Below are 115,343 nucleotides of genomic sequence, written 5' to 3' on the forward strand. Positions count from 1 at the left end.
GTACTAGGTACTAGGTACTAGAAATTATTTTAAAAAAGGAAGCCATTATGAAAAAGACAATTATCGCAATTACAGCAGCACTCATCTTATCTCCAACTATCGCTCTTGCTGATGGTGGACATAATAAAGATCATAACTCTCGCACTTTTAATTATACAGGCCCAGTTGAAACGACAACGGTTGCCGAACTATTAACTGATACAAGTATGTTTGCAGAGCAAGACGCTATTATCGATGGAAGAATTATCCGTCACATTCGTAAAGACAAATATGTATTTACTGATGGGACAAAAGAAATTCAAATTGAATTAGATGATGATATTTCACAACCTACTGCAATCAATGAAACAACCAAAGTTCGTATCTTCGGTGAATATGAAGGTGGTAACACACCAGAGATCGAAGTAGAACGCATTCAATTACTATAAAACACCCCTTCCCTTATAAACTGGCCTGCTTTTTGCAGGCTTTTTTATAGATAAAATTCATGAATATCAGGTTATAAGGTTATGGCATCAACAACATTCATCAAAAAAGCGTTTTTATTAGCAACAGCGCTATCTTCTTCGACAGCAATGGCAAATAACTTTCCTTACAGCTTTTTTGAAGCACGAATTGGAACCAGTCCTGGTACTTATGGAGTTCAAGTTAATCAACAATTCACTGAAAACTCTCATTTGATAGCAAAAGCTGATACTAAATTTTCAGGCGATTGGGATATTAGCGGTGGTATTGGTTTTAACGGCCCAGTGAACGAATTTTCTGATATTTATGGTCAATTATTACTACACAACGTAAAAGATAAAGGAAGCGACAAGTTTGGCGACGAAATGCTTACCGAAATTAATATTGGCTTCCGTGTATGGTTAATGCAACAAATTGAAGTTGGTGCACAATACGGCCAATTATTTGATAGTAACGACAGCAAAAATATTGGTAGTGTGCATTTCCGATTCCACTCAACAGAGCAATTATCTGTGGGCGCAGAAGCCAAGTTCAATGGCGTATATGGCGGACAAATGATGATGACTGCTCGTTTCACGTTCTAACCTCCTTTTAACGAACATAACCATCCATATAAGTCAGCAAGAAACCTGCTGACTTATATTCACAAGACAAATGATTACTCTTCTCTCTATAATTCTTGTTTTCATAAAAAACCTCAAATAATCATAAATTAAACACTTAATTGTAGTTTCACTCATTGTTGTCGTCTCAAAAGTAAAACGACATAAAAACAACAAAATAACGCCTTGTTTTTAACAGGATAGAAACATAACTTGTAATCATGTTGTATCATGGATTACAAACTATGAATCTATTCCATAAGTTATTTTTTACTCTACTAATATTACCTATAAACGCTGAAGCACTTGAGCTCGCCCCTCTAAGTAATGAATCCTATAAAGGTGATTACAATGAGATATCAAAAAAAGGCGTAATTCGTGTTCTGGTTTCAATGGAAGTAGGCTTTTACCAAGTAAGTAATGGTAAACCAATCGGAATAATTTCAGAATTTCTCTCACACTTTGAACGTCATTTAGCGAAAAAAAATGATCACACTCATATCCGAATTATTCCCGTTTCTGATGACGATTTAATATGGTCATTAAAAGCAGGTTTTGGCGATATTGCTGTTGGTCACTTGGCAATAACCAAAGCTAGATTACGTCATATTGATTTTAGTACTCCAACAATAAAAGACAGTGAAGAGTGGTTAATTACGGCTAAAGGGCACGCCCCTATCACAGAGCTGACCGATCTTTCAGGCAAAGAGATATGGGTAAAAGGCAGCTCTAGTTACTTTGAGACACTTCAAAACATTAATGAAAAACTGACATCAAATAATATGGCTCCTATGGATGTTCATTTTTTAGAAGAGTCATTAGGTGACAATGAAGTTCTTGAAATGGTTGAAAATAAGTTATTGCCAGCAACCGTAATAGAAAACTATCGAGCAATACTATGGAAAAAGATCATTCCTAACATTCAATATCATGAAGAATTTCCATTAAAAAAAGATATTAATATCGCTTGGGCGGTAAGGAAAAATAGTCCTCAACTAACTGATGTCGTAAATCAGTACATTACTAAAATAAAAAAAGGCTCATTTCTAGGCAATTTAATTTATAAGAAATACCTTAATGACGAAAAGTGGTTAGCTAAAATTCTACAAACCGATAATATCGATAAACTTTACGAACTGTCTGATTTATTTAAACACTACTCTGGTATGTATAACTTAGATTGGCAACTAACCTCAGCCTTAGCTTATCAAGAATCGAGGTTGGATAATAAAGCCGTATCTCACAAAGGCGCAGTTGGAATAATGCAAGTCCTACCTAGCACTGCAAAAGACAAGCATGTTCAAATAGAGAATATTTACACCTTAGAAAACAACATACATGCAGGTATTAAATACTTGAGCTTTGTGCATAAACGATATTTTGATAAGCCGGAAATATCGGCAGACAATCAACTCTACTTCTCATTAGCGGCCTATAATGCAGGGCCTGCTAAAATAAGGCGCATCAGAAAAAAAGCGCAAGAACAAGGTTATGACCCTAATGTCTGGTTCAATAATGTGGAGTTAATGGCGCTGAAGTATATCAGCAAAGAACCCGTTCATTATGTGTCAAACATAAGTCGTTACTATGTGATTTATAAACAAATAGTTCAATTAAAAGAACAAAAAGAGCAGCGTAATGCGTTAAATAAAGCCACATTCGACTTTGATAATATCTAATATAAATCGAGAACATAAAATACAGAGGACTTGAATTTCATCTAATTTTAACATAAATTGTTAATACACTGTTAAACAAGGACTCATGACATGGATCGTTTACGTCGCGTTTTCTGGGTATTATTACTGCTTCCTCAGCTCGCTTTTGCAATAGAGCTTTCACCGTTAACTCAAACGCCTTATGTTGGCGATTTGAAAGCACTAGAGAAAAAAGGAACGATACGAGTATTAGTATCTGCTGATCTTGGCTTTTACTACATAGAAAAAGGGCAACCGAAGGGGATCATCGCCGAATTTCTTCATCATTTCGAATTACATTTACGAAAAAATAAAATTCACGTTAATGTTCAAGTCATCCCCATCCCACGGGATGATTTATTTACCGCTTTAGAACGAGGCTTTGGTGATCTTGCCGTTGCTAACCTAACGATTACCCCACAACGACTGCAATTTGTCGATTTTAGTGATCCTGTGATCAGTAACAGCCAAGAGTGGCTCGTTAGTTCACCATCCACACCTCCTTTAGAATCTCTAGAAGATTTATCAGGTAAAGAAGTATGGGTTAGACCAAGCTCAAGCTATTTTGAGAGCTTACAGCGAATTAATAAGCAGTTATCTTCCCAAGGGATCTCCCCTATCAATGTTCAATTCTTAGAAGAAAACTTACAAGACTATGAATTAATGGAAATGCTCAACCAAGATATTTTACCCATTACGGTTATCGATAGTCACAAATCTCGTCTTTGGTCTCAAGTTATGAAGAATATCACCATATACGAAACTCTCCCTATAAGAGAAAGCGCTAATATTGGCTGGGCAATGAGGAAAAACAGCCCTCAATTAAAAACAGCAGTAAACAAATACATTAGAACCATCCGACAAGGCTCTTTTTTAGGTAATGTTATTTATAAAAAGTATCTAACCAATACCAAATGGCTAAAAAAGGCAGTTGACCCTAAAACTGTTAAGCAATTTAAAAGCTTAGCTGCACTTTTTGAACAATATGCAGATCAATATGAATTCGATTGGTTAATGATTTCAGCTCAAGCTTATCAAGAATCTAAATTCAATAACCGTCTTGTCTCACACATGGGAGCTGTTGGGATCATGCAGGTGTTGCCAAAAACAGCTAAAGAACCTTACATAAATATTAAAAATTTTAGAGAACTAGAAAACAACATCCATGCCGGTGTTAAATATATGAACTTTGTACATAAGCGTTACTTTTTAAAACCAGAGATAACAGAAGAGAACCAAATGTACTTTTCTTTAGCTGCTTATAATGCAGGCCCTGCAAATGTTCGTAAAATGCGTCGAATGGCAGTAAAACATGGATATGACCCTAATATTTGGTTCAATAATGTGGAGATCATGGCTCGAAAATACGTAAGTAAAGAACCTGTTCACTATGTTGCAAATATCAGTCGCTATTACGTTATTTATAAGCAAATTGCTCAACTTCAAGTCCACAGAGAGCAACGAAACGCTTCAACTTATAAACTCTTTTAGATACGTTAAAATAAAAACGCCCACATAATTGCGGGCGTTTATATTCATAATGTATCAGTAGAAAAATACGTTATTTCTCTATTTTCACTTTAGGTTGAATAAACTTTTTACTGACATCAACAACAGCAACGTCGCGGAAGAACGTACGGCCAAGTAACACAGGGAATGTCATATGTGTGCGATCATTCAGTGTGAATTCTGTTTTGGTTTTTAAATCACCAATTTGAACCCAAGCTTCAATCACAGGACGATCAGTTCGTTTTTCTGTACTTGATTGTCGAATTGTCACGATACGAGATACAGGAGACTCAAACTCTTTAGTTTCTTTTTCATTATGCGCTAATTTAAATTTAACCCAATTCTTACCATCACGCTCAAACATTTCAATATCTACCGCCGAAATAGAAGAGGTTGTTGCCCCTGTATCTATACGAGCTTTAGCATTGTGATTAATGGCTTTTATATAAATCCACTCTTCTTCACCTAACAGTAATTTTCCATCCGCTGTTTTTAACTCATTTGCTTCTGGTTTAACTGGAGGTTTAGGATCTACTTGTGGTTTTTGCTCCGGTTTTACTTCAGGTTTAGTTTCTGGAGTAACGGGTTGTTCTACCGAAGGATTCGTTGATCCATCAGTTTCCGGCGTTGTTGTAGCCGTCGACATACAACCTGCAAGTAGTATAGGTAAAAGTAACGTTGACCATTTTTTTGCTATCTTCATTCGTTTTCCTTTACGGTTTATCTGTTATATTTCATTAGTATAGTTAAGATCTTTATTTTGTCTGTTACTTATTTGCAACAGAGGCAACAGATTTAGCAATATACTCAATGTGTTTTTCTTGCATTCCTGCAATATTGATTCGACCATCACCTACAGCGTAAATACCATGTTCTGATTTTAAAAATGCCATCTGCTCTGGCGTAAAACCAATTACTGAGAACATACCTTTATGTTGCTCAATAAAATCAAATGTCTCTGATTGTGTTTCATTACGCAGTGCTTCACATAAGTTAGTTCGTAAACCAACTAAGCGTTTTTGCATCTCATCCAATTCAGTGCGCCACGATAACGTTAATTGCTCATCATTTAAAATTCGACCAACAATCGCAGCACCATGATCTGGTGGCATAGTGTAAGTCGCACGAGCCATTTGCAACAGTTTCGCTTTAGCATTCATTGCTATCTCAATATTGCCAGCGATCACCATCGCCGCACCTGTTCGCTCACGATACAAACCAAAATTTTTCGAGCATGATGTTGCTATAAACATTTGAGGTACACGGTCTGCCATAAACCGCAAACCAGCCGCATCAGCTTCTAATCCATCACCAAATCCTTGGTATGCGATATCAACAAAAGGAATAAAACCATTTTTTAATGCTAACTCTGTAATAGCAATCCAATCCGAAAGACGAATATCTGCACCTGTTGGATTATGACAACAACCGTGCAGTAAAATGATATCTTTAGGACCCGCTTTTGCTAAGTCAGCAAGCATAGCTTCGCTATCCACTTGTTTTGTCAGAGGATTGAAATATGTGTAATGACGAACTTTAAGACCAGCCGCTTCCATCACTGGTTGATGGTTAACATAACTTGGGTTACTTATCCAAACTGTCGCATCAGGCTCGGTTGATTTAATTAAATCAGCAAGCATACGTAGAGCACCACTTGCTCCTGGAGTTTGAATTGCCGAAACACGCCCATAAGCAGATGTGTCACGTAGCAGCAAATCAACCATACTTTGGTTGAAGATTTCACAGCCAGCAAGGCCAACGTAAGCTTTTGTTGTTTGCTCTGCCGCAATAGATTTAGCCGAATCACTCACGGCTTTCATAATTGGAGTTAAGCCTTGATCGTTACGATAAACACCGATACCGAGATCGACTTTATTATCGCGATCATCGGCTCGATATTCGATAGAAAGAGAAAGAATGGGATCTTTAGCAGGAGTTGCTATATTTTGCAGCATATTTTCATATCCTTATGATCTGTAATGTATTTAAGTTACCATTCAGATAGGAAAATATCACGTTTTATTGTTTAGATTTTTACAATTTTCTTACAATAGATTGAATGTATGAATAATCTGATTGCTGCTACCACGCCAATCTAATGATGGATCTGCCTTATCTTGCTCAAAACGACCATCAATTAACGTATCAATTAAATCAACGATCTCTTTTTGTGTTGAATTTAGCTCACTTAAGGTATAACCCGTCCACATCCAAATGTCTTTACTTTCACATTCAGATTTAACACGTTTTACTAACTGAAGAACAGATTCACAATTCATTGGATGAAGAGGATCGCCGCCTGACAATGACAACCCTCTACGTGGAATACGTGTATCATTCAGATCAGCAATAATCTTATCTTCTAACTCTTTAGTAAAAAGATGCCCTGAATTTGGATTAAGTGTGGATTTGTTATAGCACCCTTTACAGTTGTGCTCACAACCTGAAACGAACAGGGTACAACGCGTACCCGGTCCATTAACCACATCAATTGAATGATATACGTGATAGTTCATTATAAATGTTTCACTCGACGTTGAACTTCTTCTTGTTTACCGAAGTTAAATGGACGTGCATCAGGACTGCCTAAATAACCACATACACGACGTGTTACTGATACTTTCGTTGAGTCATGGTTGCCACATTTAGGACAAGTGAAGCCTTTACTTGTACATTCAAACTCACCGTTATAACCACATTCGTAGCACTCATCGATCGGTGTATTTGTACCGTAATAAGGAACACGCGTGTAGCTGTAATCCCATACGTTTTCTAATGCTTCGATGTTACGTTGCATGTTAGGGAATTCACCATAACAAATGAAACCGCCACTTGAGATTTCTGGGTATGGCATTTCAAAGTCAATCTTATCGTAAGGATTCACTTTCTTCTGTACATCTAAGTGGAAACTGTTTGTGTAATAGCCTTTATCTGTCACTTTATCAATAACACCAAATTGTGTGTTATCAAGCTTACAGAAACGAGAACATAGGTTTTCACTTGGAGTACCGTACAAGCTAAAGCCAAAGCCCGTTTCTTTTGTCCATACTTGAACTGCATCTTTTAGGTACTGAATAATCTCTAATGCTTTAACTTGAAGCTCTGCATTGTCATATAGGTGATCATCACTACCAAATAGTGCTTCGATTGTTTCATGTACACCAATGTAGCCAAGCGATACAGATGCACGACCGTTTTTAAAGATATTAATGATATCATCATCAGGTTTCAGACGAACACCACAAGCCCCTTCCATGTAAAGGATTGGAGCAACACGAGCTTTCACGCCTTCTAAACGAGAAATACGTGATTCTAACGCGCGGCGACATAGCACCAAACGCTCATCAAGCAGTTTATAGAATGTATCTACGTCACCTTTTGCTTCAATCGCAACACGAGGTAGGTTTAAGCTCACAACACCTAGGTTATTACGACCATCGTGAATTTGCTCACCATTCTCTTCATATAAATCTAGGAAGCTACGACAACCCATTGGTGTTTTAAATGAACCCGTTACTTCAACTACTTTGTCATAGTTAAGGATATCTGGGTACATGCGTTTTGACGCACACTCTAACGCCAATTGTTTAATATCGTAGTTTGGATCGGCTTTTTTATGGTTTAGACCATCACGAATAGCGAATACTAATTTAGGAAATACCGCTGTTTTACGGTTTTTACCTAGGCCAGCAATACGGTTTTCTAAAATAGAGCGTTGGATCAGTTTTGATTCCCAACTCGTACCTAAACCAAAGCCGAATGTTACAAATGGTGTTTGACCGTTTGCTGTATGTAATGTGTTTACTTCGTATTCAAGCGATTGGAATGCGTCATAACACTCTTTTTCTGTTTGAGCTTGAGCAAAAGCTTCAGCATCAGGAATGCCCCACTTTTCAGCAAGCTTTAACGCTTTTTCATAACTCACAGTTACGTAAGGCGCTAAAATTTCATCAATACGGTTGATCGTAGTTCCGCCATAAATATGACTTGCTACTTGTGCAATAATTTGTGCCGTTACAGCAGTTGCGGTTGCAATTGATTTTGGTGTATCAATTTCCGCATTACCCATCTTAAAGCCACCTGTTAACATGCCTTTTAAATCAATCAGCATACAGTTAAACATTGGGAAAAATGGTGCGTAATCTAAATCATGGTAATGAATTTCACCACGTTCGTGCGCTTGTACGATATCACGAGGTAAAATATGACGCGTTGCATAGTGCTTAGCCACAATACCCGCTAACAAATCACGTTGAGTTGGAATAACTTTACCGTCTTTATTCGCGTTTTCATTTAGTAGTTCAGCATTGCTTTGTTCGATCAGGCCACTAATTTCCTTATTTAGTACGCTGATTTTTTCGCGAGCAATATCTCTATCATGACGATATTCGATATAGGCACGTGCAAGCACCTTATGTGGTCCTTGCATTAATTCGTTTTCAACCAGTTCTTGGATCTGGCGAATACCCACTTCTTGTTGCCCCTGTAATGCAATCTCAACAGCATGAGCAACTAATTTTGCGTAACTCTCAATCTCAGGAGTCATCTGCTCTGAAGCACCTTTTACAGCGTCAATTATACGAGAGCTTTTATATGCTGCGCGACTTCCATCTCGCTTGATTACAGTTATATTCACAGTGACTCCAAATACTAAATAGTGGGGGTGTTGAACTAGCCAACACAAGATGTGGTGTATTAGGCTCGATCTGCGAACAAAATACTTTGATCTAGATCAATCTAATTTTATGGGTGATTCTACTTTCACCACTGCTTTAAGATTGTTCTCACTTTCGTTGCAATGTATGAAAATGAAACATTTTTTTGTGTGCTAAGTGGTAAATTTTTAATTAAACTGCTTGCGATTTCTGGAGGACTTATGAATCAACGAATTACTCGACCACTGATTTTTTTAATGCTTACTTTTAGTACATTTTCAAGCTATGCGATCACATTATCAACATGGAATATGGAATGGTTAACGCTCTCGCCTTCTGAAAAATTTCGCTCATCAGATCGAAGTCAACAAGATTTTGAACAGCTAAATTTTTACTTTTCACAATCCAATAGCCAAATTTTAGCTTTTCAAGAAGTAGATTCAAAAGAAGCAATCCAAAAAATAGTGGGAAATGATTATAAAATTTACCTCTCTGATCGTTCTTTAAACTCAAAACTGCAATTTACCGACATAAATCAATACACAGGTTTCGCAGTTCATCAATCGATTTCTGTTATAGACCCTAATGATTTTTCATTATTACCAAAGAAAAAAACCAGCAAGTTGCGCTACGCTACCTATATTGTGGCAGAACTAGGCAGTCCATCACGTCCTGTACACCTCTTATCTGTGCATCTAAAGTCCGGATGCTTAGGACAAAAAAAGAAAAATTATTCGTGTTCGACGTTAAAACAACAAACTGATGAAGTAATAGAATGGATTAACTCTCGTGAGGCCAATAATGAAGAGTATCTAATTTTGGGGGATTTCAATCATACTCTTGCGCATCCGAGAAGCTGGCTGTGGAAGAACATAAAGAGTAATACCTCTGATACACCATTATTACTAACTGAAGATACAAAAGCCCGCTGCACAGTTAAACAATGGAAACGAGACTGGCCGAAGTACACGACATTCACTCGTTTGATCGATCACGGCATTACAAATATCTCGAATCGTTCTTTCCAAGTGACTCAGCAACAATTTACGGAAAGCGACGTCAAAAAATATCAACTGAGTGATCATTGCCCTATTTTATTTGAAATGAATGACTAACTCTCCTTATTAAACATATAAAAAAAGGAGCGCACCTAGCGCTCCTTTTATATATAGATAATTAAAACTTAGCTCCACTATCCATTTTAGTTTGGCTAAAATTCATTGGCTCTTTTGTATCTTCTTTTTTCTCTGTTACTGAAACCACATCTTCTGCATTACCTTCTGTAATCTCATTTTCAGTAACTGAAGTATTTGACTCTTCTCCAACCATAAATTCATTTTCATCAGGAAAATAGCTTTCTCGTTGATATAATTTATCCAAAGACTTAATGATTGCGTGTTTTTTAAGCTTACCTTTACTCATCTTTTCATAAAGTGGTTTTGCCATACTTTGCAATCCAATTACCGCATCAACCCCAACTAAATGACCAACATGGTCTCGTCGAGAAACAGCAGCTTCAATGCCATTTTTAGCAGCAAGCCATAACCAGATATAAGCTATTGAATTACCTTTTTCATTGGTATCAGCGCCCATTTCACCAGCAAAATATTGCGCTTTAGCATCACCAGATTCAGCTGCAACTTCTAACCAGTATGTTGCTTTCTTCGGATCCACAGCGACACCTCGCCCTTCAGCGTATTGCTTACCGATACGGATCTGCGCTTCAACATCATCAAGCATCGCTGCTCGTAAATTCCATTCCGCGGCTAATTTTGCATTCGGTTGCGGGTTAGCTTCTGCAACATACCAATCGGCAATAAACAATTGTGCTGGAATATGATTAGCTTCTGCGGCTTCGGTTATTAACGCAATGCCTTTTTCAATATTAGCCTCAACGCCCTTACCTTGTAAAAAAGCAATACCAAGCGCTAATTTATCTTCAGGTCCACCTTCTTCAGCAGCTACCACTTTTCCCCAAAATGTTGATTTCTCTTTTAACTCAGGGTTATCACGGCGACTATCACATAAACGAATAACAGAACGAATAGCAATACTGTTGTTTAAATTGGCAGCCATTTCATACCAATGTAGTGCTTCCTCAAAATTACTCATTTCTGCTTCTTTAGCGAGAAAGAGTTGAGTTGAGATATGACCTGTTTGCGCTTTATATACTCGTTCTTGTCTTTCTGCTGCTCTGGCTTCTGCAAGCGCACGACGATACGAGCTCTCTTCAAGCTCTTTTCTTTTTTCTATTTTCTTCTGTTTTTGATTCGCAAAGAAAAAATTGATACATACAATTGCGAGTAAAATTAACAATCCTACGACTGCTATTTGAATCCAATTCATCCGACACCATATTCAATTAAATTTAGTTACCTTTTTTATTATCGACATAAATGTTAAAAACATAAAAAAAAGTTTGTGATTTCCTCCTAACTTTCAGCTTATTATCAATTTTCTCGATAAATAAATTTCATACGACCATTTTTTGTTTGAATTATTTAAAGATCGGGATTACTATCCAGATCATTGGGGAGTAGTCACAAGATTTAATACTTAATCTTGTTCAGATATCGTCATCCCGAAGCTACGGCTTCCGGTATCTGTAAGTGGGCAAAGGTTGCCAATCGCTTTGACAAGACCAAAACCATAACATTAATTTTATTGTTTGTGGTGGAAGGTCTATGCTCTTTACTCATGCCTATTCCTTTCGCCTCTATTTAAGGAATACTTATGTCACCGTTAACTTGGGAACTTTTTGGTTTCGTTGTTCTCGCTATGTTCGCTCTTGATCTATTTCAAACAAGAAAAGATACACCAAGCCTTAAAAAAGCATTAGTTTGGTCTTTATTCTGGTTTGTTCTTGCATTTGTTTTTTGTGCTGTCATTTATCTTTACTGGCCATTAATGGCTCCAGAAAGTAGTTATACACGCACCGATGCTAGTGTTGCTTTCCTTACCGGTTATTTGCTTGAAAAAATGCTAAGTGTCGATAACCTTTTTGTTTTCGCATTAATTTTTAGTCAATTCGCCGTTCCAGAGTCAAGTCGTCCACGTATTCTTTTATGGGGTATTATTGGTGCCCTTGCCTTACGTGCAGTGATGATTTTTGTTGGCGCTGAATTATTAGCTCAGTATCACTGGATCCTATACATCTTTGCTGTATTCCTAATCATTACTGGTGTGAAATTGTGGTTTGCAGATACAGAAGAAAACAGTGATTTTGCATCATCAAAATTAGTTATGTTCTTTAAAAAGCACATCCCATTTGATGATAAATACCATGGTAATCAACTATTTGCTAAAGTAAGCGGAAAAACAATTGCAACACCTCTATTACTAGTGGTTATTGTAATTATGTTTACCGATATTATGTTCGCTTTAGATTCAATTCCTGCAATTTTTGCAATTACACAAGAGCCATTCTTAGTGTTTGCTGCAAATGTGTTTGCACTATTAGGTCTGCGCTCATTGTATTTTGTTCTTCAAGGTATGCTTGATAAGTTCTGTTACCTACAACCTGCACTAGCATTTATACTAAGCTTTATCGGTATAAAAATGTTCCTGGTTGGCACAAAATACGAAGTACCAACGGTTATTTCATTATTAACGATCGTTGCAATCATTACTTTGGCGATTATCGGTTCTATTTATAAAAACCGTTCTCAACAAGAAATAAAAAATTAAAAATACTCTTAAGGCGATAGCGATGGTTATCGCCTTTTTTATATTTACAATTAAAACTTTTACACAAACCTGAACTCCTTTCCAAAATAAGCGTCTACACTTCATCCTTATTGAACTTTATTTTTACTTACATAAAGGTTGTTATGAACAAAGCCATTTTATCTATTAGCCTATTGTTACTATCATCTTCTGTTTTTGCTCATGAGAGTTGTTCAAATAAAACCATTGTTGGACAAATTGAAACTATCCACGTTAATGAACTTAATACAGATTATGAAGCTCGTATTGATACAGGTGCAGCAACAACGTCAATTCACGCAACCAATATCAAAATAATAAACCAAGAAGATGAGAGTGATGACATGCGTGATCATCTTGGTGATACTGTTAAGTTCACAACTTATAACGAAGACAACGTTGCAACAGAACATACTGGGCGAATTATTAAAGTAAGCAAAATCCGAAACGCACAAGGTGTAGAACGTCGATACGCAGTACGCATGCATTTACGTTTCAATGGTGAAGAAAAGAAAGTTGCCGTAAATTTACGTGATCGCAGTAAGCTTGACTATAAATTACTTATTGGTAGAAACTGGTTAGAAGGTGATTATTTAGTCGATGTCGAGAAAAATGCAGAATAACGTTTATTTTTTAAACGCTTAAACTCTTTTTTCAAAAAAGTACTTTACTTAAAAACTAAAGATTACTATTATTCACCGCGTTGGAGGGATGGCTGAGTGGTCGAAAGCACCGGTCTTGAAAACCGGCAAGGGTTAATAGCCCTTCTAGGGTTCAAATCCCTATCCCTCCGCCACTTTCGAGATTCAGATAGAGTCTGGGTTTCAAAAAATTGGAGCGGTAGTTCAGTTGGTTAGAATACCGGCCTGTCACGCCGGGGGTCGCGGGTTCGAGTCCCGTCCGCTCCGCCAATACAACAAAGCCTTGTCAGAAATGACGAGGCTTTTTTGTATCTATCGAATATAGACCCCCCCCATTTTTGAAAATTCAAATAGTCTCTGACCTTTAAAAAAACCAATCTTTCATTTTAAAAAACTGCCCTTCCCTTCACATAAAAACAGCATAATGACAGTAGTATCATTATCTATCTCACTAATATAGCTCGTAAATTTCCCTTATTTGTCATAAAGGTATACCATACACATTACAGATTTATGTTCTAAGGTAGCCCATGAAACCAATCCATATAGACTCAATGTATGGCGTCGTTATTCATCGAAATTTTACTCCACTATTTGTTGATGAAAAATACGCACAACTGTTTGGTTTCGAGTCCGCTCAAGAAGTCATGGCTCTTAGTTCGTTATTTGATATTATCGATCCTAAATATCATCAAATAGCTCAACAAGCCTATGATGATGTAATGCAAGGTAAAGAAACCCCTAAAGTTCGTTCATATGTAAATCAAGATATTCATGGACGGATCTTTTCAGTCTTGACTGTCGATCATGTTATTGAATGGGAGGAAGAATCTGCTCTTCAAATTACAGTAATTGATATGTCAACGATTGATCAGGCTAACCAACAAATCCTTGACCAAGAACAGAAATATAAAGACCTTATTTGGAATTCATTACAAGGAATTCTGGTTCATAGAGATTTCAAACCACTTATGGTAAATCCTGCTTTTGTTGATCTAGTAAAAGCAAACTCTGTGGCAGAAGTGATGGCATTAGATAGTTTTATGTGTCTTATACCTGAGTACAACCAAACAAATGCCCGCAATCTATATCAGCAGCTGATCTCAAAAGAATTAAACTCAACTAATGATGTTGTTGAAAACATCTGCTTTGACGGTCAAACTCGTTATTTCCAACTATTTGAAAGTGTCATTGATTGGGGAGATCTACCCGCAATACAGACCTCAATTATTGATGTAACTGAAAAATATCATCTTGAGCGTCAAATAGAATATCAAGCATCACATGATGACTTAACTGGGTTATTTAATCGTAGAGCGATAACTGAAAAGCTTAATCAAAAAATCATCGACAGTGACACTTGTTCTGAAATCTGCTTACTCATCGATATTGATGACTTTAAATGGATTAATGACCAATTTGGACACGCTTCAGGTGATGAAGTAATCGTCCGTTTTGCCAATTTATGTAAAAAAGCCGTTGGAGAATCTGGCATTGTCGGTCGCTGGGGAGGGGAAGAGTTTATTGTTTTTCTTTCAAACCATAGTTTGAAACAAGCAAAAGCTATTGCCGCAACCATTTTAAAAAAGTGTGAATTAGAAGTATATCAATTTTCTAATCATCACCACATCATAACTGCCAGTATTGGTATAAGCCAGTGTCAAGCTACCAGTTGTAACATTGAATCCTTAATTCAAACGGCAGACAAAAACATGTATCAAGCGAAACAACAAGGGAAAAACCAAATTGTTTCACCTGAGGATTAATCTTGTCAATTAGTAGTATTCAACTGCAATACCGATCTCTTCGGCCAATTGTTGCAGTTGCTCTTCATCATCTAGCTTAACTGACCATTTTGCACCACTGCCTACGGCATTAATTACATTCACTCCACCAATTAAAGTAATCACATCCACTTCGGCTTGCAGAGTCGTTCTTGATTTATTGCTTAATCGAATAACTATCTCACGTTGATTAGCAATAATATCCCCTTCAGAAAATGAGATTTTCATGTTGTTTCCCTAAACTTAATTCGACTTGAATTATATCGCATTTGTTACATATTCTTAAATGTCTGTTCTTGACTATAATTTAATCTCAAACTATTCTAGCGCACAACTGTACGCTTAAATGGATATTACAAAATGAATCAAGGAACCAAACCATCGATTATTTGGCTAAATGTATTTATTTTTACATCTAGCTTCCTACTCGCATTTGTTGCGACCCCGATTTATGCTTATTACAATCCACTAGGCAGTGAGCATTGGATCTGGTTACTTTTAACTTTTAGCTTCTGTAACCTATCCATAACTGCTGGTTATCACCGTTTATGGTCGCACAAAGCATATAACGCCCATCCAACATTACGTTTCATTTTTGCTTTAGGTGGGGCTTTTGCATTACAAAATAGTGCACTTCATTGGTCATCTGATCATCGTATTCATCATCGTCATGTTGACGATAATGACAAAGACCCCTACTCAGCTAAGCGTGGTTTTTGGTTCTCTCATATAGGTTGGATGCTACGTCATTATAAACCAGCTACCTATGACGATTATGGCAACTGTCGAGATTTACAAAAAGACAATATCCTCATGTGGCAACACAAACACTATATTGCCTTAGCGCTTATAATGAATATTGGCGTACCTCTATTATTAGGTGTTATCTATGGCGATATCATAGGTATGCTATTAATGGTAGGAGCTGTTCGTCTAACATTAAGTCATCACACAACGTTCTTTATTAATTCGTTAGCTCATATTTGGGGCTCTCAACCTTATACAGAAAAAAATACAGCTCGAGATAACGGCTTTTTAGCTATTTTCACTTTTGGTGAAGGCTATCATAATTACCACCACATTTTTGAAAATGACTACCGAAATGGAATTTACTGGTGGCAATATGATCCAACAAAATGGTTTATTAAAACCTGCTCATGGCTAGGTCTAGCTCATAAACTTCGTGTTAGTCCGCAAGCAAAAATAGAAAAAGCCAAAGCGCTCATGTTACGTAAAAAAGCAGAAAGTAAAATTGCTACATTACATAATTACCATGCAATTAAAGAGCATTTAGAAGCTGAGTATGACGCATTAATTGAAAGAATGGCTGAATACTACGATTCAAAAAAACAGTTAATCGAGAATAAAAAAGACACGTTATCGAAAAAATACGAATTAGCACTTTTAAATGTCCAACATAAACAAATAAAAATGCAATTTGAACATCAAAAGAGAGTTTGGAATCGTCTTGTTCTTCAATACGTATAAGCATTCTTAATACTAAAAAGGCATAGTCGAATACTATGCCTTTTCTATTTATTCCAACATTAAAATCTCGTTTTTCTTCGTCGGTACAAACCAAATGCAACGAGACTAACAAAGCTAGCAAAAGAGATTGAACCACCCGATCCACCACCGCTGCTTGCTGTAATCGTTGGAGGTATTTCTCCATTTTGTGCTTGTCGTATCCATGACTTATATTGGCTTACATCAGTAAACACCGACTGTGCTGCTAAAGCCTCATCACCGCACACACCAGGACCAAAACTAACGATACCTATTTGAGTTTTAACTCCGTTATTGTCCCAAACCAATGGTCCGCCCGAGTCTCCTTGGCAGGTAGCCGTTACTAATCCGTTCCCAAGTGAGCTTCCGGTTGTACATACTTGTTTGTTTGAAGTCGTAAAATTAGACCAAATATCGCACGTAGCTGGATCAACATATTTCACTGTAGCTGATAAGAAATCTACGTTTGAATTTGCTTGATTAGAACCTAAGCGCCCATAGCCAACAATAGTAAAATCTGTATCAGCAGTACGGTATCCTTGCTCAGCTAAATCCCCTAATTCTGCAACATGTCCTGACGTATAATTAGTTAATGGGCGACTCAGTTTTAAAACAGCAACATCATTTAATAATGAATCATCATCATAATCGCTTGGATAATAAATTTTCTCAACGGGAACTTTGTCGGCAGACAACATATCTTGGCCATCATTTGCTTCAATAACCACTTTCATATCACCAACAGTAAAATTAGGAACATCATAGACACAATGCGCTGCGGTTAAAATATGCATACTATCCAAGACAGAGCCGCCACAAAACGGGTAAATAGTACCTGGTTGATTGTCATACTCGTACATTAAGGATGCCATAAACGCATAATCAGCAACGTTGGCATCACTACCACCAACAATATATGGACTGATAGTATAATCCGAATCTTCTTCTGCGCTTATTGAACACGCAAAAAGTGCAACCAGTGCTCCTGCAACAATTTTCATATTCACCCCTTAAATAATTATTTAATAGCTAATGTTAATGATACATCATAAAATTGTTGTTTATTAAGTAATTCCAGTTACATTAGTTAATTTACGTTTGTGTTAACATTTTTTATGTAACTTACAATTCTAGGACATCAGTTAAAGGAGATTGCGTTATAAAGAGACAATACTTAAGCTAATACATAAAACTGATTATCTATTTGCTACACTAAAAATTCACTAAATTAGGATGGAATATTATGGGAAGAGTCTTCTTTTTTGATTTACTAAGATGCATAGCTGCAATTGCCGTTGTAGCCATCCATGTCTTAGCCCCATATCGTAATGAGTTGAATGTAATTCCTTTTGATCAATGGGCAAGCGCTGTTACCATAAACGGACTAAGTCGGTGGGCTGTTCCTGTTTTTATCATGATAACAGGGGCTTTAATGCTGAGTGATCAGCGAGAATTTAACCCATCTTATTATATAAAAAAGCGTCTAGGGAAAGTATTAGTACCCTTTCTTTTTTGGTCAGTGTTCTATGCGTTATTTTCAGGATTAACAACTCAAGGTTACGACTTTGACTCAGCTAAGTCAGTACTTATTGACTTACCTTTTGAATATACGTACTACCACTTAGGTTTCTTTTATTACTTTATACCACTCTATTTTATTATTCCTTTTCTAAGAGTCTTGGTGCAAAAATTAGATGATACTGCTCTTTTTTCTTTGCTCGGAATTTGGTTGCTAACAACCTGTTTCTATCTAATTAAATTCGAAGGTATTTGGAGCATGGAGATTTGGTTATATAGTGGTTATCTGCTGCTTGGTTATACACTTTATCAACGCATTAACCTGAGCAAGAAAAATCTAACTATTGCTATCAGCTTAGGTGCCTTTGCTCTTATCACAACCGTTTTCATGGTAATAAGCCAAAGTGTAGCGCTAGACGAATACACAGTAGGACGATGGCTTTCTTACAAAACCATTAATACCGTTGCCGCTGCTGCAATGCTCTTTTATGTATGCCGATACTTTGGAGAATCACTCTCTGATCAATCTCAAACTATTATTGGATTCATCAGCAAATACAGTTTAGGTATTTACTTACTCCACCCTATCTTCTTATGGCCAATGAAAAATTATGGTTGGTATACAGGCCATCCTTTATGGGTTATTCCTGTTTGGGTTATTCTTAGTGGTTCTGGTGCATTACTATTAAGTTGGCTTCTATCTAAATCAAAAGCAACCGCTTGGTTGGTTCCTTAAGTTAAAGCGATTAATCTCTTTCGGCTGCGATGATCAATTCTCGCAGCCATTGATTTGCACTATTACTTTGCGACTTTATGGACCAAATCATATGAATTGAGGTTGTACGTGTTGAGAAAGGTAATGGCAACATTTGTAATTTAAATTGTTCTTTATATTGCGAAACTAATCGAACAGAGTTAACACCAACAAAATCAGATTGTGCAACACAAGCCATCATTCCAAGCATAGACGTATGTTCGCTCCCCATTGTTCTTTTAGGTAATACCTCTTTAGCTAAAAACTCTGTAATGGTTTGTTTTACTCGTCGCATATTTAGAAATGCATGATCCTCATTAAAATACTGTTCATGAGTAATTTCTCCAAATATTCGAGGGTGCCCAATACGTACGATACAACAAGCGGCATCCTCAGAAACAATCACACTTTTTAGAGAAGATTGATGTGGTTTCATTACATCAAGCACCAAATCCACTTTTTCACGCATCAAGGCATCAAATGTTTCTTCTTCATTGCTAGGAAGCTCCTTTAACGTCACTGTAATATTACTCCCCTTTAATAACTCTCTTAAACGTATTTGCAAACGGGGTAATACAGACTCTAAAGCATACACAATAAAATTTCGTGACGACGTCAAAGGCTCAAACCTATCGTCTCGACCAATGGTATTAACTAAAGACATAACTGATGGCTCCACAGCTTCAAAAAAGTGCTTTCCGAAAGCTGTCATCTCGATACCACGCCCAGACCTCGTAAATAGTTCGTTCCCTAACGCTTTTTTTAAACGACGAATAGCATTACTTACAGAAGATTGAGTTAAATCTAGCTCTTCTGATGCTTTAGTAAATGAACCTGTTTGGCATACGGACACAAAAACCCGTAATAGATTCATATCAAAATCTTTTTGTTTTGACACCGTCAACTCCCTTAATTGAACTTAAATAGCACATCATTGCATTTATATTATAAATAGTCAGTATAGCGTGTTCTCTCTTTTTAAATGTATCAATTTCTTTAATATTCCTATCAACACTGAGGATTAACTTACTAAAGTGACCTCACAAAATTTGTAATTGATAAATAATTTATAGTTTATTTAAATTGGTGGATTTATGAAAAAGACAATTTTAGCGGTATTAATATCTTCTATCTCTTTAGGTTCTATTGCAGCCGAACATAACCATGAACATTTTAGCGACATAGGAAATCAAGGCGGTAAACCAGCAACAAAAACAACAATAGAAAAAAATAAAGCATTCGCTAAAACACTAAACTTTTCTGATATACGAGCTTTTGAAAATAACAACAAAGGTTTAATTGCTTCATTTGATAAAAAAACAGGTGACATCATCCGTAATAGTTTTGACTTTATTGATCCATCAATAGCTAACGCAGATAATGCGCCTGATTCTGTTAATCCATCATTATGGCGACAAGCAGTTTTAAACCAAGCAGCAGAAGGTTTATATGAAGTCATTCCAGGGAAAATATACCAAGTTCGTGGCACTGATTTAGCATCAATTTCTTTTATACGTAGTGAAAATGGTTGGATCGCCTACGATGTATTGTTAACTAAAGAGTCTGCAAGTCAGTCACTAAAATTCTTTCAAGAAAATGTGCCAGAAGGCGGTGATTTACCCGTTATTGCAATGATCTACTCTCATTCTCATGCCGACCATTTTGGTGGTTCAGCAGCAATAAAAGAAGCATTTCCTGATGTAAAAGTGTACGGTTCAAAATTTATTACGAAAGAAATTGTAGATGAAAATGTTTTAGCTGGTAACGCTATGTCTCGCCGTACAGCTTACCAATATGGTGCTACGTTAAATCGTCACGAACACGGTATTGTTGATGCAGCATTAGCTAAAGGGTTATCAAAAGGGGCAATTACCTACGTACTACCTGATTACGAGTTAAACCATAACGACGAAATTGAAACCCTGATCATTGATGGATTAGAGATGCAATTTATGGATGCATCAGGTACAGAAGCCGCATCTGAAATGGTCACTTATATCCCAAGTTTAAAGGCTCTATGGACTGGTGAACTTACATACCAAGGCATGCATAACCTTTATACGCTTCGCGGAGCAAAAGTACGTGATGGGCTCAAATGGTCGAAAAAAATTAATGAGATGCTAATTACTTGGGGAGCAGACACTGATGTTCTTTTTGCATCACACTCGGCACCAGTTTGGGGAACGGATGAAATTTCTGATTACTTAAAAATGCAGCGTGATGCTTATGGCTTTACTCATAATCAAACTCTGCGTCTAGCTAACAACGGTGTTGTTTTGCAAGACATGGGTGATGAAATTTATACGGTGATGCCTGAGAGCATTCAAAAGACATGGCACACCAATGGTTATCACGGCACATACTCTCATAATGCACGTGCTGTATATAATATGTATTTAGGCTATTTTGATATGAACCCAGCTAACTTAAATCCATTACCAGTAAAACCTGAATCAGTGAAATTTGTTGAATATATGGGAGGCAGTGATGTAATTGTTGAGAAAGCAACCACAGATTTTGCTAAAGGTGAATATCGTTTTGTTGCAACCGTCTTAAACAAAGTAATTCAAGCTGAACCTGAAAATACAGATGCCCGTAGACTGCTTGCAGATACTTATGAACAATTAGGTTATCAAGCAGAAGGGGCTGGATGGAGAAACATTTACTTAACTGGTGCACAAGAATTACGTGTAGGAACTTTACCTGGCGCACCCAAGACTGCATCGCCAGATGTCCTCGCTAATATGACAATTGAAAACTTATTAGATTATTTAGCGGTTCGTGTGGATTCATTAAAAGCACAACATACTCCATTTACGTTAAACCTTGTTATTCCTGATAACAAAGAGACCTATTTTGTAGAAATGTCTAACGGTAATCTAAATAACATTTTAACTGATAAGCAAATGAAAGCCGATGCATCATTAATTATCAAACAAGGTGATGTTTCAAGTATTTTACTACAAAAAACAACCTTAAAATCATTGCTAGAAAATGGAAAAGCGATCATTAAAGGTGATAAATCAGTATTGAAAAAGCTTACCGATTCACTCACTAACGCTGATGAAAAATTTGAAATAGTTCCTCGTCCAGAAAAAGGAAAAGAAATTGATGCTAAGCTTTATGAAGCAGCACATGAACATTAATTAATATAGGTTTACATCAATCACTCAAACAGCCGGTGATTCATGCATCGGCTTGTTTCTCTTTTAAAACTACAGGGGCAAATATGAAATCATTTTTTATTAAATCTCTTTTAATTATTTCAACTCTATCCTTCTTTGGTTGTGCAAAAACAACAACCGTTACTAATGAAAATACAGTTAACACACACCCTGTTGAAGTATTTTATAGTCCACCAACGGAAAGAACCTATACTGAACTCGGGATCATTAATACCCAAACTGGCCAAACAATTTTTCACGATAGAAGTAATGAAGGGATGGTTGCAAAGCTACAAGATGAAGCTGAAAAGTTAGGTGCTGATGCCATTATTGTTAGAGCATCAAAAGAAGGTACTTGGGGATTAAAAGGAGGAGGCAATACAGGCTTCGAACGCGGTAACGCCGAAGCCATTGCGATTAAATTTACAGATGGTCAATAATGTTATCTTGATTTTATTTTTTGGTAGGTACTCATAAGAAAAAGTAAAATCAAACCACTAAATAACCCAATAAATCCGTTTCCAATAGTTAGGTAAGTTGCGGATACATAAGGAATAGAAGGAAGTAGGTTCACCACCCTTTCTAACGCATGGTGAACAAATGGAAGACTGTGAACCACAATGCCACCACCGACTAAAAACATAGCAATGGTACCAACAATAGTTAGTAGTTTCATAAGCTTAGGGGCCATTGCAACCAATCCATTACCAATAGATCCAATAACGCCTTTACCTTCACTTTTTCGTTGTAAGTAAAAACCAAGGTCATCCATTTTGACAATACCTGCAACTAAGCCATAAACACCTATCGTCATTAACACTGCAATTAAACTCATGACTAATACTTGTGTTAAAAATGGATGGCCTTGTACTGTACCTAATGCAATCACAATAATTTCAGCTGAAAGAATAAAATCAGTACGAACCGCACCTTTGATTTTCTTTTGCTCATAATCGCCAATGTCTTCTTGGTTCGTTTCACTTTCTTTCTTATGTACTTCTTTTACGTCATGGTGTTCAAAAAATTTTTCATGAATCTTTTCTGCACCTTCAAAGCACAAAAACAAACCACCAATTAATAATAATGGCGTAATTAGCCAAGGAGCTACAGAGCTAATTAATAATGCTGCAGGAACTAAAATACATTTATTTCGAAAAGAGCCTTTAGCTACCCCCCATACGACTGGTATCTCACGCTCAGCTCTCACTCCAGAAACTTGCTGTGCATTAAGCGCTAAGTCATCACCTAAAACACCAGCTGTTTTTTTCGCGGCAACTTTCGACATCAATGCTACGTCATCAAGAACTGAAGCAATATCATCTAATAATGTTAATAAACTTAACCCAGCCATTGTGTTTCCTTATTTGTATTTATTACATCTAAACTAAATAGTAACGCTAATTAACCATTCATGATGACTTATTTTTTATATTACCTACAAAAACAGAAAACCACTGACTCATGAAAGTCAGTGGTTTTTAATATTTTCACTAATTAATCAAATTCAATTTCTGATGCTTGCAATTGACCTGCATTATTTATCAAATCAACATCAACTCGAGAACCAACTTTCAATTCATCTTTAATGCCATCTTCAAAGCGAGTGTTTTCCGTAATCACAACGTCAGTTCTTCCGTTTAGCGTCATTAATGTTTTATCATTATTTAGTGCTGTAACGTAACCTTCTACTTCCGCATTTGCTAAATCTAGATCATCTTCAACATCGACGTCATAAGCTTTAAAATCAGTGCTAAAGTGCCCTTCGACTTCAACCCAAGCGTTAACTTTTAGCTCGGCTAAATCTTCATAATCCATGCCAGCATTTGAATAGTCAACTTTCATTGTTCCAATATTAAAATGCGAGTTCTCTTTATCAATTGAGGTAATTTTACCTTCATATAAATCTTCTGCTGGTAAGAAATTCGCTTTGTGAATTGCATTAATCACCCATTTACCTGTTTGATCAACATACCCAAATAACATCACTCGATTCGAATTAGTTCCAACAAGATCTTTAGCGATATTTGCATATTCAAATACTTGGCCATTAACAGTAATTTCAGATTCAGTAACCAGAGTCGCGATACCTACAATTTCAGGATCAATATCAACTTCATATGCAATACCATCATCGTATTCAACATCAACTTGCATGCCTGGCTCAAGCTCTGTGGAATCAACATAATGACCATTCAACTCAATTCGAGCACTAGACAAACTTAACGCCATAGCATTAACCGTCATTGAATCTGCATGAGCATTAACAGACTCAATCTCCCCCATATAAGTACTTGATGCGCGGCTATCACTTGATTCATCAGAACCACAACCCGTTAAAACCATACTACCTAATAATAAAACAGCAACTTTCTTCATTTTTTAACCTAATTATTATATTTAATGCAATTTATGGGGGTAAAATAGCGTATGGAGTGTGAAGGATTCGTGAAGAAGAAAATGAAAGTATTAATTGTTGAAGATAATCACCATGTAGCAGAAACCATTGCTGATTATTTAGAGCTTGTTGGCATTGACATTGATTGTGCTTACCATGGTGCAGCCGCCATCGAAATATTAAAAGAAGAAACCTTTGATGTTATTGTCATGGATATCATGATGCCTAAGCTCGACGGTATTAGTACCGTTGAAGTTCTGCGTAATGATTATGCTTGTAGTACGCCAATTCTTTTTTTAACCGCTAAAGATACATTGGAAGATAAAGTTCATGCTTTTGAGGTAGGCGGTGATGATTATTTGGTGAAACCATTTGCCATGGAAGAATTGCACGTACGCTTATTAGCACTATCTAAACGAGGCAGAAGAACTGACATAGGCAAACTGACCTTTGAAGACATGGAAATGGATATAAAGGCTGGTACATTATATCGCCAACAAAAGCTCATTAAACTAGCGCCAATACAATTAAAAATTATTGCGTTATTAATGAAAAAAGCACCTGATATTGTCAGTAAAAATGAAGTCATTGAACACGTTTGGGGTGATGAATCACCATCAAGTGATGCCCTAAGAAGCCACTTGTACACCATAAGAAACGCCATTGATAAAGATTTTGATATTCCAAGACTAGAGACCATTCATGGAAAAGGCTACCGACTTAAATAAAGGCTCGCAACAACCAAGCTTTTTTAAAAAAATCCGTTGGACATTTGGCATCCTCACTTTTTTGATGTTCGGATTATTCTGGGCGGTTATTTATATTGCAGAAGATCAATTAGAGATCATTAGCTTGCATCACTGGTTAGATACAGAAGCAAACCAATACATCAAAAAATACGCACAGCTAGGTGAAGATACACCATTACCTAATGAAGATGAGTTTTCTACATACTGGAGTGAAAGAGAACACCCTCTTTGGCTAAATAACTATAAAAAAGCAGGCTTGTATGAGCAACTTTTAGGCACAGAAGATAAGCACTTTATCGTTAGTCCACATCCTTCTGGTGAGGGGCTCCTGTATATTCTTTTTCAAGATGATGCAGATGACTATTTGGATGAATACGAGGCAAACCTACACACATTGACTCTCTTCTTAGGTACTATATCAACCATATTAATGATCTTATATGGTATTTATTTTGTTCGTAGTATCTCGGTGCCACTTCGTCATATCCAACATAAAGTAGGATTAATGTCTCCCGAACACCCAGACTTTACTATTGATACTAAATATCAAGAAACCCAAGAGATTGAACGTTCTCTTTTAGAAAGCAAACATCATATTGCTCAATTCTTTACGAGAGAGAAAGAGTTCAGTCGCTTTGCTTCCCATGAATTGAGAACACCAATAATGGTAATCCAAGGTTCTGCTGATTTATTAGCAAAAGTACCAAATCAACCAAACGTTGCTTTAAAAGCGATTAATCGCTTACATCAAGCAAGTGAAGAGATGACACTGCTTACAGAAACCTTTTTGCTTTTAGGTAAACAAGACATTGAAGCGCATCATTTTCATCATTATAAAATTGAAGATATTCTAAAAACTCAACTCGATCACTTACAGCCTTTATTTGCCAAACAAGAGATGGGGGCACAACTTTCAATCATTAAAGGAGAGCCTTGCCTTGCCCCTAGTAGCTTTATTACCGTTGTGATTAATAACTTAATCAAGAATGCTTTCAGTTACAGTGTTGGAGACATTCAAATAGAGCTTAATAACAACCAACTTTGCATTACCAACTGCCACGATGGCAATGATACCTATAATGCAGGATATGGTTGTGGCCTAGTTATTGTTGAACGTATTTGTGAAAGAATGAACTGGGCATTCACCATAGAACAAACAGAGAAAGACTTTATAACTACCGTTAATTTTACTTCTTTCCAAATGACTTAATCATTGAAAGAGTGTATCTCAAGTACTTTTGGTACACTCCTTATTTCCATAACACATATAATACGGACATCATTGTGAGCAAAACAATTTCAACTTTATCTCAAATAAACATTTTTCCTGTTAAATCAATTGCAGGTGTACCTCAATCTAGCGCTTACGTTGAAAAGCAAGGATTGCAATGTGACCGCCGTTTTATGGTGACTGATCTCAATGGTAAAATGATCACAGCTCGCACTCATCCCCAAATGGTTAAAATTAGTGCGCTCATTGAACCTGATGGTCTAATTCTTTGTTATCCAGGATTAATTGATTTGCATCTCACTTTCAATGAATTAGAGATGAAGCAGACAGAAGCAAAAGTATGGAATGACTCTTTTTCTGCCTACTCAACGAATCAAGAAGCTAATCAATGGTTCTCTTCAATTTTATCAACAGATGCGCAATTACTTTATACTGGTGAGCAATCAAATCGTATCCGTGAAAAAATCCAAACAAACGTGAGCTTTGCCGATGGTTATCCATTGCTTGTCATTAGCGAAGCCTCTCTTGCAGAACTAAATAAGCGCAGTAGTAGCCATCATACAATGTCGCAATTTCGCACAAACTTAGTGATTTCTGGTGATGATGCTTTTATTGAAGATTCTTGGAAGCGTATTCGCATTGGTGAAGTCGAATTTGAAATAGTAAAACCTTGCCAACGTTGCATTTTAACAACAGTAAACCCAAGAACGGCACAATATCACCCAGATAAAGAACCTTTAAAAACGTTCTCAACTTTCCGCGCTGATGAAAGTGGCAATGTGTATTTTGGGCAAAACCTCATTGCCAAAAATGAAGGCACAATTAAGCTAGGTGATAAGATTGAGGTTTTAGAAAGTAAAGAAAAAGAGTTTTACCTTGATTCTAGCTCTGAAGCACTAGAGGAAAAAGCAATCACACACACAAGTAAAAAACCGGATACTCCAGAAGAAATCACTATCAGCTTAAATGGTCACTTATTCACGGGTAATACGGAGCAACCGCTCCTTATGCAAGTCGAAGAGGCAGGATTAAGCATAAATAACAGCTGTCGTGCCGGTTTATGTGGTGCTTGTCGAGTAACATTAGAATCTGGGGAAGTTGAACAAGAAGATTCTCCCGCTCTTAATCAAAAATTAAAAGATGCAGGAATGATACTGGCTTGTTGCTCTGTTCCTAAAACAGATGTTGAAATCGTTGATTAACTCTTAATAAAACGGTGCTATCAATACAGCACCGTTTAATTCCAATACTATAAACTACACATTTTAACAGCACTAAGAGCTTTATCTTCTAAAAACTCAAGCTCTATGGATGTGGTATATACTTGCACTTTAGAACCAGTGGAAGTAGTTTTAATATCAGCTAAATGCGTTAGTTCGCCGTCGATGTAATGCGTGACCTGATAACCTGAATCTTTTACCCGATAATTGACTACAGGACTATATATCAAATAATCCAAGCTCTCCCATTTTTCAGTAATGCAATCTGCAATTTGCTCTGAATCCTTAGTGCTTTCTAACAACAAATTCGGCTCAGATTGGCGCAATTTTTCTGGTGTTGCCGCACACCCAGCAAGAAGTAACACTGTACTTATTAGCATCAGTTTTTTCATAATGTCCCTCAACTTCTCTTATCACGAATATAACTTCAGAAATATACTTCCCACTATTCACGTATTAAAAACAGAACGCAAGTAGTGGTTACCAAATTACATAACCATCATTAACTACATTTAGATAAAAAATAGCCCTAGGCGACACTTACACCCTCAGTTACAATACGTGTAATTGCTAATCAAAGAGATCCTCATGTCAGATCAAGAAGAATTTGAAGTTGAAGCCATTGGTGTTGAAGTAAACGTTCAACCTATCGAGCTATATAAAGTCCTAAAAATTGCTAACGTTGTTAGTGGCGGTGGTGAAGCTAAACATGTTATTGGCGAAGGCTATGTTGGTGTAAACGGTGAATTAGAACAACGTAAACGTCGTAAAATGTATGATGGCGATGTTATTGAGTTTAATGAAGAATATTACGTTGTAATTTGTGATACTCCTGTTGGTGAACTACCAGAAATCGAAGAAAAACCTCAACCAATGCCGAGTGAACCAGAGCATTCAGCACCAAAAAACAAAAAAAATAAGAAGAAAAAACAAAAGCCAGATCAACCAACTACGGTAGATCCTGAGAGTGGTCGTCGCTCAATTAACTTCTTCTAAAAATTAGGCTCAATACTATCAATATTGAGCCAACTTCTCTTCACCCTCTCATTATTACACTCACGTAAAAGTAATTCATCCTTTTAGCTATTATCATTAAATTTGAAATAACTATACTACGTCTACTTATCAACTCAGCTAAATAGGAATTCATAAAATGGGATGGCTCTTTCTTCTTCTTGCCGTTGCTTCAGAAGCGTTTTCACACGTAGCACTAAAAGCAACCGATGGGCTTTCACATCTAATACCAAATGTCATTGTAATTACTGGCCACCTAGGTGCTTTTTATTTTCTTAGCCAAGCAATGAAAACATTACCTGTAGGGATTGCTCATGCATCATGGGCTGGCTTAGCTATCATTGCGGTAACACTGATTTCGAGTGCATTTTATCATCAACATTTAGACAATAAAATTTGGTTAGGTATTGGGTTTATCAGCATTGGTATTGCACTAATTAACCTATCATCTACGCCTCATGTGCACTAAAAAGCCTAATTGTTAGAATTTATGCAAATTTCATAAGCTGAAAATCATTTCTATTATATTTTCTTGCTATCATATAAGTATAAATACAATAACTTAAATAATAGAAAGAGGTTTTATGATAAACCCAGCTAAAAAAGTACTCATTTTATTCGCTCATCCTTCTCAACATCGCTCTGAAGTTAATGTGGCATTAATCAGGCAAGCTAAAAAAATTGAAAATGTCACTGTTGTCGATCTGTACCATGATTATCCAAAATTCAATATTGATATCGATAAAGAACAAAAACAACTTTTAGATCATGATGTTGTAATTTTTCAATTTCCGCTTTACTGGTACTCAACCCCAGCTATTTTAAAAGAGTGGCAAGATATGGTTTTAGAGTACGGTTTTGCTTATGGTACAGACGGTAATGCACTAAAAGGGAAAACCTTTCTATGTGCTATCACCGCTGGAGGTAAGGAAGAGGCTTACCAAACGAATGGATATAATCAGTTCACTATCCGTGAGCTTCTACATCCGCTTGAGCAGATGGCTTCACTAACCAATATGGAATACATCGCTCCATTAGTGCTATTTGGCGCTAGAACCGCATTAGAAGATGACCGTATTGAAAGACATACTGAGCGTTTTAAAACCTTACTGTCCGCTTTAATTGAAAACCGTGTTGATACTGAGGTAGCAAAAACATTACCTAAACTAAACCACTCATTCGATAAATTTATTAAGGAATAAAAGCATTATGACTGGATATTTTTTACAAGCTTTTATCTACCTTGTAGCCGCTGTTATTGCTGTACCAATCGCTAAACGTCTAGGGCTTGGATCTGTTCTTGGCTATTTAATTGCAGGGGTGGTTATAGGACCTATCATAGGTCTTGTTGGTGAAGAAACAACGACCATTCAACACTTTGCTGAATTTGGCGTTGTTATGATGCTATTTCTTGTCGGTTTAGAGCTTGAGCCTAAAATGCTATGGAATATGCGTAACCGTTTAATGGGATTAGGAGGACTGCAAGTTGTCGGCACTACTGCAGCCGTAATGGGTCTTGCTATGTTTTTCGGTCAATCATGGACTATTGCACTGACCATTGGCTTAATCTTTGCCCTATCATCCACTGCGATAGTATTGCAAACATTCAATGAAAAAGGGTTAGCCAAAACAGAAGGCGGCCAAAATGCTTTCTCTGTATTACTTTTTCAAGATATTGCAGTAATCCCAATGTTAGCTTTTATTCCACTATTAGCATTACCTGAATTAGTAGCAAAAGCGCAATTGGCGGCCGCAACTGCTGCTGAGCATCATGAAGAATTAAGCCTTGTTGCAGGCCTTCCAGGCTGGGCATATGGACTAGTGATTACCGCATCCATCGCATTAGTTGTCGTTGGCGGTCATTATTTAAGTCGCCCTCTATTTCGCTTTGTAGCAAGCTCTGGACTTAGAGAAATATTCACAGCAACAGCACTCATGCTTGTTATTGGTATTGCAGCCTTAATGAGTTTAGTCGGCCTATCTCCAGCTCTAGGTACTTTCCTTGCTGGTGTCGTTTTGGCAAACTCAGAATTTAGACATGAACTTGAATCCAACATAGATCCATTTAAAGGGCTTTTATTGGGATTATTCTTCATTACCGTAGGTGCAGGGATCGATTTTGGCATTCTATTTAATGATTTCTTCCTAATCATCGGTTTAACAATCGGTGTCATGGTACTAAAAGCGGCTGTTTTATATATATTAGCTCTGATCTTTAAGATCAAAAACAGTAACCGTTGGTTATTTACGCTTAGCCTAGCGCAAGCAGGGGAATTTGGGTTTGTTTTATTAAGTTTTACCGTTCAAAACCATGTATTACCACAAGAAGTCGCTCAACCATTGTCATTAGTTGTTGCTCTTTCTATGTTCTTTACCCCAGGTTTATTTATCTTATTTGATAAAGTGATTCTGCCTAAATTTGAACAACAATCAAATGAAAGAGAAAGTGACACAATTGAAGAAAAAGGCACGGTAATTATTGCTGGTGGCGGTCGATTCGGCCAAGTCGTCAACCGTTTCTTAGTATCTAACCACGTAAATACCGTTGTTCTCGATCATCAGGCTGATCAAGTCGATTCTTTAAGAAAAGTAAATACCAAAAGTTACTTTGGAGATGCGACTCGTCCTGATTTGCTGCATACAGCAGGAATTGAGCACGCTGCAATGCTTGTTGTGGCTATTGATAATCAAGAAAGCAGTATAGAACTGGTTAAATACGTCAAGCACACGTATCCAAAAGTAAAAATTCTTGCTCGTGCATTTGATAGAGGTCATTCATATATGCTCCGTTGTGCTGGTGCTGATTTTATTGAATCAGAAACAACCCGCTCAGCACTTGAAATGGGAGCTGAAGCTATGCGTAGTTTAGGCCAACATCCATTCCATGTTGAACAACAAAAAATAGCATATAAAAAAGTAGAAAATCAAAGCTCAGATAAGCTCTATCAAGCGTGGCTAGATGACTCTGAAGGTGAGCGCTTTGATAATAACTATCGTAAGCTGTTTATTGAGCTAGAAGGAACAATCAAACATGCAATGAGCAAAGACCGCTCAGATAAACACAATCAATCAGAACGGGCATGGACTCCCCCACCAAAAGGTTATACTGATTATATTGATGAATAACACATAAAACATTAATAATTTAAATGATCATTACGCTTATACTTTTATTTCTAGATACTTAAAAGTATAAGCGACAAATCACACCTAGAAATTAATAATTAAACATAAAAATTAACTATCCTTATTTTATCTTCATATTCTTCCTTAATATTCAGTATGCAATTCCTTTCTTTTACTCAAACGTATAGAAATTCCTATAAAAAACCTGTAACTTAATGCTAATTTTTCAAGTTATATTATTTATCTCTTTTTATTCAAATAGATAGATGATTTATTTTTTTTATCGTTATCTATAAAAACATTCATGGTTGATTTTGGTTTATTTATTGATAATGAAGTTTCTTTCTTGATATGCTTGCCGCTATAACAACAATAATATTAATAACCCCTTTAGTTTTTCAGTTTCCTTTTCTTAGGTTACATAATGCTCAAAAACAATCTTATACGATTTAAAGATATAACGTTTAACCCAAAAACAAACCAAATAAATAAAAATGATTGCACGATTAAGTTAACTCATAGTGAATCAAAAATTTTAAAGCTGCTTTTAACTTCACCAAATAAAGTTTTCTCAAAAGATGATATTTTTACTTATGTTTGGGAGGGAACAGCAAGCAATATAGGTGTTGTACCACAGACGATTTCAGTTTTACGCAAAAAATTACACTATAATGAAATATATCTAATTGAAACAGTTAAGAAAAAAGGATACAAAGCAGATGTAAATGGTACTTTTTTTGAAAAAAGCAAGATAAATAAGAATCATTTGCTTTTATCGATTGCTATTATCATCTCTTTCTGTTTATTCCTGATCGCTTTTGAGAAGCATATATCAAATGCAAAAAACAGTGATGAAATAAAATTAGAAGAGTTAATGCCAAATGTATTTCAAATAAGTGACTCGTTACCATTTATCTTTGATCCAACCGTTTTAAGAAGTAACACCACTTATTATATTAACCGGCAATCAAATAACTTAAACATATCAGCTTGTCGACAAATTGGTACACAATGTGATTTAACATACAACAAAATTATATTTTTACAAAACAATGAATCAAATACAGTTATTACTCAATATATTCAAGATGTTAAGTTCACAGAAACAATGTATAAAGATGAGTTGAATACAAATCCAATTCGATTTAATTATGCAGCCAGAATAGGTGTTAAAAGTGAAAATGATAATTATTACAACGGACAAATAATTGCCAATTACCACTTGAAGAAAAGAAATAATAAATACGTTTATAACAAAGTATCTATTGTGATTGATGAGACTGGGTTTGCGGGAGAATGTTCGTACACTAGGGAGCCAGAAAAGCCTTTTCTTGAATGTAATGAAGGTGACTGTGCAAGCTATGTAGGCTCTATATCTGACCCTAAAAAAGCGGTTGCGTATAAAAACTTATTTCAATACCCGACAACTGGATTGAACATTTTATTATTTCCAATAGATGAAGATGTATCCTTATTTTACAATACAGAGTCGGGATTATCTTACTTAGTTTATCAATATAACTAAAATAAAAATAGCCGTTAAATCAATAGTTAACGGCTATCATTTATAACAAGTAGGTTTTCGAGGACAAACCGCACCACGAGAACATATCACTTTTGCATCACTCTCTACACCACGTTCAATCCAGTTAATATTTAAAATTTTAGCTACACTAATAAGCTCTCGCTTAATATTTTTAGAAATTGAACTTTCGCCCCCATTTTTTACACATGCTTTTTGTAAATCTCTAGCTAAAGCAACCGCATCTTTACCTTGCGCTTCTATTGCTGGATTTAAATCTACGCCAGCACATAACACCCTATTGTTCCCTGCAGGATCTGTCATATTTACGGATTCACAGCAATATATTCGAGGCTCTTGAGCTACATTTAAAATAGATATTTGAGCAGAACTGCCCTCTTTAGGTTCAGTTAATCGTCTGAATACAGCCCAATGCTGACATGGATCACTTACTTGCTTCATGTTACCCCAAGGTAGAGGGATCCCATTACCTCTATACACAGCCTTAAGCTTTCCAGGAGCATAAGCATCAAAATAGTGCCAATGAGGGTAAGGCGAAACAACCGTCATTCTTCGCATGGCAACTGAAGGAGAAACACCAGCTAAACGATGAGCGTCAACTTCATACCCATATCGGTCAAGTAATTGCCTAAATGGTACTTTAGGGCATAATAGAGCTCCAGCAAAAAAGCTTGATTCAAAATCACGCCACGCATGCAGTATATCTTGTGCATTCAAAGCACTGTCTGTGTGATGGACTTCTTCATCAAAAACTCGGTGACTTCCTACAGATAAGGAACTTTTTAATCCTTCTTTATTGTGTAAAACGCAATGGCCAATATAAACGGCTAAATCATATTTAAGTCTCGTTGGATGCTGTTTTAGCATCTCATTTAAATAAACTGTACAAGGTGGTTCGAAAAAAGAAGTCAGCAGTTCTTTTCCATTAACGCCAAACTCATCAACAACGGCCTTTGGTGTTTCTTTCACCCACTTTAAAACTAATCCATGTTTTAATGCCATATCCATCATTTGTTCAACACTAAGAGGTAATTGCTTTAAACCAACTTCCTCTGCTGCTCGCTCTAGATCTGGAAAATGATTTTGGTTATTTTCTTGATGGGCACGTATAAGAAGATGAGCAAATTGCCTTCCTGTTATCCCTGTTTGATTAAGCATTTCTGGGATCGCAATTTGAAGAATGTCATTAGAGAAAAGAAAGCTTGGTTCCAAAACCATCCCACTTATCCCACCTTTTCTTCCTTTATCTGGTGTTATCACTTGTGCCTCGGGTTCATTATCTAAAAACCAACTACTTTCTTTTTGAAATACGGTTGCAATCACTTCAAGCATATCAGCACTCGGAACACGCTTTCCTCTTTCGATCATAGAAAGATACGATACTGATGGAGAGTTTTCAGGATCCACTCGAATGCACCGAGTAGAAAGATCCTCCATCGTTAAATGATTGCGTTTTCTCAGATTACGAATTTTTGTTCCAAGAAAATGGCTTTGTCTAATAATACTTTTTGACTGTCGCATCTTGTAAAATTCACACTGTTAAGTTTTTGTTGTGAAATTGTAGTTAAAATTAGGCTAAGCTTCAATTTAAGTAAGCAAACAACTCTGACCAGTGTGACTTACCTAACAATGCCGATAATTAAATCGGCATAGATAAAGACTTTTTCGAGGGTACGATTATGGCTATTACCAATATAAACAAAGAAAGTAACACACAACAAGAAGCTCCGTTTATGGCTGAAGCTGTTTACGCCGTCGAAAAAATGGAAGCAAAACAAGAAGAAAAGCAACATCAAATCAAAGGTCTTCTTGACCAGCTATTCCCATTAACAAAAGGTTCACATCAAGATGTTACTAACTACTTACTTGATTATCATCATTTAGTGGTTTTCTTTAAAGATGGTGGTTGCAGTGGATTGCGTAATCCAGGAAAATTCGTTGCTTTCACAGGACACAGGTCATCGCCTGATACTATTTTGTTAAAAGATAACAGTGGCAGTCATGTTGAAATTATTTTTGGTCTTCATACTCCAGGTAAAGATTCACTGGTTACTATAGCTGATGTAGAAATAGAAACATGCACAACATTTAGTCAAGACTTTAGCTTAGCCGCTATGCGTCACTGGATTAGTTTAATAAAGCGTGATAACAGTTCACACATTAAAGCTCATCAAGTTGATAAAGAATATACAGCCAAAAATGGTGATGAATACCAACTTAACAGCTGCTTTAGTCTCTAATTAAAAGCCATTTTCATATCGGAAATGGCTGTTTTATTGATAGTTATGTTTATCTAAATACATATTTTGATCTGCTTGATGCAGTAATTCATCAGGACTTTTCATCTCTTCAAGATATAAAGCATAACCAATACTCGTCTCAACACGTATTTCCCACTCTTTAAACTTAACTGGTGATGATGAAATGCACGTTTCAATTTTTTTCATTATCAACTCAATATCGTCTTTTTTATGGACTCTTGGTAACAATATTAAAAACTCATCTCCCCCGACTCTTGCAACGACATCATTACTTCTTAATAAACTAACAATTCGCGTTGCAACGTCTTTCAAGACTGCATCTCCTGCAGCATGACCATAAGTATCATTAATACGTTTAAATTTGTTTAGATCCAAATTTACCAAAACAAATGACTTGTTTTTCTTTTTCGCTTTCATAAATAGCGTATTTAAGGTGTACATAAAATAACGCCGATTAGGTAAATGGGTTAATTCATCTTCAAGCGAACTATTAATGGCCATGACATACAATCTAAAAATGATCACTAACGCAAATATACCTAAACCAAAAAAGGCATAACCAACCAATCTAATAATTTGAATTCGATACCATGGATACCACATTTCTAGAGATTGCTTTTGTATTGCTAATTGCCAACTACCATAAGGTAAAGTTACTTTTTCAACCGCAATGGGATCATCAAAAACACTTTCTTTACCAAGGAATAGTTCTCCGAATTCTCCTTGGCTATCCTTACCTCGCATCGCAAAAGGATATTTAACCTTTAGTTGATATACACCTGTACCATAAAACAAAGCATCTATATTTAAAACGATACTAATAGACCCCCAATACTGTGTATTAAAGGGAGGATCAAGAAAAACGGGCATTCTAGCTATAAACGCTTTTCCCCCTTGAAATAACTCAACAGGACCTGCGATAAATATACTCTCATTATTGCGTGCTTTTTGAACGGTAATCCATTGTATTGGTATGCTTCTTAAATCAAGGTCAATCGCTCGCTCATTTCCTTTAAGAGGATACAAATATTTAACTACATCATTTGGAGCGATCGCTAAATGACGTATATATTGTGAGTCTCGATAAAGCTCTTGAGCGATAGGATCCCATTGTTCTAACGTTGATTCAGGATTAACCGTGAGCAATGTAGCTAGACTATTTGCATAGTAAATATCAGAATAGATAGCACTCTCAAGATCAGAGCGGACCTTTGCTAGCTCCACTTTTACTTTATTACTAATTTGATTATGAAGAAAGTTATTTTGTTTTTGATGCAATTCTTCTATCACCCAAGTGACAACAAAAAAACAGCAACAAATAAACGTAATGATACTTATTCTTTTAGTAAAAAATAACTTTGCTTTCATAATTCTCCTTTGAGTACCCTAACGATAAATACTTAAATGATTGAATTATCAATGGTAGCATTTGTACAATTTTGTTGAAGCTTTAATCAACCTTCAAATTATCTTTTCTAATTATTAAGCTGACTTCTTTCGATTTTAGTTAATTTTGAAATGACAAGAGAGTATGAATTATCAATCCAGGCTTCAATCATACTTGCAGTTATCTCTTGAGAAGGTGCAATGGTAATCCAATGTTTTTTGTTCATATAATAGCCCCTTTCAATAGAGGCAAACTCTTCAGTTAAGAAGGTAACATCATCAGGGCTCGCTTTAAGAGTCAGACTCAATTGCCCATCTCTACATCCAATCAAAGCAAACATTTTATTAAATACTTTAAAAACATGGGCTTCAGGGCCAAATGGAAAAGAATCTTCGCTACATGGTTTAGCTAATAGATAATCAATATATTCATTTTGTTTCACTTTGCTCTCCTGATCACACACCTATCTCTTTTTCGTCGATACGCTCGTGCTAAAGTAATAACAACACTAATTATCAATAAGAAGCCCATGTCTCCTGAACTAAAACTGATTCTAATTGCTATTCTCTGTGCCCTTCTATCTATTGTAGGTCATTTTATTCTAAGTAGCCTATTTTCAGGTGCTTATTGGCTCGAAATGACAGCCGCCATCATCCCCTTGAGCTTTTTATTTATCGTATTTTTTTCTTTTAAATTCGCTCAAAAAAACGACCGACGTTAATGCATTATATTGAATGCTTTAATTTATACTGCTCAGGAGTACAGTCTGCATATCGCTTAAACATAGTAATAAAAGGGCTAGTTTGGTTATAGCCTAAACTAAATGCAATTTCTTTAATCGACATTTTCTTTCGTAATAAATCTAACGAATATAAATATCGGATCCGTAAACGCCACTCAGTAAAACTCATTCCTAATTCATTTTTACAGTGTCGAGCTAACGTCCTCTCTGTTGTGTGATTCCTTGCAGCCCATTGAGCTAAAGACGTTTCATCTGCGGGATTTGCTTCAAGCTCTTCTAATATTGGTTTAAGCAACTTATCTTGTGATGTAGGTAAAAACCGTTCGCTTTGCTTTGCAATTAACAATTGATCAAAGAGAACATGAATTAACCTCTCCTGCTGTTCATTCTGAGGTTGTTGAATATTGTGTTCACGTAACTCAGCAATGAGTGCTTCAACTAAAGGGCTAACCTCTAATAAGCAAGTATGCTCTGGTAACAGCTTGGCCAATTTAGGAATAATATTAACAGAACAGTATGCGATTGGTTTTCGATTATAACTTTGGTGTTGCACCCCAGCAGGTACCCATATAGCAAAATGAGAAGGAGCTAAAAACCTATGCCCTTCCGCCTCCAGCTCTAAAATACCACCACTGATAATTTGTAATTGCCCCCACAAATGAGAGTGCGATCTTGTCTCTGTATTAGAGCGAAATGCATCAAATAATAAATAAATATCTGATGGCAAAGTATCAAAAGTAACCGAAGCTTGTATATGCCTTGGTATAGCCATTTCACCTCCTAAAAACACACAAACAATTAACCATAAATTAATATTTAACCCTAATACAAGTAGATCTAATCATATTTCACCATAGTGAACAAGTTATTAATAGAAAATGAATGAAATATATTTAAAAACCGATTCCATACACATATTAAAATAATAACAATATTATAAAACACTTTCACATTAATTAATTAGATATTTATTCTACAAACTATTTGCAATACTATCTAAATATGATTAATATGCAGCCATACAATCAATCCGATACACTCTTATTGGATAATAATCAATAAGATAAAAATAAATTAATTTACTTTTATCTTAACACGCAACATCTAGTTATCACATATTCGTGTTAACTCATTTAAAATTCGACGATTTAAAAACATTTATTCTTGAAAGAAATAGCACCTTAAATAAAGTACATAGTTCCTATTATTTAGAATAAAATCACAAAATGAACTTTATTTCTTATGTAACTATAAAAATCTGAAATATTATTTCTATCAATAATTAACTGTTTTTAAAAATTAACATTTCCGAGGTATATAATTGTGTTAGATGAAAGCACCTCTATGGAAAGCATTTCTCGACGGATCGAGGCAAGAAAAATTGAACTAGGATTGTCTAATTCTCAAATTGCTACAGCATGTGATGTATCTACGAGAACAGTAATTAACTGGACGAGTGGACTTTCTAGCCCTCATATATCCAAATTGATTCCTTTAAGCTTTATCTTGAGAAAAGAGATTGGTTGGATCATTTCAGGTAGTGATAATATTCCTGATTGGCTTGGCGTTACGATGTCTGATGTTATTGGATTTCATCAAGAGTTATCAAAATACTCAAAATCAGAACGAACTATGCTATTTAAGTCGATTAGTAATCTAATTGAGCAGTTTGGTTTCATTTTAAAAACAAAAGAAAACAAGTAATAATTTGTATTTAGCGCATATGTTTTTAGTATGCGCTAACCACTTTGCTTTTTATGACCCATCGCAAACTTTAAATACTCTTTTTGATCAATACTTTCACTCAACTTTGTTTTCAATTACATAGAGTGAATATCATGAAAGACCTTGTAGAACGCTTTCTTTCTTATGTGAGTATTGATACTCAATCCAACCCTTCTGCACCACAGTGCCCAAGTACAGAAAAACAATTCAATTTAGCTAACCAATTAGTTTCTGAATTAAATGAGTTAGCACTTTCTGATGTCTCTATTGATGAAAATGGTTATGTCATGGGTCGTTTACCTTCAAACGTAGACTATGATGTTCCTGCAATTGGGTTTATTGCACACATGGACACTGCACCTGATGCATCAGGTGAAAATGTAAAACCACAAATCATTACTAATTATCAAGGCGACACAATAACTCTTGGTACCAGTGGTGAAGAATTAGCTCCAAGTCAGTTCCCTGATTTACTTAATTTAATCGGCCATGACTTAATCACAACGGATGGTACAACCCTCCTTGGTGCCGATAACAAAGCAGGCATTGCTGAAATTTTAACGGCTATTGCTGTATTAAAAGCAAACCCTGAGATCCCACACGGTGATATTTGTGTAGGCTTCACACCTGATGAAGAAATTGGTCGCGGTGCAAACTTATTTGATGTTGAAAAATTCAATGCGAAGTGGGCCTACACTATCGACGGCGGCCCGGTTGGTGAATTGGAATATGAAAACTTTAATGCCACTAGCGCAGATGTAATTTGTCATGGTGTAAATGTTCACCCGGGTACTGCCAAAGGTAAGATGGTTAACTCTATGAATATTGCAGCTCAATTTCAAATGATGATGCCAGCAGAGCAAACACCAGAAGGCACTGAAGGTTATGAAGGTTTCTATCATTTAAAATCAATGAACGCAGGCGTAGCCAAAACCGAACTTGGTTATATTGTTCGTGACTTTAGCCGTGAAGGCATGGCTGAACGTAAAACTTTCATGCAACAGAAAGTGAATGAATTAAATGCAAAACTAGAAAAAGGTCGTGTTGAACTCATTTTAACTGACAGCTATTTCAATATGCGTGAGATGGTAGAGCCTCATCCACACGTCATTGAACTGGCTAAAGAAGCAATGACTGCGTGCGACATTCAACCTGATATCAAACCAATTCGAGGCGGGACTGATGGTGCTCGTTTATCCTTCATGGGTTTACCTTGCCCCAACATCTTTACTGGTGGTTATAACTTCCATGGTATTCATGAATTTATTACGATTAACGGCATGAAACAAGCGGTTGATGTGATTGTGAAAATTGCAGAGTTAAACGCAATCAATAATAAATAATTACGTTTGATACCAATCAAAAATTTCAACGTAGTTATCGAGCATTTTAACCAGTTAGGATGACCAATTATTTACTACGATTGGTATTACTAACCATAGAAAATGCCCGATGATTAACTCAAATCATCGGGCATTTTATTTTACGTTATTACATTATTTATGCGCAGACTTCAGGTTCTGGTTGTAATACTTTTTCAACCTTCACCGCTGCCACTTTAAACTCAGGGATCTTGGCATGAGGATCGAGTGCAGTTGTGGTCAATTTATTCGCCGCCGCTTCTACAAAGTGGAACGGTACAAATATCACCCCTTCTTGCATACGTTTCGTCACAAATGCAGGAGCTTCAATCGTGCCACGACGTGTTGATACTCGAACCATTTCACTGTTAGAGATACCTAAGCGTTCTGCATCAGCCACACTCATCATGGCTCGCGGTCCAGCAAGGTTATTCAACCCTTTCGTTTTACGTGTCATGGTACCTGTATGGTACTGCTCCAATAAGCGACCCGTTGTGAGCACTAATGGATACTCTTCATCAGGTAGTTCAGCCGCATATCTAAATGGAACCGCTGCCATTTGACCTTTACCACGTAAGAATTGCTGATTATGCATAATGCGAGTGCCTTGCGGATTCGCTTCATTACATGGCCATTGAAGTCCATTCTTACCAATCGCATCCCAGTGCATGCCTTGGTACTGAGGCGTCACTTGAGTGATCTCTTCAGTAATGTCTTCAACCGATTGGTAGTTCCACTCTCCACCCATTGCATTGGCAATTTCTTGAATGATCCACCAATCTTCTTTCGCTTCACCCGGAGGGTTAACTGCCGGAGAAATGCGCTGAACACGACGCTCAGTGTTGGTAAAGTGACCCGCTTTTTCTGCAAATGAACACGACGGTAAAATCACATCTGCATAAGCCGCAGTTTCTGTCATAAAGATATCTTGTACAACTAAGAAATCTAACGTCTCTAAACCGTGAATAACGTGTGCTTGATCAGGATCACTCAACACTGGGTTCTCGCCCATGACGAATAAGCCTTTTACTTGTTCATGGCACGCCGCATCAATGATTTCGGTTAATGTTAAGCCTTTCTTACTTGGCAATGTTGGCTTACCCCACGCTTTTACGAACTTCTCGTAAACTGCAGGATTCTCGACTTTTTGGTAACCAGGGAAATCCGTTGGTAAAGCCCCCATATCACACGCGCCTTGGACGTTTGATTGGCCACGAAGTGGATTAATACCACCACCTTCAATACCAATGTTGCCACACAGCATTTGTAAATTAGCAATAGATCGAACGTTATCATGGCCCGTCGTATGCTGCGTAATACCCATTGAATAGTAAATAGCAGTACGCTTGGCTGTACCAATGTAACGTGCCATTTCAATCACATCTTGTGCTTTTACGCCTGTGATTAGCTCAATTTTCTCAGGTGAATACGCCTCTGACATGACTTCCGCTTTTAGTTCATTAAAACCTTCAACACGTTCAGCGATGTATGCTTGATCATGCCAGTTATTCTTAATGATCTGCTGCATGATACCGTTAAGTAACATCACATCCGTACCCGGACGTTGCGCTACATACAGTTCTGCATGATCAGAGATATCTACTTGTTTTGGATCCGCAACAATCAAACGAGCACCGTGATGACGGATGGCTTGTTTAATGTGAGAAGCAATAATCGGGTGAGCCGATGTCGTGTCTGAACCAATAATAAAGATCAGATCTGAGTGCTTGATACTTGGAATATCATTGGTCATTGCACCACTGCCGATAGAGGCTTCTAAGCCCGTTACCGTGGTTGAGTGACACAAACGTGCACAGTGATCAAGGTTATTGGTTTCAAACTCACGACGCACTAATTTTTGAAATGCATAGTTATCTTCATTGGTAGTTTTTGCCGACGAGAATCCCGCTAACGCATTGCCGCCATGTTGAGACTTGATGGCACTGAACTTATCAGCAACTAATGTGATCGCCTCTTCCCAACTTGCAGGAACTAACTCACCATTTTTACGAATTAACGGTGTTTTTAAACGCTCATCACTGCTGACAAAATCAAAACCAAAGCGACCTTTAACACACAGCATGCCTTCATTTACCGGAGACGATTTCGCACCTTGAACGTATTTAATTTTGTTTATTGATTCATCAACCATCATGGTTAACTTACAACCCACACCGCAGTATGTACAAATCGTATCAACTGGTTTTAAAATTTCGATTCGGCCTTGAGATTTATCACGAGAATCAACCAATGCACCAACAGGACACGCTTGAACACACGCACCACATTGCACACAGTTTGAGTTACCCATTTGATAACCATGTTCAAAACCAGCACGACATTCAGGACGAGAGGCATTGGTACCATCTTCATTTTTCATGAAGCTTAATACACCATGCACGCCTTTTTCGTTACACGCTTCGACACACTGACCACAGCTAATACAACGATTGGCATCAAACACGATGAATTCAGAGCTGGTATCAATAGCAAACTTCTGTTTACTTTCGTTGGTTAAATCCGTTTCATCCGCTTTGTATTCCGTTGCATAATCACGCAGCCCACAATTAGTGTTAGCTTGACATGCGCACTCTAAGCAACGCTCAGCTTCACGAATTGCATCTAGATTATCAAAGCCAGTTTCAACTTCATCAAAGCTTTGCTCACGCTGCTCAGCGGTTAACTCAGGCATGATGACACGCATTGCTTTTTGAATATGTTCAAAGTGCTTAGGATCAACCTGCTTAGTCTTCTTCTCTTTTTGAGAATTAAACGGTTTAGTTGGAATTCTCTCCATGTCACCGTTAAAAAAACGATCAATCGCCTCTGCAGCAATACGTCCATCAGCAACCGCTTCAATCGCCGTTGCAGGACCACGACGGAAATCACCGATGCTAAAAATATTTTTCACACCACTGTGCATTGTCAAACTGTTTGCATCAGCTGTATTCCAACGAGTCAGTGGCAAATCAATAGAGTCGTTCTCTAAAAAGCTTAAATCTGGCTTTTGCGATACCGCAGAAATGACAGTATCAAACTCTTCAATAAAGAATTCACCGGTTGCTTGAGGGCTGCGACGACCAGACGCATCCGGCTCACCCAATGCCATTTTTTCCAAGCGAACTTGAGCTACTCGTCCATTTTCATCAGCAATATTTTCAACAGGGTTAGTTAAAAAATGGAACTTAACACCTTCATGTTCAGCTTCAACCACTTCATAATCTTCTGCTGGCATCTCTTCACGAGTACGGCGATAAATCAAAGTAGTATCAGCACCATCACGCACCGCTGTACGAGCACAGTCAATCGCCGTGTTGCCACCACCAATAACCGCTACTTTTTTACCTGTTGTTAATTTAGATTCAGTTACGTAATCTTTTAGGTAATCAACACCTAAATAACAACCACCAAGCTCACTGCCTTGATAATGCATTTCAACGGCTTTTGAAGCACCGACCGCTAAACAGACTGCGTCATACTCATCACTTAGCTGTGTTAATGAGAAATCCTCACCTAGTTTCACAGACGTTTGAATTTCCATACCGTTGCGGCACATTAATTCGATTTCTTTATCTAAAATCGACTTTGGTAAACGATATTCAGGAATACCATAGCGTAGCCAACCGCCAGCTTTAGGCATCGATTCAAACACCGTTACACTGTAACCCTCATTAGTCAGATAATAACCACAGGTTAATCCACCCGGACCACTGCCAATCACAGCAATGGATTTACCTTTATCTGCCTTCTTTGGTGGAACATAAGATTCTTGAGCATGTAAATCCACATCAGCTGCGTGACGCTTTAACTGACGAATAGCTAATGGCTCATCAACCAAACCACGACGACATTCCGCTTCACAGAACGCAGGACAAACACGACCAATAGATAATGGCATTGGCAATGTTCGTTTAATGACCTCAATGGCTTTTTGATGATCATTTTGTGAAATGTGGTACAGATATGATTGTATATCTACGCCCGCTGGGCACGCAGTTTGGCACGGCGCTTCACAATCAGCGTAATGATCAGAAAGAATTTTGTTTAATGCACTTTGACGACGTTTTACTAACGCTTCAGACGAAGTGATCACTTGCATACCATCAACCGCTTGAGTTTCACAAGCTCGTTGAATTCCTTGACCTTCAATTTCAACTACGCATAAATCACATGGTACTTTCTCACCATTGATATTGTTTCCGCATAGTGAAGGGATTTCGACATTGCATTCCTTTGCAGCTGCTAAAAGTGTTATCTCTTCATCGATAGTGAATGTTTGTTTATCTATAGTTATTTTCATCATTCAATACCTAAGATTGACTATTAATTTTCTCGATTATATCACCACTTTTAGTCTGGTTTTGAACCAGATCGTATCTTTACAAAATCCCAACTCAACAAACGACATTTATTCTCATTACCCATCTCAATTTTCAACTTTTTTCTGTTCGTTCATTTATTTCTATGTGACATATCCACCAAAACGAAAACGAGACGAATGCGCGAACGAACATTTTTGCGTTAGATCAAAGAATGTGCCGAACATTAATATCATGATGATTTCATACATCAAAAGTGGTAAAAAAAGAGACTAAATTATGGACAAAACTTCTCGATTAGAAACTTCCGTTATCATTATTGGTGGCGGAGCAACAGGCACCGGAATTATGCGAGATTGTGCTTTGCGAGGTATCGATTGTATTTTAATTGAGAAAGACGATTTAGCTTCTGGTACCACAGGTCGAAATCATGGTTTACTTCACTCTGGTGCCCGCTACGCCGTGACAGATAACGAATCAGCGAAAGAATGTATCCATGAAAACAAGATCTTAAAAAACATTGCTAAACATTGTGTTGAAGATACTCAAGGCTTATTTATCTCTCTTCCCGATGATGATTTAGAGTTTCAAAAACAGTTTATTGGCTCATGTGAATTGGCAGGGATTGAAGCAAAACAACTCACACCAAAAGAAGCGTTATTACTTGAGCCAAACGTGAACCCTGACTTAATTGGAGCCGTTCAAGTCCCAGATGGAACGCTCGATCCTTTTCGTTTATGTGCAGCGAATGTCCTTGATGCGAAAGAACATGGTGCGCGTTTGCTCACACATACCCATGTAACTTCTCTTATCCGACACCAAGATACGGTGCTTGGAGTGAACTGTATTGATGTAAAAACCAATCAGAAAATTGAAATCTTTGCACAACAAGTTATTAATGCCGCTGGTATTTGGGGTCAAAATATTTGTGAATACGCCGATTTAAGCATCAAAATGTTTCCTGCAAAAGGCTCGTTATTGATCTTAGATTATCGCATTAATAACTTAGTGATTAACCGCTGCCGCAAACCATCTGATGCCGATATTTTAGTTCCAGGAGATACAATTTCACTTATCGGAACCACATCAGAACACATTGATTATGACAAGATTGATGATTTACATGTAAGTGCTAAAGAAGTCGATATTCTGATGCGTGAAGGCGCTAAGCTCGCACCAATCATGGCAAACACCCGTGTCTTACGCGCCTATGCCGGTGTCCGTCCATTGGTTGCTGTGGATGATGATGGTACAGGAAGAAACATCAGCCGAGGAATAGTGTTACTCGACCACGGTGAAAAAGATGGTTTAGACGGATTTACGACCATTACTGGAGGTAAACTAATGACCTCTCGTTTAATGGCAGAAATGACAACAGATCTGGTGGCTAAAAAGCTTGGAAATACACAAGAGTGTACCACTCATATTCGTCCATTACCTGGCTCAAATGGCGCATCAATTAATGCAAAAAAAACCGCTAGCCTTGCGAAACCCGTTTATCAAAGTGCCATTTATAGACATGGTGAACGCGCTCAACAATTTTTAACCGATGAAGCAAAAGATCAAGCAGTGATCTGTGAATGCGAAATGGTGACTCAAGGTGAAATCAATTACGCCATTAACCAATTAGATGTTCATAACCTAGTTGATCTTCGTCGTCGCACCCGTTTAGGCATGGGACCTTGTCAAGGAGAACTATGTACTTATCGTGCTGCTGGGCTATTTGAAGAATGCGGGCAAATAAGTGGTAACCAATCAAGTCAACTACTAACTCATTTTCTAGAAGAACGGTGGAAAGGCATCAAACCTGTATTCTGGGGAGATGCATTGCGAGAAGCTGAATTTAGCTATTGGATTTACGAAGGTCTGTTCGGAGCAAGTGACATTCCAAACCAACACTCTGAACAAGAATCAAAAGAGGCAACATTATGAATTTCGATACCATCATCATAGGCGGAGGCATGGCAGGCTTAAGCTGTGCTTTACGTTGCTTAGAAGCCGGATTAAAAACCGCAGTTATTGCCTCAGGCCAAAGTGCTTTGCATTTCTCATCAGGCTCAATTGATGTTCTTGCAAAAACACCTTCAGGTGAACCTGTTTCTAACCCAATGACTTGTATTGAAACCTTTGCAAAAGCGTATCCTAACCATCCTTACGCGACCTTAGGTAAAGAAACAGTTGAACGCGCTATCGATTGGTATAGAAACACATTATCAGCTATTGGTGTCCCATTAACATCACAAAAGAATGGACTAAATCATTATCGATTAACACCATTAGGAACAATGAAATCGACCTGGCTATCACAACCTTTTGTACATCAATTCCCTATGGATTTAGAGAAAAACAAAACACAAAAAATGGTGTTGGTTACCATCGATGGGTTTCGTGATTTCCAACCTAAATTAGCTCAAGATAATTTAAAGCAACTCACTCAATTATCTGCTCTTGAAATAACAACTGCAAACATATCTCTTTCTGCATTTAACGAGATTAAGCGTAACCATTGTGAATTGCGCTCAATTGACTTATCCAGATTATTATCCAAGCGAGCACACAGACAAGAACTCGCTTACGCTTTACAACAACATGCTCAACCCGGTGACTTAGTAGTAATACCTTCTATTTTTGGTAATGGTACTGGATTAACCTACCTCAGAGAAATTGAGCAGCTAACCAAATTAACTCTATGTGAAGTTCCTACCATGCCGCCATCTTTATTAGGTATACGTTTAGAAGAAAGCATGAAGCATGCATTTATTGAGTTAGGCGGCACTATGCTAAATGGTGATCATGTCGTTCAAGGTGAATTCTCTTATGTTGATAAAACCGATCCTGAGCACTCTCATTATCGTTTAAACCGCATTTTCACTAAAAACCATGGTGATTTCCCTCTTCAGGCGAAACATTTCGTCTTAGCCACAGGCAGCTTCTTTAGCCAAGGATTAAAAGCCACGGTTGATTCAATGATTGAACCTATTTTTGGTTTAGATATAGCACAAAGTGATAAAAGAACAGATTGGTATAATCACGATTTTTTTAGCGCTCAATCTCACCCTTTTCTAAATATGGGCATAGAAACTACAGCTAAATTTCAAGCGATAAAATCAGGACATGTGATAGATAACTTATACTGCGCTGGCGCAATTCTATCTGGTTATAATCCTATATTAGAAGGCAGCGGCAGCGGTGTTGCAATTAGTTCAGGATTTCATGCTGCAGAGTCCATTATAGATCAATTGAAACCTAGCTATTCTTCTACAAATAATAACATCAAAGCAGAGGTCGCATTATGAGCAGCCCATTATTTAAATCGTCATTTCTGAAAGACAGCGTATTAAAAGACAATCTTATTTTTAGAGCGCCGGCGAATACCAGTTTTGATCAATGTTTAAAATGCACCGTTTGTACCGTTTATTGCCCTGTAGCAAAAGAAAACCCTGATTATCCGGGGCCAAAACAATGCGGACCTGATGGTGAGCGCCTACGCTTTAAAAGTCCTGAATATTATGATGAAACCCTTAAACTCTGCACAAACTGCAAACGTTGTGAAACGGCTTGCCCATCAGGGGTAAAAATTGGTGACATGATCGCTGTGGCTCGTGGAAAATATGGTAAACCAGCTTACAACATGAAAGGTCTTCGTGATTTTGTATTAAGCCATACGGATTTATTTGGTTCAATTGCCACCCCTGTAGCACCTGTTGTAAACGCAGTAACCAGTGTTCCTTTAGTAAAAAAAGTAATGCATAAAACCATTGGTGTACATGACCATAAATCGCTTCCTAAATACTCTCATGGGACATTTAGAAAATGGTATAAAAAAGAAGTGAATGACCAAAGCGTATTTGAACGACAAGTTCACTATTTCCATGGTTGTTTTGTAAACTACAATCACCCACAACTCGGAAAAGATTTCATTAAAGTAATGAACAATATGAACATCGGGGTTCAATTGTTAGATAAAGAAAAATGTTGCGGTGTACCACTTATCGCGAATGGATTTCACAAGAAAGCACAAAAAAATGCTGAATTTAATGTCGCTAACTTAGAAGCGGCTATTGAACGTCAAGATGTTCCAATTCTTTCAACCTCTTCAACCTGTTCATTTACTCTCCAACAAGAGTATCCACATGTTCTAGATGTAGATAACACAAAAGTCGCCAAAAAAATTGAATACGTTACTCGTTTCTTATTAAAAGAAATCATGAATGGTCGTGGACCAAATATGAAACCAATAAATAAAAGAATTGTGTACCACACACCTTGTCATTTAGAGCGCAGTGGTGGCAGTATTTATACTATTGAATTACTACGAGCTATCCCAGGCTTAGAGGTACAAGTACTCGCCAGTGAATGTTGTGGCTTGGCTGGTACCTATGGCTTTAAAACCGAAAACTACGAAACATCAGTTGCCATAGGTAAGAATATATTCGATAAAATTAAAGCAGCCAAACCTGATTATGCGATTACCGATTGTGAAACTTGTAAATGGCAAATCGAAGAAAACACTAATATTACAACCATCCACCCAATCTCACTTTTATGTGAAGCTCTTATCTAAAGCCTCGATATTTATGGGCACACCATTGCCCATAAATATTCACAACACCACCCACAAAAAGACAACTCATTCACAAAATCAATCTTAAATCATAAACCAAATCTATACCCAAGAAAAAACCATTTACCCTTACAATACAACAAGTAACAATAAGTGATCAAAATCAAATACTTAGAAATATAGTGTTCATTTTTGATACAAGCTTGACATTGGTATTGACAATCTTATATATAATAACAATTAATACATCGAATTAATAAATACAGTCTATTCACCTTATGCTTAAGCGAATAAAAATCGAGCACCGTGATTTCATATTGAACATCGCGGATAACTCTATTTCCAAAAAAAATAAAATAATTAAATTAACCGAAACAGAATGTAAAATTCTTACGTTACTTCTCTTAGCGCCAAAACAAGTATTCAGTAAGGAAGAAATTTTACGCTACGCTTGGGACGAAGAATTAAATAACAATATTAGTGTTGTGCCTCAAGCCATCTCGGTTTTACGTAAAAAGTTATACCGTGATGATATTGATGCTATAGATACTGTAAAAGGAAAAGGGTATAAAGCAACACCCAGCAGAAAACGTTGCTTATCTAAACGAAAGAAAAAGTGTGGCATTACAATCGCAATACTTGCGTGCAGCATAGTCACATATGGTTTTTATATTCAAAAGCCAGATGAACAACCAGAGATTGCTCAATCATTACTCAAAGTCGATGATAATATTTATCAAACTTCAAACTCAGCCCCTATCATAATAAGTCCAGAAATATTCAGTGAAAATGTTAAGTACTTTATACATGTACAAAAAAAAGCGATAAGCTTGTCTGCTTGTAAAATAACCAATCAAAAATGCACAAGTATATACAACAAAATACTCTTCATTGATGATGAGAATACCAAAATAGATATGAATAAACTCATTAGTGACGTGTCTTTTAAATTCAATAAACCTAAAGGAGAGCCCATTTATTGTAGCTCAAATAAGTATAGTAGCTATAAAGTATCAAGTAGCATAAATTTAAGAGCGATAAATAACGAATCTTATACTGGTCATATATTTATTAATTACGATGTAACTCAATTAGACACAAATCAATACAAAGCAGAATTGTCTGCTTATGTGAAAGAATCTGGTTATATTGGTAGTTTTGGATACTCTGTTAACCTTAATGCAGAAACAAAAGAAATCACAAATCAATCAAATGAACATTATATTTCTAAAATAAGCAGAGATATGAAATACAGTGGCATTAAGTCAGGTCGACAACAATTTGGAACCATAAAAGATCAAAGTCAACTGTATGCTTTTCCTCTTATGAAAAATGGAACTCATTCCACTTACTTTAATCATATTTACCCAATGGGCAATGGAGTGAACTATGTCTACATGGAAAATGCAAATATAGGCTACTTAACCTTTTTCTATAAATAACAATAGGCTGTATCAAATTGATACAGCCTATTGAGTTTATTCATTACACATTAAAAAAAGCTAACTTGGATTTTTGACCTTCAGACAGCTCTGATAAATGATTGCTGGCCTGAGAGCTTTCTTTTATTCCTTCCACATTTTGATTTATGCTCTCACTAATCACATTTACATTTTCGCTTATCGAAGAAATTGCTCTGTTCTGCTCATTCGCAGCTGCTGCCATTTCCGAATTCGTTAATGTTATCTCTTCTATTGCATCAGAGATATCACCTAGCTTCTGATTGGTCTCTTCACTCATTCGTGTTGTTTCATGAATGATCTGAATTGACTCATCAACAGACTGAACTACATCAACGGATTTTTGCTGTAAATTATCAATAATTTCTTGAATATTTTGTGTTGATTGTTGAGTTTTTGCAGCTAAGACTCGAACTTCATCTGCAACTACAGCAAACCCTCGACCACTTTCCCCTGCTCGAGCAGCTTCAATTGCTGCATTTAACGCTAATAAATTCGTTTGCTCCGAGATAGATTCAATAACAGTAATAACTTCACTGATTTTATCGGTTTGAACTTTTAAATTAGTCACTTCTTCTGAGGTCAAATCCATTTGCTGCACAAGAGAACTACTCAAGTTAGCACTTTCATTCGCACTTTTGGACCCTTCTACCGTTAACGATAATACATGTCTTGCTCGTTCATCTGCTTGCGAAGCAGAAGCATCAACTTGCGCGGAAGACGCAGATAATTCAGTTACAGCTGCCGCAATCAGCTCTACTTGTGATTTTTGATCGCTAGCATTAGCTTCGCTTTGTACCATTACTGCAGCTAATTCTGTTGAAGCCGACGAAACCTCATCACCTACATTCCTTAAATCATTAATTAAACTTTTTAAGTGAGCAACCGTATCGTCTGTGTTCACACATAGCTGACCAACTTCATTAGCCCCTTCAAGATTAGTTAAATAAGTTAAGTCTCCAGAAGCAATAAGCTTCATTTGCCCTTGTATTTCAAGGATTGGCTTAGCGATAATTTTTGCAGTCAACCAACCAATACCAATAGACAATGCCGCTACAGCGATTAAGAATAAAAGCATGAAGGACTTACTTTCATCAATTTGCTTAGTTGCATCAAGACTCAAATGATGTGTTTTATCCATAATTTCAGTTAATAAGCCAGATAAGATCGAATCTGCTTTAGTACCTACATCAACCAATTCACTATTATTAATATTAATTAAATGTCCTTGCTTCCATAATACATCATTAACTGCATAATAATCTTTGAAACCTGCTAGTAATACTTTTTTTGCTTTAATGTTTTTAATCTTATTCGTTTCTTCAAATATTTTATTAAAACGAAGATCAAGTTCATTTTTAAAAGCTAAATTTAAATCTAGTGAATAAACAGATGACATTCTAACAACAATAATCGCTGTTGATGCATATAATTCTTGTCTGATTTTATTCCACTCTTTTCTTTCAAACTCATTAGCATTACTTTCTAAAATAATACGATTAGCGTCATTAATGTAATCTGTTATCCAAGGTAAGTCAGACCATGCTTTATCCATATCTTTATACAGATTAATATTATCAGAAAGGTTCTCACCATATATAGCAAGTAATCGACTTACTTCATCCATTTTATTTTTAAAATCGTCTGAAGATGACAATTTACTGCTTGATGCTTTAACATCTTGAAATAGAGTAGAAACCATTTTGTCAGTTTCTTCAAACTTGGAATAAGAAAGAGACAGCTCATTAGGGATGCCTATTGAGCGGCTCACAGCAATTCTTAAGTGTAACAGTTTCTCTTGTGCTTCTGTTAATTGAGTACTGTCTGATGAGTTGTAATCCATTGATATTGAATTATTTCCAAGTCTGTCATAACTGCTCATTATAACCATTGATAAAATGGCAGTAAGAGATACAGCTATAACTACTGGTAACAATACTTGGTACCTAACTTTAAGGTTCATAAAAATGCGTTGAAAATATTCCACGAGTTATCCTTTGTTAACGACGATTGTCCATTTGACTTGGAAATGAGTGAACAAAAATAATTTTCACGTCCAGCAATGTTTCAATAAAAAAAATCTCTTCCTGGCTCAAAACAGAACGCATCGATACATCACACTTAACTTGTTCTTTGCCTTTTAAAGTTTGTTTTTTGACTATGACGTTTTGTACATACATATTTTTGTTAACTGCCATTTCCATTTATATTTTTAAAAGTTAAGTCTACATGACTAAATTGTTAGTAAGGAGTAGGCAGTTGCATGAAAAAAGAGGTAAATACCTATATATCAATTACTTAATACTCTTTAATTTAAAATATTTTAGATTAATTTATTCATAACGTTATATTCATAGTCACTTCTTAGATGGATAATTAAAAATTCAAATTATCAAATACATAAATAATCAATTTATAAGTGTGATCGAGATCTTGATTTGTACTATAAATATTCAAAGTCAATATAAATAAAGCGTGATACATTAGCGGCAATTTTTCTAGTAAAATAATAACGATGATTAAGAATAAATACTTTATTTATCAGCCTAATTTTTTTGAAGGTTCTATTGTTTCTTACGAAGCATTAATAAGATTTAAAGACTCAACCGTACTTCCAAACGAGTTCATTGAATCACTTGAAGATAAAACGTCTTTTGATAAAGAAGTTATTTCACATGTTGTTGCAGACAAATTAACGTTAAAAAACAACGAAAGCATTCATATTTCGATAAACGTGTTCGCGAAAAGTCTAGAATCAAATGAATTTATTGAACATTGCGAAAAAATATTTGCTCAACACCAAGGATTTACTCTAGAACTGAACTTCAAAAATCAAGATTTCAATTTAGAGCAAATTAATCGAAATATGAGACGATTGAGAGCATTAGGCGTACTTTTTACTCTTGATGACTATGGAACTGAGTGTAAGCACTCTGATCCATTATTAGAACTCAATTTTGATTATATAAAAATTGATCGTTCTCTTATTAGTACAATTAGTGATGACTATTTATCATTTTGCTTTTTACGCTCCTTATATCATAAATTGCATAAATTCCTCGGTTATAAAGTCGCGATAAAAGGCATTGAAAATATAAACCAGTTAAACTTAATTAATTCCTTTGGCTCTGTGATCTCTCAAGGTTATCATTTATCTCATCCGTTAGAACTAAGTGAACTTAATTCACAACATAGAGGGAAACAGAACGGTTTATCAGACAGTGATAATAAATATAATGAACCTATAGATCGTTTTATTTATAATGTAAACACTGCCACAAATAATACAGAACTCACCGTTGCCCTTAGTAATCTAAAAGAACAGGATCCATTTAATTTACTTGGTATTGATTATAATAACTTTAATTTAAGTGCGTTAAATTTAAAGTATCAAGAACTGCTTGATGGTATTAAAAGTCCATCCATTCTTTTTACTACAAATTTAATGAAGCATTGTAATTGCCTTTTCATTTTGCGGGATGAACATGGTGTTGCGATCTATAATAATCAAAAACATATCGACTACCTAGGATGTAGTTTGGTTGGGATGCCAATTGATGAAGTGTTAGCTAAATACCCAGACTACCAAACCTGCTTACAACTTGATCAACAATTGCTAAATAAAAGCTCTGATATTCTGATTTCAAATGAGACCGTTGAAGTAGGCTCTTTGACCCAGTACTTTCATACGTATAGACAAAAAATTAAATACTTCGATAAAACATTTATCATGACTTTCGTCTACGAAGATGATCAAGAAGGAAATGCTACGATAGACCCATTAACAGGCTGTTTTACAAAAATAAAGTTAGATCACATAGATACAAATTTGTATAACACCATGGCGTTTATTGATTTGGACGGTTTTAAAAGCATTAATGACGAGTTCGGACATCAGTGTGGTGATCTACAACTCAAAGAAGGTGCACGCTTAATTAATAAATACTTAAGAAAAGAAGATTTATTAATTCGTTTTGGTGGGGATGAGTTTATTTTATGCTTTGATTCAACCTCCACAACAAACATAAGTAAAAAATTAGCCGCTATACGCACCAGTTTTGAAGAACACTTTCGACAAAAAGGTCTAGATTTATCCTTCTCTTTTGGTGTTTCGTTAATAGAACACAATGTAAAAAGTGCATTAGAACAAGCGGATAAAGCGATGTATATAAATAAACGAAAACGTAAGAAATAAAGAAATATAAGCTTCACCACGCATGAAGCTTATTTTTTCAACAAATTATAATCCAGCAGTCACATCAATTACATGAAAACGTCCTGAATCAAGTGGACGTTTCGTTTCTACTTTCTCATTAAAGTTTATTTTAGTTAAATCTACTTTCTTAACCCTACTATCTCGCATGGTTTTATAGAAAAATACTCCATTAGTTTGATCAATTACCGATGTCCACTGAGTCGCACTCGGTAAATCAGGAATATGTTCTTTAGAGCTAAATTCACTACCAATTGGAATATCAAAATTATTCAAAATATGGAACGCTTGAGATACCGCTTGCTCTTCTGTCTTCATAATAGGCGCAGAATTAACATAAAATGCAGCACGTACAAATCGAGATGGTGGTGTAATATCACCAGGAAGACCTAAGAAACTTGATCCAACACCAAATGAAAAGGCATTAACATCATTAATTTTTTGTCCCTTACTGGATCCTGGTGCTAGATGGATATAATTATTAAGGTTAGTCACTTGCCATTGGTAGTCAGGTGCATTGGTTAATACCTTCGCCGTATTCTTATGAATATTCACCTCACCATTGTTCATTATTTCAATTACGATATTATTCCCTTGTTTATCTGCAACTCGCCAATGTGCCGTCGGTGATGGGTTACCTTTCACATCAATATATACTGGAACAATTTTTATTTTATCAATCGCTTGCTCTACTTCAGCTACCGTTTTAAATTGCGATAACATCCAACGGTTAAAGTCCATATCAGTAATGGTTTCCTTAGTATCATTTGGATTATACTTTTCTAATGAACCATAATTTTTGAAATAAAAGAGACCTGCGGTCAGTCCTTCTTCATTAACACCATCAGCAATAAAACGGTCATCACTTACCGATATACCAACAAAACCATATTTAGAGTCCCATCGTAATCCTTTTTTTTGGTCTGGCATTATTGATACGTAAGCATGATTACGTGGAGAAATAATGAGTTTACTATTAAGATCGTTTTGTCCCCACTCAATCGTTCGTGCTTGAATATAATCATTTTCAGTCGTTGAAAGCGAAATACCAGTACAAGCACTGGCTGAATAGGCAACACAAGAAGCAATAAGCATAGAGAGAAGTTTGATTTTCATTTTTATATCTCACTGTAAATGATTGCTTGATATTACTCCTATCAAATCAGTTTCCAAGTATTTCTTACTCAATACTTAACATTACGGTATTAATAATACCCATCCTTAACTAACTTGGTTACAGATAAACCATTTCCACTTTTATCTTTTAGCCTTCTTTCCATCCACTTAAAATCACTCAATTCAACAATAAATGTACAATGAACAAAGCATGAGGTAACTAAATCATTTTCGCAGAGATCCATAAACGATTGCATTGAATTACATATAAGAGTGATTCTTTCCATATAACATCCTCATAATTAATATATCAGTTAAATTAGTAACCTAAATTCGATCATCTCATAAATGCGACATTGTTAGAAATAAAAAAAACAAAAAAAATAAAAACAAATAAACAATAAAAATCACTTCTCATATAATCAAATTAATCTAAAAATAATCTCTAATAATCATAGACATTTTAAATATCATATTTGAGAATCATACGTCGTTTAGAATATAGGGATTACAATGTCTAATAAAATTAAATATCATAATTTTTCATTACTAATAAATGAAAAAATAGTTATCACAAAAAACAATAAAGAAATAAAATTAAACTCAGTAGAACGAAATATCCTATCTCTACTAATACAAAACCCTACTGTTATTTTCACTAAAGAAGAAATACTTAAACACTCATGGCGCGAAGAAATGGAGTGTCATCCTTCTGTTGTACCACAAGCTATTTCTTTACTTAGAAAAAAAATGTCTCTTCATAATTTAGAACCCATTGAAACGGTTAAAGGAAAAGGTTATAAAGCAGCATATCTAGTCCCTGACAAGTACCCTATAAAATACTCATCTCTTGTTTTATTTGTCACTATTATGTCATTGATAATACTAGATTACCCTAATCTTCGCTTAGTACAAGAAAAGATAAAATCCTTTAAATTTCAAGAGGTAAACAAACAAATAGTAATCACATCAACCTCACTTCCCTTAAATTTAAAAGAGGTAAAGCTTAATGATAATGTTAAATATTTTATAAATAATCAAAATAATTTTATCTCAATATCGGCTTGCAAATTTAAAGATAACAGGTGTACTAAAATTTATAATGGTATTTATTTCAAGGAAAAATCAGAACCAATCGACATCCGCCTATTACTGTCTAACATCAAGTTCGATAAGTCACAGTACCTATCATTGGAAAATAAAATACAAACATTTTCGTTATCGGCTCAAGTAAATTTAAAAGCATTAAACAGTAAAAATTATAATGGAAAACTGTATATCAATTTTGACGTAGACAAAAAAAATGAAAATAATTTCTATGCAAAAAAAACAATGTATATTAAAGAGTCTGGATATTCAGGTGGATTTGGTTATGCTTCAAATAATGAGATAACCATAATTCACAATCCAGATTATGATAAATTATTAATAAAAAAAGTGGATAAAAATGACTTAATATCTTTACGTTTCCAGTTTGGTATAGTTAAAAATAGTGACATGATTTACGCTTACAATATGTTATCAAAATCAAGAAATAAGTACTCTTATACTTACTCTTATCCCATATCAAAAAACATAAGTTACTATTATAACGATGAAATGAATATTTCATATATTGGATATGAACATACATAAAAAAAGCAGCCATTATAGGCTGCTTTCATTTATATTACATTTTTCAATTTTATTTTAGTTTGCTTAAATTACTTTCGATATACGACGCTATTGTAGCTTTTTCTTCATTATTTAAATATAAACCAAGCTTAGTTCTTCGCCATAAAACGTCATCTTCATTCTTAGCAAACTCATTTTCAATTAAATAATCGATTTCAGCTTGATACACACCCCGTGCAAATATCTGCCCCATATCATCTTGGCACTCAACATTTTCTAGTAAAGCCCATGTTAATGTACCAAATTGATTAACATAGCGTGTCACTGTTTCTTTCGCTAACCAATAATGTTTACTACAAATATTATCGACCAACTGTTGACGAGAATATTCAAAATCTCCACCGGGTAACGCAACGTTTCTGGTCCATGGCGTTCCCATCTTAGTGAAATATGGATTCAACATTTTCATCGCAGTCTCACCTAACTTACGATAAGTAGTTAATTTCCCACCAAAAATAGAAAGTAATGGCGCTTGATCCAACTCTTGCTCTAATTCTAACGTGTAATCTCGCGTAATCGCTTGAGGTGAATCTGATTCATCATCGCACAATGGACGCACACCACTATAAGTCCAAACAACATCATCACGTTTTATTTGCTCAACAAAATGCTGGTTTACAACGTCAATAAGATAACTCACTTCATCTTCAGAGATGGCCACTTTTCTTGGGTCACCTTTATATTCAACATCTGTGGTTCCAATAATTGAAAAATCTTCCATATAAGGAATAACAAATACAATTCGGTTATCTTTATTTTGTAATATGTATGCTTGCTCTTCATTATGAATTTTAGGTACCACAATGTGCGAACCTTTTACTAAACGAATATTACGAGGAGATTCATCTTCTAAGCTATCATCAAAAAACTGTTTTACCCATGGTCCAGCAGCATTAACCAGGGCTTTAGCTTTACGCTCAAAGCGAGCATTCGTTTGAGCATCAAAAATGGTTACATGCCAAATATTATCAACACGAGTGGCTTTCTCTACTCGACAATAGTTTTTAACTTCAGCTCCATTTTTTTCTGCGGCCATCGCATTTAAGATCACTAAGCGAGCATCATCGACCCAACAGTCTGAATATTCGAAACCTTTTGTTATCTCACTCTTAAGTAAACCAGAGACAGCAAGATCAACAGAATGACTAGCAGGAAGTGTGGTTCGTTTACCTAAATTATCGTAAAGGAAAAGACCTGCACGGATCATCCATGCAGGGCGTAAAAATGGTCGATGAGGTAAACGAAAACGCATTGGTTTTGCAATGTGTGGTGCTTTAGCCAATAACACTTCACGTTCGGCTAATGCTTCAGAAACTAAACGAAACTCATAATGTTCTAAATATCGTAAGCCCCCATGAATTAGTTTTGAACTTGCTGATGAAGTTGCAGAAGCAAAATCCGATGCTTCATATAAACCAACAGTTAAACCTCGACCTGCCGCATCCGCTGCAATGCCTGCACCATTAATACCACCACCAACAACAATTATGTCTAATATTGGATCGGATATATGAGTTTGATTTTCATTATTCATAGTCTTGACCTTTACACAAAATGAGCGAACGAACATGATTTACGATAAAAATACGATAACTTAACTTTCGTTTAGAGTCACTTTATATTTTCGAATTCGAACATTTACTGTGATACAGATATAAAAAATCCCTGATCTCAATCAAGAACAGGGATCGTTTATTCGTCAAAAATGAGAGCTACTTTGAAATTACTTCATAAGGGATCTCATTATCTTTTAAGATAGTTACGATTTCTTCTGGTGGCTCTTGATCAGTAATAATCATATGTAATTCAGTAATGCTGCCTAAATTAACCATCGCATTACGGCCAAATTTAGTATGATCGACCGCAAGATAAACACTACGGCTATTTTCAATAATCGCTTTCTTTACGCGTACTTCATGATAATCAAAATCTAAGAGTGAACCATCATAGTCAATACCACTGATACCCAAAATACCGAAGTCTAAACGGAATTGTTTAATAAAATCTAATGTTGCTTCACCAACGATTCCGCCATCACGATTACGAACTTCACCGCCAGCCAAAATCACTTTAAAATCAGGATTGGCCATCAAAATCATAGCAACATTGATATTGTTAGTAACAACACGTAGGTCTTTGTGATTCTTTACTAAGGCTTTAGCGACGGATTCAGGCGTAGTTCCGATATCAATAAACAGCGTTGCACCATCAGGGATATGCTTTGCTAATGCCTCTGCAATGGTGTCCTTTTCATTCAGCTGCATTACCTTACGTGTCGTATAGGCTGTGTTAACTGAACTTAGAGGAATAGTTGCCCCACCATGATGACGACGAATTTTATTTTCATCTGCTAATTCATTTAAATCACGACGGATAGTCTGTGGGCTAACTTTAAATTGTTCTACTAAATCTTCAGTACTTACATATCCATGTTGCTGTACTAGGTTTACGATCTCTTGATGTCTTGATAATTGCTTCACGAATTACTCCCCTAATTACGAACAATCAACAACTTAATATTTCACTCAATAAAGTGTACAAAGAAGCTCACAAAATTGGAAATAATTGCGATGAATATGCGTGATATATATCAATTAAAGTTCGGAAAAGAAAACACAATGGATAAAAAATACGTCATTAGAATGAATATCATACAAATTGAAAATGAATAGAATTCAAATGTTCTTTAATACGCTTAATCGAACATTTCTATATGATACTGTCAAAATAGACACTTTGGTTTTGGTACTTTAAAAGGAGAAGACTTGTACTATACTTTTTAAAGCGCATTGATTATACAAGGAAGAAATCGTGTCTTTATTACCATGGCGTTGGATCATACCTTTATTTATTGTCAGCTTTTTAAGTCTCTATTTGTATTTTACTTTTCGAGATCCCATTGAATTGCCTAACCATAAGATTCATAACCACAATCGCTTATTATCGTCGGTAGTAAGTACAATTTCAGAAAACTCAATAAATGATATAGATAAAATCAAGCTTGGTTTTAACCTATTTATAGACACAAATTTATCTTCAAATGGCAAAATCAGCTGTGATTCTTGCCATCAACTTTTATCTAATGGTGCAGAAGCAATTCCTATTTCTATTGGTGTGAATGGAAAAGGAACAAGAAACTCTCCAACCATATTTAATATAGATCTTAACACTCGATTCTTCTGGGATGGACGCGCTGCAAGTTTAGAAGAACAAATTGAAGGCCCGATTCATAATCCTTTAGAAATGGATAACAGTTGGCCATCTATCATTGAATATCTAAATAGCGATACCAAATACCAACTTCTTTTTGAAAAAACATATGATGGTGACATTTCTGACATAACAATTAAAGATGCTCTCGTCCATTTCATGAAAACGCTAAGAACCCCCAATGCTCCCTTCGATCTCTATTTAAAAGGAGATAATAAAGCAATATCAAAAGTTGCTGTTAATGGATGGAACAAATTTCAAAACTTGGGGTGCGTATATTGTCATCAAGGACAAAATATTGGTGGTAATCTTTTTCAAAAATTAGGTAACTTAACTGAACTAGAGAATAGTTTTGGAGAGAACGCAGATCTTGGCCGATTTAATATCACAGGTGATATTAACGATCGCCATGTATTTAGGGTACCAAGTCTTCGTAACGTCGCAATTACACCTCCTTATTTCCATCATGGTAAAGTACAAACACTTGAAGAGGCTATTACCATCATGGCAAAAGTCCAGTTAGGTCAAGACCTCTCGCCAATGACTATTGTAGAGATAAGTGCTTTCTTAAATACACTCACCGCTCCAAAACCAACTATTTTAGAGGAGCTAATGCAATGAAGCCTCAACTATTTCGTTATAGCCTTATCACTGTCATTACATGCACATTAATCATAATTTCTCTCATTATCACAAAAAGCCACTTAGTAGAGCAATATCAACGAGCTTATTTGACACTTTCAAATAACGTCATGCAATCGCGTGAAAAAATTTATCATTTTAATCATCAAGATAATAAAGCATATGATGAATATGCTTCTTTACTCGTAGATAGTGAACTACAAGCATCATTTTTATATAATCGCTTAAAAGGCAGTCATACTTCTTCTTGGTTAGAGTTTTTTCTCATTAGCAATAACCAAGCTATTTCCTTTTCTAAAAATACCTATTCCAATATCGCTGAGATCGTGACAGATCTTGAATCTTTACTAAGACTAAAAGTATCAAGAGAGTACACAACTCATACTATTTTCTTATTAGAACAAGAACTAATAAATAACATACAAGATGTTGAAGACAAATATCTAATATCTCAACTAACCTTACATGGAACGTTACCTAAAAATGAAACCTTATCAAACACTACGCTCAACGATTCTAATTTCACTAGCCTATCCAACTACATAAAACTACGTGAGCGCATTCAATCGGAACAAAAAGTAAAAGAAAAAAGTATTTTTAATAATACGGTTAAACAAACACTTACACAACAAAATGCTTATTGGATAACTCAATCTGAAGCGATAAAAACTCAATTATTTTTAACGACCTTATTTTTACTTTGTAGCATAGCGCTTTATTTTTATTTTCGTCTTAGAGATAAATTCATACAGACATTAAAGATAAAAAGAGAATTGATTCGTTCTGAAAAAGAAAAAACCAAATTAGCTCTCGTTGCCGAGTATGCTCATGATGCGATATTCATTATGAATAAACGAGGTAAGTTAACTTGGGTAAACCAAAGTTATTCCACCTTATCTGGTAATAGGTTAGAGGATATTGAAGGAAAAGATCTCCCTTCTATTTTACAGTTAGATACAATAAAACATGCCCATATTTTTACCTTACTTCAATCTTTAGAAACGGGGACATCCATTTCTTTTGAGTTAACCAATCATCATAAGAATGGAACTCTATTCTGGATCGATGTATCCATAACTCCAATTTTGAAAACCAACGGTAATATTATGCACTATGTTGTCGTTGAAAGGGATATCACTAAGAAAAAAGAACTAGAAGATAAGTTAATAAAAGCAGCCGATAAAGCCGATGTTTCAAATAAAGCTAAATCGACGTTTTTAGCGACCATGAGCCATGAGCTAAGAACACCTCTTAATGGCATACTGGGAATGGCTCAGATTATTGAAAGTAATATAAAAAATGTAGAACAACATAAACAAATAAAAATGTTATTAGAATCTGGCGATCATTTGCTCTCTTTACTCAATGATATTTTAGATTTTTCAAAAATAGAACAGAGTAAACTAGAGATTAATAATGCATCTTTTTACTTTATTGATGTTATTGACCCTATTGCTAATACTTATTTATCAATTTGCGAAGATAAGGGACTCCAACTCATTATTGACAATAACATCAACGACAAGACGATCTTTATCGGTGATAAACCTCGTATACGACAAATCATTTTTAACTTGATCAGCAATGCCGTTAAATTTACTCATAAGGGAAGTATTACTCTTAATTTTAGCCATACTTTAACAGCTAAAGGCGAGCAAGCCATTCAAATAAAAATTCAAGATACAGGTATAGGCATACGTAAAAAACGCCTGAAACACATATTTGAACCTTTCATTCAGGCTGAAGCGAGCACTACACGCCAATATGGCGGGACTGGACTTGGTCTTGCTATCGTAAAACAATTAACTGATGCCATGAAAGGATATATATCTGTCAGCAGCTCTGAAGGAAAAGGTACCTGTTTTACTTTAGTCCTACCTCTTGAAATCACGAAATCAAAACAGTTAATCAATAACGATCCTCGATCTTCACAGCAAAGTAAGCCAATCCCTCCTATCTCCATAGATAATCTATCCATATTAATCGCTGAAGATAATAAAATTAATGCATTAGTTGCTCAAATGTTTTGCCAACGATTAGGACACAGCGCAGTCATTGCTGAAAATGGAAAAGTTGCCATTGAAAAATTAAAAAACACGCATTTCGATTTAATTATTATGGATAACCATATGCCAGTAATGGACGGCATCTTAGCGACAAAAGCAATCAGAGAAAAATTAAAACTCTCAACCGTTATTTTCGCTTGTACGGCAGATGTTTTCCAAGAAGCGCATGATAACTTTCTAAAAGCGGGAGTCAATTATGTCCTAACCAAACCATTACAAGAAAATGGTTTCATTGACGCAATTAAGCAACATCAAGATGCGATAATTCAGCAAAAGAGAACGTCATATACAGTTAAAGAAAAAGACAGTAATATCATAGAATTAAGACGCCCTTCTAAACATCAATTTTCGGATGACACTTTAACTGAAGCTGAAATTAAACTGACTTTAATACAAGAAATATGTGGTACTGATAGCGAAATTATTTGTGTATTTTTACAATCATTTATCGATACATCAGAAGAAAACATTACAGAAATCATCATGGCGTTTGATAAAAAAGACGTAGATTTAATTCGATTTAATGCACACTCAATAAAAGGAATGGCTTCTAATTTCAATGCTTCACGCTTAGTAGAAATAGCAAGCTCCATTGAATTATGTACAAAGGAAAAAAACATGCCTATGCTAGAAGATGTTCAGCAATTGATTAATTTACTTGAAGTTAATATTCAGCAGGCATCTCGATTATTAGAGAAGCATGAACAACAACAAACTACGTCACAAAAAAGTAATTTATAAAAAAGGAGCACTATATATGTGCTCCTTTTATATAACTATTAATCAAAGTAGATTAATTACTCTTCATCATGCAACTCTGCCCACGATTGTGCACATTTTACTGCGCGTTTCCAACCACGGTAACGTTGATTACGTTTTTCTTCATCATGATGTGGTTCAAACGAACGGTCAATGACAGCTTTATCTGCTAACTCATCAAGACCATTCCAAAAGCCAACGGCTAAACCAGCAAGGTATGCCGCACCAAGTGCAGTAACTTCTGTGACTTTTGGACGATGCACGGCCACATCCAATACATCAGACTGGAATTGCATTAAGAAATTATTCGCAACCGCGCCACCATCAACACGAAGTGCAGATAACTTAATGCCTGAATCAGCCTGCATTGCATCAATCACATCACGAGTTTGATAAGCAATACTTTCTAACGTTGCGCGAATAATATGATTAGACCCACAACCACGAGTTAATCCAACAATCGTACCACGTGCATATGCATCCCAATATGGTGCACCAAGGCCAGTAAAGGCGGGAACAACATAAACACCATTAGATGTGTCTACTTTGGTTGCAAAATATTCTGAATCTTTAGCATCCGCTAGTAACTTCATTTCATCACGTAGCCATTGGATAGATGCCCCTCCCATGAACACTGCACCTTCAAGAGCATAAGATGCTTCACCTCTAGGACCACACGCTAGCGTAGTTAGTAGACCATTACGAGAGGTTACTTTTTCTTTCCCTGTATTCATCAGCAAGAAGCAACCTGTGCCATAGGTATTTTTTGCTTGGCCTTGCTCTACACACATTTGACCATAAAGCGCTGCTTGCTGATCTCCTGCAATACCAGCAATAGGAATACGTGTGCCTCCTTTACCACCAATATTCGTTTCACCATAGACTTCTGATGACGACTTAACTTCAGGCATCATTGAAAGCGGTATATCTAACTCTTTTAGTAGTTTTTCATCCCATTGAAGTGTATTGATATTGAACACCATAGTACGGGATGCATTGGTATAATCGGTTACGTGAACACGCCCTTGTGTCATCTTCCACACAAGCCAAGTATCAACAGTACCAAATAATAACTTACCAGCTTCTGCATCTTCTCGTGCTCCCTCTACATTGTCTAGGATCCATTTAATTTTGGTTCCAGAAAAGTATGGGTCTACAACAAGACCGGTATTTTCACGGATGTATTCTTCTAATCCCGCTTCTTTTAATTTTTCACACGTATCAGCGGTACGACGACATTGCCAAACAATGGCATTATAAACAGGCTTGCCCGTTTCTTTATTCCAAACAATTGTTGTTTCACGCTGATTGGTAATACCTATACCTGCAATTTGATCACTGCGGATCCCCGCTTTTGCTAACGTTTCAACAAGTGTAGAGCTTTGGGTAGTTCACCACCGACTAAGAAACTTGCGCTTTCTCCTGAAACTACCGATAGGTTTGGTTCTGCTAATATTTGTCCTACCGTATCGCTACCAATGGCAGTAATTACCGACATAATATCCGATGAACTAAAGTGTGTAAGAGGCTGAACAAAAACACCAGAAACATTAGGATCAGTACCATATCGAACTCCAATCTCTTGTAAAAAAGATTGTGAAACTTCAGCAATTGATATCTTTACATTCACTTGTTTTGTTGTTGCTACTTCAATATTATTTACAATCCCTTTGTAATCTGTTCGCTCCATGAATTGCATTTCATAATCTTGATCTTCCATGTCTTGCTCAAAGGTGAATGTCTCATCATCTTTATCAAGAAGTTGCCCTACAATATTGTTTATCTCATCTTTTTCTTGTTCAGTTGAAACCGTACCGCTTAATACCACTCGATCACCAATATTGAACACATTGACATCAACATCAGGGTATTTAACTGTTATATATTGTTTTATAGAATCAAGACTTTTATTTACGATGATTTTTTTATTTGCCAATGTATGACCATCTCGGTCAAACACCATTACAGAGCTTTGTCCAATACTCTTTCCATAAACAACTACTTTTTTCTTTTCTATTACTTGGTAATCGGCAATTTTAGGATCGGAGACAAAAACTGAACCGACTTCTTTATTAGCTAATATGACTTGTGAATCACCTTTCGACATATTAATAATATTGCCTGCAAAACTAACAAATGATATCGGTAATAAAACTAATACCAACAGCGTTCGATAATAATTATTCCACATTTTATTTACTCTATTTAATAGTAACTTTATTTGCACGGTATTCAGTCACCGCTCTAAAATCATCCAGTACATCACCAGCATTCGCTTTTAAATCTTCAACGCTGTAATTGCCTATTGATTTATGAACTTCGATTTTTGCGGCTTCTCTTGCAACAATAAGCTCAACAGCTTGGCTACGAGTAAGTTCAAGAATAAGTACTATGCCTTCTTTCTGGGGTTCGATTCGAGTCTCTGGAATAACCGTTCGCTTTACTTGCAACACTTTAATGCTTGTGAATATTGGTGTAATTGATAATGATTTGTTAGATTGTTTATTTGTATTACGACCTTCATCACCTTTAGTTAAAGCTAAAACATCTACAAAACTACCATTTCCTATTACACCACCAATAATATCAGGTGAATCAATAGATAATGGGAAAGGAACACGGTTTGGTGCAATTACATATTCGATATAGTTATCTTCTTCTGGAGTAATAAAATCCTCCATTGAAATATATGAACCTTTTTTAAGATCGTGTCTATAAATTGTTCCTCTATTCCAATTAATAGGCACATCCTCAGAAAAACTCAGTTTATTTGCTTCAGATTCAGGAAGAAGAACCAGAGAGACTAAACGTCGGTTAATTTCATCTCTCGCATTTACATTTTCTTTTAATTGCCAAACTTTAATTTTATTTTCTTCTTTTGGTTTTATTATATTTTGTGGCGCAAACATAGATAAACTACCTGCTAGACCATAAAGTCCAAACAAGATAGTAATCATTGCTAATACAACGATTATTTTAGCTTTCATAAATTACCTTAGAGTGATGCAGCAATACCAAATAAGCATCCAATACAAATAGGAACGCCATAAGGAACTGTCATTATTTTATTGTTATAATTCCCATCAATTCTTTTATAAATCAACATACTTATAGCAATAAGTCCACCAACAAAAAGAATGATCGTAAATATGAGTAACTGATAATTTTGGTTAATTGCGATAAAAAAAGAAGATATAAGTTTTACATCACCTGCTGCTATCATTTTTCTCATAAAAAGTATAAATCCAACAATAAATATTATTACTGAATAATATAATGAAGAATAATTACCACTTTTTATAACAAGGTAAATGCAAATAAAAAGAACTACAGTGCACAATTTATTTGATATAGTTCGTTTGGTTATATCTTGATAACAAATAATGCATGATATGGCGAACAATAGTGTCCACCATATAATTGAATCATTATTCATCTGGCAATTTAAGCGCCAGTATCATTCGCAGATGTAATATTATCTGAAATTGTACCAATAGCATCGATTAGAGCTTGTTGAAGTGTTCCATTAAACATCAATAAGATAATAGCAGAAATAGCTACACCAATAATTGCATATTCAATGGCAGTAACGCCACGCTCATCATTTTTAAAGTTTCGGATTGCGTTCTTAGAAAATTCGAAAAACTTAACTAACATTGTTTTTTACCTTATTATCTCTAATGTTAAAACTCGTAGAGTTTATATACTGACTTATTAAAATTTAATACGCACAAATCAAAGTAATTATGTGTATTAAGAAAGAGACGAAATAATAAAGGTTGGTACAAAAAACTAACAAGGCATGTACATTATAAAAATAAAATAAAATGCCAAATTATTGGGAGGGCGTTGTTTATATGTATTATCAAGCATAATAATTATAAATATATAACACTAAAGTGTTAGTATCTCGTTTAAGTTATAATTACTGGATCAAGATCTATATTTAAATGTAATCAGTCTTTATTTAAATACAAAAAAAAGCATAGTATCAACTATGCTTTTGGTATTAGGCTAAAAATTGTTCATCATTAACAACGATTTGGTACTCTCGGTGCAGAATTTCTTTTACTAATGTAAATCTCATGGCTTGGTGATAATGCTCAAGCCTGATACATACTTCATGCATTCTATTGAGCCCAGCATAACTAGATATCCCTTTTATTGCATGAATGGTATCTTTAACTCCGTCTGTTTCGATTTCCTCTAATTCTTTCTCTATTCCCTCAACTACCATCCTTTTAAAGTAATGTGCTTCTTCGCTAGGATGAGAGGTTGAGGTTCCATTTTCAAAATCTTTAACATTAAACGTTTTTAGCTTCTGATTCATAATCGTTAATCCAATTAACTAGTTTATCATTTTTCATTTCCGATGAAATAAAATCACCTTGTAGGCATTTAAATCCGTACTCTAGTGATTTTTCTTGTTGATTCACTTTTTGAATATTACTAATAATTATAGGAATATCCTTCCCATATTTTATTTTGAATTTATCAATGCTATGAAATACATTCTTTTTATATTCAAAACAAATATTAGAAAGCGATAAACCTTTATCTATAATTTTACATTGCAGATCATTTTCTACTAACTCAATAGAAATCCGTACGCCAGCTAAAAGCAGTTTTTTGAGATTTGTAGTTAATTTATCCACTAACGAAACATCATCAGAAAATTCAACAACAACAATTATTTTGTCTTTTGTAGTCTTATCAATTTTTTCGAATACGTGATGAATAAAATCATCATCGCATATTAAGATGTCTTTGACATTCAAACGGAATGTATAATCATGGTTGATAAATTTATCTCGAATATCGCGTTCAAGCAGTGTAAATGTCAAATTCATAAACCCTGCGGTGTTTTTCATCTCATTGATATCTGGTAAAAACACACTTTCAGCAACTGCACTTGTTTTTTGGTTTTTCCAATGAGGGGAAACTTGTACAGCATTAACATTATGTGTTTTAAAGTTAATGATGGGTTGATAATACAACTCAACAAGATCATTTTGTTTAACATCTTCAAACAACATTTTACTATCTTCAATTCTATTTAAATTAAAGAATTCAATCGTTGAAATGACTTCTTCTGATGAAATCGGTTTATTATACGAGTTAACAATAGTCACACCACTGACTTCAGCTAAATCCATTACCTTTTCTAAAATAGATACTTTTACTGAAGAAACAATCGCAACAGGTATATTATAGTTGTTATCAGATAGTACCTTGATTAAATCAAGACCATCACCATTCGGCATCATTATATCTGTTATAATACCGTGTATTAGATTTTTTTTGTTTAATATATTTACGACATCATTACAGCTTTTGGCTTCTATGATATTAACCTGTTCATTAAAATTTTTCTTAATAATAAATGAAACTACTTTCCTTGAAAAATCAACATCATCAACTAATATTATATTTATTTTACTTTTCATATTCCATTCTTCTAAAATCAACAAGAAAATGTAATGCATCTTTTGAGTGATTAATATTTAGCTTTGTAACTTCGGATAACTTATAATTTTTCCCATTAATAAATTCATTAAATTTAATCTTAGAATTTAGTTTAACAAACAATTTATGTGTATTTTTTTCACCAGAAATAAAATATAGTTTAGAGTCTATATTTGGTATATCTAAAAAATTAGTTAATATTCGACCTAATATGTATTTTAAACTATCATTTGTTGATGCATAAAAAGAGATAACTAACGGATTATTTGATGAATAGCTTTTTATTTTAGTATAATCAACTCCATCACACATTAAATCTTTTAAAAAATCCGATGTCACATAAAGAGTTATGGAATGGGCAATTAACCTTGATTTATATTTACAAATGATAATTTCAGCATTCAATTTAGCCATTAAAGATTCGATGGCTTTCTTAATACTATTCTTACCTGTTGATTTTATTAGTTGTTTAAAATAATAATCACTATCGATTATCAATTCCATTTCTTCAAGAACTGCATCTAAACCGGACAGCGTATTTCTATTTAATACATACGTGTTAAATTCATCATTCCCATAAGTATAATAATCACTAACGAAATGATTATCATTATCTACTTTTGGTAATTCTATATTTAAATCAATTATTTCATCTATAGGATCAACACCTAATAATTGATATATTTCAATTTGTTTTTTGAAAGGAGGAATAGTAATCCCCCTCTCCCAGCGACTGAATGTTACGTTATCTAATTTTTTTAACTTGGAAGAATTGTGACTCAATAAGTCAACCATAATCTCTTGAGTAACGCCGCTTTTCTCTCTATATTTTTTTAAAATTTGTTCAAAAAGATACTTCATATGTTGAACCAACCCTTTATTTAGCCATTATAAGCTTTTAAGCACTGACACCCCAAGGCATTTATAGCAAACAAATAAATAAAAATGCCTAATAAAGAAATTATTCTATAGAAATTATCTACTAATTTAAATGTTATTATTAATATAATTATCTGTTAAATATGCAGTTTTTAAAATCTAAACGTTTTAGATTTTTTTATATTTATTTAAAACGCTCAACATCACCTAAATTTTAAACATTTTCTAATTATACTTTTTATTTAATTCAACGATCTAGATCTCACTTAGGGATGAAGTTTGCCTTATATATGAGACTTATTTTCTATAAGAACATAAGTTACACTTTAAGTTGTTTTTCTTTCTATTTTATTTTCTAATCAATATCTCGATATTTTCACATAGTTACTGAACTCACTTTCTTTTCAAGCTATATTTCTCTTTAGTTATTTTCAATACTCAGTGGTTAGGTAACACCAATGCAGAACAATGATCTAAATTTGCTCAAACTTTTAGTCATCCTAAATGAAGAGAGACAAACCATTTTGGCAGCAAAACGAATGAATTTAAGCCAACCTACGATCAGTATTATGCTAAAAAAATTGCGAGACCAATTTGATGATCCTTTGTTCATTCGTGATAAAAACAACCTTACCCCCACAATCAAATGCGAAAACATATTAGCGACGCTTCCTACTCTTTTGACTCAGCTAAATAAGCTCTATTCAGATAATACACAATGGGATATATCTCAATTGAGTGGTGATTTGAACTTATTAATTTCACCTCCTTTGATTCCAACATTAGGCTCACAGTTAATAAAAAAACTGACGTTACTGGCTCCTGAATTAACCGTTCAATGCTCACACTGGGCGGGAGATACTCCACAACGTTTAGAAAATAATCCTCATCAACATTTTGGAATTACTTATTTACCGATGGAGACAAATAAAACTCTGTTAGAACAAGAAATTGGTAGTGATGAGTTTGCCTTTGTAGTCAGTAAGGACCACCCTTTACAGCAAGCTTCAATTGAAAACGTACTCTTATACCCTTTGGCCATTTGTCTTATTCCTGGAGGGATTACAGGTCCATCAAAAGCAGAGCAGTTAATTCGTAATCTTAAAATAAAGAAAAAAATCAATTTACGAACAAGTGATATTTCGTTAATGACAAATTTACTTAAAGAAAGTAATTATGTTGGCGTCATGCCGCGTACTCTCCAAGCTTTGATGCAACCTCATTTTCGCTTTTTACCGATACCTCATGAAATTGTACCTCAAAGCTACCAACGTAAAATTGCCTTATTTTGTCATCAAACAAATCGCAATCAACCATTAACTGAATGGTTAATTGAAGAAGCAAAAGGGATTTTAAATTCAATTTAACTATTATTACTAACGGAATTACACCTCTCTATTAATATTCTTAATAGAGAGTATAGAGATAATTTTGAACCAAAAAACATAAGATCCCTTTAGTTATATAAAGGAGTTATTTATGTTTAAAAAACGTATTTCTACCGTAATCATTTCCACCCTTTTAATGAGTTCTTTAAGCATCAATGCTGAAGAGAAAGAAACTCATCCCCTTTTATCTCCAACAGAACAAATTCAAGAAAACCAAGCATCTAACTGGCTTGATCAAGAAAGTTATATTTTAGCGACGAATGCGTATTTGTGGGGTTCTACTCTAGTTCGCATGGAGCAAATAGCTCGAAAATATACAGATATGTCTCAACCACAAAATGATACGAGCTATCGAGCTCCATTAAATCACTTTGGGCATGCTCGCAGACTTCCTACGAATCTAGACACGGATATGCCAACGGCTAATCGTGACACCTTATATTCAAGTGCTGTTGTCGATGTATCCAATGAACCGATCATATTATCAACACCAGCAGTCAAAGATCGCTACTTTGTGATTAATTTATTTGATATGTGGCACAACCTTTTTAAATACGTAGGGACAAGAGAAACAGGCGAAAATGCACAAGAGTTAATGATTGTGCCACCAAATTGGGTTGGAGATATACCAACAGGCTTAACCGTTATAGAGGCTCCTACTACAAAAATATGGTTATGGGGACGAACTCAAGTATTTGGTGAAAAGGATTACCAGAATGTCCATGATATCCAAAATAAATATACTTTAACGCCACTAAGCAAATATCTCGCTCACAATTCAAGTGATTTCGTATCCCAACCTCTACCCGCCCGTATCGGAAAACAGAACGATCCACTTCGCTTCTATGAAGAATTAGGGGCTTATATAAAAGCCAATCCTATTCCAGAACGTCAACAAGCCTTATTAGGTCAATTTAATAAAATTGGTCTAAGTAAAGATGGATTCGATCGAACAAAGCTGACTTCAAAAATGAAAGTTCAACTTGAAAAAGCCATTAAAGACGGTCAAAAAATAGTTTCGGTTCAAGCATCAAATCCTGTCACTTTAAAAACAAAAGACGGCTGGTTTTATTCATTCGTTTTAGACCAATTTGGTGATGACAATGCACTTCGCTCCCTAGTGGCGCATCCTTATCTTGGTGGCCAAGGTGCAAAGGAAGCTATGTATCCCATCGCTTATACCGACGTAAACAATCAATTTCTTTCTGGTGAAAAAAATTACAGCATACATTTTGATAGCCAACCACCCGTGGCTGCTTTTTGGTCAATTACCATTTATGACGCCCAAACAAAAATGTTAATTGCTAATGATATTCATCGTTTCAACATTAATGATCAAACCCCAATCCAAAAAAACAGCGATGGTTCTTTTGATCTTGTTCTATCAAATAAAAAACCAACAAATACTAAAGACTTAGCAAACTGGTTACCAACACCAAAAGGTAACTTTTATGCCATCACTCGTCTTTATATACCATCTCAAGAAATCCTTGATATGAAATGGACAGTACCACCTATTCAACCAACAAATTAACAGCACCATATTAATAAATTTTTACTGCAAGGTAATAAATATGAAAACGAAAACGATAGCAAAAACAGCACTAGCTCTTGCCGTTACCTCATTTGGAACTCACGCAGCACAAACTCAACCGAACATAGTTACCATAATGGTTGATGATGTTAGCCCTATGGATATTTCTGCTTATCATCGTGGATTAGGGGCAATTAACACACCAAACATTGATCGTATAGCCAAACGAGGCATGATGGTAAGTGATTATTATGCACAAGGAAGCTCTACTGCTGGACGAAGTGCCTTTATTACAGGGCAATATCCATTTAGAACGGGATTAACAACGGTTGGTCAACCGGGCTCTAATATTGGTTTACAAAAAGAAGACCCAACTCTTGCTGACATGCTAAAAGCAAAAGGTTACGACACTATACATGTTGGTAAAAGTCATCTTGGCGATCGAAATAAGTTTTTACCAACGGTTCATGGCTTTGATGAATTTTATGGCTTTCTTTATCACTTAAATGTAATGGAAATGCCAGAGCAACCTAATTTCCCCAAAGACCCTGACTTTATTAGCCGTCCACGAAATATGCTTCACAGCTTCGCCACAGAGAACTACGACAAAACCGTACAACCTCGTTGGGGAGAAATTGGTAAGCAGCGTATCGAAGATAAAGGTCCTCTTGGCTCTGAGCGAATGAAAACTATTGATGATGAATACGTTGAGTTCACAACACAATGGTTAGAAAAGCATGAAGCACAAACACCAGATAAGCCTTTTTTCTTGTGGTTTAATCCATCACGTATGCATCAACAAATACACGTAAAAGATGAATATTTAGGAGTCAGTGGTCACACCGAATATTTTGATGCGTTAAAAGAGTTAGATGACCAAATAGGTGTATTACTAAATAAATTAGATGCTTTGGGTGAGACAGATAATACCATCATCATGTTTACGTCTGATAACGGTATTAACCTTGATCACTGGCCAATGGCTGGTACAGCTGCTTTCCGTGGTCAAAAAGGAACGACATGGGATGGTGCATTCCGAGTACCTATGCTGATCAGTTGGCCTGGGCATATACCTGAAGGTGAATATACCGATGGATTTATGACATCAGAAGATTGGGTTCCAACCTTAATGGCCGCTGCGACAGGTGATACTAAAATCAAGCAAGACCTACTCAAAGGTAAAGAAATTAATGGAACAAAATACAAGGCTCATTTAGATGGCTATAACCAAATGGGCATGCTAACTAAAAAAGGCCCAAGTAAGCGTCATGAATTCTTCTATTACAATGAACAAGATTTAAATGCTATCCGCGTAGACAATTGGAAAGTGCATTTAAAAACTAAAACTGAATGGACAGAACCAGCAAAAGCATGGCCTCTTGGTATTATCTTAGACATTAAAGCGGATCCATGGGAGCGAAGCGTTGATACTAATGGTTGGTTCTTATGGATGAAAGAACGCTCTTGGATCGTTCCTACGCTACAGAAAAAAATTGGCGAATATAAAAAATCATTGAAAGCTTTCCCACCACGCCAAAAATCAGGTGGTATTGGAATGTCTGATAATTCAGTGAAATAAATTTCATTTTCTGGCCATCAATAAAAAAGGAGCGTTTATCGCTCCTCTTTTGTTTTCTATTTTAACTTATTCCCCTTTCGGAATAATGACACTAAACGTAATCACTTGTTCGTCAGTATAATCAACAGACAATTCATAGTTATTTACATAAGCGATATTCTTTACTATCGACAACCCTAATCCGTGTCTTCCTGTATGCGTTCTTGATTTATCTACTTGATAAAGAGGTTTAAACAAGTTCTCAAGATGCTCTGCTGTCAGTTTTGTTACCGTTCTATTTTGCACTTTTAGCACAAAATGAGCCGTATCGTAATTATCAATTGAAGCCACAATTTCAGAACCTTCTTCACTATAAAATAACGCATTATCTAATAAGTTTTTAACGACGGTTTCTAGGCTAAAGCGGTCAACATAAATAACAGGTGAAGACAAAGTCGAAATAAACGTTAAACGCTTCTCTGCATCAGGGTATTTAAACTCCAAATCAATACTGATTTCTTTAGCAAGGTCTCGGATATCAACATCACTTTTTTCAATATGATAATGACTCGAAGAACTTTGATTTAGCGCCATCAACTGATTCACGATATTCTTCATATTGCTGGCAATCGATAGCACATCTTCTTTATATGTCGCCGAAATTCTTACATCATCGGGAAAGCGAATGTTCATTTCACTAAGACTAATTATCTCTGCAATCGGCGTTTTAAGCTCATGAGCAATATCAGATGAGAGACGTTTTTCATTAGCCATATTTTGAATATTTAATTCAATATATCGATTCAATTCTTTGCGAATGGGTGCTATTTCTTTACTCTCTTTTGGGTTTTCTTTTATCTGCTCAGCATTCGCATCCAGTTCTGATATTTCTCTATTGAGTATATAAAGCGAGTCTAACTCTCTATCCACCACTTTTATTACCACGGTTCTCACACCAAAAATCGCAGTAACAAATACAAACAAAAGTCCTAAGTCAGCAAATAACAATATGTTCGAAACACGCTGATTAGATATCGCAAGCGTTAAATACATTGAGCCAATATAAGTAACATCTTCAGGTTTCACATCATGTGATAATTGAGGCTGAAAGCGTGAAGATATAGCCTTTCCCATACTGCCATCAGGTAATTTTATCGTAAAGATACGGCTGTCATGTGTCGCTACATCACGATAATCAAGATCGATATTCTCGTAATAAGACAAAGATTGAGATTTCGCAAAAGTTTGTTCATCTAGCCAAATCTGAAAATATTGTGCATCTTCTTTACGTTCGAATTGAGGCATAAAACCGTTATGATATTCAAACTCAATGCCATCACTTTCCACTTCAACCAAGGATTTAAAATAATTTGATTTCTCGACTAAGGCATCATCAAACTGCTGATCAACCCATGCGTCCAAAATAAAATCCAGTGACAAAAACACGACTAACAAAATGATGCCAATGATCACGGTTAAAGCGTTAACTAATCGATCTTTTATTGAGTACATGCGTCTTTTTCCACGTAATAACCAAACCCTCTTTTATTCTTAACTGGCAACTCTCCACCTAGGGCTTTCACTTTTTTACGTACAGAAGACAGATGCGATTCAATGGTATTTTTTGATAACGAGTCAAACGATCCAACCACATAGTCACTGATATTTTCAGTGGTCATTACCTGATTTTTAGATAAGAATAAACATTCAATGATTTTGTATTCGTTTTTAGTTAAATCAATAAGCTTAGCGTCAAATCCTAAGGTTTTCTTTGCAAGATCAAGTTTAAATAAACCAATATTTATATCGTCATCGTTATTTTTCACCTGCCCTCTTCTTCCTACGGTTAGTATTCGAGCATGGAGCTCATCAAAAGAGAAAGGTTTTACGAGATAATCATCGGCGCCAGACATCAAGCCTTCAACACGGTCTTCTGGCTGTGATTTTGCAGATAAGATAATCACTTTAACATCATTACCCATTTTACGGATGCTTTTAAGAAGAGTAATGCCATCCACATTAGGTAACATAAGATCTAAAATAATAAAGTCATAATCATTAGTAATCGCCATTGATAACCCTTTCGAACCATCACCTGTTTCATCCACAGTAAACCCTAAGTTACTTAATCCGACGATCAGGCTTCGGCGTAAATGTTCTGAATCTTCAATCAACAATATCTTCATCGTTCTTATCACCTTATATTTTTATAAGCAGATAATAACAAAAATAGGCTAACCATTCTCATGATTAACCTATTTCTATTCTATGTAAGCCTGTTTTAATTAATTTGCCATAATATCTAACGCATTATCTTTGGCTTTTGTCGTTACGCCATATAAGCCCAAAATAGTATGGAATAAATTATCATGTGAATAATCACTCGTTGCAGAATTATCGATTACCACCGCTTTATCAATGCCTTTTTGATTTGCGTAATCATCGCTCATCCAGATATACCATGGCACATGAGTTTGCTCTTTAGGCGCCATCATATAAGGTGCACCATGAAGGTAAAGTCCATTCTCTCCTAATGACTCACCATGATCAGAAATATAAAGCATAACTACATTGTATTTATCTGAATAACTTTGTAATTTTTTAACCGTTTGAGCAATAACATAATCGGTATAAACCAAGGTATTATCATATACATTCGTTATTTCTGCATCACTGCAATTCTCAATGTCACTGCGGTTACATGCAGGGCCAAACACTGCCATCTCTTTTGGATAACGCTTCCAGTAGGTAGGACCATGACTTCCGATCATATGCAGAGCATACACTTGGTTACCTTGTGTCTCTGCAATTCGTTTATCCAACCCTTTTAATAAAATTTCATCATAGCAGCTCGAACCATTACATAAGTTGGATTCTGAATGATCCGTAATCATCTCTTTTTCAATATTTTTTGCTACTGCCTTATCACCACCATCGTTATCAATCCATACCGCTTTCACACCTGCGTGGGTTAATACGTCTAATGCATTATCTTGGTTATTCGCACGATCTTTATTGTAACTAGTTCGTGTCATATTAGAGAACATACAAGGTAATGAGTGTGCCGTTGCAGTTCCACAAGAGGTCACATTCTGGAAGGTAATCAACCCAAGATCTTTTGTATATGGGTTGGTTTCTCTTTCATAACCGTTATAAGCACTATTCTGTGCACGAGCCGTTTCGCCAACTAAAATAACCATTAACGTTGGTTTGCCATTTTTAGCAGGAGTAACAACGGCGTCTTCTCCAATCGTGATGTACTCTAAAGGTGCAGTAAGGTATTCGTTTTTAATGTATTTAACGGTATTAAATGCATCAGCGGGGTTAATCATTTTATTTAAGTATGAATTATTACGTCCTATCGATGCATAGTCTTTAAAATAAAAAACCGAGATTAAAAGTAAACCAACAATCGCAACACTCATTAGTATTGCTCGATGAAAAAGCTCTTTTAACCAAGAGGCATGACGCACAATATTCACTTTCAATAATAAAATTGATGGAATAAGTCCAAATACAATTAAGTAACCAATGGATGCCGAGCTTAAATACGATGAGGCTTCATCTACATTGGTTTCAAAAATGTTTTCTATCATTGCGTAATCAAACATAGTGTTATATTGAAGAGCCGCATAAAAAGCCATAGCAGACGTTATGGTCAATACAACGACAATACCTTTAAACACATAAGGAAAAGCAATAAAAGAGAAGATAATAATAAAAGCACATGTAAGCAGTGCTGGCGTTAAAAAGAGAAAAACCTCTTGTCCTTGCGACAGTTGGTAAATTTTTTCATTGATTGGATAGTTAAAAACCACAGCAAAATAAAGTGAAACTATCGTAATAAGTGACACCATATTCATCGATATTTTATGGTTTTTAATTTTTGAGATCAGATTAGACAAAACAAGCATACCTTCAGTACCTTAAGAATGAGACGAGTGTCACACATCAAACTTAAGATTTACTGAAGATAAACTTATGGTTTACTGTTTTTTCATTTATTTAGTTAATAACTACGACGTTAATTACTTAAACATCATATTAATAGTTACACCGAAAAATTGATTCGCGTTATCAAATTGACCATTCATACCATTATTATTAATTTCTGGTTCACCATAATCAACATAGCTGTAATACGAAGTTAAACTGATATCTTTACTCCATTGATACGTTGCTCCCATACTATATCGGTGCTGAGTATCAACAGGCAAATCCGCCCCTTGATATTCAGAACTATCTAATGGAGAGGTCGCATAGCCAATACCAGATTCTAAACGCAAACGCGGTGTTAATTGATAACGAGCTCCTAATGCCGCACTCCATATATCATCAAAGTTACGTTCTATTTGTGATATACGATTACCATTATTAATAGAAATCATTGTGGAATCATTATCGCTCCATTGTTCAAAACCCAAACTCCATACCAAACTCAATGGATTAGTCAGTTGATGCAAACCAGATACTTCAATTTGACGAGGATTTAAAACATTTAATCCAGCTTCACCAGACATGGCTGGAATATTTTTATCAACGGCTCCTGGAATTGGACCCGGAATAGGAATAGAAACTGTCATCGCTTCACTAGAAAATGAGCCACTCAAATCATGATTCATCCGAGAACGATACGATATACCGAACCGATTATACTCATCAAGTTGATACATTAACCCCAGATTATAACCAAGTGCCCAACTGTCAGTTTCAATACTACCTTGTCCATATAGTAAGGTTTCTTCAAAGCTTGCATAATCAATTTGAAGTCCCGCACCAATCGATATCTGCTGATTAATTTGATAAGAAATACTAGGATTAAGCTGTATAACAGATAAACGAAGATCATTTAAATTACGTGCGCCAGCATAAGATGTTCCATAATCTAGTGCGCTTCCTCCTTGTGCTGAAACACTCATTCCCAAATGAATATCATCATTCAACTGATGCACATAATATAAAGAGCCATAGGGTTGAACACCGCCAGCGTTATCGCTGTCTTTACTAGAATCACTAGCATCATGGTAATAAATGCCTAAATTCATTACTGCAGCATTAACACTTAACGCATCCCCCTCAATATAACTCATACCTGCAGGGTTGGAATAAGCAACAGAAGCATTTTCAGCTAACACAGCACTACCGGCTCCCGCAGTACTTACTGTCATTTTGCTCATTTCTTGTACTAACGTTCCAGCAGCATTAGCTTGAAAAGCAAGCAATAAAGCAGAACCTAAAAAAGTTAAAGAATAAGAAGTTTTCATAATTAACCCTTATAGCTAACAAAAAAGAGCACCTTAAACACAAGGTACTCTTAAATCTAAAATAGTGATTTATTGCTTAACCACTTGCGGAAGCTTGTAAGCATTATCTAATACGGCTTGAGTTGGTTCGTACAAACGCATATGTAAATAAAAATCATCTTTTGGCGCTGGAAGCCAATTACAGTTCGAATCTGTAGGCTTATTATTCTGAATACATACCGTTAATGACCCATCTTTATTATAAATAAGTTCATCTTTTCTATTCGTCGATACTGAGTAACGATCAATGCTGTTTGGCACCATAAATAAGTGCTTCGCATCATACATAGTTAATGACCAAAACTCTTTTGCAGGTGCGTCAGCAGGCATGGTCATGCGGTACTTGTTTTTTCCTGACAATTGCTGATCGTTAGAATCAGTATAGCGATTTGGATACAGTGCACGCTCTTTAGTATTTAAACCGGCAGCGCGGAAGTTAATACTGGCGCGACTAAGGTAATCATTACCATAGCGTCCGCCTTCGTACATCATCGCCCAACCGTTATTTTTAACGCCTAAATCACGACTTGCGTATTGAATAATTTGTGGTGCCGCATTTAATGCTCGCAGTAAACCTTTTTTCTGATCTGCCGTTAAATCGTCAGCATTAAATGGCTTATCACCACCAATGCCAATGTACTTAAATTGATCAACCATTGCCGCATCGCCTACTATCGGGTTTGCACGCAGCTCGCTATCAATCAATTTAAACCATTCCAATCCTTTTGGTGGCGCTAATCGTGAAATCCCCGTTTTAGCGTGAGTTAATTTAACGGGTTGGTGCGCTTGTCCTAATTCTGATAATGGGTAATTGATAAATCCATCATGAACTTTTAAAGCAGTAGGCAGATCTTTATCACCAAAGACACTTGTGCGTTGAATATACCAAACTAGCGGTGTTCTTGATTCTATAATGCCATCAATCCCATCAGGAATTCCGCCCTCAAGTCCTTTCCACCCTTTATTTACTAAAAGATATTTTCCACCATTTTTACCGACGTTTTCTTTAATTAAATTTCCTACCGCTTCTGAGTAATCATCAAGCAGTTGCACAATAAAATAACGATTATCCGTTGGTGGAACTTCAATCACTAGTGGCCCAGTGTCATTCAAATTAATATGAGATTGAGAATACAGGCTATCGTTATTCACCGTTGGGACAACTCTATCTTCTGGCCCTGCTAACTTAAGTGTTTTTCCCATCATATTTAATGGTGCAGCCCCATTATCCATAGGGGCATCAACATTAGTTGAAGCAGCCCTTACTTGAGCAACAGTTAAAGGGCCGGCTCCATAAATAAAGGCTTGAAGTCCTAAATTATAAGCTAACTCTTCTTGGGGGTTCACCGGTGTTAATTGAGCTGCAAACACACAAGAGCTACTTAAAATGCTGCTTGCAATAACCGTAGTCATCAATGCTTTTTTCATCATTCAAACCTCTATTAAAAATACACTTTTAGACTATCGACTCACAATAAAGAAGAACAATTGAAAGAATGAATACCCTCTATTTAAAAATGCAATTCGACTATATAAGAGGAATTCATTAAATTAATAAGTGTCAGTAATGATCATTTAATGAGGAACAATAATGACAAAACAGTTAGCAGCTACTTCAACACCATATGGCTTATTTATTAAAGCTGAAAGTGCGAGATGCAACCTAGATTGTCATTACTGCTATTACCTGAAAAATGAAGACAAAAACAAACCAGGAATGGACGCAGAAACATTAGAGAAACTGGTTTCTAATCATATTCAATCTCAACCAGCTCAAATACCTGTTATTGATTTTATTTGGCATGGTGGAGAACCTATGATGAAAGGGTTAGCCTTTTATCAAACAGCGATAGAGCTTCAACAAATACATAAATCTGCAACTCCAATCCAAAATACAATTCAAACTAATGGCACCCTCATTAATGAACGCTGGGCAGCTTTCTTTGCCCAACATAATTTTATGGTCGGGATCAGTATCGATGGACCACAACTGATTAATGATATTGCTCGGATTGATAAATCAGGCAACTCCTCTTTTGAGCGAACCATGCGTGGCATACAACACTTAAAGCAACAAAACGTTGAATTTAATACACTTACGGTTATTAATAATAAAAGCTATAAGCATGGCAAAGCTATTTATCGATTTTTAAAAGAGAATGGCAGCACTTATCTACAATTTCAGCCATGTATTGATCACGAAATGGATCGTCGCTTTGATTACGATTGGACTTTAACAGGTAAGCAATGGGGTGAGTTCTTATGCAATGTTTTTGATGAATGGGCTGCAAACGATATTGGTAAGATTTACGTTCAATTTTTTGAAAACTGTTTAATGATCTTAATGGGTCATCAAAGCCAAATGTGTCATCATGCAGAAACTTGCGGCCAACAATTGATGATAGAATCTAACGGTGACGTTTTTAGTTGTGACCATTACGCCTATAGCAACTATAAAATAGGTAATATCAATGATAATAATGCCTCTTTAGCACAGATGGTTAACTCACCAGAGCAAATGCTATTTGGGCAAAATAAATACGACTCACTGAATCAAAAGTGCCTTCGTTGTGATTTTAAACCCTTGTGTAATGGTGGTTGCCCTAAAAATAGAGTAGATAAAATAAATAATGGTGAAAACCATAATGTTTTGTGCGAAGGTTATGAACATTTTTTTAAACACGCCTTACCAACAATGCTTAAAATGGTAGATGCAATGAAACAAGGTTACTCACCTATTCATTACCCTATGTTTTAAGAAAATTAATATACATTCAACACAACTCAAGTTTATATACCATACTTAGTATTAATGACAATCACTTACGGATGAGTGTTGAATGCTAAAGCGTCCATCAAATTTAATTATATTGGTATTCATTTTACTACTGCCCTCTGCTATCTGGGGCATGTCTTTTGAGCCATCCAACCTCTGGTGGCTTGAAAACATAACAGGCATACCAAGTATTTTAGTTACCTACTATATTGGGCTCAGCGTTATTTTTGCTTTTCTTCACTATTATGCTTTTTCAGGGTTAGCACTTTTATTATCTTGCATATGGTTTATGCTGTCTCCCCCTTCAAGCTACAGCAATGGTCAATGTGTAGACCCTTTAACCATTGTTCAATATAACCTGTATTACACCAACCCTAACCTCACACCATTTTTAGATTACTTAGAAAAAAGCGAGATCGATTTGGTCGTATTACAAGAAACTGCACCATGGCATGGTGACCAATTTATGGAATTAATCGATAAGTATCCATATCAATTTGGTGGAACTCCGGGGCTAGGTTACCCAAGTGGACAAATGATCATCAGCAAACAACCATTAAATCTGAAAGCTCAAAACACACCGGCGGGACATTACATGATAAGTGGCGTTTGGCAGAGCAGTAAACATCGTCCTGTTAGCTTATATACAGCTCATCCTCCATCACCAAGATCAGAACAACTTTGGCATGAAAGAAACGCCTTAATAGGTAGTTTAGAACGATTATCTGACTATTCACCTTATGCGGATACTCTTATCATCGGTGACTTTAATTTATCTGCAAATACAAGACGATTTACAGACGCTTATCAAGATTACCACACAGCCCCATTACAGAGCTGGCCACGAGAGATAAAAGGACTCCCAATACCTTCTTTCTCTCGAATTGCGATAGACCATCTTTGGATAAGAAACACAGAATCACCTTCACTCTTCATTTGTAAACGTGAAGTGTTAAGTCAATTTTCTGGTTCTGATCATAGTGCTGTAGTGACGTATTTAAGTGAGAGACAGTACAAAACAAGCGGTAAATAATGGTGTATCCCCAATCAAAGGTTCTTTCTATCTGACGTTATTTATATTTTTATGTTGTTTAAAAAGTATACCGAATAACCATTAATTTATAAGAGCATAAGGCTCTTAAGTTTGTTGCATTTTTTGACAAATCCAGAGTAATTAACTTAAATAGAAACGTTTAGTAAAACCCATACTATCGTTAAGGATTTATTAACGTAAGATATGGATTAATTAAACTTACTAAATAAATAAAAAGTGATATCGTGCAGCAATCTATGTCTAAAGATAAATCGTATGACTTTTAATAAACAACACTTATTACACTACTCTCCTTTTTATATCGCAGCACTACTGACTCTTACGCCTTGGATTAGCTCTCCTACCGCATTAGTTATGGGCTTTGCTCTTGCCAGTTTCGGATTCGTTCCAACCACTTTTGCTCTTGGCAAAGTCACCAAAAAACTATTGGCTTACTCTATCGTTGGGCTAGGGTTTGGCATTCAACTTAATGAAGCCATTGAAGCGACATCAAATGGCATCGGTATTATTTTAGCCACTATTACGGGTACTCTAATTTTAGGTTGGCTATTAGCAAAACAGATGAAATTAGATAAAGTCACAGGACACCTAATTGCTTCAGGTACCGCTATTTGTGGCGGAAGTGCGATTGCCGCTGTCGCTCCAGCGATTAATGCAGATGAAGAGTCAACAGGCCTTGCTCTTGCTACTGTATTTGTTCTTAATTCTATTGCACTCTTCATCTTTCCCGTTATTGGTCACGCACTAGAATTAAGCCAACATACCTTCGGTACATGGGCGGCAATCGCTATCCATGACACTTCTTCTGTTGTAGGGGCTGCATCTGCTTATGGTGAAGTGGCACTTAAAACAGCCACCACATTAAAATTGGCTCGTGCTTTATGGATTGTTCCGGTTGCTCTTATCAGTGCGTTATTATTTAGAAGCAATAGCAAGAAAATTACTATTCCTTACTTCATTGTTTTTTATTGTTTAGCCATACTGATAAGCGATAACTTGCCGCAATTTGATTTAATTTATAATGGTATTTTTGATATATCGAAAAAACTGTTGGTTTTATGTTTATTCTTTATTGGATGCGGTATTTCAATCGAAAAGATTAAAGCGGCTGGCGCAAAACCACTTATTTTTGGTGTGACACTTTGGGTGATAATTTCAACTACCTCATTGTTTTATATTATGAATTACGCTTAATTACACATATAAGGTATAGCAGCCTGTCGTTATGGAATCCTATTTTTTATAAATAGCTACATATCTACGCCTTATAGCCTCTTATACTAACAAACCGTTTGTTATTTGAGAGGCTGTTATGCTTTTTTCCTACTCAAAGTCCAAAGAGATCAAAATGATCCAAAGAGGACTGCTTCAATTCTTTATTCAATGCGTCGTTGTTGCCATTGCTTATCTTGTTATTCGTACTGACATTATCACATTAAAAGATGGGGTAAGTGAGCAATCACTGACTGAATATTACCAACAATTTTTACTTTTAATTGTTATCTTATCATTCAGTTACATAGCAAAAATAAATCCTAAAGCTCGTTCATTTGCTATCTTAGTCGTCGGTTTTTTCAGTTGCATGTTCATTAGAGAATGTGATGGTGTACTTGATAAAGTTTATCATGGCTTTTGGCTTGTACCTGCACTTGTCGTCACCTTTGTGTGTATCTTCTTTGCTCTAAAAGATAAACAAGGCCTACTCTCTACATCAGCAAAATTCTTTGATAGCCGTTATTTTTACACTATGAGTTGTGCATTGGTTGTAGTTCTCGTTTTTTCTCGCTTAGTTGGTATGAACCACTTATGGCAAACCCTGCTACAAGGGCAGTACATTCGAACAGTTAAAAATCTTGCTGAAGAAGGGACGGAATTACTCGGATATTCTTTATTAGCATACAGCGCATTAGGTTTTGGGTATCAAGTACGAAAAATACAAGTATCAGAATAACAAAAAAAAGCTAATTGATAGGGGGAGGTTCAATTAGCTTTTACTTAAAATTTATTCACTCAAGGCTTCTGTTTTTTTAATAAAATAACTCAACATACGTATGATATCAGCCTTGCTAATATCTTTGGCTACCAATGCTAATTCAAGGTCTTTTTTCATCACTTTCACTAGCACTTGCTTTTCTAAGTCATATTTATTCATCAATTACTGCCTCAAAATTGGTTTAGAACGATTATAAATACCTACTAGAACTGGGGGGATAGCATCTGAAATTTAGTTCATATCCTATATGCCTAATTCCCTTCAATTTATAGAACAAACACTTAGTTTGATTATCTCTATCATTTTTTATGAATAACTAACCACTTTTAAAATAAACGCCAAGCGAATGACATAAAAACGACATAAATTTGAAATACTATATACATTACTAATTGATCTTGAGAATACGCTGGAAATTATTCATCAAGGTGCAATATTAATTAAAGTTGTAGTAGAAAAGTCATGAATAGAATAAAAGTCGAAAACGTTATGTCCAATACTTACGTTGTGGTTGATGGATTAATGACAGTCGCCGAAGGGATCGTATTAGCTAAACAGAAACAAGTCAAAGAACTCATTATCAAAAAACGACATGATAATGATGAATACGGAATCGTATTATTAAGTGATATTGCCAAAAAAGTGCTCATGCAAAACCGTTCAACAGAGAGAACCAATATTTATGAAATCATGACAAAACCCGTACTTTCTGTCTCACCCGATATGAACATAAAATATTGTGCTCAGCTATTTGAGCGTTTTGGAATCAGTCGTGCTCCAGTGCTCAGACACGGAGAAATAGTGGGAGTGGTAAGTTACAACAATATTGTACTAAATGGGATGACAGGGTTTGGATATTAAATAAGTGACTTAAAGAACTAAGCCTTTAAGTCACTCTTATTAAAGTAATATACTATTGAGTTTTTTGAATAATTAACGGTGCAAAATCTGCAGTTGCGTTGTTTCCAGCGCCTGAGTGTTCCGTGTATTCTGTATCTTTCATAATGGTATAAAATACATCAACAAAATCGTCATCGTTAACGAATAAATCATCAGGAAGTAACGCGATAATTGCACTCGTCATTTGAGGAATAATCAAATACGCTTGCGCTTCCTTATCAGGAATTGTAGCTAAAAAATCACTAGCAGCTTTTAAGATCGTTTGTGCTAACTGCTTATAATCTGTTTTATCATCTTGTTCCATTAGAATAATATCAGCGGCACCCCAACGGTAGCGATCCCAAAAAACCATGATCTGATTAGCTGGATATGATTGCTCAGCATAATCCAAGTAAGGCATTTCAATCACATCAATCGTTGGTTCGTCTCTTGAAGGACTGACGCCAGATACAATTGCGTATATTTCAGCCTTACCAGAGATCCAAGGTTCATGATCATCTTTTAACTGAATTTTCTTTAAGATGGTGGTATTAATTTCAGTTGGTTCCGCAGCAGCTCTTAACATCGCATAAGGGGCCGGCTTCGCTTTTTCACTTGGTTCACTAGATTGCAGCGCTTTAAACTCATCACGCATTAATGCTAAACCAGCTTTCAGCTCTTCACGGTTATTAGTATCAACCACTAATACAGGTTGCTCAGGAACATCGTAAACATCTAAATAATGAAGATTACCATCGATATCATAAGCTTCGATGTATTGCCATTCGCTCTCTGCCCCTTCTGGCTCAAAGGCAAATAATGGACTTTGACCGGCTTGCCAACGAGCTAACATACTTGGATCAGCTAAGCGCAATTCAAGCAATTCATCAGTATATTTTTCTAAACCACGAGCTTGGATCTCAGTTTTATTGGCTGTTGTCATTGCAGCCATAAAAGTGCGAACTTGTGGTTGAGGTTTAGTTTGAGTTGATAAATCAGATAATGATGCACTCATTTGATACTGATTAATGGTACTTTTTAAATTGTTTTCTAATTGTGGAAAAGCACGGCTTAACTCTTGTGCCAAAGCACGCTTAGACACATCATCTTGTGCTGCAGCCATAGCAGGAGTCATCAAGCAAAATACGAGTAGCGCTGTTAATTTGTTCATACAGCATTCCTTATTTATAGTTATTGTATTGATTTTGAATCCATTCAAATTTGTCCTTATCCCAACCATACCAAAAATGAGACAAAATTAAAGTCAATACTCTAATTTATCTTTCGAATATCAAAAATCAAAAGTGAGACAGTTTTTCGGTGGAATGAGCTGTTATTGACTACGATTGATATTAACTTGGCAATTTGTATAAAAGTAGACCAGACTACTTTGTAGATGCAGATAAAATGAGGCGATAAAATGACATTAACTTCGTGGCTAGCTTCCATTTCAAACTGGTATCAGACAAAACACGATAAGTCGCTTGATTCACTTGAGCAATTGGTTTATTCGGCACCAACATCTATTTGGGGGCCAGAATTAACCGATGACCGAAGTAAAGCGATTGCTTGTTGGCTAGATGGATGCCTACGAGTTTTTGAGCACGCTAAGTATCATAATACTGCAAAAGCATTTCAAACATTACAATACATCAGCTCAAAATTAGAAATGGTCGCTTTTAGCTCTGCAGCAGATATCGAGATCAAAGATTGGTGCATTAAACGACTACAGCACATTACTGTATTAAGTTTAGAGTTCTGTAACCAGCAACATGATCAACCCACATGGAATATCGAAGCTAACACATTAATTGAAAATCACGTTAAATTAATGGCAAGTGTGGCTTGGAATGAAACACAGACTCCTTCAAATATTCACAATTCAAATTCACTGCATTAAACAATATTCATTAATGGTTATAATAAAAAAGCAGCGTTGAACGCTGCTTTTTTTATTAAGTGGATTAACCTTTAATCTGCCTCATTTGAGACAAATATTGTATCCACCCTTTTGCTTCATTAGATGGTTTAAACTCATTAGCTCTTTTGGCATTAACAAGCGCTAATTCCAGTTGATTTAACTTATAGTAAGCGCGAGTTTTAGCTAACGCCACATCATCAGTTTTATTGTAATCCTTTACTTTATCTAAACTTTTTAGCCCTTGTTGATAATACCCTTCTTGAATCTGAAGCTGAGCAACTTGCCAATAATATTGGCCATCAAATTGTGCTGCTTTTTGCCAAACCGCAATCGCTTTATCCCACTCTTTTGCGGCCTGCCAGTAAGTTGCTTGTGTAATTATTATGTCTTTATCCGTTTCATAATCCGCTAATTGCGCCATCACTTGCGCCGCTTTTTCAGGAATGCCACGCTGTGCATATAACTGCGCTAATATTTTCAATTCAGATTGACTTAACACAATGCCTTGACGCTGTGCTAACACCAAGGTATCCAACGCATTGCTTGGTTGATTCAATTGCAGTTGAATACTTGATAATTGCTGCCACCACCCTGCTTGCTCAGGTTCTAATTCAATCAGAGCAGTTAATGTTGGTATCGCTGATTTCCAATACTTACGTTGTAATTGTGCACCAAGCTTTAAAACTAATACTTGTCGTTTATCTTGTTTTTTATCAATTTTCACTACTTTTTGGTGCATATTTAATGCAGATAGCACCTTATCCCATTGTGATATTTGATAATGTGTTTGAGCAATTCGAAACCATAAATCCCCTATTTTTTGATTTTCGGGTACGGTTTTGGTTAATTGGTAATAATGAGGTAATGCCTCTTTAAATCGTTGCTCAGTTAATAGCAGATCTGCCAGCATTCGCTGTGTTACCCACGCTTGTTCATCAACTAATTGTTGGCTGCTGACAGCGGTTGAAAGGTATTTTACCGCCGCTTTACTGTTCCCATTTTGCCAATGAAAAACACCTAACATTCGCTGTACATAGGCTTTATCATAAGCCTGTGATGGCGTTAGTTTAGAAAGAATATCAATAGCATCCACTATTTTATCTTGTTGCTGCAATTGAATTGCGCGCTGTACTTTTGCCGCATTATATTGAGTTAGTTGTTGCGCTTGAGCAACCCCACTGAACATCAAAATAACACCAAAAAGAGGGGCGATAAATTTCATCATTTTGCTAACGTAAACTCCAATTTCACGGTTTGTCCGATTTGAGCAATGGTTTTACCATCAATCACTTTTGGCTGATATTTCCATTTTTTCAATGCCTTAACCGCTTCTCTTTCAAACATTCTACGAGGTTTTGCGTCCGTTACTTTTACATCTATAGGGCGTCCTTGTTCATCAATCGTAAACGACATCACAACAAAGCCCTCAGCCCCTCTTTTCATCGCTTTAGAAGGGTAACGAGGTTCAACACGATACAATGGCATCGCTTGCTGATTACCCGTAAAGTCCGAAAAATTTGGCGCACTAATGGCTAAGCCAGAAATACTTGAATCTAACTCAATCAGTGGCATTGAACTTTGGGGTGTAACCATTGACGTTTGAGTTTGAGCGGCCATTGGGGTCGCTTGTGGCGGAGGTTCCGGCGTATCTGGCTTTTCTGGCACACGGCGTTGGCGACGCTGTACATCTTGTTCTTGCTCAGCCATCACCATATCAAAACGAACCGTTTCACTGCTTTCTGGCTTATCTTGAATGCCGTTATCTACCATCCAAGCCATGAATGTGAATATGCCAAACGTCATGGATATTGCGATTGGCATAGCTAAAAATAAACGCCACATTAGCCTTTCTCCGCAGCTAAAGCGATACCTTTAACACCAGCACCTTTCGCTGCATCCATCACTTTAATAACCGTACCGTTATACGCATGTTCATCCGCTTGAATAACTAATGATGCTTCTGGCTGTTCAAGTAATAAATGCTCTAAAGTTGCTTGCACTCGCTCTGCATCTACCATGCGTTTATCAATAAAAATATCATTTGATGCAGTGATAGCCACAAATATACCCGCGTCTTTTTGGCTTGATACATTACTGGCTTGAGGACGATTAACCTCTACGCCAGATTCGCGCACAAATGAACTCGTTACAATAAAAAAGATCAACATGATAAATACGATATCTAGCATGGATGTTAGATCAATTTGTGCTTCTTCTTGATGTGAAGAACGACGGCCAAGTCTCATGACTGACTCCTTAATGCTTTTTCTAATTGGTGTTCTTTACGACGACAAATTTTAGCGAGACGAGCATGAACAAACATCCCCGCCAAGGCTGCAACCATTCCAGCCATAGTCGGTAATGTTGCTAATGAAATCCCTGATGCCATTAATTTAGGTTGGCTGCTTCCTTGATTTGCCATTACATCAAATACCGATATCATTCCAGTAACCGTACCTAACAAACCTAACATAGGGCATATTGCCACTAACACCTTGATGAAATTCAAATATTGATTTAGTTGTAGATGAGCTTCACTGATCCACCCATCTCTAATGGTTTTGGCATACCAAGACTCATGATCACTGCGTTGCTGCCATTGCTCAACCCATCGTTTTCGCTGTATTGGAAAACTAAACGATATGAAAAATATTCGCTCGATAACCAACAACCAACACAAGGCAACTACAGCAGCCAACCACCATAAAATGGGGCCGCCTTGAGCCATAAAATGTGAAAGAAAAGCCGTCATTACGCTGCCATATCCATTGCGTTAGGTTGCACTACTTTTTCAGCTTGTTCAGCAACTAACCCTAGCCCTTGTTTTTCAAGAATAGTACGAATACTTTCTGCTTGTGAGCTTAAAATATTATGCGTAAGTAATAGTGGCATTGCCGCAACTAAACCTAAAACCGTAGTAACAAGTGCCATCGAAATACCCCCCGCCATCACTTTTGGATCACCATTACCAAACTGCGTAATCACTTGGAATGTTTCGATCATGCCGGTAACCGTACCTAAAAGCCCTAACATTGGAGCCAAAGCAGCTAATAGTTTAAGCATAGACAACCCTTTTTCTAGCCCTTGCTGTTCATCAACAATGGTTTCTAATAAACGCAGTTCTAATGCTTCAACTGAACGTTGTTTTTCTGCATCGTAAACGGCAAGTACACGGCCTAGTGGGTTTTGACCAAGCTCTTGTGGTTGCTTTAATTGCTTTCTAATTTGTTGGCGAATAACAAACAATCTCACGCCATTAAATAATGAAATAATCAATCCAATCAGTAATAAACCAATAATGATTTTACCAACCACACCACCCGCTTGAAGACGCTCTTTCATTGTTGGCGTATTAGCTAATTGCTCTAGCATGATGCCACGTGAAGGATCACTTGCCATCATGATGACGTGTTTGTTTGACATCTCAGATAAGATAGTTGTTGTAGGAATCAGTTTTGGCTGTTGAGCATAGTAAGTCGCTACTTGCTTTTTATTGTCCCATTGCAAAAAACCATCATCACCAACCAATGCCATATTACCTAAGCGATAAGCATTGATCGATTGGCGATGACCAGAGCCATTAATCATGGTTACCGTCGTTAATTCTAATTCAGAACTTGCATTAATTTGCTGAGCCATGGTTTGCCATAACCCCGTTAATTGCGTCATAGAAGGCAAAGACTCAGCTGCAACGATATCCGAAATTAACTGACGATGTTCTACATTCGTCGCTCCTGAAACCGAGCTTTTTAACTCCGAATCCAAATCTTTTGCTGTCTGTCTTACCACACCAAACAATTCACCTAAGCTGCCTGTTTCTAAATGCAACTGCTGCTCCAATGTTGCTAGTGTTTTTTCATTTTTGCTGAAAGTAGCACTTAATTGATCGCTTTCTTTTTGCAGCTTTTTACGCTCTGCAATCAATGCGTTTCTTTGGGCTTTTAAGCTTTGTTCTGTTTGTTTAAAACCAGACTCTCGTTGTGCATCCTGCTGTTTTTGTACATGACTTGCTTGTTTTGTCTCTTTCAACAACTCTGTGTTTGCAGTCGCTGTATTCATCGAAAGACCAAGCAGTGAAATAGCTAAAATCAGTGGCTTAATTGTCATGTTATTTCACCTCTTTTAGTGATAAAGATACAGGTAGAGTCAATAAGCTTGGGGCAACTTGTTTATAAGCGACTGAATAGGCTTTCGCTAAATCATCATTAAACTCAGAATCCAGAGCCTCCCATTGATTGGTGTACGTATTCCAACTCCAATATTGAGAAGCATCAAGACGACGAGCGAGTAAAGATACGCGTCCTAAATGCAGCATATCTGCATCTATTTGTTCATTATTTTCAACAATGATCTGTGTTTGGTATGTACCTAGCTTTGTGCCGTAATCCATTTCGATCTGGTAGGCTTCGAGGAGTCGACGATATTTTTCAGCATCACTTACGTCCGCTCTAGTCATCATATGTTCAAGCTTGGCAATGCGATGTAAACGCTCTTCCGTTTTAATTGGCTGATCTTGTTCAACTACTGTCGATAAACCAGATAACATCTTATACATTAAAGGAACAACACCTTGTCTGGTCTCTTTAATGGTCTCAATTTGGTCATTTAAACTTACCATCTCTTGCTGCTGACTATTCACTAAACCTGTTAAATGATCACGATATACTGCCAAGTTTTTTACTTCTTCTTGGAGCTGCTCAATTTCGGCTTTATAAGCTAACGTCGCTTCTGCACTTTTATCGATTTTCTTCTGACTTATCGCTGAAGAAGTATTTGATTTATTTTCAATTACTCGTGCTTGATCAAGCGCAGTTGCCTGAGCGGTTGTGATCACGGTTGCTAATGCAATACCGATACTGATTTTTAGAATATTCATATTTATCAATTTCTTAACTGTTTATTTTTAAGAACGAGCTCTTAAAAATTTGTATTCAAATAAACGCACTAAAGGGAGACCGAAGCCTCCCTTATTTTTATTACAATAAATTAGTATTTAACTTGCAGTGTCGCCATGTAGTTTCGGCCTTCACCAATAACAACATTCGATGCCCCATCGGTTGCGTAACCATTCTTACCAGTTGAACCACCACCTGCTAAGTAGTCAGTATCAAACAAGTTTTCAACATTAAAACGAGCGACAAAGGTTAAATCTTGGTCATATTTGATGGTATGAGATAACCCTAAATCGAAACGTGCATAGCCATCTTTTTTAAAGGTATTCGCTGCATCACCGTAACGCTCACCAACATAAATAGCGCCTAAGTTTGCATCGGTACTATTAGTAAATGCATAGCGAGTCCATACACTTGCAGTATATTCAGGCACATCCGCAGGACGGTTACCTTCATACTTTTCATCTTTCGCATATTCAGCATCTAGATATGTCGCTGAACCGCTCATTGATAACTGCTCAGTAATAAAGCCTTGCATCGCTAACTCGACACCACGGTGAACACGTTCACCTGATTGTGTTTTCTCTTTCTTACCACCACCTAAATCAACATCAATCGTTGAGTTTTCTTGGGTAATATCAAATACAGCACCAGATACAAACAGCTGGTTATCCATTAATTCCCATTTAGTACCTAGCTCATACAGCTTGCCACGTAAAGGGTCCAATTTTTGACCGTCATTCACGTATTCACTGCCTGATACTTCACCTTGCATTTCAAAGCTTTCAGAATACGTTGCATAGATAGAACCAATGTCCATCGGATGATAAATTACAGCAAACTTAGGTGATACCGCTTCTTCTGCTAAACCTTCCTCAACTTGGCGATCTAAACGAACACCAACTAATGCTTGCCATTGATCATTAAACGTAATCATATCCTGAGCATAAAAACCCCATGTATCGTACTTAGATGTTGTATCTCTAGGGTCTTTATTTGGATTACGCTCTGGAGCGGGAGCTGGCTCGCCAACTTGGCCGACAGAACTATTAAATGAATACTCTAAACGGTCATAACGATAACCTAACCAGTTACTACCAAATAGCATTTGATGGCTTACGCCTAACGCATCAAATTCACCGATTAAATCAATGCTTGCTGTTTTAAATACCCAGTTATCTTTACGATCACTACCGCCTTGAACGTATTCACCCGTTGCTGGATTATAAGTTTCTTCTTTAGGGAAGCTCTCTACGTCATGACGATTAAAATCTTGATGATTAAAGCTTGCGTTAATGCGCCATACATCAGTTAAATTTGCAGTAACATCAACACCAATGTTTTCTACATCATTTTCGATTTTTGACCACTGAGCATCCCAAATGTATTTATCATTAACAACCGTTTTGCCATCTTTAATGTAAGCACCAGAATCCACGCTACCTTCATCAATTGTACGGTCATAATGGAATGACACAGTGATATCATCATTGATGTCATAATCTAAGAATAAACCACCTACAAAACGCTCTGTAGAAGGCACCGTTCCATCACTGTATTGACGCCATGAGTTGTAAGTTTGCTTTGATACAATGGCACGACCACGTAATGTTTGGTCATCATTCAATGCACCACTTACATCCGCAGTTGTTCGAGAATCATTATTTGAGCCTAGATCTTGACTCACACTCACTTGAGTTTCATAGGTCGGTTTTTTAGCAACCATATTAACCAAGCCACCCGGAGCTGACTGGCCATATAACAGACCTGAAGGACCTTTTAGTATCTCAACACGCTCTAATAATTCAATTGGTTGACGATAATGAGACCAATGTTGTTTTCCATCACGTAAGAAACCAGAGCTACTGCTTAGTGAAAAGCCGCGCAATGTAAATTGCTCACGGTTACGTGTAGTTGCACCAGCACCGATACTTGCATCATTCTTTAGAACTTCACCAAGCGTACTGGCACGTTGTTCATCAATAAGTTGCTCATCAATAACACTCACTTGTCCTGGAGTTTCTAATTGAGTTGCCTCCATTCGCATGGAGCTTGAATTTGTATCTGCCTTGTAACCATAGTCACGACCAGTAACAACCATGTGCTCATCAGTTGTTGATGCATCTGTTTCAGCGTAAGCAAAAGGCGTTGATAAAACGGCGCTAATAACAAGAGCTAACTGACTTTTAGAAAACATATTCCATTATCTCCAAATCTTTTTATTTATTAAACGGGTGATAAAAATCTGAGATGGAATATAAATGATAATTGTTACCATTTGCATTAAATTTACATTCTTTGCATTCGTAAAGAAAGGTAAAGATGGCGTTACGCATAAAAAATATTTTTCAACAAAATCAAACTGAAGGTTCAACAATTAATGAACAGATTTTCATGAGTATGGCAACGAAATATAAAACAGCTTATTAATAGAACTCTCATTTTTGAGCATTAGATTACATTTTTTGAAATATTTTATTTTTTACTTATATACCGCTAACCCCAAAGTGGTAACATTGCGATTGACCACACATAGAATGTGGCTAAATTAAGGATCATTATTATGAACAAACGCTATATCGCTTTAATCGCTGCTATCGGTATTGCCATTGGTTGGTTAACCTTTGGTGGTACACAAGCAGTTCTTCACGCCACTTCTAGTACTGAATTTTGTGTTTCATGCCACACGATGGAAAAACCACTGCATGAATATCAAGGCTCCGTTCATTTTAGTAACCAAAAAGGCATTCGTGCTGAATGTGCAGACTGTCACATTCCTCAAGAACCAATTGATTACCTAATTACTAAAATCCGTGCCTCTAAAGACATCTATCATGAATTCGTTACGGGTAAAATTGATACGGATGAAAAATACGAAGAGCATCGTTTAGCTATGGCTGAAACGGTGTGGGAACAAATGCGTGAAAATGATTCAGCGACATGTCGTTCTTGTCATAGTTTTGATGCAATGGAAACCTATGACCAATCAGTAAGCGCACAGAAAATGCATGTTTATGGACAAGAAAACAACCAAACCTGTATTGACTGTCACAAAGGTGTTGCTCACTTTGCTCCTCAAGCTAAGTTAGATACGTCTGCATTTGATCATTTATTTGATATGGCGAAAAACACAAAGCTTGATGCTGAAAAGGTTTACCCTATTGAAAATATTAAGATGTCTGATCTTGCCATCATCAACCCAACGGTTGAACTTACAACAGTAAGCGCAAAAGATGAAACTCGTACAGTAACAGTTTCAGGCTTCCAAATGAAAGGAGCTGAATCAGTTATTTACATGGGTGAAGGCCAACGTTCAATCATCGCGACGCTAACAGAAAAAGGCATTAAAGCATTAACTCTAGGTGAAGCAACTACCGATGCTTACGGCAATGAATGGCGCAGCGCCGAGTTAACAGGCACAATCGATGCACCTGTTCTAGCTTCAAACCAACCTTTATGGGATTACGCTGAAGAGCTTGATAATGTGTACTGTTCAACATGTCATGCCAAAATTCCAGCAAATCACTTCACAGTGAACTCTTGGGGTCCTGTGGCTAAAAGTATGGGTGCACGTACTGATATTTCAGCACTGAACCTTGAAATCCTAACTAAATTCTTCCAAAACCACGCTAAAGACGTGGCTAATCATAAATAAGAGAGAGTGACTATGACTAACATTTCTCGTCGCGGCTTTTTAAAAGGCGCAGGTGCATCAGCAGGTGCACTAGCGATTACGTCTATCGCTCCTTTATCTGTTAATGCCGCTACTGCTGGTCGCACAGATTCATTGGTTTTAACTGCTGGTCGTATGGGCCCATTACTTTGTGAGGTAAAGGATGGCGAGCTGCTATCAACTAAAAGTGGTTTAGCTCAAACCGTACCAAATAGCTTACAACAGACGGGGCCATCACAAGTTTATACAAAAGCTCGTGTAAAATACCCAATGGTTCGAAAAGGTTACTTAGAAAACCCAAGCGACCCTCAAGGCGTTCGTGGTAATGATGAATTTGTACGTGTTTCATGGGATGACGCATACAAACTAATTCACGAACAGCATATGCGTATTCGTAAAGAAAACGGGCCTGAATCTATTTTTGCCGGCTCTTACGGTTGGCGTTCAAGTGGTGTTTTACATAAAGCACAAACGCTACTGCAACGTTACATGAGTATGTCTGGTGGTTATGCTGGTCACTTAGGCGATTACTCAACAGGTGCAGCTCAAGTTATCATGCCGCACGTTGTTGGCTCTATCGAAGTGTATGAACAACAAACTACTTATCCTGTTATTTTAGAAAACAGTGAAGTGGTTGTGTTATGGGGTCTAAACCCATTAAACACACTAAAAATTGCATGGTCTTCAACAGACGGGCAAGGCCTTGAGTTTTTCCATCAACTGAAAAAATCAGGAAAAACCATCATCATTATTGACCCAATGCGTTCAGAAACCGCTGAATTCTTTGGTGATAATGCACAATGGATTGCTCCTAACCCGCAATCAGATGTGGCAATGATGATGGGTATTGCTCATCAATTAGTCAAAACACAACAGCACGATACTGAATTCCTTGCTAAATACACAGTAGGCTTTGAACAATTTGAAGCATACCTAATGGGTAAAGAAGATGGTATTGAGAAATCACCACAATGGGCAGAAGCGATTTGTGGCGTACCAGCAAAACAGATGGAGCTGCTGGCTAAGATCTTCAAAGAAAACCGCACTATGCTTATGGCTGGTTGGGGTATGCAACGTCAACAACATGGTGAACAACGCCACTGGATGTTAACCGTTCTTGCTTCTATGCTTGGTCAAGTCGGCCTACCGGGCGGTGGTTTTGGTTACTCATACCACTACTCTAATGGCGGTAATCCAACACGTGATGCTGGTGTATTACCAGCAATGTCAGCGTCATTAGGCGGTGGCTCATCGGCAGGCAACGACTGGGCAGTTCAAGGTTCTGTAACCGCTTTCCCTGTTGCTCGTATTGTTGAATGTTTAGAAAAACCAGGGACACAATATCAACACAATGGTCATACATTAACCTTCCCTGAGTTAAAAATGATCTGGTGGGCAGGTGGCGCTAACTTTACTCACCACCAAGATACCAACCGTCTGATCAAAGCATGGCAAAAACCTGAACTGATCGTTATTTCTGAACCGTACTGGACAGCAGCAGCTAAACACGCGGATATCGTTCTTCCAATCACTACCTCATTCGAGCGTAATGATATGACGATGACTGGTGATTACTCTAACCAACATCTTGTTCCAATGAAGCAAGTTGTCGAGCCACAACATGAAGCACGTAATGACTTAGATGTTTTCGCAGATATGGCTGAACATTTAAAACCAGGTGGTCGTAATGTGTATATGGAAAACAAAACGGAGATGGAATGGCTTCGTGATTTCTATAAAGCAGCACAACAAGGTGGGCGTAATGCACGTATTCCTATGATGAACTTTACTAAGTTCTGGGAAGCGAACCAACTTATCGAAATGAAATGGAATGCGAAGAACGCTGAGTTTGTTCGTTTTGGTGACTTCCGTAAAGATCCAATCATGAACCCACTAGGCACACCAAGTGGTAAAATTGAGATCTTCTCAAAAACCATCGAAGGCTTTAAGTTAGATGATTGCCCTCCACACCCAGTATGGATGGAGCCAACGGAGTGGATGTTTAACTACACAGATGGCGAACTTCAATTAATGACGTCGCACTCTGCACATCGCTTACATAGTCAATTTAACTATGCTGATCTTCGTAAAGAGTATGCAATCCAAGATCGTGAGCCTATTACGATTCACCCAGAAGATGCAAAAGCTCGTGGTATTAAAGATGGTGATTTAGTTCGCGCTTACAACCAACGTGGTCAAGTTTTGGTTGGTGCACATGTTTCTGATGGTATTAAAAAAGGCAGTGTATGTATCCACGAAGGTGCATGGCCTGATTTAGACCCGAAAACAGGTATGTGTAAAAACGGTGGTCCAAACGTATTAACAATGGATATTCCAACGTCTCGTTTAGGTAATGGCAACTGCGGTAACTCAGGTGTAGTGAAAATTGAAAAATTCACAGGTGTTGCACCAACACTTACAGCGTTTACTCCACCAATGAATGGGTAATCTTATATAATTCATAGGATGTGATAAGCATTCATTTCTTATAAAAAAAGCGCTCTATATTTAGAGCGCTTTACTTTATTTACAGCTAGCCAGCTATTGTTGTTTTAATTTCTTTTAATATAAATCACAACACGTCGATTTAATTGACGCTGTTGTTCTATCGGTAACGCTTTGTCCGCTCGAGGTTGTGCATCCGCATACGCCACCGCTCTTAATTGTGATTTATCCACATTAAATTTGATCAATTGCTTAGTCACTTCTATAGCTCTTGCTCCAGAAAGCTCCCAGTTACTATCAAACTGTTTGGTATGAATAGGTAAATCATCACTATGCCCTTCAACGATAATAGAGCGACCGTTCAAATCTACTTCTTTCATTGCTTCTGCGAATTCGGAAATAAGAGCTTTACCTTCAGGCTTTAAAGACGCAGAGCCTGAGTCGTACAAGTTTTCACTATCAAGATCAATTCGTATACCATCGGTGACAGCAGTCACTACCACAGAATCCAAATTCTTCTGCTCCACTATCTCCTGAATATCGGCGGTTAACTCTTGCATAGGCAGATGAGCTGCAGTATCAACCACTTTTCCCCATCCATCTTTTAGCTCTTCTAACTTGCCTTCATTCACTTGAGAGACGGCAACAATTAGAACAAAAAAAGCCAATAATAATGTGATAGCGTCACTGTATGTCATCATCCAATCATTGTCGTCTTTCAACTCAACTTTGGGTCTTGCTCTATTCATTTAAGACGCTAACCTTTTCTTAAACGGCAAATGTACATTCATTGAATCTTGTAAGTACAAATCAGGACGTTTTTCTGTCATTAACACAAACGCATTAATTTGCATTTCACGATTATCAAAATTGGTATTTACTCGACGACTAATACGAATCGCTGCAGGTTTGAAAAACACCTGAGCCAATAAAATCCCATAAAGTGTCGTTAATAAAGCAACAGCTAAACCATTACCTAGAGCAGCCATATCACCATTTAAATTATCAAGCATAATGATCAAACCAATCAATGTACCTATCATTCCAAAGCCTGGTGCATAGGTACCCATTGAGTTTAAAACCTCGGCTTGAGTCATTTCTTGTTTATATTGGCTATGATTGCTTTCATCTAATAATTTTTTAAGCTCTTCACCTTTATAACCAGTACCGATAAGTTCGACACCTAAACGGATAAATGGATCATTTTTTTCATTATCATTCAATGAATTTTCTAAACCTGACATACCACTAGATCGAAAAATCTGATTCCACTCGACCGTTCTTTTTATTGATGCATGTTTAAACTTCGTCACGTTTTTCTCATCAAGCAAGTTAACAAGTAAACCTTTAAACGAAGACAAAATAAGTGGGTATGAATAACTGATTAACGCCGCAGTTAATGTTCCACCTAGTACAATAAGAAAACTCGATAAACTCACAAATAACATGTATTTATCGGTACTCATTGTTACGGCACCAATTAACACACCAAACGCCATCAACAAGCCGGTAATAGTACTGAATGAGATCATGCTACAGACTCCAATTCATTCATTGTAAATTGTTTATTTTCAATAGCTTGACGCATTAACATCACAACTTGTTGTTTTGCCGAGTTTTGCTCATCATATGATGCATCTTTACAACGAGTCATTTCAGCTTTGATCATTTCAATCATACGTTCAGGGAACCCTGAAAGAATGACTGCGACTTGTTCATCGTCTAAATTAGTCAACGCTAATGCTAAAATTTCAGGATTCATACTGCGTAATATATTGCTTAAAATGACCGTTGACGTTCTAAGCACGTCATCAAAAATGTAGTACACCTTACGTAGATTTAAGTACGCTTCTGGTGAAGACACTTTTAGCTGATCTAACAAATCGTTTTGCTGACGTAAATTCATTCCATCAAGTAACGACATCAACATTTGATTACCATCGGTTCTTACAGTTTCAAAATCAGGTACCGACTGAGCTTTAGCAGCAAGTGATGAGGCAATCTCACCAAATGTCGCCATTGGCATGGAATCAAACTGAACTATCTCTATTGCTATTAATGCTTGCTCTTCAGCCGTAAACGTTGATAAGAACTTAGCTGAGCTTTCTGATGGTAATTGGCTTAAGACTAATGCTTTAATGCGCAATGGCTCATCATCTAATACCCAACGAATTTGATTAATACTCAACTTATCTAAAAACGAAAATGGTCGACTGCGATGTTCAAATTGCTCAGAAGAAACCGCATCAACTAATAAATAATGTAAATCCGTTAGATCTCTCACCAAGCGGTCATAATCAGCAGGGTTCGTTTCTAAATACTTCAAATACGCTGGAATATGTTCATTTAACGCAGGAAACATTGAAGTAAATAACGAACGTCCTAGTTCCTGATAACAAGAAGCGAACATAGGGATATTTTGTTCATTCAAACTTAAACGACGAAGTACCGCATCTACTTTTTGAGGTTCACTCAAACTGTACTTAACCAATTGTTGTCGACACGCTTTCAGTTCGCCTTTTTTCGTATCTAACAATTGCTCAGGCGTTGGAGGTAATGAACTCACTTCATTAACACCCACTTCTTTTGTAGGTACTTTACGATTACGTGCAAGTAAGTAACCAATAACTAATAGTAATAATAGAACCAACACCCACCAATATTGTGCGATAAATGATCCCGTTACTTCTGATACAGGAACCATATCCATCCGAATAATCTCAAGACGATCCCCTCTCATTGGGTTGTATTCCAACTTCTCAAGTAACAGATTTCGAATAAGCAACTCTGTATCTTTATCCACACTATTATCTAATAATAATGTAGTTGATAAAGAACGGATCATTTTCTCCGTTTTAGGTGCTTGTTCATTACCTAACACACCTTCTTGCTGCTCTACTTCCTCACTTGGCGTCGACACTTTTGCAGCAGTATTCTGATTAAAAGCAGACATACCCGCTAAGCCAGGAAGTTCTGGAGCATCATCAATAATAGCGGTTTTTACTTCTGGTTGTTGTTTAACAACTGTCGGTTTAGATGTTAAAGCATCAACCTCCTCACGAATAAACTCAGCTTGAATAGAAAGCACATGTATATTCTTACCCGCGATTCGTTCAATGTCGCTGTTAAGTCGTTGCTCTAACTCCGCAGTAAAAGACATTTGGTCCAACTGCAACGACGTTTGTGCGAATACAATTGAGGTAATAAATAAAAAGCTAATGCATACAAAACGAATACACGATTTCATTCTTATTTTTCCAACCATTTAATAATGTCAGAGACTTCTGTAAGTGATGGATCAAGTTCTAATGCTTTTTTCCATGACACTATCGCCAATTCAACTTGATTCAACTTGTAGTGAACACTGCCTTTCATTGACAGAACTTTTGCAGGGTTTTCTGTTAGCACTTCGGCTTCATTTAATAAAGCAAGGGCTCCCACAAAATCACCATTAGCCGCTTTCTCTTTTGCTTCTACACGTAAAGCTAATGATTTAGGCTCATTAAATGCCGAAACTTGAGCTTCTTCTGAATCATTTAATTCAGGTAACAAAGCATCAATGTCTTCCTCAGGAATAAGATCAGTATCAATAGTCAAAATCAAATTTGGATCAGACAAGTCAATTTGAAACGCCGAACGATATTGCTCTCCATTCAATCGGATAGATAATTGATTCTTTTCAAAAGGAATATTCTCTACTGTTTGCTGAGATGTAATATCATTAGCCAATGCGATTGAAGTCATCATGCATTGAGTAGTAATGGCTGAAACAAATAAGATACGCTTTTTCATAACAGCCCCTTAGAAACGAAAACCAATAGTAAAATCAACAGCTGCACCGCCAAACTTGCCAGTCACAACATCACCTTGGTGCTTACTCTTGTAAGAGTTCTTTTCAATATAAGCAACACCGATATCAAAAAAACCATTCTTCATATAGGCAAATTCAACACCTGAACGCATAGCGAAACTGTTCTTGCCTTCAACGAATTGAGAACCAGCACTGATATATACACTAGGAGCTGGCCAAGAAGGAGTTAAGGTGTATAAAACACGCCCTTCAATACCACCACCTTCAACATTGAATAAGTTATTTCTATCAGAATTTTGGAAGTAATTTGCAATAACAGCAAAATGCAAACGTTCACTAGGTAAATGACGAGTGTAATAACGAAGACTAAAATCAGTTACATTATTAAAAGCATCATGGCTTTCTCCATTAACTTTAGCATCACCACTTAAGTCAATATAACTCATCGCAAATCCAAATTGATGTGGGTTTAATTCCTTCTTAATTTCTTCTTCCTTTTTAGTCATTAAATAACCATCAGCCCAAATCGTTTCGTTATTTTCGACCTGAACTAAAGAAAGGGTAATATTTTGAGAAGAATCACTTAGACCCATTCGCCACATTAAAAATGCATCAGATTGAATTTCTTTACCTAATAAACGCAACTCTTTATTACTTTCAAGTCCACGTTGATATTTAATGGATGTTTTTGTTAAATGAAGTCGAGTCTTATTACACTCAAGACAATCACGAACCAATAAACCTGATTCTTGCATCTTCGTGGTTAATAACGCATTGATATCATCAACTTGACTTTGAGTTACGTTATTATCAATCTTTCCTTGAAAGTAGATAGTTACAGAATTAATGTTTTTCTTCTCTGCAATATCTTTAATTGCAAACCAAGATTCATCACGTTCCAAAAAATCATAAATAGAAGAAGTTGATAATGAAAGTTCTGATGATGTCTTTATATTAGAAGACGCCACGGCCATATTACAAAAAATAACACCGCACAAAGTAATTAACAATTTTCTAAACAAAATTTTACCTAAAATATACACTAGCCAAATAATCCGGCGCAGTATACATTAAGTTTTAAATGCAACAACTAGCATAATCATCATGAAAACCCTCTTACGAAAACAATAACAAAATAATATTAGATATCCGTGAAATATATTTATTTAATATATATTATTGATGGATATTACAAAAAAAGGCCAATTCTGATTTTACAAAATTGACCTTTTTTATTAATGCTAGAGTCTGTATTTTTTAAACAGGAAACAACAACGATACTCTTAAACCGCCTTGTTTACGGTTTTCTGCAACAACTTGGCCTTTCATTACGGACATCGATTCTTTGACAATGGCTAAACCAAGTCCATACCCACCAGATTGCTTATCTCTGGCGGACTCTAGACGTGTGAATGGTGAGAATATATTTAAAAGCTGATCTTCTGGTATGCCCGGTCCATTATCTTCAACAATAATTGCAACGTGATTTTTCTCATTGCTCCGATATTCTGTGATAACAACTTGAATAAGCGCATTATCGCCAGCGTACTTAATCGCATTTGTGATTAAGTTTTTAACCACTCGAGTTACTAAGCGAGGTTCAGCATGAACAACTGGAGCTTCTTTAGAGCAGATAAAATCCAAACATTGTGTCGGTCCTAAATCCATGCGGCTTTGAATCACTTGTGCGGAGATACAACTTTCAAGTAATACAAGTTCTAGCTTGGTGTTATAGCGAGAATTCTCTAATCGACTAAATTCTAAGATTTCTCCAACTAAATCATTCATCTCATTAGATTCATTTTCCAAACGGTTAACTAAGTGAATATAATCAGGATCAACCTTCTTTTTTAATAAATGAAGCGCAAGATTATGCCGAGCTAATGGGGTTCTTAACTCATGCGAAACATCACGAATAAGTCGCTGTTGCTTTTCTGCTAGCGAGTGAATTTCATGCGTCATGTTATCAAAATCATGAGCTAATTCACTGAACTCTCGAACCGAATTTCCAATTTCGTCACTCACCTTTACGTCAAAATCACCTTGAGCAAGCTTATGACTAACCTCTCTCAACTTATCTAAAGGTCGCTGTAAATATCGTGCAATAACCCAAGAGAATAACCCTAATATCAATACAGAAATAACTAGCTTAATAATCCCAAAATAAAGAGGAAAATTATTAGCAGGGTGATATTGATACGGCATTTGAATCACAATAGTTAATCCGTTTTCTAATGGAATACCAATAATGGGTTGATTAACTTCATTATCCAATTGCGTATTTAAAGGGCGTAAAAATTTCAGTTTAAACTCAAAATGAGGATGCATATCGCGGTGTGTAATTGGGCGGTTATTTTGGTCCAAAACAAATAAATAGTACTCTTGTGCACTCGCCCAATCCGCTAACTCATCCATATCCCCTTCTTCGATCAAGATATTTGCCTGCTCGGCCAAATCCAACATCTTAGTCTGAATAGAGCTAGGAATACGGAGCATAGATTTCATCAACGCAATTTCGGCCAAGCTCTGCAAAGAGATAATTAAAAATAAACTCACAGCAAAAGCACTAAATAGACGAAATGCTAGGCCATTTTTATATTTGCAAATAAAAGAGGGACACGACTCAAACCATCGAAGCAACGTCATTCCGCCTATCCATTAACCACTTTGATAAAGCTATAACCACGTCCGCGAACCGTTTTAATATGCTGTTTCGATAAGCCTGATTGCAATAGTTTGCGGCGAATATTGCTGATATGCATATCCAAATTACGATCAAATGGACATAACTCTTTTTTCAAAATATTGGTTTGTAAATCGGCTTTAGATACGACAACGTCCGTATTTTTAATTAAATATTGCAGTAACTCTGATTCCGTTTCAGTTAAAGGTAAACGTAAGAATTGTTCCGCTAAATCTTCTGTTGCACCTACATAGCTTTGACGCTGACGTTCAAGTCCTACACGACGTAAAATCGCAGTGATCCTTGCAAGCAACTCTGGCACATTAAAAGGTTTTGCAATGAAATGATCTGCACCCGCTTGTAATCCATCAAGCATAGACGCTTCATCGCCTAAAGCCGTAAGCATAAGGATAGGGGTAGCAAAACGCTGACATATACGGCGAGCCACTTGGTAACCATCTAGCTTTGGTAACATTACATCAAGCAAAACGAGATCTATGGAGTGCGTTTGAATAAATTCCAGAGCACTTTCGCCACAATGTACGCAATCGACATCATAGCCTTCATCTTGTAATACTTCTTGCAACAAATTGCATAACTCAATGTCGTCATCAACAACTAAAATACGGGACACGTTTATTTACCATTTAAATGAAAATCGTTCGCATTCTAGTCGTCAGCAATTAAGAGTGCAATAGCGAATTGAATTAAGCGACGGAACACAAAAATAAAGATGACAAAAATGTCATTCAATAGACCCTTTGTTGTCACCATCACTCGATTATGATGAACCTACTTAAACAAGAAAAGCTCATTAAGGAGTCTATTATGAAATCATTCAAATCACTTGCTTTAACTACTCTAATTATTGTTGCAAGCTCAAGCGCAATGGCAAATCCAGTAATCACAAGCGGTAATTACATTAGCAAAAGTAACAGTACTGTAATTCATACTGATAACCTATCAACAAAACAAGCGGCTTATAATCAAGCATTAACAAAATTGAATCAATTAGATAAAAGTACGCCAAAAGAACTGAAAAAAGCCCTAAAAGTCGCATCATTTGAATCAACAACAACGCAAAGCATTAGCTTAGATGATAATAGCTATATTACCGTTCAAGAAACAATGAACATGCAAGGGCAAATACAATACACGGGATTAATTCATGCGAGTTATCATTATTTAGAACGTAACTCAAATGACTAATTTTTTATGTTATTTTATTTAAATCAACGTGTCATCTAAGAACGATACGTCTATATTGTATTGATAACCATTGATTATTCTCCACGCATTAAAGAAGTAAGAATATGAAACTACTTATTATTGAAGATGAAACTAAAACAGGAGAATACCTAAAAAAGGGGTTAACAGAATCAGGCTATACTGTTGACCTATCACAAGATGGTGCTGACGGTCTATATAATGCGACCACCAATCAATACGACTTAATCATCTTAGATGTCATGTTACCTAAGCTAAATGGTTGGCAAATTCTACAAACACTACGAAATTGTGAAAATAATACGCCAATCATTATGCTAACTGCCAAAGATCAAATTGACGATAGAGTAAAAGGGTTTGAGTTAGGAGCAAATGATTACCTTATTAAACCCTTTGCTTTTGCTGAACTAAAAGCCCGCATTGAAAATGCCCTTCGCGCAAAATCCGTAACATCACAAGCTTCATTATCAAATCAATTGGTCTTACTTGATTTACAACTGGATCTATTAAAACGAACCGCAACAAGAAACCAAGACAACATTACCCTTACAGCGAAAGAGTTTTCATTACTCGAACTGTTTATGCGTAAACAAGGGGAAGTATTATCAAGAACAACAATCGCTTCCCTGATTTGGGACATGAATTTTGATAGTGATACCAATGTCATTGATGTCGCGGTGAAACGACTTAGAGCTAAAATAGATAAGCCCTACGACACGCCACTAATTCATACTGTTCGCGGTATGGGCTATAAAATGGATGAATGCTAATTATATGAAAAAACATTACTTATCAATGAAACTAAAACTGACATTAATGTTTTTCTCTACCTCGGTATTTGTCTTTATTGGCTTAGGTTTCGCCATTCAATATCTCGTCCAATCTCATTTTTATGAAGAAGATCTTCGCTTAATTAACGCCAACCGTACTTCCATTTTTGTTTTATTAGAAAACGAAGGAATCACCAGCAGCGAAATTTTTGCTTCATTAAAAAGTCGTGGCATTAATATTTGGATTGCCAATGATAATGGCACATTGACACAAAATACCAATGTGATCCCCAATGACAGTGCGTTTAAACAATCAAAGAAAATCAACGAATGGACTTATGCAGGAAGTACATTTAGAACACTCTACTACCCACTAGAAAATGAGAATAATTATACTGGGCTGCTTATTGGAATTAATATTGATCACCACATTGAGTTCAATAAAAGACTAAAAGGCATTTTAATATGGTCCATTAGTATCGCGAGTCTCCTCTCTTTCATTTACAGCTTTATCATCGTAAATATGGGCTTTAAACCTCTGCAATATTTACAAGATCGCATCAAGCAAGTGCAACCAAATAAGTTAAGCATTCGGTTATCCGATGAACACTTACCTAATGAGTTAATTGAACTTGCTAAAATACAAAACCAAATGCTGGACAGGTTAGAGCTTGGATTTGAACGTCTCAGCGATTTTTCATCCGATATTGCTCATGAGTTAAAAACGCCGCTCTCAAATATGATGACTCAAACCCATGTCACCTTATCGCAACCAAGAACACCTTATGAATATCAAGAGATCTTATCTTCAAACTTAGAAGAATTAGAACGCATTAATAAAACCATTAACGATACCTTGTATCTTGCTAAATCTGAAAATGATTTATTATTAAAAGACAATATGCAATTAGATCTGAAACAGCTCTTCTCCCCTATTATCGAGTATTACAGCATTGTCTCTGAAGAGACAGGAGTAACGATTCATCTATCGGGAAATGGCTCTCTTTGGGGCGATAAATCCATGATTCAACGCGTAGCAAATAACCTACTCTCTAACGCTATACGTCACTCTGCGCCCGATAGCGATATTCAAATTAAGATTGAAGAAAACCAAAATAACATCGTGCTATCTATCTCGAATATGGGTGATGAAATTCCTGATAAAGATTTACCTTTTATTTTTGAACGCTTTTATCGAGCAGATAAATCCAGACAACATTCAAGTAGCACTGGAGCTGGCTTAGGACTAACCATTGTACGCTCAATTGTGAACCTACATAACGGTGATATTTCCGTTCAATCGGAAGGAAAGAAAACCACCTTTTTGCTTACCTTTCCTTTATAGCTCTTAAATCAATATACCTATTTATTTGACTCTAATGCCAATAATTTTTCTTTAATATCAACGCCACCAGCATAGCCAGTTAAGCTACCATTCTTACCAATCACACGATGGCAGGGAACAATAATGGAGATAGGATTTTTGCCATTAGCACCACCCACCGCTTGAGACGCTTTTGGATTACCTACCGCAATGGCAAGATCTTTATAACACCACGTTTCACCATAAGGGATTGTAGTTAGTGCTTTCCATACCTTATTTTGAAACTCCGTTCCTTTAGCCGCTAACGGAATAGAAAATTCACGACGTTCACCACAAAAATATTCTTGTAACTGAAGAACGGTAAGTTTCAGAATAGGATGATCATCTACTTGCGTTCCAAAATCACTTAATTCCATCTCATGGCTTTCAAACCAAACACCAAGTAAGCCATCATCATTCGCGTTAGCAGTCACAAGACCTAATGGACTTTCAAATTGAGTATAAACATTCATTTAATTATTCCTTTTTTGTATTAACTACTTATTCTCATTAGCATCACTGGCTTCATCAAAACAACATTCATCTTGCAAGAAATCGATTACCGAAGTGAGCTTTTCATATTCAGCAACACAAAATAAAGTACGACCTTCTCGGCGCTGTGTAATTAATCCAGCAGAGACTAATCCTGATACATGATGTGACAATGTAGAACCTGGAATATTCAATTTTTCTTGTAATCCACCCACAGCAATTCCTTGATAACCCGCACGTACAACCCCTTTATAAATAGCCAAACGTGTCGGATGTCCTAATTCTTTCAATGCTTTAGCAACAATTTCGATATCCATGATTTATTCCTCATCAAGTTTATATTTCGATATTACTAGAAATAAGTTGATCACGCTAATTTAAAAGCGTATATTTCGATTATTCCAGAAATATAGAGATTTGAGTTATGTTCACAATTACACAAGACATGGTGATGGATACCCTAAATATGTTTGCATTTTTAGCAGCAGAGCTAACCGTGCTTTTTCTTTTAATTAGTTACCTCGTTGGCGTTTTGCAGGAGTACATTCCACCTTCAAAAATCCAAAGTATCTTGAGTGGTAAAAATGGCAGAGGTTATTTTGTTGCGGGTTTATTAGGTGCGATTACCCCATTCTGCTCATGCTCAACGATTCCTTTCTTAAAAGGTTTACTTCGAGCAAAAGCTGGATTTGGTACCATGATGGTATTCTTATTTGCAAGCCCGCTACTTAACCCTATTATTATTGGGTTATTCACCGTTACTTTCGGTATTAAAGTGACCGTTTTCTACTTTGCTATTGCAATGGGTGTATCAGTCATTGCTGGTTACTTACTAGAAAAACTTGGTTTTGAAAAATACGTAAAAGAAAGTGCCTACATTGCACCAGAACCAAAATGTTGTGGTTCAACTTGTGGCGGAGAGAAAAAAGCACCTCAAAGCAAATGGATGAGAATTTGGAACAGTACATGGAGTGATTTCAAAAAAGTACTGCCTTATTTAATCGGTGGTATTGCTCTTGGTTCGATGATCTACGGTTTTATGCCAACAGAGTTTGTCGCTAAAGTGGCAAGTGAAAATAACCCATTTGCTATTCCTGTGGCTGCGGTTATTGGTATTCCACTATACATTCGAGCTGAAGCGGTTATCCCTCTGAGTGCGGCATTAGCAGCAAAAGGGATGAGTCTTGGGGCGGTTATGGCACTCATTATCGGCAGTGCTGGTGCAAGTTTAACTGAAGTGATTTTATTGAAATCTATCTTCAAAAATCAAATGATTATTGCCTTCCTAACCGTAATTTTAGGAATGGCAATGGGTGCAGGCTTCTTGTACCAATTTATTTTCTAATCACTCTTAAACTTAAACGAAAAGCCATATCATAGACTTTGATATGGCTTTTTTATTCCCCTTAGATAATTACAATGTTGATCTGTATCAATAGCTTTCAAGGTGTGTTTTAATTCACAACAACACCATCGACATCAATAAGGAACGACATGGAAATCACTAACGTTAGTTTTATCGGTTTGGGCGTTATGGGCTACCCAATGGCTCGCCATCTTAAAAATGCAGGTTATTCTACGACGGTTTACAATCGCACCGAGGCGAAGGCAAAACAATGGGCTACAGAATACAACGGACAATCCGCTCCTACTCCACGTGAAGCCTCTGAAGGCTCAGATATCGTATTTGTTTGCGTGGGAAATGATAACGATGTTCGTAGCGTAATTTATGGTGACGATGGTGTACTGGCCGGGCTAAAACCTGGTGCCATCTTAGTAGATAACACAACAACATCAGCGACACTAGCAATCGAATTAGCAAAAGCCTGTGAAGCACAAGGTAACCAATTTATTGATGCTCCAGTCTCTGGAGGACAAGCTGGTGCTGAAAATGGTGTATTAACCGTAATGTGCGGTGGTAATGAAGCGGCTTTCAATATCGCAAAACCCGTTATTCAAAGTTTTGCAAAAGCCATTACACTTCTCGGTGAAAACGGTCAAGGCCAACGCTGTAAAATGGCAAACCAGATCTGTATTGCTGGTGTATTAAAAGGATTAAGTGAAGCATTGATCCTTGCTGAAAAATCCAACCTAGATATTGACCTTGTTGTTGAAACATTAAAACACGGTGCAGCAGGCTCTTGGCAGATGGAAAATCGCGCAAGTACCATGGCTCAAGATAAATTCGATTTTGGTTTTGCCATTGACTGGATGCGAAAAGATCTTGGTATTTGTCTAGATGAAGCGAAAGCTAATGGTATTTCACTTCCATTAACGGAAGAAGTAGATAAAGAATACCAAAGCTTACAAGAACAAGGCTTAGGCAGAATGGATACATCAGTATTAATTAAAGCCATTAAAGATAAAATTTAAATCTTAATACCAAGCAGTGTAAATATAAGAATATAAAAAAGGAGATCAAATGATCTCCTTTCTAGTTTCTAGTTTCTAGTTTCTAGTACAAACTAACTTAATTCAATGACTCGTCAAATTACACTTTAAAGCGTGATAGAGACTGCTGAAGAGTTGAAGCTAATTGCGCTAACTCAACACTTGATTGAGCCGTTTGCTCTGCACCTAGTGCAACTTCGCTTGCAGATAGGCTCATGCTTTGAATGTTGCGACCAAGTTCTTCTGTTACTGAATCTTGTTGGCTACATGCACTTGCAATTTGAATACTCGTATCCGTTACTTTCATCATGGTTTCTTCAATCATTTGAATTGAGTTACCCGTTTGAACGCTTTGCTCTACACAAACACGGATCTTAGAACAACTTTGATCCGTTGCATTCTTGGCATGTGCAGCACTTGCTTGTAACTTTTCAATAATTTCAACGATTTCACTTGTTGATGATTGAGTACGACCTGCAAGAGAACGAACTTCATCGGCAACAACCGCAAAACCACGACCTTGCTCACCAGCACGTGCCGCTTCAATCGCTGCGTTCAATGCTAATAAGTTAGTTTGGTCAGCAATTCCACGGATAACTTCAACAACTACGCTGATGTTATTTGATTCACGTTCTAACTCTTCAACCAACTCACCTGCTTGCTCGATATCACGAGAAACAATCTGAATTTGCTCAATGTTAGATTGAACGTCTTGGTTACCTTGCTTCGCTTCTTCTGACGCTTCTAGAGCAGACGTTGATGCTGTTTCAGTGTTGTTTGCCACTTCTGCAACCGTTGCCTTCATCTCTTCCATTGCAGCGGCAACCATTGTGATGTCTGATTGTTGCTGCTGCATACCACGTGAAGATTGCTCAGAGATCGCGCTCATCTCTTCAACCGCAGCTGAAAGTTGAGTAACAGCAGAAATCGTATCTTCAATCAAAATACGTAACTGGTGTTGCATTTCAATGTTAGTATCCGCTAGCGCGCCTAGTTCATCATTACCAATTTCACTACGACGGAGTTCAAACGTTAAATCACCCGCTGCAATCGCTTTAGACTGTTCAACCACCAAGTTTAATGGACGACAAATTTGACGAGCTAAGAAGAAAGTAATGAAGATCATAAATGCAATTAATGCACTGAACGATACTTTTGTTGCCAACGTTACGTTATTAACACTGCTCATGATTGATTGGCGATTATTCGTAACAAAACCAAGGTTTGTTTGAACTAATCCATCCATTGCCGCGCCAACTTCCTCAAATTGAGAGAATGAATCCAACAATTCCTGTTGGGCTAACTTAAGATCTTTATTCGCAACTAAGCCGTTAAATTCTTTTAATTCAGTTAAATACTTATTCCAACCATTTGCAACGCGGTCAAAAACACGGCGTTCATCAGCACTTGCTACCGTTGCTTCATATGCATCAAGATCAGATTTAATTTGAGCTTCTTGTTTAGACAACGTTGATAATAAGGTTGGTAAATCTTTTTCTTGATAAGTTAATGCAGCGTATTGGTTACGACGATACGCATTCATTTCATAATATATGTCTTCAACTGACAACACACTTGGAACCGTAGAATCTGTAAAGTTAATTACTTCTGACTCTACTTTGTTTAATTCTTGTAATAGGAAAAAAGCAAACGCAATCATCACCAAACCAATGGCCGAAAAAACAACTGCAATTTTCTTTTGCACTGCTAAATTTTTGTAACTCATGATATTTTACAACCTTATAAATTATTCTTTTCACTCGTTCCATGAGCATTGCTATTTGAGTCAACGAATTAACTCATTCTGCGAACGTTATCGGCAGATGTTCAAGAAAATAAAATAAAATACGTAAAAAGTCACATAGTTTTATAATTGCAATAAAAGTTAAAAAAATTAATCAGTTATTAACTTTTACAACAAGCAAACCATTGCGTTAATCAAAAAGAAAGAAAAGTAAGTGAAGTGTTATTGATAAGAATAACAATTTAACCACCTTTAATGGAAAAATGTAAAAACACTTTCACTCTGGCTCAAAAGTCAAAATTATACCGTCAACAAACAAAGCGC

Annotated in this window: 98 protein-coding genes, 2 tRNA genes and 2 pseudogenes; 49 read left to right on the forward strand and 53 right to left on the reverse strand. The window is 36.4% G+C overall.

Features of this window, described 5'->3' with window-relative positions:
- The first annotated feature begins 47 nt into the window (after positions 1-47).
- The 4 genes from GNP81_RS01840 to GNP81_RS01855 all read left to right on the forward strand — a co-directional run bounded on the left by GNP81_RS01840 (position 48) and on the right by GNP81_RS01855 (position 4,255).
- Positions 48-428: a YgiW/YdeI family stress tolerance OB fold protein gene (locus GNP81_RS01840; RefSeq protein WP_155670062.1), complete on the forward strand. Its 381-nt coding sequence runs from the start codon at positions 48-50 to the stop codon at positions 426-428.
- Between the two features lie 81 nt (positions 429-509).
- Entirely contained in the window at positions 510-1,049 is a 540-nt protein-coding gene (locus GNP81_RS01845; RefSeq protein WP_155670064.1) for a hypothetical protein, read from the forward strand.
- 263 nt (positions 1,050-1,312) lie between these two features.
- Positions 1,313-2,746, forward strand: coding sequence for an MltF family protein (locus tag GNP81_RS01850; RefSeq protein WP_155674039.1), 1,434 nt, complete (start codon positions 1,313-1,315; stop codon positions 2,744-2,746).
- A gap of 90 nt (positions 2,747-2,836) precedes the next feature.
- The gene (locus GNP81_RS01855; protein ID WP_155670068.1) at positions 2,837-4,255 is read left to right on the forward strand and encodes an MltF family protein; all 1,419 of its coding nucleotides are present in this window, start codon (positions 2,837-2,839) and stop codon (positions 4,253-4,255) included.
- A gap of 70 nt (positions 4,256-4,325) precedes the next feature.
- On the opposite strand, the gene GNP81_RS01860 is transcribed toward GNP81_RS01855, so the two are convergent.
- The 4 genes from GNP81_RS01860 to nrdD all read right to left on the reverse strand — a co-directional run bounded on the left by GNP81_RS01860 (position 4,326) and on the right by nrdD (position 8,909).
- Positions 4,326-4,976 (reverse strand): putative ATP-dependent zinc protease, encoded by a 651-nt coding sequence (locus tag GNP81_RS01860; RefSeq protein ID WP_155674040.1) that lies wholly within the window; start codon positions 4,974-4,976, stop codon positions 4,326-4,328.
- A gap of 64 nt (positions 4,977-5,040) precedes the next feature.
- Positions 5,041-6,228: an amino acid aminotransferase gene (locus tag GNP81_RS01865; protein WP_155674041.1), complete on the reverse strand. Its 1,188-nt coding sequence runs from the start codon at positions 6,226-6,228 to the stop codon at positions 5,041-5,043.
- A gap of 90 nt (positions 6,229-6,318) precedes the next feature.
- Positions 6,319-6,789, reverse strand: coding sequence for an anaerobic ribonucleoside-triphosphate reductase-activating protein (nrdG, locus tag GNP81_RS01870; protein ID WP_155674042.1), 471 nt, complete (start codon positions 6,787-6,789; stop codon positions 6,319-6,321).
- The gene (gene nrdD, locus GNP81_RS01875) at positions 6,789-8,909 is read right to left on the reverse strand and encodes an anaerobic ribonucleoside-triphosphate reductase (protein WP_336495467.1); all 2,121 of its coding nucleotides are present in this window, start codon (positions 8,907-8,909) and stop codon (positions 6,789-6,791) included. The genes nrdG and nrdD overlap by 1 nt, the downstream gene beginning before the upstream one ends.
- Positions 8,910-9,149: 240 nt before the next feature.
- On the opposite strand from nrdD, the gene GNP81_RS01880 reads away from it, so the two are divergent.
- Positions 9,150-10,043, forward strand: coding sequence for an exonuclease/endonuclease/phosphatase family protein (locus tag GNP81_RS01880; protein WP_236781408.1), 894 nt, complete (start codon positions 9,150-9,152; stop codon positions 10,041-10,043).
- Between the two features lie 61 nt (positions 10,044-10,104).
- Here the strand turns inward: GNP81_RS01880 and GNP81_RS01885 are convergent, their stop codons facing one another.
- Positions 10,105-11,274, reverse strand: a complete 1,170-nt coding sequence (locus GNP81_RS01885; RefSeq protein WP_155670077.1) for a tetratricopeptide repeat protein — start codon at positions 11,272-11,274, stop codon at positions 10,105-10,107.
- A 387-nt stretch (positions 11,275-11,661) separates the two neighbouring features.
- On the opposite strand from GNP81_RS01885, the gene GNP81_RS01890 reads away from it, so the two are divergent.
- The 5 genes from GNP81_RS01890 (at position 11,662) to GNP81_RS01910 (ending at position 15,040) form a co-directional block, all read left to right on the forward strand.
- Positions 11,662-12,615, forward strand: a complete 954-nt coding sequence (locus GNP81_RS01890) for a TerC/Alx family metal homeostasis membrane protein (protein WP_155670079.1) — start codon at positions 11,662-11,664, stop codon at positions 12,613-12,615.
- A 143-nt stretch (positions 12,616-12,758) separates the two neighbouring features.
- Positions 12,759-13,256, forward strand: coding sequence for an ATP-dependent zinc protease family protein (locus tag GNP81_RS01895; RefSeq protein WP_155670081.1), 498 nt, complete (start codon positions 12,759-12,761; stop codon positions 13,254-13,256).
- Positions 13,257-13,338: 82 nt separating this feature from the next.
- A tRNA-Ser gene (locus GNP81_RS01900) sits at positions 13,339-13,429 on the forward strand.
- 38 nt (positions 13,430-13,467) lie between these two features.
- Positions 13,468-13,544, forward strand: a tRNA-Asp gene (locus tag GNP81_RS01905).
- Between the two features lie 260 nt (positions 13,545-13,804).
- Positions 13,805-15,040: a sensor domain-containing diguanylate cyclase gene (locus GNP81_RS01910; protein ID WP_155674044.1), complete on the forward strand. Its 1,236-nt coding sequence runs from the start codon at positions 13,805-13,807 to the stop codon at positions 15,038-15,040.
- A 9-nt stretch (positions 15,041-15,049) separates the two neighbouring features.
- Here the strand turns inward: GNP81_RS01910 and GNP81_RS01915 are convergent, their stop codons facing one another.
- Positions 15,050-15,286 (reverse strand): DUF3389 domain-containing protein, encoded by a 237-nt coding sequence (locus tag GNP81_RS01915; protein ID WP_155670085.1) that lies wholly within the window; start codon positions 15,284-15,286, stop codon positions 15,050-15,052.
- Between the two features lie 132 nt (positions 15,287-15,418).
- On the opposite strand from GNP81_RS01915, the gene GNP81_RS01920 reads away from it, so the two are divergent.
- The gene (locus GNP81_RS01920) at positions 15,419-16,546 is read left to right on the forward strand and encodes an acyl-CoA desaturase (protein ID WP_005422196.1); all 1,128 of its coding nucleotides are present in this window, start codon (positions 15,419-15,421) and stop codon (positions 16,544-16,546) included.
- 59 nt (positions 16,547-16,605) lie between these two features.
- On the opposite strand, the gene GNP81_RS01925 is transcribed toward GNP81_RS01920, so the two are convergent.
- Positions 16,606-17,565 carry a S1 family peptidase gene (locus GNP81_RS01925; protein WP_155674045.1) on the reverse strand — a complete coding sequence of 320 codons (960 nt, stop codon included), beginning with the start codon at positions 17,563-17,565 and terminating at the stop codon, positions 16,606-16,608.
- 239 nt (positions 17,566-17,804) lie between these two features.
- Here GNP81_RS01925 and GNP81_RS01930 point away from each other — a divergent pair, with 239 nt between their 5' ends.
- Positions 17,805-18,818: an acyltransferase gene (locus GNP81_RS01930; protein ID WP_336495209.1), complete on the forward strand. Its 1,014-nt coding sequence runs from the start codon at positions 17,805-17,807 to the stop codon at positions 18,816-18,818.
- Between the two features lie 10 nt (positions 18,819-18,828).
- Here GNP81_RS01930 and GNP81_RS01935 read toward each other — a convergent pair whose 3' ends face one another.
- Positions 18,829-19,734 carry a LysR family transcriptional regulator gene (locus GNP81_RS01935; RefSeq protein ID WP_063644448.1) on the reverse strand — a complete coding sequence of 302 codons (906 nt, stop codon included), beginning with the start codon at positions 19,732-19,734 and terminating at the stop codon, positions 18,829-18,831.
- 196 nt (positions 19,735-19,930) lie between these two features.
- Here GNP81_RS01935 and GNP81_RS01940 point away from each other — a divergent pair, with 196 nt between their 5' ends.
- Together GNP81_RS01940 and GNP81_RS01945 are read left to right on the forward strand one after the other, a co-directional pair.
- Positions 19,931-21,982, forward strand: coding sequence for an alkyl/aryl-sulfatase (locus GNP81_RS01940; protein ID WP_155674046.1), 2,052 nt, complete (start codon positions 19,931-19,933; stop codon positions 21,980-21,982).
- An 83-nt stretch (positions 21,983-22,065) separates the two neighbouring features.
- Entirely contained in the window at positions 22,066-22,440 is a 375-nt protein-coding gene (locus GNP81_RS01945) for a hypothetical protein (protein ID WP_155670096.1), read from the forward strand.
- 2 nt (positions 22,441-22,442) lie between these two features.
- Here GNP81_RS01945 and GNP81_RS01950 read toward each other — a convergent pair whose 3' ends face one another.
- Positions 22,443-23,351 (reverse strand): DUF808 domain-containing protein, encoded by a 909-nt coding sequence (locus GNP81_RS01950; protein WP_155674047.1) that lies wholly within the window; start codon positions 23,349-23,351, stop codon positions 22,443-22,445.
- 143 nt (positions 23,352-23,494) lie between these two features.
- Complete coding sequence (locus tag GNP81_RS01955) at positions 23,495-24,376, reverse strand: DUF5666 domain-containing protein (protein WP_155674048.1); 882 nt, start codon at positions 24,374-24,376, stop codon at positions 23,495-23,497.
- Positions 24,377-24,457: 81 nt separating this feature from the next.
- On the opposite strand from GNP81_RS01955, the gene GNP81_RS01960 reads away from it, so the two are divergent.
- The 3 genes from GNP81_RS01960 to GNP81_RS01970 all read left to right on the forward strand — a co-directional run bounded on the left by GNP81_RS01960 (position 24,458) and on the right by GNP81_RS01970 (position 27,577).
- Positions 24,458-25,123 carry a response regulator transcription factor gene (locus tag GNP81_RS01960; RefSeq protein ID WP_155670102.1) on the forward strand — a complete coding sequence of 222 codons (666 nt, stop codon included), beginning with the start codon at positions 24,458-24,460 and terminating at the stop codon, positions 25,121-25,123.
- Positions 25,098-26,354 carry a sensor histidine kinase gene (locus tag GNP81_RS01965; RefSeq protein WP_155674049.1) on the forward strand — a complete coding sequence of 419 codons (1,257 nt, stop codon included), beginning with the start codon at positions 25,098-25,100 and terminating at the stop codon, positions 26,352-26,354. The genes GNP81_RS01960 and GNP81_RS01965 overlap by 26 nt, the downstream gene beginning before the upstream one ends.
- A gap of 74 nt (positions 26,355-26,428) precedes the next feature.
- A complete protein-coding gene (locus GNP81_RS01970; RefSeq protein WP_336495466.1) occupies positions 26,429-27,577 on the forward strand; it encodes a YcbX family protein in 1,149 nt (382 codons plus the stop codon).
- A gap of 47 nt (positions 27,578-27,624) precedes the next feature.
- On the opposite strand, the gene GNP81_RS01975 is transcribed toward GNP81_RS01970, so the two are convergent.
- On the reverse strand, positions 27,625-27,987 hold the full coding sequence (locus GNP81_RS01975; RefSeq protein ID WP_155674050.1) for a hypothetical protein: 363 nt from the start codon (positions 27,985-27,987) through the stop codon (positions 27,625-27,627).
- A gap of 196 nt (positions 27,988-28,183) precedes the next feature.
- Between GNP81_RS01975 and GNP81_RS01980 the strand changes: the two genes are divergently transcribed.
- The 5 genes from GNP81_RS01980 to GNP81_RS02000 all read left to right on the forward strand — a co-directional run bounded on the left by GNP81_RS01980 (position 28,184) and on the right by GNP81_RS02000 (position 33,260).
- The gene (locus GNP81_RS01980) at positions 28,184-28,591 is read left to right on the forward strand and encodes an RNA-binding S4 domain-containing protein (protein ID WP_155670106.1); all 408 of its coding nucleotides are present in this window, start codon (positions 28,184-28,186) and stop codon (positions 28,589-28,591) included.
- A 157-nt stretch (positions 28,592-28,748) separates the two neighbouring features.
- Positions 28,749-29,078, forward strand: coding sequence for a DMT family transporter (locus GNP81_RS01985; protein WP_155670108.1), 330 nt, complete (start codon positions 28,749-28,751; stop codon positions 29,076-29,078).
- 115 nt (positions 29,079-29,193) lie between these two features.
- On the forward strand, positions 29,194-29,811 hold the full coding sequence (locus GNP81_RS01990; RefSeq protein WP_155674051.1) for an NAD(P)H-dependent oxidoreductase: 618 nt from the start codon (positions 29,194-29,196) through the stop codon (positions 29,809-29,811).
- 7 nt (positions 29,812-29,818) lie between these two features.
- Positions 29,819-31,735, forward strand: coding sequence for a monovalent cation:proton antiporter-2 (CPA2) family protein (locus tag GNP81_RS01995; protein ID WP_155674052.1), 1,917 nt, complete (start codon positions 29,819-29,821; stop codon positions 31,733-31,735).
- Between the two features lie 424 nt (positions 31,736-32,159).
- Positions 32,160-33,260: a winged helix-turn-helix domain-containing protein gene (locus tag GNP81_RS02000; protein WP_155674053.1), complete on the forward strand. Its 1,101-nt coding sequence runs from the start codon at positions 32,160-32,162 to the stop codon at positions 33,258-33,260.
- A 36-nt stretch (positions 33,261-33,296) separates the two neighbouring features.
- On the opposite strand, the gene GNP81_RS02005 is transcribed toward GNP81_RS02000, so the two are convergent.
- On the reverse strand, positions 33,297-34,799 hold the full coding sequence (locus tag GNP81_RS02005; RefSeq protein WP_155674054.1) for a DUF3612 domain-containing protein: 1,503 nt from the start codon (positions 34,797-34,799) through the stop codon (positions 33,297-33,299).
- Between the two features lie 158 nt (positions 34,800-34,957).
- On the opposite strand from GNP81_RS02005, the gene GNP81_RS02010 reads away from it, so the two are divergent.
- On the forward strand, positions 34,958-35,518 hold the full coding sequence (locus GNP81_RS02010; RefSeq protein WP_017019785.1) for an aldolase/citrate lyase/malate synthase family protein: 561 nt from the start codon (positions 34,958-34,960) through the stop codon (positions 35,516-35,518).
- Positions 35,519-35,551: 33 nt separating this feature from the next.
- Here GNP81_RS02010 and GNP81_RS02015 read toward each other — a convergent pair whose 3' ends face one another.
- The 3 genes from GNP81_RS02015 to GNP81_RS02025 all read right to left on the reverse strand — a co-directional run bounded on the left by GNP81_RS02015 (position 35,552) and on the right by GNP81_RS02025 (position 38,440).
- Complete coding sequence (locus GNP81_RS02015) at positions 35,552-36,907, reverse strand: diguanylate cyclase domain-containing protein (protein ID WP_155674055.1); 1,356 nt, start codon at positions 36,905-36,907, stop codon at positions 35,552-35,554.
- Positions 36,908-37,014: 107 nt separating this feature from the next.
- On the reverse strand, positions 37,015-37,368 hold the full coding sequence (locus tag GNP81_RS02020; protein ID WP_336495465.1) for an MmcQ/YjbR family DNA-binding protein: 354 nt from the start codon (positions 37,366-37,368) through the stop codon (positions 37,015-37,017).
- Positions 37,369-37,651: 283 nt separating this feature from the next.
- On the reverse strand, positions 37,652-38,440 hold the full coding sequence (locus GNP81_RS02025; RefSeq protein WP_155674056.1) for an AraC family transcriptional regulator: 789 nt from the start codon (positions 38,438-38,440) through the stop codon (positions 37,652-37,654).
- Positions 38,441-38,991: 551 nt separating this feature from the next.
- Here GNP81_RS02025 and GNP81_RS02030 point away from each other — a divergent pair.
- Positions 38,992-39,372: a helix-turn-helix domain-containing protein gene (locus GNP81_RS02030; RefSeq protein WP_012535458.1), complete on the forward strand. Its 381-nt coding sequence runs from the start codon at positions 38,992-38,994 to the stop codon at positions 39,370-39,372.
- 134 nt (positions 39,373-39,506) lie between these two features.
- On the forward strand, positions 39,507-40,736 hold the full coding sequence (gene pepT, locus GNP81_RS02035; RefSeq protein ID WP_155674057.1) for a peptidase T: 1,230 nt from the start codon (positions 39,507-39,509) through the stop codon (positions 40,734-40,736).
- Between the two features lie 157 nt (positions 40,737-40,893).
- Here the strand turns inward: pepT and fdhF are convergent, their stop codons facing one another.
- Complete coding sequence (fdhF, locus tag GNP81_RS02040; RefSeq protein WP_155674058.1) at positions 40,894-45,057, reverse strand: formate dehydrogenase subunit alpha; 4,164 nt, start codon at positions 45,055-45,057, stop codon at positions 40,894-40,896.
- Positions 45,058-45,352: 295 nt separating this feature from the next.
- Between fdhF and glpA the strand changes: the two genes are divergently transcribed.
- The 4 genes from glpA to GNP81_RS02060 all read left to right on the forward strand — a co-directional run bounded on the left by glpA (position 45,353) and on the right by GNP81_RS02060 (position 51,079).
- Entirely contained in the window at positions 45,353-47,005 is a 1,653-nt protein-coding gene (gene glpA / locus GNP81_RS02045; RefSeq protein ID WP_155674059.1) for an anaerobic glycerol-3-phosphate dehydrogenase subunit A, read from the forward strand.
- Positions 47,002-48,369: a glycerol-3-phosphate dehydrogenase subunit GlpB gene (gene glpB, locus GNP81_RS02050; protein ID WP_155674060.1), complete on the forward strand. Its 1,368-nt coding sequence runs from the start codon at positions 47,002-47,004 to the stop codon at positions 48,367-48,369. Before glpA ends, glpB begins: the two co-directional genes overlap by 4 nt.
- Positions 48,366-49,637 (forward strand): anaerobic glycerol-3-phosphate dehydrogenase subunit GlpC, encoded by a 1,272-nt coding sequence (glpC, locus tag GNP81_RS02055; RefSeq protein ID WP_155674061.1) that lies wholly within the window; start codon positions 48,366-48,368, stop codon positions 49,635-49,637. Before glpB ends, glpC begins: the two co-directional genes overlap by 4 nt.
- A 317-nt stretch (positions 49,638-49,954) precedes the next feature.
- Entirely contained in the window at positions 49,955-51,079 is a 1,125-nt protein-coding gene (locus GNP81_RS02060) for a winged helix-turn-helix domain-containing protein (protein ID WP_236781409.1), read from the forward strand.
- Between the two features lie 43 nt (positions 51,080-51,122).
- On the opposite strand, the gene GNP81_RS02065 is transcribed toward GNP81_RS02060, so the two are convergent.
- Positions 51,123-52,979, reverse strand: coding sequence for a methyl-accepting chemotaxis protein (locus tag GNP81_RS02065; protein ID WP_196587392.1), 1,857 nt, complete (start codon positions 52,977-52,979; stop codon positions 51,123-51,125).
- Between the two features lie 118 nt (positions 52,980-53,097).
- Positions 53,098-53,301, reverse strand: coding sequence for a hypothetical protein (locus tag GNP81_RS02070; protein WP_155670134.1), 204 nt, complete (start codon positions 53,299-53,301; stop codon positions 53,098-53,100).
- Positions 53,302-53,612: 311 nt separating this feature from the next.
- Here GNP81_RS02070 and GNP81_RS02075 point away from each other — a divergent pair, with 311 nt between their 5' ends.
- Complete coding sequence (locus GNP81_RS02075; RefSeq protein ID WP_236798249.1) at positions 53,613-55,292, forward strand: GGDEF domain-containing protein; 1,680 nt, start codon at positions 53,613-53,615, stop codon at positions 55,290-55,292.
- Between the two features lie 45 nt (positions 55,293-55,337).
- Here GNP81_RS02075 and GNP81_RS02080 read toward each other — a convergent pair whose 3' ends face one another.
- Positions 55,338-56,426, reverse strand: a complete 1,089-nt coding sequence (locus tag GNP81_RS02080; RefSeq protein WP_155670136.1) for a linear amide C-N hydrolase — start codon at positions 56,424-56,426, stop codon at positions 55,338-55,340.
- 513 nt (positions 56,427-56,939) lie between these two features.
- On the opposite strand from GNP81_RS02080, the gene GNP81_RS02090 reads away from it, so the two are divergent.
- Positions 56,940-58,061: a winged helix-turn-helix domain-containing protein gene (locus tag GNP81_RS02090; RefSeq protein WP_155674062.1), complete on the forward strand. Its 1,122-nt coding sequence runs from the start codon at positions 56,940-56,942 to the stop codon at positions 58,059-58,061.
- 49 nt (positions 58,062-58,110) lie between these two features.
- Here GNP81_RS02090 and glpD read toward each other — a convergent pair whose 3' ends face one another.
- Positions 58,111-59,634 (reverse strand): glycerol-3-phosphate dehydrogenase, encoded by a 1,524-nt coding sequence (gene glpD, locus GNP81_RS02095; protein WP_155674063.1) that lies wholly within the window; start codon positions 59,632-59,634, stop codon positions 58,111-58,113.
- A 178-nt stretch (positions 59,635-59,812) separates the two neighbouring features.
- Positions 59,813-60,580, reverse strand: a complete 768-nt coding sequence (locus GNP81_RS02100; protein ID WP_005422126.1) for a DeoR/GlpR family transcriptional regulator — start codon at positions 60,578-60,580, stop codon at positions 59,813-59,815.
- 331 nt (positions 60,581-60,911) lie between these two features.
- On the opposite strand from GNP81_RS02100, the gene GNP81_RS02105 reads away from it, so the two are divergent.
- A complete protein-coding gene (locus tag GNP81_RS02105; protein ID WP_336495463.1) occupies positions 60,912-61,931 on the forward strand; it encodes a cytochrome-c peroxidase in 1,020 nt (339 codons plus the stop codon).
- Positions 61,928-64,759, forward strand: coding sequence for a PAS domain-containing hybrid sensor histidine kinase/response regulator (locus GNP81_RS02110; RefSeq protein ID WP_155674064.1), 2,832 nt, complete (start codon positions 61,928-61,930; stop codon positions 64,757-64,759). Before GNP81_RS02105 ends, GNP81_RS02110 begins: the two co-directional genes overlap by 4 nt.
- A 56-nt stretch (positions 64,760-64,815) precedes the next feature.
- Here the strand turns inward: GNP81_RS02110 and glpK are convergent.
- The 8 genes and pseudogenes from glpK to GNP81_RS02150 form a co-directional block, all read right to left on the reverse strand.
- Positions 64,816-66,165, reverse strand: a pseudogene (gene glpK / locus GNP81_RS02115) (glycerol kinase GlpK); the annotation flags it as partial.
- Positions 66,162-66,968 (reverse strand): annotated as a pseudogene (locus tag GNP81_RS02120) (pilus assembly protein N-terminal domain-containing protein); the annotation flags it as partial. The pseudogenes GNP81_RS02120 and glpK, both read right to left, overlap by 4 nt.
- Positions 66,969-66,978: 10 nt before the next feature.
- Positions 66,979-67,764 (reverse strand): Flp pilus assembly protein CpaB, encoded by a 786-nt coding sequence (gene cpaB / locus GNP81_RS02125; RefSeq protein ID WP_155670504.1) that lies wholly within the window; start codon positions 67,762-67,764, stop codon positions 66,979-66,981.
- An 8-nt stretch (positions 67,765-67,772) separates the two neighbouring features.
- Entirely contained in the window at positions 67,773-68,213 is a 441-nt protein-coding gene (locus GNP81_RS02130) for an A24 family peptidase (protein WP_155670502.1), read from the reverse strand.
- Between the two features lie 8 nt (positions 68,214-68,221).
- Complete coding sequence (locus tag GNP81_RS02135) at positions 68,222-68,434, reverse strand: Flp family type IVb pilin (RefSeq protein WP_155670500.1); 213 nt, start codon at positions 68,432-68,434, stop codon at positions 68,222-68,224.
- Positions 68,435-68,786: 352 nt separating this feature from the next.
- The gene (locus GNP81_RS02140) at positions 68,787-69,107 is read right to left on the reverse strand and encodes an Hpt domain-containing protein (protein WP_155670498.1); all 321 of its coding nucleotides are present in this window, start codon (positions 69,105-69,107) and stop codon (positions 68,787-68,789) included.
- On the reverse strand, positions 69,082-70,224 hold the full coding sequence (locus GNP81_RS02145) for an EAL domain-containing protein (RefSeq protein WP_155670497.1): 1,143 nt from the start codon (positions 70,222-70,224) through the stop codon (positions 69,082-69,084). Before GNP81_RS02145 ends, GNP81_RS02140 begins: the two co-directional genes overlap by 26 nt.
- The gene (locus GNP81_RS02150; RefSeq protein WP_155670495.1) at positions 70,214-71,104 is read right to left on the reverse strand and encodes a helix-turn-helix transcriptional regulator; all 891 of its coding nucleotides are present in this window, start codon (positions 71,102-71,104) and stop codon (positions 70,214-70,216) included. Before GNP81_RS02150 ends, GNP81_RS02145 begins: the two co-directional genes overlap by 11 nt.
- A 476-nt stretch (positions 71,105-71,580) precedes the next feature.
- Between GNP81_RS02150 and GNP81_RS02155 the strand changes: the two genes are divergently transcribed.
- From GNP81_RS02155 to GNP81_RS02165, 3 genes are all read left to right on the forward strand, one after another.
- Positions 71,581-72,489: a LysR family transcriptional regulator gene (locus GNP81_RS02155; protein ID WP_155674073.1), complete on the forward strand. Its 909-nt coding sequence runs from the start codon at positions 71,581-71,583 to the stop codon at positions 72,487-72,489.
- Between the two features lie 112 nt (positions 72,490-72,601).
- Complete coding sequence (locus GNP81_RS02160) at positions 72,602-74,044, forward strand: DUF1254 domain-containing protein (RefSeq protein WP_155670491.1); 1,443 nt, start codon at positions 72,602-72,604, stop codon at positions 74,042-74,044.
- Positions 74,045-74,084: 40 nt separating this feature from the next.
- Positions 74,085-75,623, forward strand: a complete 1,539-nt coding sequence (locus GNP81_RS02165; protein WP_155674074.1) for a sulfatase-like hydrolase/transferase — start codon at positions 74,085-74,087, stop codon at positions 75,621-75,623.
- Between the two features lie 66 nt (positions 75,624-75,689).
- On the opposite strand, the gene GNP81_RS02170 is transcribed toward GNP81_RS02165, so the two are convergent.
- From GNP81_RS02170 to GNP81_RS02190, 5 genes are all read right to left on the reverse strand, one after another.
- On the reverse strand, positions 75,690-77,114 hold the full coding sequence (locus tag GNP81_RS02170) for a sensor histidine kinase (RefSeq protein WP_155674075.1): 1,425 nt from the start codon (positions 77,112-77,114) through the stop codon (positions 75,690-75,692).
- Entirely contained in the window at positions 77,102-77,788 is a 687-nt protein-coding gene (locus GNP81_RS02175; RefSeq protein WP_155674076.1) for a response regulator transcription factor, read from the reverse strand. Before GNP81_RS02175 ends, GNP81_RS02170 begins: the two co-directional genes overlap by 13 nt.
- Before the next feature lie 99 nt (positions 77,789-77,887).
- Positions 77,888-79,516: a phosphoethanolamine transferase gene (locus GNP81_RS02180; protein ID WP_155674077.1), complete on the reverse strand. Its 1,629-nt coding sequence runs from the start codon at positions 79,514-79,516 to the stop codon at positions 77,888-77,890.
- Between the two features lie 114 nt (positions 79,517-79,630).
- Positions 79,631-80,866, reverse strand: coding sequence for an OmpP1/FadL family transporter (locus GNP81_RS02185; RefSeq protein WP_155674078.1), 1,236 nt, complete (start codon positions 80,864-80,866; stop codon positions 79,631-79,633).
- A gap of 69 nt (positions 80,867-80,935) precedes the next feature.
- On the reverse strand, positions 80,936-82,333 hold the full coding sequence (locus GNP81_RS02190; RefSeq protein ID WP_196587393.1) for a DUF1254 domain-containing protein: 1,398 nt from the start codon (positions 82,331-82,333) through the stop codon (positions 80,936-80,938).
- A gap of 163 nt (positions 82,334-82,496) precedes the next feature.
- Between GNP81_RS02190 and GNP81_RS02195 the strand changes: the two genes are divergently transcribed.
- From GNP81_RS02195 to GNP81_RS02210, 4 genes are all read left to right on the forward strand, one after another.
- Positions 82,497-83,663: an anaerobic sulfatase maturase gene (locus tag GNP81_RS02195; protein ID WP_155670479.1), complete on the forward strand. Its 1,167-nt coding sequence runs from the start codon at positions 82,497-82,499 to the stop codon at positions 83,661-83,663.
- A gap of 82 nt (positions 83,664-83,745) precedes the next feature.
- The gene (locus GNP81_RS02200) at positions 83,746-84,714 is read left to right on the forward strand and encodes an endonuclease/exonuclease/phosphatase family protein (protein ID WP_155674079.1); all 969 of its coding nucleotides are present in this window, start codon (positions 83,746-83,748) and stop codon (positions 84,712-84,714) included.
- Between the two features lie 276 nt (positions 84,715-84,990).
- Positions 84,991-85,929: a YeiH family protein gene (locus GNP81_RS02205; RefSeq protein WP_155670475.1), complete on the forward strand. Its 939-nt coding sequence runs from the start codon at positions 84,991-84,993 to the stop codon at positions 85,927-85,929.
- 154 nt (positions 85,930-86,083) lie between these two features.
- On the forward strand, positions 86,084-86,686 hold the full coding sequence (locus tag GNP81_RS02210; RefSeq protein ID WP_005422035.1) for a hypothetical protein: 603 nt from the start codon (positions 86,084-86,086) through the stop codon (positions 86,684-86,686).
- A 51-nt stretch (positions 86,687-86,737) separates the two neighbouring features.
- Here the strand turns inward: GNP81_RS02210 and GNP81_RS02215 are convergent, their stop codons facing one another.
- Positions 86,738-86,887, reverse strand: a complete 150-nt coding sequence (locus GNP81_RS02215; protein WP_005422027.1) for a hypothetical protein — start codon at positions 86,885-86,887, stop codon at positions 86,738-86,740.
- Positions 86,888-87,190: 303 nt separating this feature from the next.
- Between GNP81_RS02215 and GNP81_RS02220 the strand changes: the two genes are divergently transcribed.
- Positions 87,191-87,589, forward strand: a complete 399-nt coding sequence (locus tag GNP81_RS02220) for a CBS domain-containing protein (RefSeq protein ID WP_155663827.1) — start codon at positions 87,191-87,193, stop codon at positions 87,587-87,589.
- A 52-nt stretch (positions 87,590-87,641) separates the two neighbouring features.
- Here GNP81_RS02220 and GNP81_RS02225 read toward each other — a convergent pair whose 3' ends face one another.
- On the reverse strand, positions 87,642-88,778 hold the full coding sequence (locus tag GNP81_RS02225) for a DUF3103 domain-containing protein (RefSeq protein ID WP_155670473.1): 1,137 nt from the start codon (positions 88,776-88,778) through the stop codon (positions 87,642-87,644).
- Between the two features lie 249 nt (positions 88,779-89,027).
- Between GNP81_RS02225 and GNP81_RS02230 the strand changes: the two genes are divergently transcribed.
- The gene (locus tag GNP81_RS02230; protein WP_155674080.1) at positions 89,028-89,507 is read left to right on the forward strand and encodes a transcriptional regulator; all 480 of its coding nucleotides are present in this window, start codon (positions 89,028-89,030) and stop codon (positions 89,505-89,507) included.
- A gap of 64 nt (positions 89,508-89,571) precedes the next feature.
- On the opposite strand, the gene GNP81_RS02235 is transcribed toward GNP81_RS02230, so the two are convergent.
- From GNP81_RS02235 to GNP81_RS02265, 7 genes are all read right to left on the reverse strand, one after another.
- Positions 89,572-90,753 (reverse strand): tetratricopeptide repeat protein, encoded by a 1,182-nt coding sequence (locus GNP81_RS02235; RefSeq protein WP_155674081.1) that lies wholly within the window; start codon positions 90,751-90,753, stop codon positions 89,572-89,574.
- Positions 90,750-91,370 carry an energy transducer TonB gene (locus tag GNP81_RS02240; RefSeq protein WP_155674082.1) on the reverse strand — a complete coding sequence of 207 codons (621 nt, stop codon included), beginning with the start codon at positions 91,368-91,370 and terminating at the stop codon, positions 90,750-90,752. The genes GNP81_RS02235 and GNP81_RS02240 overlap by 4 nt, the downstream gene beginning before the upstream one ends.
- The gene (locus tag GNP81_RS02245) at positions 91,370-91,774 is read right to left on the reverse strand and encodes an ExbD/TolR family protein (RefSeq protein ID WP_011263091.1); all 405 of its coding nucleotides are present in this window, start codon (positions 91,772-91,774) and stop codon (positions 91,370-91,372) included. The genes GNP81_RS02240 and GNP81_RS02245 overlap by 1 nt, the downstream gene beginning before the upstream one ends.
- Positions 91,771-92,280 carry a MotA/TolQ/ExbB proton channel family protein gene (locus GNP81_RS02250; protein ID WP_155670465.1) on the reverse strand — a complete coding sequence of 170 codons (510 nt, stop codon included), beginning with the start codon at positions 92,278-92,280 and terminating at the stop codon, positions 91,771-91,773. Before GNP81_RS02250 ends, GNP81_RS02245 begins: the two co-directional genes overlap by 4 nt.
- Positions 92,280-93,635 (reverse strand): MotA/TolQ/ExbB proton channel family protein, encoded by a 1,356-nt coding sequence (locus GNP81_RS02255; RefSeq protein WP_155674083.1) that lies wholly within the window; start codon positions 93,633-93,635, stop codon positions 92,280-92,282. Before GNP81_RS02255 ends, GNP81_RS02250 begins: the two co-directional genes overlap by 1 nt.
- A 1-nt stretch (position 93,636) precedes the next feature.
- A complete protein-coding gene (locus tag GNP81_RS02260; RefSeq protein WP_155670461.1) occupies positions 93,637-94,404 on the reverse strand; it encodes a DUF3450 domain-containing protein in 768 nt (255 codons plus the stop codon).
- 110 nt (positions 94,405-94,514) lie between these two features.
- Entirely contained in the window at positions 94,515-96,617 is a 2,103-nt protein-coding gene (locus GNP81_RS02265; protein WP_155674084.1) for a TonB-dependent siderophore receptor, read from the reverse strand.
- Between the two features lie 360 nt (positions 96,618-96,977).
- Between GNP81_RS02265 and GNP81_RS02270 the strand changes: the two genes are divergently transcribed.
- Both GNP81_RS02270 and GNP81_RS02275 read left to right on the forward strand, forming a co-directional pair.
- Entirely contained in the window at positions 96,978-98,075 is a 1,098-nt protein-coding gene (locus GNP81_RS02270; protein ID WP_336495475.1) for a NapC/NirT family cytochrome c, read from the forward strand.
- A 12-nt stretch (positions 98,076-98,087) separates the two neighbouring features.
- Positions 98,088-100,541: a molybdopterin guanine dinucleotide-containing S/N-oxide reductase gene (locus tag GNP81_RS02275; protein WP_155674085.1), complete on the forward strand. Its 2,454-nt coding sequence runs from the start codon at positions 98,088-98,090 to the stop codon at positions 100,539-100,541.
- 104 nt (positions 100,542-100,645) lie between these two features.
- On the opposite strand, the gene GNP81_RS02280 is transcribed toward GNP81_RS02275, so the two are convergent.
- The 7 genes from GNP81_RS02280 to GNP81_RS02310 all read right to left on the reverse strand — a co-directional run bounded on the left by GNP81_RS02280 (position 100,646) and on the right by GNP81_RS02310 (position 107,666).
- On the reverse strand, positions 100,646-101,287 hold the full coding sequence (locus tag GNP81_RS02280; protein ID WP_155670453.1) for an OmpA/MotB family protein: 642 nt from the start codon (positions 101,285-101,287) through the stop codon (positions 100,646-100,648).
- The gene (locus GNP81_RS02285; RefSeq protein WP_012535354.1) at positions 101,288-102,070 is read right to left on the reverse strand and encodes a motility protein A; all 783 of its coding nucleotides are present in this window, start codon (positions 102,068-102,070) and stop codon (positions 101,288-101,290) included.
- On the reverse strand, positions 102,067-103,785 hold the full coding sequence (locus tag GNP81_RS02290) for a FliG C-terminal domain-containing protein (protein ID WP_236781414.1): 1,719 nt from the start codon (positions 103,783-103,785) through the stop codon (positions 102,067-102,069). Before GNP81_RS02290 ends, GNP81_RS02285 begins: the two co-directional genes overlap by 4 nt.
- Before the next feature lie 2 nt (positions 103,786-103,787).
- Entirely contained in the window at positions 103,788-104,330 is a 543-nt protein-coding gene (locus GNP81_RS02295) for a tetratricopeptide repeat protein (protein ID WP_155670449.1), read from the reverse strand.
- A 9-nt stretch (positions 104,331-104,339) separates the two neighbouring features.
- Positions 104,340-105,371 (reverse strand): hypothetical protein, encoded by a 1,032-nt coding sequence (locus GNP81_RS02300; RefSeq protein ID WP_155674087.1) that lies wholly within the window; start codon positions 105,369-105,371, stop codon positions 104,340-104,342.
- Positions 105,372-105,606: 235 nt separating this feature from the next.
- Entirely contained in the window at positions 105,607-106,995 is a 1,389-nt protein-coding gene (locus GNP81_RS02305) for a sensor histidine kinase (protein ID WP_155670445.1), read from the reverse strand.
- A 5-nt stretch (positions 106,996-107,000) separates the two neighbouring features.
- Positions 107,001-107,666 carry a response regulator transcription factor gene (locus tag GNP81_RS02310; protein ID WP_005421996.1) on the reverse strand — a complete coding sequence of 222 codons (666 nt, stop codon included), beginning with the start codon at positions 107,664-107,666 and terminating at the stop codon, positions 107,001-107,003.
- A gap of 194 nt (positions 107,667-107,860) precedes the next feature.
- Here GNP81_RS02310 and GNP81_RS02315 point away from each other — a divergent pair, with 194 nt between their 5' ends.
- The 3 genes from GNP81_RS02315 to GNP81_RS02325 all read left to right on the forward strand — a co-directional run bounded on the left by GNP81_RS02315 (position 107,861) and on the right by GNP81_RS02325 (position 110,374).
- Positions 107,861-108,241 (forward strand): DUF3316 domain-containing protein, encoded by a 381-nt coding sequence (locus GNP81_RS02315; RefSeq protein WP_196587386.1) that lies wholly within the window; start codon positions 107,861-107,863, stop codon positions 108,239-108,241.
- Positions 108,242-108,345: 104 nt separating this feature from the next.
- Positions 108,346-109,029, forward strand: coding sequence for a heavy metal response regulator transcription factor (locus tag GNP81_RS02320; RefSeq protein WP_155670441.1), 684 nt, complete (start codon positions 108,346-108,348; stop codon positions 109,027-109,029).
- A gap of 4 nt (positions 109,030-109,033) precedes the next feature.
- The gene (locus tag GNP81_RS02325) at positions 109,034-110,374 is read left to right on the forward strand and encodes a heavy metal sensor histidine kinase (protein WP_155670439.1); all 1,341 of its coding nucleotides are present in this window, start codon (positions 109,034-109,036) and stop codon (positions 110,372-110,374) included.
- A 17-nt stretch (positions 110,375-110,391) separates the two neighbouring features.
- Here GNP81_RS02325 and GNP81_RS02330 read toward each other — a convergent pair whose 3' ends face one another.
- Together GNP81_RS02330 and GNP81_RS02335 are read right to left on the reverse strand one after the other, a co-directional pair.
- Entirely contained in the window at positions 110,392-110,865 is a 474-nt protein-coding gene (locus GNP81_RS02330) for a methylated-DNA--[protein]-cysteine S-methyltransferase (RefSeq protein ID WP_155670437.1), read from the reverse strand.
- A 24-nt stretch (positions 110,866-110,889) separates the two neighbouring features.
- Positions 110,890-111,201: an ArsR/SmtB family transcription factor gene (locus GNP81_RS02335; protein WP_155670435.1), complete on the reverse strand. Its 312-nt coding sequence runs from the start codon at positions 111,199-111,201 to the stop codon at positions 110,890-110,892.
- A gap of 107 nt (positions 111,202-111,308) precedes the next feature.
- Here GNP81_RS02335 and GNP81_RS02340 point away from each other — a divergent pair, with 107 nt between their 5' ends.
- Together GNP81_RS02340 and GNP81_RS02345 are read left to right on the forward strand one after the other, a co-directional pair.
- Positions 111,309-112,229 (forward strand): permease, encoded by a 921-nt coding sequence (locus GNP81_RS02340; RefSeq protein ID WP_155674088.1) that lies wholly within the window; start codon positions 111,309-111,311, stop codon positions 112,227-112,229.
- A 149-nt stretch (positions 112,230-112,378) separates the two neighbouring features.
- Complete coding sequence (locus tag GNP81_RS02345) at positions 112,379-113,257, forward strand: NAD(P)-dependent oxidoreductase (protein WP_155670431.1); 879 nt, start codon at positions 112,379-112,381, stop codon at positions 113,255-113,257.
- Positions 113,258-113,375: 118 nt separating this feature from the next.
- On the opposite strand, the gene GNP81_RS02350 is transcribed toward GNP81_RS02345, so the two are convergent.
- Positions 113,376-115,001: a methyl-accepting chemotaxis protein gene (locus GNP81_RS02350; RefSeq protein ID WP_155674089.1), complete on the reverse strand. Its 1,626-nt coding sequence runs from the start codon at positions 114,999-115,001 to the stop codon at positions 113,376-113,378.
- Positions 115,002-115,343 lie beyond the last annotated feature (342 nt).

The organism is Aliivibrio fischeri (assembly GCF_009727955.1).
Classification (GTDB): Bacteria; Pseudomonadota; Gammaproteobacteria; order Enterobacterales; family Vibrionaceae; genus Aliivibrio; species Aliivibrio fischeri_A.

What these genes read in the sequence shown, in the direction of transcription:
- GNP81_RS01980 (WP_155670106.1), top strand. Translation starts at nt 28,184, where the DNA reads ATGTCAGATCAAGAAGAATTTGAAGTTGAAGCCATTGGTGTTGAAGTA.
- GNP81_RS01925 (WP_155674045.1), bottom strand. Translation starts at nt 17,565, where the DNA reads ATGAAAATTGTTGCAGGAGCACTGGTTGCACTTTTTGCGTGTTCAATA.
- GNP81_RS02195 (WP_155670479.1), top strand. Translation starts at nt 82,497, where the DNA reads ATGACAAAACAGTTAGCAGCTACTTCAACACCATATGGCTTATTTATT.
- GNP81_RS01910 (WP_155674044.1), top strand. Translation starts at nt 13,805, where the DNA reads ATGAAACCAATCCATATAGACTCAATGTATGGCGTCGTTATTCATCGA.
- GNP81_RS02150 (WP_155670495.1), bottom strand. Translation starts at nt 71,104, where the DNA reads ATGAAGTATCTTTTTGAACAAATTTTAAAAAAATATAGAGAGAAAAGC.
- GNP81_RS02175 (WP_155674076.1), bottom strand. Translation starts at nt 77,788, where the DNA reads ATGAAGATATTGTTGATTGAAGATTCAGAACATTTACGCCGAAGCCTG.
- GNP81_RS01985 (WP_155670108.1), top strand. Translation starts at nt 28,749, where the DNA reads ATGGGATGGCTCTTTCTTCTTCTTGCCGTTGCTTCAGAAGCGTTTTCA.
- GNP81_RS02065 (WP_196587392.1), bottom strand. Translation starts at nt 52,979, where the DNA reads ATGAGCAGTTATGACAGACTTGGAAATAATTCAATATCAATGGATTAC.
- GNP81_RS02280 (WP_155670453.1), bottom strand. Translation starts at nt 101,287, where the DNA reads ATGAATAGAGCAAGACCCAAAGTTGAGTTGAAAGACGACAATGATTGG.
- GNP81_RS02185 (WP_155674078.1), bottom strand. Translation starts at nt 80,866, where the DNA reads ATGAAAACTTCTTATTCTTTAACTTTTTTAGGTTCTGCTTTATTGCTT.
- GNP81_RS02275 (WP_155674085.1), top strand. Translation starts at nt 98,088, where the DNA reads ATGACTAACATTTCTCGTCGCGGCTTTTTAAAAGGCGCAGGTGCATCA.
- GNP81_RS02220 (WP_155663827.1), top strand. Translation starts at nt 87,191, where the DNA reads ATGAATAGAATAAAAGTCGAAAACGTTATGTCCAATACTTACGTTGTG.
- GNP81_RS01960 (WP_155670102.1), top strand. Translation starts at nt 24,458, where the DNA reads ATGAAAGTATTAATTGTTGAAGATAATCACCATGTAGCAGAAACCATT.
- GNP81_RS01990 (WP_155674051.1), top strand. Translation starts at nt 29,194, where the DNA reads ATGATAAACCCAGCTAAAAAAGTACTCATTTTATTCGCTCATCCTTCT.
- GNP81_RS02180 (WP_155674077.1), bottom strand. Translation starts at nt 79,516, where the DNA reads ATGCTTGTTTTGTCTAATCTGATCTCAAAAATTAAAAACCATAAAATA.
- GNP81_RS01855 (WP_155670068.1), top strand. Translation starts at nt 2,837, where the DNA reads ATGGATCGTTTACGTCGCGTTTTCTGGGTATTATTACTGCTTCCTCAG.
- GNP81_RS02245 (WP_011263091.1), bottom strand. Translation starts at nt 91,774, where the DNA reads ATGAGACTTGGCCGTCGTTCTTCACATCAAGAAGAAGCACAAATTGAT.
- GNP81_RS01940 (WP_155674046.1), top strand. Translation starts at nt 19,931, where the DNA reads ATGAAAAAGACAATTTTAGCGGTATTAATATCTTCTATCTCTTTAGGT.
- GNP81_RS02145 (WP_155670497.1), bottom strand. Translation starts at nt 70,224, where the DNA reads ATGAAAAGTAAAATAAATATAATATTAGTTGATGATGTTGATTTTTCA.
- GNP81_RS01840 (WP_155670062.1), top strand. Translation starts at nt 48, where the DNA reads ATGAAAAAGACAATTATCGCAATTACAGCAGCACTCATCTTATCTCCA.
- GNP81_RS02155 (WP_155674073.1), top strand. Translation starts at nt 71,581, where the DNA reads ATGCAGAACAATGATCTAAATTTGCTCAAACTTTTAGTCATCCTAAAT.
- cpaB (WP_155670504.1), bottom strand. Translation starts at nt 67,764, where the DNA reads ATGAAAGCTAAAATAATCGTTGTATTAGCAATGATTACTATCTTGTTT.
- GNP81_RS02225 (WP_155670473.1), bottom strand. Translation starts at nt 88,778, where the DNA reads ATGAACAAATTAACAGCGCTACTCGTATTTTGCTTGATGACTCCTGCT.
- GNP81_RS01955 (WP_155674048.1), bottom strand. Translation starts at nt 24,376, where the DNA reads ATGAAGAAAGTTGCTGTTTTATTATTAGGTAGTATGGTTTTAACGGGT.
- GNP81_RS01860 (WP_155674040.1), bottom strand. Translation starts at nt 4,976, where the DNA reads ATGAAGATAGCAAAAAAATGGTCAACGTTACTTTTACCTATACTACTT.
- GNP81_RS01890 (WP_155670079.1), top strand. Translation starts at nt 11,662, where the DNA reads ATGTCACCGTTAACTTGGGAACTTTTTGGTTTCGTTGTTCTCGCTATG.
- GNP81_RS02345 (WP_155670431.1), top strand. Translation starts at nt 112,379, where the DNA reads ATGGAAATCACTAACGTTAGTTTTATCGGTTTGGGCGTTATGGGCTAC.
- GNP81_RS02165 (WP_155674074.1), top strand. Translation starts at nt 74,085, where the DNA reads ATGAAAACGAAAACGATAGCAAAAACAGCACTAGCTCTTGCCGTTACC.
- GNP81_RS02190 (WP_196587393.1), bottom strand. Translation starts at nt 82,333, where the DNA reads ATGAAAAAAGCATTGATGACTACGGTTATTGCAAGCAGCATTTTAAGT.
- GNP81_RS01945 (WP_155670096.1), top strand. Translation starts at nt 22,066, where the DNA reads ATGAAATCATTTTTTATTAAATCTCTTTTAATTATTTCAACTCTATCC.
- GNP81_RS02315 (WP_196587386.1), top strand. Translation starts at nt 107,861, where the DNA reads ATGAAATCATTCAAATCACTTGCTTTAACTACTCTAATTATTGTTGCA.
- GNP81_RS02260 (WP_155670461.1), bottom strand. Translation starts at nt 94,404, where the DNA reads ATGAATATTCTAAAAATCAGTATCGGTATTGCATTAGCAACCGTGATC.
- GNP81_RS01865 (WP_155674041.1), bottom strand. Translation starts at nt 6,228, where the DNA reads ATGCTGCAAAATATAGCAACTCCTGCTAAAGATCCCATTCTTTCTCTT.
- GNP81_RS02215 (WP_005422027.1), bottom strand. Translation starts at nt 86,887, where the DNA reads ATGAATAAATATGACTTAGAAAAGCAAGTGCTAGTGAAAGTGATGAAA.
- GNP81_RS02135 (WP_155670500.1), bottom strand. Translation starts at nt 68,434, where the DNA reads ATGTTAGTTAAGTTTTTCGAATTTTCTAAGAACGCAATCCGAAACTTT.
- GNP81_RS02285 (WP_012535354.1), bottom strand. Translation starts at nt 102,070, where the DNA reads ATGATCTCATTCAGTACTATTACCGGCTTGTTGATGGCGTTTGGTGTG.
- GNP81_RS02005 (WP_155674054.1), bottom strand. Translation starts at nt 34,799, where the DNA reads ATGCGACAGTCAAAAAGTATTATTAGACAAAGCCATTTTCTTGGAACA.
- GNP81_RS02130 (WP_155670502.1), bottom strand. Translation starts at nt 68,213, where the DNA reads ATGAATAATGATTCAATTATATGGTGGACACTATTGTTCGCCATATCA.
- GNP81_RS01920 (WP_005422196.1), top strand. Translation starts at nt 15,419, where the DNA reads ATGAATCAAGGAACCAAACCATCGATTATTTGGCTAAATGTATTTATT.
- GNP81_RS02230 (WP_155674080.1), top strand. Translation starts at nt 89,028, where the DNA reads ATGACATTAACTTCGTGGCTAGCTTCCATTTCAAACTGGTATCAGACA.
- GNP81_RS01885 (WP_155670077.1), bottom strand. Translation starts at nt 11,274, where the DNA reads ATGAATTGGATTCAAATAGCAGTCGTAGGATTGTTAATTTTACTCGCA.
- nrdG (WP_155674042.1), bottom strand. Translation starts at nt 6,789, where the DNA reads ATGAACTATCACGTATATCATTCAATTGATGTGGTTAATGGACCGGGT.
- GNP81_RS02110 (WP_155674064.1), top strand. Translation starts at nt 61,928, where the DNA reads ATGAAGCCTCAACTATTTCGTTATAGCCTTATCACTGTCATTACATGC.
- fdhF (WP_155674058.1), bottom strand. Translation starts at nt 45,057, where the DNA reads ATGATGAAAATAACTATAGATAAACAAACATTCACTATCGATGAAGAG.
- GNP81_RS02200 (WP_155674079.1), top strand. Translation starts at nt 83,746, where the DNA reads ATGCTAAAGCGTCCATCAAATTTAATTATATTGGTATTCATTTTACTA.
- GNP81_RS02255 (WP_155674083.1), bottom strand. Translation starts at nt 93,635, where the DNA reads ATGACAATTAAGCCACTGATTTTAGCTATTTCACTGCTTGGTCTTTCG.
- GNP81_RS01880 (WP_236781408.1), top strand. Translation starts at nt 9,150, where the DNA reads ATGAATCAACGAATTACTCGACCACTGATTTTTTTAATGCTTACTTTT.
- GNP81_RS02305 (WP_155670445.1), bottom strand. Translation starts at nt 106,995, where the DNA reads ATGACGTTGCTTCGATGGTTTGAGTCGTGTCCCTCTTTTATTTGCAAA.
- GNP81_RS02350 (WP_155674089.1), bottom strand. Translation starts at nt 115,001, where the DNA reads ATGAGTTACAAAAATTTAGCAGTGCAAAAGAAAATTGCAGTTGTTTTT.
- GNP81_RS02070 (WP_155670134.1), bottom strand. Translation starts at nt 53,301, where the DNA reads ATGGAAATGGCAGTTAACAAAAATATGTATGTACAAAACGTCATAGTC.
- GNP81_RS01950 (WP_155674047.1), bottom strand. Translation starts at nt 23,351, where the DNA reads ATGGCTGGGTTAAGTTTATTAACATTATTAGATGATATTGCTTCAGTT.
- GNP81_RS02015 (WP_155674055.1), bottom strand. Translation starts at nt 36,907, where the DNA reads ATGAAAGCAAAGTTATTTTTTACTAAAAGAATAAGTATCATTACGTTT.
- GNP81_RS02210 (WP_005422035.1), top strand. Translation starts at nt 86,084, where the DNA reads ATGATCCAAAGAGGACTGCTTCAATTCTTTATTCAATGCGTCGTTGTT.
- GNP81_RS02235 (WP_155674081.1), bottom strand. Translation starts at nt 90,753, where the DNA reads ATGATGAAATTTATCGCCCCTCTTTTTGGTGTTATTTTGATGTTCAGT.
- GNP81_RS02170 (WP_155674075.1), bottom strand. Translation starts at nt 77,114, where the DNA reads ATGTACTCAATAAAAGATCGATTAGTTAACGCTTTAACCGTGATCATT.
- glpD (WP_155674063.1), bottom strand. Translation starts at nt 59,634, where the DNA reads ATGAATAATGAAAATCAAACTCATATATCCGATCCAATATTAGACATA.
- GNP81_RS01975 (WP_155674050.1), bottom strand. Translation starts at nt 27,987, where the DNA reads ATGAAAAAACTGATGCTAATAAGTACAGTGTTACTTCTTGCTGGGTGT.
- pepT (WP_155674057.1), top strand. Translation starts at nt 39,507, where the DNA reads ATGAAAGACCTTGTAGAACGCTTTCTTTCTTATGTGAGTATTGATACT.
- GNP81_RS02325 (WP_155670439.1), top strand. Translation starts at nt 109,034, where the DNA reads ATGAAAAAACATTACTTATCAATGAAACTAAAACTGACATTAATGTTT.
- glpB (WP_155674060.1), top strand. Translation starts at nt 47,002, where the DNA reads ATGAATTTCGATACCATCATCATAGGCGGAGGCATGGCAGGCTTAAGC.
- GNP81_RS02265 (WP_155674084.1), bottom strand. Translation starts at nt 96,617, where the DNA reads ATGTTTTCTAAAAGTCAGTTAGCTCTTGTTATTAGCGCCGTTTTATCA.
- GNP81_RS01845 (WP_155670064.1), top strand. Translation starts at nt 510, where the DNA reads ATGGCATCAACAACATTCATCAAAAAAGCGTTTTTATTAGCAACAGCG.
- GNP81_RS01995 (WP_155674052.1), top strand. Translation starts at nt 29,819, where the DNA reads ATGACTGGATATTTTTTACAAGCTTTTATCTACCTTGTAGCCGCTGTT.
- GNP81_RS02295 (WP_155670449.1), bottom strand. Translation starts at nt 104,330, where the DNA reads ATGAAAAAGCGTATCTTATTTGTTTCAGCCATTACTACTCAATGCATG.
- GNP81_RS02330 (WP_155670437.1), bottom strand. Translation starts at nt 110,865, where the DNA reads ATGAATGTTTATACTCAATTTGAAAGTCCATTAGGTCTTGTGACTGCT.
- GNP81_RS02250 (WP_155670465.1), bottom strand. Translation starts at nt 92,280, where the DNA reads ATGACGGCTTTTCTTTCACATTTTATGGCTCAAGGCGGCCCCATTTTA.
- GNP81_RS01850 (WP_155674039.1), top strand. Translation starts at nt 1,313, where the DNA reads ATGAATCTATTCCATAAGTTATTTTTTACTCTACTAATATTACCTATA.
- GNP81_RS02290 (WP_236781414.1), bottom strand. Translation starts at nt 103,785, where the DNA reads ATGAAATCGTGTATTCGTTTTGTATGCATTAGCTTTTTATTTATTACC.
- GNP81_RS02160 (WP_155670491.1), top strand. Translation starts at nt 72,602, where the DNA reads ATGTTTAAAAAACGTATTTCTACCGTAATCATTTCCACCCTTTTAATG.
- GNP81_RS02000 (WP_155674053.1), top strand. Translation starts at nt 32,160, where the DNA reads ATGCTCAAAAACAATCTTATACGATTTAAAGATATAACGTTTAACCCA.
- GNP81_RS02205 (WP_155670475.1), top strand. Translation starts at nt 84,991, where the DNA reads ATGACTTTTAATAAACAACACTTATTACACTACTCTCCTTTTTATATC.
- GNP81_RS02320 (WP_155670441.1), top strand. Translation starts at nt 108,346, where the DNA reads ATGAAACTACTTATTATTGAAGATGAAACTAAAACAGGAGAATACCTA.
- GNP81_RS02080 (WP_155670136.1), bottom strand. Translation starts at nt 56,426, where the DNA reads ATGAAAATCAAACTTCTCTCTATGCTTATTGCTTCTTGTGTTGCCTAT.
- GNP81_RS01965 (WP_155674049.1), top strand. Translation starts at nt 25,098, where the DNA reads ATGGAAAAGGCTACCGACTTAAATAAAGGCTCGCAACAACCAAGCTTT.
- GNP81_RS02335 (WP_155670435.1), bottom strand. Translation starts at nt 111,201, where the DNA reads ATGGATATCGAAATTGTTGCTAAAGCATTGAAAGAATTAGGACATCCG.
- GNP81_RS02240 (WP_155674082.1), bottom strand. Translation starts at nt 91,370, where the DNA reads ATGTGGCGTTTATTTTTAGCTATGCCAATCGCAATATCCATGACGTTT.
- GNP81_RS01915 (WP_155670085.1), bottom strand. Translation starts at nt 15,286, where the DNA reads ATGAAAATCTCATTTTCTGAAGGGGATATTATTGCTAATCAACGTGAG.
- GNP81_RS02140 (WP_155670498.1), bottom strand. Translation starts at nt 69,107, where the DNA reads ATGAATCAGAAGCTAAAAACGTTTAATGTTAAAGATTTTGAAAATGGA.
- GNP81_RS02340 (WP_155674088.1), top strand. Translation starts at nt 111,309, where the DNA reads ATGTTCACAATTACACAAGACATGGTGATGGATACCCTAAATATGTTT.
- glpC (WP_155674061.1), top strand. Translation starts at nt 48,366, where the DNA reads ATGAGCAGCCCATTATTTAAATCGTCATTTCTGAAAGACAGCGTATTA.
- GNP81_RS02025 (WP_155674056.1), bottom strand. Translation starts at nt 38,440, where the DNA reads ATGGCTATACCAAGGCATATACAAGCTTCGGTTACTTTTGATACTTTG.
- GNP81_RS02075 (WP_236798249.1), top strand. Translation starts at nt 53,613, where the DNA reads ATGATTAAGAATAAATACTTTATTTATCAGCCTAATTTTTTTGAAGGT.
- GNP81_RS01895 (WP_155670081.1), top strand. Translation starts at nt 12,759, where the DNA reads ATGAACAAAGCCATTTTATCTATTAGCCTATTGTTACTATCATCTTCT.
- GNP81_RS02010 (WP_017019785.1), top strand. Translation starts at nt 34,958, where the DNA reads ATGGCTATTACCAATATAAACAAAGAAAGTAACACACAACAAGAAGCT.
- GNP81_RS02090 (WP_155674062.1), top strand. Translation starts at nt 56,940, where the DNA reads ATGTCTAATAAAATTAAATATCATAATTTTTCATTACTAATAAATGAA.
- glpA (WP_155674059.1), top strand. Translation starts at nt 45,353, where the DNA reads ATGGACAAAACTTCTCGATTAGAAACTTCCGTTATCATTATTGGTGGC.